Genomic DNA, 114,744 nt, shown 5'->3' on the forward strand with positions numbered 1-114,744 from the left:
GTCTCTGGGCAGTACATCTAGTGCAAGCAGTCGTTCTCGCCCGACAGCCGCTTGATTCACCCATTGCCTGCTGAGGCCGCGGAACACTCCGCGGCTGAACTGGTGCTGGAGCCAGCGGGCAAGGTAGGCAGGGTCGAGTTGTGTTGCTTCGGTCCGGAGCCGAAGGAAGTGGTTGCTGTAAACCGCCGGCTCGCCCAGGTCGTTCACGAGGGCGGTCTTGCCTACGAGATCTGGACTGTTCGTCGCGTTGAAGAGCACATCGCCCGGCCGCAAGGCGAACGCGGCCCCACCGCCAACCGGGGGCGGAACACGACGGCGCTTCGTCAGGTCCCAAGCCCCGCCCGCGGTGACGTTGTTCATCCGGACCTGAAAGACGCCGTCCTCCGACTGTTCTCCGGTCGCGAACCCAGGCTTGGCCTCGGTAAGCAGCTCGCTAAGCCGACGAGTACGGATCACTTGATCAACGTCTTGAGGTCGGCGAGGCCCTTTGTAATCTCGTCCTCCAGCGTTTCCAGCTCGGCGACAATCTCCAGGGGCGGGCGGTGCTCGACCTCCTCGTGCACCACTTCCTTGTAGCGGTTCAGCGAGAGGTCGTAGCCGGCCGCCGCGATGTCCGCCTTTGGTACGCAGAAGCTCTGTTCGGTGCGCTCGCGCTTCTTCTCGTCGCCGTCTCGCTCGAACCACCGGGCTAGCGCGTCGGGCAGGTTGTTCTTGACGTGCTCGTCGTCCGAGAGGGGCGCCGCGGGGCGTGGGCCGAGCTTGTCGGCGTCCAGCAGCGGCGCGCGCTTGTCGTCGAGCGACCAGCCGTCGGCGGTCACCTCGTAGAACCAGACATCGTCCGTGCCACCGACGCCGGTCTTGGTGAACATCAGGATCGCCGTCGACACCCCGGCATAGGGCTTGAACACCCCGCTGGGCAGCTTCACGATGCCATCGAGCTTGTGGTCCTCGACGAGGGTGCGGCGCAGCTCCTTGTGCGCCTTGCTCGACCCGAAGAGCACACCGTCCGGAACAATCACCGCCGCCCGCCCACCGGTGCGCAGCAGCCGCAGGAACAGCGCCAGGAACAGCAGCTCGGTCTTCTTGGTCTTGACCATGCGCTGCAGGTCCTTGGCCACCGACTCGTAGTCGAGCGACCCCGCGAACGGTGGATTGGCCAAGATCAGCGAGTATTCGTCGGCCTCGTCGCGGGCGCCGTCCGAGAGCGAGTCGCGATAACGGATATCGGGCTGCTCGACCCCGTGCAGCAGCATGTTCATGCTGCCGATGCGCAGCATCACGGAGTCGAAGTCATAGCCGTGGAACATGCTGTTGTTGAAGTGCTTGTTCTGCGCGGCATCGACCATCGACCCCGGGTGCTCGCGCCGCACGTACTCGGCGGCGGCCACGAGGAAGCCGGCGGTGCCACAGGCGGGGTCGCAGATCTCGTCGGCCGGCGTCGGCGCCATCATCTCGACCATTAGCTGGATGATGTGCCGCGGTGTCCGGAACTGGCCGTTGTGCCCGGCAGTTGCGATCTTGCCGAGCATGTACTCGTACAGGTCGCCGTTGGTGTCCCGGTCGGCCATCGGGACGTCGTCGAGCAGATCCACCACACGCGCCAGCAGCGCCGGCGTCGGGATGGTGAAGCGGGCGTCCTTCATGTGGTGCGCGTACGTCGAGCCCTCGCCTCCGAGGGTGCGCAACAGCGGGAACACACCGTGGCTGACTGTCTCGAACATCGACTCAGGGCCGGTGTTCTTGAACCGCGACCAGCGCAGTTCGTCGCCGTCCCCTGCGGGGAAGAACCGCTGCGCGACGGTGGCACCGGTGCGCCGGGCCTTGTTCTCCTCGCGCGTCTGAATGTCGTCGAGCCGGCGGATGAACAGCAGGTAGGTGATCTGCTCGATCACCTCGAGCGGGTTGGCGATCCCGCCCGACCAGAAGGCGTCCCACACGCGGTCGATCTGGTTCTTGAAGGCCCCGGTCAGCACCCGCCGAGACTAGCCAGCAACGAAGGGAGCCCCGGCGCGCCGACGCCGCGCCGCCCTCAGGCGGGGCGGAGGACCGCGACCAGGAAGTCGGCGTCGTCGGTGAACGGCCGCAGGTCCCAGGTGGACAGCAGCAGGTCAGGCGTCCACCCGGCGGTCCGCGCATCGGCCAGGAACTCGTCGAACTCGTAGCCCCGGCCCGCCCCGAACCCGATCACCGCGCGGCCGTCGGCGGCGATGTGCGCCCGCAGCCGGCGCAGCACCTCGATGCGGGTCGACGGCGCCAGGAAGGTCACCACGTTGCCGGCGCACATGATCAGGTCGAACGGCTCGGGGACCCCTGCCGCCGGCAGGTCGAGCTCGGCCAGGTCGCTGGCCAAGTACCGGGGTCCCGGGTTCTCCGTGGGAGCGGCGGCGACGAGCACCGGGTCGCCGTCGACACCCACCACCTCGTGCCCGGCGGCGGCCAGGTAGCCGGCGTGCCGCCCGGTGCCGGAGCCGGCGTCGAGCACGCGGGAGCCGCGGGGCAGCATCGCGTCCACCAGGCGCGCCTCCCCCACCAGGTCGTGGCCGGCGGCGGCGAGATCCCTGAAGCGCTGGATGTAGGCGATCGAGTGCTCCGGGTTCTCCTCCGTCAGCCGGGTCCACGCGCTCTGCTCGGTCACGTCCGCAGTTCTACACGGGATCGACGAGCACGCCCGGGTTGAGGACGCCGGCCGGGTCGAGCGCTCGCTTGACCGCGCGCAGCCCGGTGGCGAAGGGCTCCGGGCGCTGGCGGTCGTAGCCGGGCCGGTGGTCGCGGCCGACGGCGTGGTGGTGGGTGACGGTTCCGCCCAGGCGGCCCAGCACCTCCATCGCCGCCGTCTTCACGTCGTCCCACATGGCCACCTCGGAGCCGGGCCGCCCGACGCCGACCACCGTGAAGTACGGCGCCGGGCCGTCGGGGTAGACGTGCGTGAGCCGGCAGTTGACCAGTCCGGGGGCGCCGGTCACCTCCCGGACCGCGGTACCCACCTCCTCGCGCACCGTCGCGTACAGCTCGTCGACGCGGTCCCAGGTGCAGGCGGTCTCGAAGGTCTCGACGACGGCGCTCATCCGCGCCAGCCCGTCGCGGCCGTACGGCGCGCGGAGGAACGAGGACCGCCACGCGTCGGCGGCGGCGTCCCGCGGGCCCTCGGCGCGTTCGGCCACCACTCCGCCGGCGTCGCGGGCCAGGTCGGTGAGCTCGGCCAGCCGCGCCTCCACCGGGTGCACCGCGGACTCGACGCCCAGCACGAGGACGCAGTCGCCGGACGTCGAGGCGCCCGAGGTGGCCGCCTCACCGGCGTCGAGCAGCCGGCAGTTGGCCGGGTGCAGCCCCGCCTGCGCGATGGTGCGGACGGCGGCGAGTGCACTGGTCATGTCCGGGAACGACGCCGACGCCGACGCCTTGAAGCGCGGGCGGTCCTGCAACCGCATCCACGCCTCGGTGATGACGCCGAGCGTGCCCTCCGAGCCGAGGAACATCCGGTCGGGCGAGGGGCCGGCGCCCGAGCCCGGCAGCCGCCACGACTCGCTCACGCCCACCGGCGTGACCACCCGCATCGACTCGACCAGGTCGTCGATGTGGGTGTACAGCGTCGCGAAGTGCCCACCGGCGCGGGTGGCCAGCCAGCCGCCGAGCGTGGAGAACTCGAAGCTCTGCGGGAAGTGCCGCAGCGTGAGGCCGTGCGGGCGCAACTGCTCCTCCAGCACCGGCCCCAGCGCGCCGCCCTGGATTCGCGCGGCCCGGCTCACCGGGTCGATCTCCAACACCCGGTCGAGGGCGGTGAGGTCCATCGACATCCACGGCCGGTCCCCGCGGTACTCGACACCGCCCACCACCGAGCTGCCACCGCCGAACGGCACGACGACCACACCGGCCGACGACGCCCAGTCCAGCAGCCGGACGACGTCGTCCTCGTCGGCAGGTCGGGCCACCGCGTCCGGAGCTCCGGACAGGTCCCCGGACAGCGCCCGTACGACGTCGCGGTAGGCCTTGCCGAACGTGTGGGCGGCGCGGTCCGCCGGATCGCTGGTGACCGGCAGGCCGGGTGGCGGGGCGACGCGGGAGCTCGGCAGCTCCAGGTCGGCGAGCCGCGGCACCGGTCGTGGTCGCTCCGGCAGACCTGGGATCGCCGCCGCCCGGGCGATGCACTCCTCGTCGGTCAGCGCCTTGTCGGTCGTACCCCAGCCCCACCAGGAACGGTTCGTCATCCGGCGCAGTCTGCCCCACGGGCCGCTCACCAGTCGGGTGGGTCGGCCAGCTGGAGCAGCGGGTCGTCGGCGGCGAGCGTGCGCACCGGCCCGGGCGCGGTCCGCGGACCCTCGAAGCGCACCGTGACCCGGCCGAGGCCCCGGCCCCACACCCAGCCGGCACCGAACTCCTCGTGTCGCACGTCCTGCCCGGGCCACCAGAGGCGCTCGGTCGGCGGCGGCTCGGCGAGCACGGCCGGCTCCGCGTCGGCCGGCTCGTCGGCGGACGGCTCCCCCTCTCCGGCGAGGATGTCCTCGGCGAACAGGTCGCCCTGGGCGAAGACCGACAGTCCGGACACCCCGACGCCGAGCAGCCGGAGCCCGCCCTGCGTCCCGGCCTCGGCGAGCAGCCGCCGCGCCGTCGCCGCGATCAGCCGGGGGTCGTCGGTCGGCTGCGCCAGCGTCTGCGAGCGGGTCATCGTCGTGAAGTCGTACCGGCGCAGTTTGAGGGTGACCGTGCGCCCGGAGACCGCCGTCCTCCGCAGCCGCTCCCCCACCCGGCCGGCCATCGAGTCGATCTCGCGGTTCAGGACGTCGAGGTCGGTGAGGTCGCGCTCGAAGGTCTCCTCGTGCGACACCGACTTCGCCTCGCGGTCGGGCACCACCGCCCGGTCGTCCTCCGCGCGCGCCAGGGCGTAGAGCCCGGCTCCGTGCGCCTTCCCGGCCAGCGCCACCAGGTCGGCCAGCGACTTGGCGGCGAGGTCGCCGACCGTCTTCACGCCGACCTGGTGCAGCCGGGCGGCGGTCGCCGGCCCCACGCCGCCCAGCCGGGTCACCGGCAGCGGGTGCAGGACCTCCAGCTCCGAGCCCGGTGGGACGACGACCAGGCCGTCCGGCTTCTGCAGGTCCGAACCGATCTTCGCCATGAGCTTCGACGAGCCGATGCCGACCGAGCCGGTCACTCCCCCGGTCGCCTCGGCGATGCGGGCCTTGAGGCCTCGGGCCAGCTCGGTGACGCCGTCGACGGACAGGTCGTGCCCGCCGGCGGCGAGGTCGACGTAGGCCTCGTCGATCGACACCGGCTCGACCAGCGGGGACAGGTCGCGCAGCAGCGCCATGACGACGTCGGAGGTACGCCGGTAGGCGGCGAACCGGCCGCCGAGGAACGCCGTCCCCGGGGGACAGCGCTTGCGGGCCTCGGCCGTGGACATGGCCGACCGCGCACCGTAGGCGCGCGCCTCGTACGACGCCGTGGCGACGACGCCGCGCCCACCCACGCCGCCCACGACGACCGGCCGCCCGCGCAACGAGGGCTTGTCGCGCTGCTCGACCGCGGCGAAGAAGGCGTCGAGGTCGAGGTGCAGCACACTCGCCTCCCGCCTCACTCGTCCATTGTCGACCAGGAGCGCTCCGCATCGGCCGAGCCGGGTGGAGCCGCTCGTTGCCCGCCAGCTAGCGTGTGCGCCGTACCGCGGGAGCCCATCGCAATGGGCTGAGAGGACGGCTGCGGCCGCCGACCGTTCGAACCTGTCCGGGTCATGCCGGCGTAGGGAGGCAGTAGAAGATGCGTGCGGTCCGATTCCACGGGCAGGGCGAGCCACTGGTCGTCGACGAGGTCGAGGAGCCGCGTCCCGGGCCCGGTCACGTCCTCATCGACGTGGCGGCGGCAGGTGTGTGCGGGACCGAGCTGCATTTCCTCGACGGGCTGCTGACCCCTGCCAGCACGCCGCTCACGCTGGGCCACGAGGTCGCGGGAGTGGTCGCGGAGACGGGCGCCGAGGTGGAGGGCGTGGCGGTGGGGGACCGCGTCGCCGTGCACTACCTGCACGCCTGCCACCGCTGCCGCTGGTGCCTGGCCGGCGACGACCACCTGTGCGATGCGCCGCTGGGCTTCCTCGCCTTCGTCACCGATGGCGGTTTCGCCGATCGGATCGTCGTGCCGGCGTCCGCCGTCGTGCCGGTGCCCGAGGGACTGGACCTCTCGGTCGCTGCCGTCCTGTGCTGCAGCGCCACGACCGCGCTGCACGCGGTCGACGTGTCCGGCGTGCGGCCGGGGGACTCCGCGGTCGTCTACGGCACCGGCGGAGTCGGCCTGGCGATGGTGCAGGTGCTGCGGGAGGCCGGAGCCCGGCCGATCGCCGTGGCTCGCAACCCCGAGCGCCTGGCGCTGGCGCGCGAGCTCGGGGCGGTGGCGACGGTGGACGCCTCGAAGGAGGACGTCGCGGTCCAGATCCGGCAGGTCACCGACGGGGCCGGCGCCGACGTGGTATTCGAGCTGGTGGGCACCCGGGAGACGGGCGCCGCCGCGCTGGCCGCTCTCGGCAAGCGCGGAACGCTGGTGTACGTGGGCTACAGCTTCGACACCGTGGAGATCACGCCGCTGTCCCTCGTCGTGCCCGAGCAGCGGATCGTCACCTCGGTCGGCAACCGGCGTTCGGAACTGGTCGCGGCGCTGGACCTGGCGGCGCGCGGCCGGTTGCGCACGACGGTCGTCGAGTACCCGCTCGAGGAGGCCGGCACGGCGCTCGAGGACCTGCGGGCCGGTCGGGTGCTGGGCCGGGCGGCGCTCCTGCCGGGAGGCGTCAGCGCCCGCTGAGCGCCGTCCCGAGCGGTGCCCACGGGTCCGTCGACCGGGTCGCGCCGCAGATGGTGTCGAGCGCCCTGGCGACGGGCGGCTCAGGCCTCGACGAGGGCCGTGCCGGGCAGCCAGTCGGCGTCGAGGAGTTCGGCGATCTCCCGCAGCGCCGAGGTGTCGGCGCCCGCGGTCGAGCCGCTCACCGCCAGCCGCTCCACCATCACCTTCGCGACCTGCTCCTCCACGGTGTCGGCGGCGAACGCGATCCGCCACGGCGAGGTCTTCCCGTCGCGGTGCGTCCGACCCGTCACCTGCCGGGCCTGGATGCCGGAGAACCGCGGCTGGTGGAACAGCCCCACCCGGGGCAGCTCCGAGGCGTGCGAGCCGTCGGGCAGCAGCTCGCCGGCGTGCAGGCTGATCGACGCGGTCACGGTGAACACGCAGACCATCGCCTCGCCCCGCTGGAAGCGCAGCCGCTCGGCCTCGACGTCGAACCTGTCGCGGCCGTAGATGCCGGTGACCGGGATGCCGGCCTCCAGTAGGGCCTCGCGGATCGGGTCGGCGGCGGTCTCCACGAACTCGACCGACACCGCGACCTGCCGCTCCGCCTCGACCTGCGCCTTGATCCAGTCGACCGTGGCCTGCACCCGGATGAGCCCGGCCTTCTGCCGGAACCGGAGTAGCGCCGCCCGGCCGCGCGCGGTCTGCCGACCCCGCCGGGCGAGCTGCATCTCCGCCCGGAACTCCGACCACTCGGCTTCGTAGGACGCTCGCTCCGTCGGCGACAGCAGGACCGGTGTCCCCGTCACCGAGACCGGCCCCCACGGCGCCGGCCGGTGCAGCGTCGCCGGCGGATCGGCGTCGGCCAGCCACGACTGCAGCCTGGCCAGGTCGGCGCGGCGGGCGTCGGGGTCCTCGGTCCACTGCCAGCCGTAGCGCCCTCGTTCCACGTGGAACCCGTGCCGCTCCAGCGCCTTGGGCAGGTCGGCCCACTCCCTGATCGACTCCCCGTGCTGGGAGGCGAACTCCGGCGCCAGGTACGGCAGCTCCAGCGGGGTGTGCGCGGGCGTCGCCGTTGCCGCGAGCACATACGGCGCGTCCTTCACCCGCGCGGCGCCGGAGACCGCCTTCCAGTGCTTCCAGCGCTGCGTCGTCGTGTGCCGGACCATGTGCGCCTCGTCGGCGACGACGACGTCGAAGCGCAGCGCGGCGATCTTGCCGAGCCGGTCCCACGTGGTGACGCACCAGCGCAGGCCGCTGTCACCGAACCCGGCGATGGACCGTGCCCAGTGCGGGATGGTGATCGCGGCCGGCCGGTCGGCGATGACCAGCACGGTGCGAACCGGCCGATGTGCGGCGATCTCGTGCACCGCGAGGATCGCCGTCCCCGTCTTGCCGACGCCGGGATCGTCACCCAGCAGGAACACCCGCCCGCCGGCCGAGGCGTGTGCCGCCACCGTGCCGGCGCCGGTCTCCTGCAGCTCGCGCGGCACCAGCGCCGGGGTGACGGGCAGCGGCCGCGGCGTCTCGTTCAGCTCGTCCTCGAGGAACCGCTCCAGGCTGTAGGCGGGCGGGTCGTAGGGAGCCAGCTCGGCCGGCAGCTCGCGGCCGACCCACACGTGCGCCTGCAGGGCGGGATGCCACACCGCACCCGGCGCAGGGGCCCGGAACGGCACGGCCAGCACCCACACCCGCTCACCCGGTCCGGCCACCGGCAGCTCGGGGGTCGCCTTGCTCGGTCGGGCGGACGCCCGCTTCCGCGGTGTCGCGGTAGGCGTGCGCGTCGTCGTGCTGCGGCCGCCCGTCGCGCTGCGCCGGCGTCGTCCTGGCATGCGTGTGTTCTCCCCTTCGTCCCCGGGCACGGTAGGCGGCGCCGCCGACGTTCCCGGGGCACGCCGACCGGATGTCGCGGACGGTCCGAGCAGCCGGCGCGGCGCCGGGCTGGTGGGATGGGCGGGTGGACGACGTCGAGCTGCACGGTCGCACCCTGGGCGAGAGCGGCCCGCGGGTGGTGTTCCTGCACGGCCTCTTCGGTCAGGGCAAGAACTGGACGTCCGCGGCCAAGGGGCTGGCCGACAGGTACCGGGTCACCCTGCTGGACCTGCCCAACCACGGCAGCTCGCCGTGGACCGACCGGGTCGACTACGTGGACATGGCGGAGGTCGTGGCCGCCGAGCTCACCGGGCTCGGCGAGCCGGTGACGCTGGTCGGCCACTCGATGGGGGGCAAGGTGGCGATGACGCTGGCGCTGCGCCGCCCGGAGCTGCTGCGCGCCCTGGTCGTCGTCGACATCGCTCCGGTGGAGTACCCGGTCGAGGGCGGCCGGACCGACGACGCCGACGAGGAGGCCTCGCCCTTCGGCGCCTTCATCGCGGCGATGAAGGCGATGGACCTCGACGCGCTGGAGACCCGCCAGGACGCGGACGACGCGCTGAAGCCCGCCGTCCCGAGCCGGATGGTGCGCAGCTTCCTGCTGCAGAGCCTGGTGCGCGAGGGCTCGGGCAGCGACGCCCGATGGCGCTGGCGGCTGAACCTCGACGTGCTCGGCCGGGACCTGGAGGAGCTGCGCGGCTTCCCCGAGCCCCCGCCGGGCGCCACCTTCGACGGGCCCGTGCTGTGGATCGCCGGCGCGAACTCCCACTACGTGCTCCCCGAGGACCGGTCGCGGATGGACGAGCTCTTCCCGGCCACGCGGCTGGTGCGGGTCAAGGACGCCGGGCACTGGGTGCACTCCGAGCAGCCGGAGGTCTTCCTCCGGACAGTGCGCTGGTTCCTCTCCCAGGCGGTGGCCTGACCCGCGCGTCGCAGCTGCCCCGTCCGGGTAGTGGCGCAGCGCGTCGGACCGGTACCGCGGCGGCGGGCCGTCAGGATGGGCGCGACCACCGACGACGTCCCGCGCGAGCCGCGCAGCGAGCAGGAGCGACCCGATGACCCAGCCCGGTCCGCACGAGCCCGGCAACGGCGACCCCTACCGCCAGCCGGGCGGATACGGCCAGCCGGGTGGCTACGGCCAGGCACCCGGCCAGGCACCCGACCAGCTGCCCGGCCAGCCGGGCCCCTACGGCCCGCCCGCGGGATACCCGCAGGGCTACGGGCAGCCCTACGGCGGTTATCCGTACGGCTACCTCCCGCCGCAGCGCACGAACGGCATGGCGATCGCCTCGCTGGTGCTCGGCATCCTGTGGCTCTACTGGATCGGCAGCATCCTGGCGCTGATCTTCGGCTACATCGCCAAGCGGCAGATCCAGGAGCGGAACGAGACCGGCGGCGGCATGGCCACGGCGGGCATCGTGCTCGGCTGGATCGGCATCGGCTTCCTGGTGCTGTTCATCGTGCTCGGGATCGCCTCGGCGTCGTCCACCGGGTGGTGAACCCGCCGTCCGCCCCGTGACACGGCCGCGCGGGGCTGTGACGATGCCGGCATGCGGCAGGAGTCGGTGGTGCACCGGGTCCACCCGGCCCTGCGCCCGTACGTCGCCGCGGCGGTCGGCTACCGGCACGAGGGGCTGCCGCCCGGCGAGCACCTGGGCCTGCCCTCGCCGTTCCTGACCGTCGTCGTCCCGCTCGACGAGCCCATCGAACTGGCCGCGCACCCCGATCCCGACCAGGCGCCGGGGCGCTACGACGCGCTGGTCGGTGGCCTGCACACCCGGCCGGCGCGGATCGTCCACCCGGGGCGGCAGGTCGGGGTCCAGCTCTCGCTGACCCCGGCCGGCGCCCGCGCGCTGCTGGGCTGCCCCGCGGGCGCGCTGGCCTCGCTCGACGCGCCGCTGGACGACGTCCTCGGGCAGGCGGCCCGTGACCTGGTCGACCGGGTCCGGGCGGCACCCGACTGGCCGGCGCGCTTCGCCGCGCTCGAGCAGGTGCTGCTCCGCCGGGCGGGGGACGACGGCCTGCGTCCCGAGGTGGCGGAGGCCTGGCGGTTGACGACGGCGGCCCACGGCCGGCTCCGCGTCGCCGACGTCGCCCGCCGCGTGGGCTGGTCGCCGCGGCACCTCGAGCAGCGGTTCCGCAGCGAGACCGGGCTGAGCCCCAAGGAGGCGGCGCGGGTGGCCCGGTTCGACGTCGCCCGCCGGGCGCTGGCCCGCCGGGTCGCGAGCGGCCGCTCGCCCGACCTGGCCGGTCTCGCCGCCGGTGGCGGCTTCACCGACCAGGCCCACCTGACCCGCGAGTGGCGCTCGTTCACCGGCCTGCCGCCCACGCGCTGGCTCGCCGCGGAGTTCGGATTCGTCCAAGACACCCGCGCACTCGACGCGGCACTCTCCGAGCCATGACGACACCATCGCCCCAGGTCTGGCCCGCCTTCCGCGCGCGGGATGCCCGCGCCCTCATCCGCTTCCTGGTCGACGCCTTCGGCTTCGAGGAGACGGTCGTGTACGGCGACGGCGACCGGGTCGACCACGCCCAGCTCGACTGGCCCGAGGGCGGCGGGGTGATGCTCGGCTCGGTCAGGGACGACCCGGACGACGCGTGGCCGGCCACCCCGGGCACCGCGGCCATCTACGTGGTCACCGCCGACCCGGCCGCCGTCCACGCGCGAGCCGTCGCTGCCGGTGCGTCGGTGGTTCGGGGCCTGAGCACCACCGACTACGGCTCGCAGGAGTTCGCGGCCCGCGACCCCGAGGGCAACCGCTGGTCGTTCGGCACCTACGCGGGGGAGCCGCGCCGGCCGCGGTGAGCGGCTCTACGGTCCGGGCGTGACAGTCTCGCGCTCGATCGTCCTGTTCGTCCTCGCCGCGCTGGCCGAGATCGGTGGCGCCTGGCTGATCTGGCAGGGCGTGCGCGAAGCCCGCGGCTGGCTGTGGATCGGTGCCGGCGTGCTCGCCCTCGGGGCGTACGGATTCGTCGCCACGCTCCAGCCCGATGCCCACTTCGGTCGGATCCTCGCGGCGTACGGCGGGGTCTTCGTCGCGGGCTCGCTGCTCTGGGGCATGGCCGTCGACGGCTTCCGGCCGGACCGGTACGACGTGGCCGGTGCGCTGCTGTGCCTGGTCGGCGTCGCGGTGATCATGTACGCGCCCCGCGCCGGCTGACCCCCAGGGGCAGAAATGGCCATTTCTGCCCCTAGGCGAGAGCGGCTCGGATGCGGGCGACGACGGCATCGAGGTCCCGGAGGTCCGCCGCGCTCAGCCGGATCACCGTCCATCCGGCCCTCCGCAGCCGCGCATACCGCGCATCGTCACGGACGATCTGGTCCTCCTCGAAGTGGTAGGCCCCCTCGTACTCCACGGCGAGGCGTGCCTCGGGGAACGCCAGATCGACGTGCACCAGACCCTCGTGCGTCTCGATCTCGTACTGGAGAACAGGCTGGAGCCCGGCCATGACCAAGGCCACCCGGACGCGTGATTCGGGCGGTGACGCGGCACGAGGATCGATGAGGCCGACGGCGCGTCGCACGCGGGTCACGCCCCACCGTCCTGCTCCCGACCGCACCATCGAGTCGAGGGCGGCCTGGTCCACGGAACCGGCACGGACCATGGCGTCCAGCGCGCTCACCGCGGTTCCCAGCGATTCCAGCGCGGCCACGTCCCACGCCGTCCGCAGCGCAGAGGTCACCGGCACGCCGTCGGCATCGCGAACCACCGGCACTGGAGTCCGGCTGCGGTGGACCCGGACGCCCCGGGGCCTTTTCCACTCGACGTCGGGCGGGCGCACGCCCGTGACCGGGTCGCTCGCCGCGGCGAAGGGGGCGCCGTACCAAGCGGCCGCCGAGTAACCGCCGATAGCCAGGCCGGCGGGCAGGAGGAGGGCGACGCCGCGGCACCGGAGGCGGTGATCGAACGGGAGGCCGGGATCGGCGTAGACCCCTTGCACGAGGCGGCGATAACTGCGTCTGCGCAGTTGCTTCTCGGTCAGCGCCCCAGCGGCGATGGCGTGGCTTCCGACGAAGACCCCGGGGAGGAGGCGAAGGCGCTCAGGCACGGTCCGAGCTTGGTGGACTCGGCGCGGGTGGCGTGTGCGTCGTCCACAGGGGCAGAAATGGCCATTTCTGCCCCCGGGAGGTTCGCCACATCCGGTACATCCGTGTATCCGATGCACCGCCGTATCCAATACAGTGCTGCATCGTGAGCACGGACGCCCTGGAGGCCCGCCCCAAGCGGCGCCGCGCCGAGACCGTCGAGCGGCTGCTCGACGCGGCCCTGGAGACGTTCGCCGAGCTGGGGTTCGCCGCCGCCAGCGTCGAGGACATCTGCCGCCGCGGCGGCTTCACCCGCGGCGCGTTCTACTCGAGCTTCCGCACCAAGGACGAGCTGTTCGCCGCCCTGTTCGCGCGGGAGACCGGCCGCGAGCTGGCGCTCGCCGAGCAGCAGCTGGTCGGCGTCGAGCACGAGGACGACCCGGTCACCGCCGCCGTCGAGCGCTGCCTGATCGTGTACCGCTCCGACCGCCTCTGGATCCTGGCCCGCGCCGAGTTCGCCCTGCACGCCGCCCGGCACCCCGAGGCGGCGGTCGCGCTGCGCGAGCACGAGGACGCCCTGCTCGACCGGACGGTGGCGCTGATCGAGAACACCCTCGCGCGCACCGGGTTGCGACTCACCCTCCCGGCCCGCGAGCTCGCCAGCATCCTGGTCGCGCTGCACGACGGCCTTGCGTTCCGCGATGTCGTCCGCACCTCCGACGGGCGCACCGAGCCCTCCACCGACCTCGTCCGCACCGCCCTGCTGCGCGTCCTGCGCGCGGTCACCACCGGCTGATCCGAGAGAAGACCGCACCCCATGGCACACCTGCTGGCCCGGCTGGGCCGCGCCTCCTTCCGCCGCCGTCGCCTCGTGACGGCGGTGTGGGCGGGCCTGCTCGCCGTCGTCATCGCCCTGCTGGCCACCGTGGGTGGGGCGTTCGACGACGAGTTCACGATCCCCGGCTCGCCGTCGCAGGACGCCCTGGACCGGCTCGAGGAGCTGTCGCCGGAGGCCGCCGGCGCCGGCGCCCAGCTGGTGTTCGTCGCCCCCGAGGGGCAGACGGTGCTCGAGCCGGAGTTCGCGACGGCCATCGAGGAGTCGGTGGCCGAGGCCGCCGAGGCGCCGCAGGTCGGCAGCGTGGCCAGCCCGTTCGACACGCTGACGATCAGCGAGGACGGGCGGGCCGCCCTCGCCCAGGTGCAGTACGACGTCAGCCTCGAGTTCCTCGAGGAGGGCTCGATCGACGCGCTGATCGGGACGACGGCCCCGGCCGAGGACGCCGGCCTCGAGACCGCCGTCGGGGGCGACGCGTTCGGCATGACCGGCGTCGCGGTGGGCCCGCTGGAGTTCATCGGCGTCGCCGTCGCCGTCCTCGTCCTCGTGCTGACCTTCGGCTCGCTGCTGGCGGCCGGCATGAACCTGCTCATCGCGCTGATCGGCATCGCCGTCGGCATCGGCGGGCTGCTGCTGGTGTCCAACGTGATCACGCTGTCGTCGACGGCGCCGACGCTGGCGCTGATGATCGGCCTGGCCGTCGGCATCGACTACACGCTGTTCATCCTGTCGCGGCACCGCACCCAGCTGGCCGCGGGCATGGACCCCGAGGAGTCGGCCGGCCGGGCGGTCGGCACCGCGGGCTCGGCGGTGGTGTTCGCCGGGCTGACGGTGATCGTCGCGCTGTCGGGTCTGGCCGTCGTCGGCATCCCCTTCCTCACCGTCATGGGCATCGGCGCGGCCGGGACCGTGCTGGTCGCCGTCCTGGTGGCGCTCACCCTGCTGCCCGCGCTGCTCGGCTTCGCCGGAGCCCGGCTGGCGCCGAAGCCCGGCTCGCGCGCCGCCCGGCGCGAGGAGGCCACGGCGCGGGAGGACGGCGCCGGGGGCTCGCTGGGCGCCCGGTGGGCGGCGCTGATCACCCGGCGGCCGCTGGTGACGGTGCTGGCGGCGCTGGCCGCCCTCCTCGTCCTCGCGCTGCCCGCCCCCCAGCTCGAGCTCGCCCTGCCGGACAACTCCGCGGCGGCCGAGGACACCCCGCAGCGACAGGCCTACGACCTGGTCAGCGAGTACTTCGGCCCGGGCCTCAACGGGCCGCTCGTCGTGCTGGTGGAGGGCATGGACCCCGCGACCGCCGAGCAGGCGCTGGGCGAGATCGCGGTCGCGATCGGCGGCGAGCCCACCGACACCCTCGGTGAGTTCGAGGGCGGTGTGGACGGCGTCCGCTTCGCCCAGCCCACCCCGCTGCCCGACGGCTCCTCGGCGCTGGTCAGCGTGATCCCGGAGACCGGCCCGCAGGACGAGGCGACCCACGACGTGGTCACCGACCTGCGTGCCGTGGCCGCCGACCTGGAGGCCGCCACCGGCACGGAGCTGGCGGTGACCGGCCAGACGGCCATCGCGATCGACATCTCCGACCGGCTGGCCGACGCGCTGCTGCCGTTCGCGCTCGTCGTCGTCGGGCTCGCGCTGGTCCTCCTGCTGCTGGTCTTCCGCTCGGTGCTGGTGCCGATCAAGGCCGCCGTCGGGTTCCTGCTCTCGGTCGCCGCCTCGTTCGGCGCGGTGGTGGCGGTCTTCCAGTGGGGCTGGCTGTCCGACGTGCTCGGCGTCCCGGCCACCGGCCCGGTGATCAGCTTCCTGCCGATCATGCTGATGGCGATCCTCTTCGGCCTGGCGATGGACTACGAGGTCTTCCTGGTCTCGCGGATGCGCGAGGCGTACGTGCACGGTGCCGAGCCGCGCGAGGCGGTGGTCACCGGCGCCCGGCACACCTCCCGGGTGGTCGTCGCGGCGGCGCTGATCATGTTCTCGGTGTTCGCGAGCTTCGTGAGCATCGAGGACGTCACGGTCAAGGCGGTCGCCTTCGGGCTCGCGATCGGCGTCCTGGTCGACGCGTTCCTGGTCCGGATGACGCTGGTGCCCGCCGTCCTCGCTCTGCTCGGCCACTCGGCCTGGTGGCTGCCGCGGTGGCTGGACCGGGTGCTGCCGGACCTCGACGTCGAGGGCGCGCGGCTCGGCCCGGTCGAGCCGGATCGGCCCACGACGCGCGAGCCGGTCGGCGCGCCCACCGGCTGAGCGACACCCGGCAGACTGAGGTCGTGAACGGCAGCTCGCACGAGGAACCCGGCTACGAGGGCCCGCCGCCTTCCGGACCGCCGCCCGCCGGTCCACCGCCCGGTTACGGCCCTCCCCCGGGCTACGGGCCACAGCCCGGTTACGGCCCGCCGCCGGGTTACGGGCCGCCGCCCGGCTACGGCCCTCCCCCGGGCTACGGCCCGCCGCCCGGCTATGGTCCAGCGTCCGGTTACGGCCCGCCGCCCGGCTACGGCGCGCCGTACGGCTACCAGCCGGGCCCGGCCACCTGGCCGCACGGTCCGGGGCGGCCCGGGTCGGCGACCACCGCCGCCGTCCTGGGCTTCGTGACCGGCGGTCTCACCGCCTTTGTGGCGCTCGGCGCGCTGCTGGTCATGCTCGCCGACGGGGCCGGGGAGGTGTCGATGCTGCTGTTCCTCACCGGGGCCTTCAGCGCCACCGGGCTGATCCTCGGCGGGTTGCGGCTGCTGCGCCGCCAGGGCGTCGACCTGCTGTTCGTCTCGGCCCTCGTGGCCGTCGCTTCGCTGCTGATCATCCTGGTGGTGGGCAGCGGCGCGCTCTACGGCGAGGACGTCGACGTCCTCCGCGGCTTCGTGATCATGGGGCTGCCGCTGCCGGCGCTCACCGCCGTCTTCGCCAGGTCCCGTCCGACCGTCGGCTGGAGCACGGCCGGACAGGGTCCCGGACCGGCTTAGCGGCTGGGACGCCGCCGGCTCTTGTCGGCGTACATGGCGTCGTCGGCCGCCCGCACGACCCGCTCGTGCACGTCGCCCGGGTCCTCGCCGCCCGGCGCCGAGCCGATGCCGATGCTGATGCCGATCGACACGTGCTGCCCGCTGAGCTCGAGGGGTTGGGACACGGCGGCCCGCACCCGGTCGGCCAGCACCTCGGCGTCGGCCGGCTCGGTGTTCTCGCAGACGATGCTGAACTCGTCGCCGCCGAGCCGCGCCGCGGTGTCGCTCGCCCGCAGCACCGAGCGGAGCCGGTCGGCGAAGGCGACCAGCACCAGGTCGCCCATCGGGTGCCCGAGCTCGTCGTTGATCGCCTTGAAGCCGTCGAGGTCCATGATCAGGACGCAGGTGGGCGTGCGCTCGCGGTGACCGCGCTCGAGGGCGTGCCACAGCCGGTCCTGGAACAGCAGCCGGTTGGGCAGCCCGGTGAGGGGGTCGTGCAGCGAGCGGTGCACCAGCTGCGCCTCGAGCGCCTTCCGCTCGGTGATGTCCTCGAGGATGATCACCAGGTGGGCCGCCTGCCCCTCGGGCGTCTCCTCCACCCACGAGGCGGTCAGCTGCACCGGGACCACCGTGGAGTCCGCGCGCACCAGCCGGGTCTCGTGCCGCATCGGCCGGCTGTGGTCGGCGAGGAGCTCGGCATGCGCCTCCCGCGCGGCGGAGGCGACGTCGTGGTGGATCAGGTCGTGCACCGAGATGCCGTGGAGCTCCTCGGAGGTGCGGCCCAGCAGCTCGCACAGGGCAGGGTTGACGTCGACCAGCACCCCGTCCGGCGTCGTCAGCGCGACCCCCATGGGGGCGTTCGAGAAGGCGCTGCGCCGGTCAGCAGGGGGATGCACGTCCACCACCTCGTTCTCATCCCCCGCCTCGGTCACGTGCACCCATCTTGCGCGACGGTGGTGACGAACGGTGCACCAGACGTCACGGAACCGTTCCGGGTCGCCTCATCGGGGGACCCCTGACCGGTGGAGGATGCTGGGGACGTGAGCTCAGGAGGCCCCATGAACGAGTTCGACCTGGTCCTGCCCGCGGAGATCGACGTCCGCGAGGTGGGCATGCGCGACGGGCTGCAGCTGGAGGCCCCGGTCCCGCTCGACGCCAAGCTCGAGATGCTCGAGGCGCTCGTCGCCACCGGCGTCCGGCGGATCGAGGCGACCTCCTTCGTCTCGCCGAAGGCCGTGCCGGCCCTGGCCGACGCCGACCAGGTCGCCGCCGAGCTGGGGCGCTGGCCCGAGGTGCACTGGTCGGCCCTGGTGGCCAACCCCCGGGGCGCGGTGCGCGCGGTCGACGCCGGCGTGGCCGACCTGGAGTACGTCGTCTCGGCCTCCGACGGCCACAGCCGCGCCAACGCCGGGTGCACCACCGCCGAGGCGGTCGGCCGGGTCGGGGAGATCGCCGGCCTGGCGCACGGCGCCGGCGGCTCGCTGGAGGTCATCATCGCGACCGCCTGGGACTGCCCCTTCGACGGCCGGACCCCGATCACCCGGACCGTCGACGTCGCCCGGGCGGCGGTCACCGCCGGTGCCGACCAGCTGTGCCTCGGCGACACGATCGGGACGACGACCCCGCTGCGCGTCGTGCAGTTGCTCGACGCCGTCCGCCGCGCGTGTCCCGGCATCCCGGTGGGCGTGCACTTCCACGACACCAGGGGGACCGGGCAGGCGAACGCCCTCGCCGCGATCCAGGCCGGCGTGACCCAGCTCGACGCGTCGATCGGCGGCCTGGGCGGCTGCCCGTTCGCGCCCGGTGCCAGCGGCAACATCGCGACCGAGGAGCTGGTCTACATGCTCGAGGAGTCGGGCGTGCGCACCGGGCTGGACCTCGACGCCGTCCTCGCGGCCGCCCGCGTCACCGAGCGGGCCGTCGGCCACCAGCTGCCGAGCTCCCTCTACCGGGCCGGTGGCCGCTCGGTCCCGCGGGCTCTGGAGACCCGGTGAGCCGGTCCGCGGAGGACGCCCCCCGCATCGTCGACCCCCGGCTCATGCGGGACGTCCTGGGGCACTTCGCGTCCGGGGTCACCGTGATCACCGCCGTCACCGACGAGGGCCCGATCGGCTTCACCTGCCAGTCGTTCCACTCGCTGTCGCTGGACCCGCCGCTGATCGCCTTCGCGCCGGCCCGCACCTCCCGCACCTGGGCGCGACTGCGCGAGCTCGGCAGGTTCTGCGTCAACGTGCTCGCCGAAGGACAGGACGACGTCTCGCAGAACTTCGCGCGGTCCGGCGAGGACAAGTTCGCCGGCGTCCCGTGGACGCCGAGCCCGCACGGCGCGCCCGTGCTGGACGACGTCGTCGCCTGGATCGACGGCGAGCTGTGGGCCGAGTACGACGGGGGCGACCACACGATCGCGGTCGCCCGGGTGCTCGACCTGGGCGCCTCGGCGGAGCGGCGGCCGCTGCTGTTCCACCGGGGCTCCTACGGGCTGCTCCGCACGGAGGTCTGAGGGTCCGCCGGGGTCAGCGGTCGGCGGGCCCGCTGCGGCGGAGCACGAACAGCCCCAGCAGCGGCAGCACGAGCGGGATGTACAGGTAGCCGCGGCCGAAACCCGACCAGACGGTCTCGTCCGGGAAGGCATCCGGCATGGCCAGGGACACCGCGCCGATGACCAGCACGCCCACCAGTTCGAAGCAGATCGCCGCCAGCGCCGTCCGCCGTCCCGCCCGACCGCCGCGGACCAGCGCGATCGTCGCGACCAGGTAGACCGCTGCGGCCAGGGCCGAGAGCAGGTACGCCACCGGCGCCTCGTCGAAGCGCGTGCCGATCTGCACGCCGGCCCGGGCTCCTGCCGCCAGCGCGAAGATCGCGTAGAGCGCCACCAGCAGCCGCCGGGCGCCCGTTCCGGTGCCGGGTGCGGCGGGCGCCCCGACGAGCCGGTCGTCAGGCACCGGTGGCCTCCCAGAGCTCGAGCAGCCGCCACACCATGACCCCGGTCGCGGCGCCCGCCACGGCCAGGACCGTGCCGGCCCAGCGGGTGAGCTCGGTCCGCGCCCACAGCACGCCCGCCACCGGGATCAGCACGACCCCGGACAGGTAGCCGAGGAAGGTGGGGGTGTCCGCCGGGGTGTCGTCGTCCATGGCCACGAGGGCGAGCACCGCCTGCACCAGCAGAAGCACCTCGAGGACGGCGGCCGCGGCCAGGTGCACCAGGCCGATCCGCCGCCGGGCCAGCGTCGAGGCCAGCCCCACCACGACGACGAAGGCCGCGACCACGGTGATGGCCACGACGAGCGGGGTCTGCACGGGGTCATCCTCCCGCGTCGCTGCAGGCCCCCGCGCCAGGGGGGCTCGGAGACCCCCTTCCGGCAACCGGAACCGGTATGGCAGGTTAGGCGATACTTAGTTAGGGAACCCTTCCCTCAGTTCGACGAGGAGCACCATGCACGCAGCCCGGCCCCTGTCGGCCATCGCCCTCCCCCTGGCCGCAGTGCTGGCCCTGTCCGCGTGCGGTGGCGACGCGGAAGCCGACTCCGGGAGCGGGAACGGCGAGACCGTCGCCTTCACCTGGGACCGCAACCTCAACGCCGCCGAGGAGGACGCCGAGCCCGAGCTCGAGGCGACCACCGTCGAGGTGCCGAAGAACCCCGAGAACATCGTGGTCTTCGACATGGCGAGCCTGGACACCATCGGTGCGCTCGGTGGCGAGGTCTCCGGTGCGCCGTTGGAGTCGGTCCCGGACTACCTCGAGAAGTACCTGGCCGACGACGCCTACAACGTCGGCACCCTGTTCGAGGCCGATCTGGTCAGGATCGAGGCGCAGCAGCCGGACCTCATCGTGATCGCCGGCCGGTCCTCGGCGCTCTACGAGGACCTCAGCGACATCGCCCCGACCGTGGACCTCAGCCTCCGCGGCACCTACCTGGAGAACCTCGAGCGCAACGTGACCTTCCTCGGCGAGGTCCTCGGCGCCGAGGACGCGGCCGAGGCCGCGATCGCCGAGATCACCGAGGGCATCGAGGAGGCCCGCAGCGTCACCGCCGAGGCCGGCACCGGCCTGGGCATCATGGTCTCCGGCGGCCAGTTGAGCGCCATGGCGCCCGCCGGTGAGGGCACCGATGCCCGTGGTGCCCGGGGTGGGCTCATCTACGACGCGTTCGGCGTCGAGCCGGTCGTCGACGACATCAAGGCCGCCACCCACGGCGAGCCGGTCTCCTTCGAGTTCCTGCTCGAGACCGACCCGGACTACCTGTGGGTCGTCGACCGCGACGCCGCCACCGGCGAGAGCGGCGCGCAGGCGGCGGAGGCGGTCCTGGACAACGGGATCGTGCGCCAGACCAAGGCGGCCCGGGACGGCAACATCGTGTACCTGGACCCGGTCGCCTGGTACATCGTCTTCGGTGGCATCGACACCACCAAGATCATGATCGACGACGTCCTGCAGATCGCCGGATGAGGCGTACCGCCCCGGCGGAGCGTCGTCACTGACCGTCGTGACCGCGCTCGACCGACCCCTGACGAGCACCCTCCCCCGCCTGCGGCCCAGCCGCGCGTGGGTGGGGGTGCTCGTCGGCGTGCTGCTGGCCGTCCTCGCCGTCGCCAGCCTGTTCGTCGGCGTCTCCGACGTCACCCCGGCCTCGCTGCTCGCCGGTGGCGGGGAGAGCGACGCGGCGTTCCTGCTCGTCGCCAGCCGCATCCCCCGCACGATCGCGGTGGTTCTCGTCGGCGCCTCGCTGGGCATCGCGGGCCTCATCCTGCAGATGCTCGTGCGCAACAAGTTCGTCGAGCCCAGCACCACCGGCGTGACCGAGTTCGCGATGCTGGGCGCGCTCGTCACGATGATCTTCTTCCCGGGGATGGCGGTCGTCGGGAAGATGGGCGTGGCCGCCGCCTTCGGCCTGCTCGGCACGTGGATCTTCCTGCGCGTGGTCCGGTTCGTGCCGGTTCGCCAGCTGGTGCTCGTACCGCTCGTCGGGATCATGCTCGGCGGCGTCGTCGCCGCCGTGACGACCTTCTTCGCCTACCGCCTCGACCTGCTGCAGTCGCTCCAGCAGTGGTCGCAGGGCAGCTTCGCCAGCGTCATGCAGGGCCGCTACGAGCTGGTCTGGATCGCCGCGGCCATGGTCGTCGTCGCCTGGATCGCCGCGGACAGGTTCAGCGTCATCGGCATGGGCGAGGAGTTCGCGACCAACCTCGGGCTGGACTACCGGCGCGTGGTGGCCATCGGGATGGTGATCGTCGCGGTGATCACCGCCGCGGTGCTCGTCACCGCGGGCATCATCCCGTTCCTCGGCCTCGTCGTCCCCAACGTCGTCAGCCTGATCATCGGGGACAACGTGCGACGGGCGATCCCCTGGGTGGCGGGTCTGGGTGCTGTCTTCGTCGTCGCCTGCGACATCCTGGCGCGGGTGCTGCGCTACCCCTACGAGATCCCGCTCTCGGTCATCGTCGGGGTCGTCGGCGCCGCGCTGTTCCTGTGGCTGCTCCTGCGCAGGGGGAGCCGTGCTCGCTGAACCCGCCGCGCCGTCCCGCGCCGCCGAGCCCCCGCTCCGGAACCGGGTCACCTGGTCCGAGCCCTGGCTGCGGCTGGCCGCACTGGCCGCCGCCGTCGTCGCGCTGATCGCGGTCTTCCTCTTCACCGACGTGCCCGGCTCGCTCTCCTTCGCGCTGGAGATCCGCAGCCGCACGGTGGCCGCCATGCTGGTGGTCTCGACGGCGGTCGGCGTCTCCACCGTCGTCTTCCACACGATCACCCAGAACCGCATCCTGACCCCGTCGATCATGGGGTTCGACGCGTTCTACCTGCTCATCTCCACGGTGATCGTGTTCTTCTCGGGGTCGGCCGCGTTCCTCGCGTTCGACGAGGTCACCCTCTGGCTGGTCCAGGTCGCCGTGATGGTCGCGTTCAGCGTGCTGCTGTTCACCTGGCTGTTCGGTGGCAAGCGGCGCTCGATCCACCTCATGCTCCTGGTCGGGATCGTGCTGGGCACGTTCTTCCGCGCCCTCACCGAGTGGATGCAGCGGATGCTCGACCCGCTGGACTTCCAGATCCTCTCGGACGCGATGTTCGCGACGCTGACCCGGCCGGACGAGACGCTGCTGGTCCTGACCGGCGGGCTCGTCCTGCTCGGCACGGCGATCGTCGTGCCGCTGCGGCGGACGCTGGACGTCCTCTCGCTCGGCGAACCGACCGCCGTCGGGCTCGGGGTGAACCACCGGCGCACCGTGATGCTGTTGTTCGCCGCCGTCTCGATCATGGTCGCGGCGTCGACCGCGCTGGTCGGCCCGATCCTCTTCTTCGGCCTCATCGTGGCCAACCTCGCCTACACGTACGCCGGCTCGTTCCGCCACGTGTGGACGCTGCCGACCGCCGTGCTGCTCGGCATGGTCTGCCTGCTGGGCGGCCAGCTCGTCCTCGAGCGGGTGTTCGGCTACGGCGGCACGCTGTCGACGATCATCGAGTTCGCCGGCGGGCTCTTCTTCCTCTACCTGGTGCTCCGGAAGGGGGCGCGGTGATCGCGCTCGAGAACGTCAGCAAGCGCTACGGCAGCACGACCGTCGTCGACGACGTCTCCCTCACGTTCGGCGGGGAGGGCGTCACCGCGCTCATCGGCCCCAACGGTGCGGGCAAGACGACGCTGTTCAGCCTGGTCGGCCGGCTGCTCAAGCCCGACGCCGGCCGGGTGACCATCGGCGGCCTGGACATCACGCGGACGCCGTCGGGCGAGCTGGCCAAGAGCCTCGCCGTCCTGCGCCAGGACAACCACATCACCGCCCGGCTGACGGTGCAGGACCTCGTGGAGTTCGGCCGCTTCCCGCACTCGAAGGGCCGGCTCACCGTCGAGGACCGCGAGCACATCGAGCGCGCGATCGGCTACCTCGACCTCGGCACCTACCGGAACCGCTTCCTCGACGAGCTCTCCGGCGGGCAGCGCCAGCGGGCGTTCATCGCGATGGTGCTGGCGCAGGACACCCGGTACGTGCTGCTGGACGAGCCGCTCAACAACCTCGACCTGCGGCACATGACCGAGATCATGCGGCTGATCCGGCGGATGGCCGACGAGCTGGGCAAGCGGATCGTGATCGTGCTGCACGACATCAACTTCGCGGCGACGTGGTCCGACCGGATCGTGGCGATGCGCGACGGCGTCGTGGTCGCCGACGCCCCGGCGCGGGAGATCATGCGGCCCGAGGTGCTGGGCGCGGTCTACGACACCCCCGTCGACGTCCGCGAGATCGACGGCCGCCCGGTGGCCCTCTACTACTCCTGACGTCGCCGTTGCGAGCCGGGAGCACCGAAGTGTCCGTACCTCCCGGTAACCCTCTCGGGCGACGGTCGTTGGAGCAGGGCACACATCGTCGTGTCCTGCTTGGAGGGCCCATGCGCCGCTCGTCCCGTCGACTCCTCGGTGCCGTGAGCGGAGCGGTCGTCGTCGCCGCTCTCGCCGCCACCCCCGCGTCCGCCGAGCCGGCCGGGCCGCTGGCCCCGGTGCAGGACTTCCTGGCCGATCAGCTCGGCGCCCTGACCGGCTCCACCACGGTGCTGGTCCACGGCACCGACGCCGCGGCGGCCCGCGCCGCAGTCGCCGCCACCGGCATGCGCACCGTGACCGAGTTCGAGCGGATCGGCGTGGTCGTCGCGTCCGGGACCGCCGATCAGATCGAGGCGGCCCGCACCCAGCCCGGCGTGACCTACCTCGAGGGCAACACCCCGATCGAGTTCGCGCAGGAGACCTCCAACACCGCGACGCGGGGCGCCGAGGCCGTCGCCACGCTCACCGGCGCGAACGGCGAGGCGCTGGACGGCAGCGGGGTATCGGTGGCGGTCATCGACTCCGGCATCGACCCCAACCACCCGTACTTCCGCAACCCCGACGGCAGCAGCGCCGTCGTCGCCAACCTCAAGAGCGTGTGCCTGGTCGAGGTGACGACGACGACGGACTGCGTCGTCCCGGTCCCCGCCTTCGTCGACACCGACACCCTGTCGGTCGGCGGGCACGGCACGCACGTGAGCGGCATCGTGGGCGGCCGGCCGACGACGCTCTCCGACGGCGGCTCGTTCCAGGGCGCCGCGCCCGGCGCCAGCCTGGTCTCGATCTCCACCGGGGCCGTGCTGCTCATCGTGGGAGCGGACTCCGCGCTCAACTGGGTGCTGGAGAACCACGAGGCGCCGTGCGGCGAGGGCGTCCCGGCCGACGTCTGCCCGCCGATCAAGGTCACGAACAACAGCTACGGGCCCAGCGGCGGCGGCGAGTTCGACCCGAACTCCGCGACGGTCAAGCTGCAGCGCGCGCTGGCGGCCGAGGGCGTGGTGACTGTCTGGGCGGCCGGCAACGACGGCGGCGACGGCAGCACCTCGCTCACCAACCCGCCCGGCCAGGACCCGACCGGCGGCATCCTGTCGGTGGCCAGCTACTTCGACCAGGACACCGGAACCCGGGACGGCGTGGTCAGCGAGTACTCCTCCCGCGGGGCCCAGGGCGATCCCTCGACGTGGCCGGACCTGTCCGCGCCGGGCGAGAACATCACCTCGGCCTGCCGGCCCTACCTGCCGATCTGCGCGACCGGGCTGGACTTCCGCAACGGGCCCGGCCTGCTCGACCTCGGCACGTTCAACACGATCAGCGGGACGTCGATGGCCGCTCCGCACGTGGCCGGCATCGTCGCCCAGCTGTTCCAGGCCGACCCCACGGCCACCCCGGCCGAGATCGAGGCGGCGCTGAAGAGCACCACGCACAAGTACACCGACGGTGCCCCGTACACGACCGCGGGCGGTTACTCCACCTCGTACGACAAGGGGACCGGCCTCGTCGACGTCGTCGCGGCGGTGGCCCGGCTGCGCGGCTGACCGGACGTCGGCACCGGCCCGTTCCGGCGGGCCGGTGCCGACGGTTCCACGTGGAACTCCCGCATGACGATCGTGTGTGATCTCGCTCGCGGACAGGCGTGCCACGGCCTCAGCGGGTTAGATCGATGGGCATGTGCGGCCTGTGCGGCGAGATCACGTTCGACGGCTCGACGGCTGACACGACGGCCGTCGCGCGGATGGTGGAGGCCCTGGTCCCCCGCGGGCCCGACGGCCAGGGGTCGTGGAGCAACGGCCGGGTGGCCTTCGGGCACCGCCGGCTCTCGGTCATCGACCTCTCCACCTGCGGCTCCCAGCCGATGGTGGACAACGAGCTCGGGCTGACCGCCGTCTACAACGGCTGCATCTACGACTACAAGGAGCTGCGCGCCGAGCTCGAGGGCCACGGCTACCGCTTCTTCTCGCACAGCGACACCGAGGTGATCCTCAAGGGCTACCACCACTGGGGCACCGACGTCGTCTCGCACCTGCACGGCATGTTCGCCTTCGTCATCGCCGAGCGGGACACCGGCCGCGTGGTGATGGCCCGGGACCGGCTCGGCATCAAGCCGCTGTACCTCGCCGAGACGCCGGGGAAGCGGCTGCGCTTCGCCTCGACGCTGCCGGCGCTGCTCAAGGCCGGGGAGGTCGACACCTCCATCGACCCCGTGGCGCTGCACCACTACCTCTCCTGGCACGCCGTCGTCCCGGCGCCCCGGACGATCCTGAACGGCGTCCGGAAGCTGCCGCCGGCCACGGTGCGGGTCATCGAACCCGACGGCGCCAGCCGGGAGCACCGCTACTGGAACGCCACCTACGAGCGCCGCGCCGAGCACGCGGGCTGGACCCCCCGCGACTGGGAGGACGCGATCGAGGAGGCGCTCCGCGTCGCCGTGCGCCGTCGGCTGGTCGCCGACACCCCCGTGGGCGTGCTGCTCTCCGGCGGGCTGGACTCCTCGCTGATCGTCGGGCTGCTCGCGCAGGAGGGGCAGACCGGCCTGGCGACCTACTCGATCGGCTTCGAGGCGGCCGGCGGCCGGGAGGGCGACGAGTTCCAGTACTCCGACGTCATCGCCCGGCACTTCGCCACCGACCACCACCGCATCCGGGTCGGGTCCGACGAGCTCGCCGGCGCGCTCGGCCACGCGATCGACGCCATGGCCGAGCCGATGGTCAGCCACGACGTCGTCGCCTTCGACCTGCTCAGCGAGCGGGTCTCGCAGACGATCAAGGTCGTCCAGTCCGGCCAGGGCGCCGACGAGGTCTTCGCCGGCTACCACTGGTACCCGCCGCTGGCCGGCGTCGACCGCGAGCAGGCGGTGCGCACCTACGCGCAGGCCTTCTTCGACCGGGACCACGCGCAGATGCGCCAGGTGGTGTCGGGGCGGTACATGCTCGACCAGGACCCGAGCCTGGCGTTCGTGCACGACCACATGTCCGCGCCGGGCGCGGAGACGGCGGTCGACGCCGCGCTGCGCCTGGACAGCGAGATCATGCTCGTCGACGACCCGGTCAAGCGCGTGGACAACATGTCCATGGCGTGGGGGCTCGAGGCGCGGGTCCCCTTCCTCGACCACGACCTGGTCGAGCTGGCCGCGATGTGCCCGCCGGAGCTCAAGCTGGCCGACGGTGGCAAGGGCGTGCTCAAGGCGATCGGCCGGCGGATCATCCCGCCGGAGGTCATCGACCGGCCGAAGGGCTACTTCCCGGTGCCGGCGATCACCCATCTGGAGGGCAAGGTCCTCGACCTGGTGCGCGACGCGCTCACCGACGACGCCGCGCGCGACCGGGCGCTGTTCCGCCCCGAGTACGTCCAGGAACTGCTCGCCGACCCGAACGGCGAGCTGACTCCCCTGCGCGGCAACAAGCTCTGGCAGCTCGGGCTGCTGGAGCTGTGGTTGCAGACGCATGGTGTCTGAGGCGGTGGCCATGACACCCCGGCTGGCAGGGCATCGCCGGCGGAGGGCCGTGGCGTCGACGCCCGAGCTGACCAGCAGGTCCTGGCACGAGCCGTCGGCGCACGAGATCGAGGGGATGGCGGCCGACGTCGTCCTGGACCTGGGCTGGGGCAACCTGGTCTTCGGGCAGACCTTCCGCGACCTGCGCGGGATCGTCGACGTGCTGCGCGCCGAGGAGACCGGCAAGCGCGACATCTGCGTCTACCCCCGCGACCCGCAGGTGCTGGTCGGCATGGCGCCCGACGAGCTGTTCATCGACCCGTCGCTGACCTACCGGCTCGACCTGCACCGCTACCGGCCGCGCCCCGACGTCATCCGCGACGTCTTCGTGCGCACGGTGACCTCGCGCGCGGAGATGGACGTCATCAACGACCTCTACTCGCGCAACGGCATGGTTCCGGCCGACCCCGTGACCATGTGGGCCAACCACCGCACGCGCACCTTCACGTACCTGGTCGCCGAGGACACCCGCACCGGGAAGATCGTCGGCACGGTGACCGGCGTCGACCACACCCTCGCCTTCGACGACCCGGAGGGCGGGACCAGCCTGTGGTGCCTGGTCGCCGACAAGCAGGACGCCCCGACCGGCACCGGCGAGGCGCTGGTGCGGGTGCTGGCCGAGCGCTACGTCGCCCGTGCCCGCGCCTACCTCGACCTCTCGGTCATGCACGACAACACCCCGGCGATCACGCTGTACCGGAAGCTCGGCTTCGTCCGGGTGCCCGCGGTCTGCGTGAAGCGGAAGAACCCGATCAACACCCCGCTGTTCGCCGCCCGCCCGCCCGGGCTGGAGAAGCTCAACCCCTACGCGCTGATCATCGCCGAGGAGGCGCTGCACCGCGGGATCCGCGTAGAGGTCACCGACGCCGACTGGGGTGAGATGCGGCTGACCCTGGGCGGGCGCTCGGTCCTCACCCGGGAGTCGCTGTCGGAGTTCACGACTGCGGTCGCCCTGAGCCGGTGCGACGACAAGCGGGTGACCCGCCGGATCATGCGGCGGGCCGGCGTCCGGGTGGCGCAGGGCGCGCTGGCCTGCGAGGGCGACCTGGACGACGCGCGGGCGCTGATGCACGGGGTCGGGGAGGTCGTGGTGAAGCCCGCCCGCGGCGAGCAGGGCCGCGGGATCACGGTGGGGGTGACCGACGACGAGGGGCTGGAACGGGCGGTCGCGTACGCGCTCCAGTTCTGCCCCGACATCCTGGTCGAGGAGCTCGTGCCGGGCGACGACCTGCGCGTCGTCGTGATCGACCACGAGGTCGTCGCGGCCGCCGTCCGCCGGCCGGCGCAGATCGTGGGCGACGGCGAGCGGACGGTCGAGCAGCTGGTGCGCAGCACGAGCCGGCGGCGCGAGCGGGCGACGGGCGGCGAGTCGCGGATCCCCCTCGACGACACCACCGCCGAGGTGGTCGCCGAGGCCGGCTACTCGATGGACGACGTGCCGCCCAGGGGCGAGGACGTGCCGGTGCGGCGGACCGCGAACCTGCACACCGGCGGGACGATCGAGGACGTCACCGACGAGCTGCACCCGGTGATCGCGGAGGCGGCCGTCCGGGCGGCGGACGCGCTGGGCATCCCGGTCACCGGCATCGACTTCCTCGTCCCCGCGGTGGACGGCCCCGACTACGTGTTCATCGAGGCCAACGAGCGGCCCGGGCTGGCCAACCACGAGCCGCGGCCCACCGCGGAGCGCTTCGTCGACCTGCTGTTCCCGGAGACCCGCCGCCGCTGAGGGGCCAGAAGCGTGCTTTTGGCCCCTTCAGGTCACAGGCCGAGTTCGGCGCGGATCTCGTCGCCGTGCTGGCCGGCCTGCGGCACCGTGCCCACCGAGCCCGGTGTCGCGGAGAACCGTGGGGCGACGGCGGGCTGCACGGTCCCGTCGACCTCCACGAAGACGCCCCGCTCCCGGTTGTGCTCGTCCTGCGTCGCCTCCACCAGCGACCACACCGGTGCGACGCAGGCGTCGGTGCCGGCGAACACCTTCCACCACTCGTCGCGGGTCCTGCCGGCGAACAGCTCGGTGAACCGCTCGCGCAGCGCCGGCCACTGCTCCGGCTGGTAGCGGTCGGGGAACGACTCGTCCCCGGCGACGCCCAGCCCCTCCAGCAGGGCGGCGTAGAACTGCGGCTCCAGCGCACCGACCGCGAGGAACTGCCCGTCGGCGCAGCGGTAGACGTCGTAGAACGGGGCGCCGGTGTCGAGCAGGTTGACCCCGCGCTCGTCCTGCCAGGCCCCGGTGGACAGCATCCCGTGGATCATCGTGGTGAGGACGGCGGTGCCGTCGACGATCGCGGCGTCGACCACCTGGCCCTGCCCCGTCGCGCGCGCGTGCAGCAGCGCGGCCACGGCGCCCAGCGCGAGGAACACTCCTCCGCCGCCGAAGTCGCCGAGCAGGTTGATCGGCGGCGCCGGCCGCTCGTCCGGGCGCCCGCTCGCGCCCAGCGCGCCGGTCAGCGCGATGTAACCGATGTCGTGCCCGGCCGTCGGCGACAGCGGGCCGGTCTGCCCCCAGCCGGTCATCCGGCCGTACACCAGCGCCGGGTTGTCCTCCAGCAGCACGTCGGGCCCGAGGCCGAGCCGCTCCATGACACCGGGCCGGAACCCCTCGAGCAGCACGTCCGCTCGGCGCACCAGGGCGCGGACCACCTCGAGGTCCGCCGGGTCCTTCAGGTCGAGGGCGATCGAGCGCTTCCCGCGGTCCAGCAGCGAGGTCGCGCCCAGGCCGCCCCCTCCCCCGCGACGGTCGATGCGGACGACGTCGGCGCCCAGGTCGGCCAGGAGCATGCCGCAGAACGGCCCCGGCCCCAGCCCCGCGAACTCCACCACACGCACACCCGAGAGCGGCCCCACGCCCATCTCCTCTGCACCCCGGGCCCGCGCCGTCGCACGCCCTCGTCGGTGGCATGCTGCCGGATGTCAGGAGCAGGCGGTGACGGGGGGCACAGTGATCGCCTACGTCGCTGCCGCTCTGGGCGGGGGGCTGGGCGCCCTGGCCCGCTGGGGCGTCGCCGCGTGGCTGCCGTGGGAACCAGCCGGCTGGCCGTGGGCCACGCTGCTGGTCAACCTCTCCGGCTGCCTGCTCCTGGGGCTGCTCCTGGCCCTCGTGTTCGCCCGCTCCGCGGATGGCTCGTGGCTGCGCCCGTTCCTGGGCACCGGCGTGCTCGGCGGCTACACCACGTACTCGGCCTTCGCCGTCGAGGTGGTGCAGCTGGCCGAGGCCGGCTCCTGGGCCACGGCCGCCGGCTACCTGGCCGCTTCCGTGCTGGGTGGGATCGTGGCGGCGGGCACGGGCCTGGCGGCCGGCCGGGCGATCGCCAGGCCGCGTCCGGACCGGGACGACATGCTGGACGCCGAGGAGTCGATCGCGTGACGCCCCTGCTCGTGGTCCTCGGCGCCGTCGTCGGGGCGCCGCTGAGGCTGCTCGCCGAGCGCGTGGCGGTCGCGCGGCGCGGCCCGGGCTCCGTCGCGGGGACGGCGGTGGTCAACGTCGCCGGGAGCGCCGTCCTCGGGTTCCTGCTCGGGCTGACCGACGTCGCCGGCTGGCTCGTGGCCCTGGTCGGGACCGGGTTCTGCGGCACGCTCACGACGTTCTCCACGTTCGGAGCCGACGTCGTCCGGCTGGTCGAGCAGCGGGCGATCGGGCGGGCAGCCGCGTATCTCGCCGGCACACTGGTGCTCGGCCTGGCTGCTGCGGCGACCGCGTACGGAGCGGCCCGCCTGCTCTGACCGGCGGGTATCGGTAGGGTTCAGTTCGGTATGACCGAGCGCACAGGTGCAGAGGTGGGGGCCGAGAGCCCGGTCGTCGTCGTCGCCAACCGGCTGCCGGTCGACCAGATCACGGAGCCGGACGGGAGCACCCGCTGGCAGCGCAGCCCGGGCGGGCTGGTGACGGCGCTGGAGCCGTTCGTCGCCGGGCGCGGCGGGGCGTGGGTCGGCTGGTCGGGCTCGGCGGGCGAGGCGCCGGAGCCGTTCGAGTCGGGCGGGATGTCCCTGATCCCGATCCCGCTCTCCGAGGCGGAGGTCGACCGCTACTACGAGGGCATGTCGAACGCCTCGCTGTGGCCGCTGTACCACGACGTGGTCGAGAAGCCGGAGTACCACCGGGCCTGGTGGGACACCTACGTGCAGGTCAACAAGCGGTTCGCCGAGCGGACGGCGACGGTCGCCGCGGAGAACGCGATCGTGTGGGTGCACGACTACCAGCTGCAGCTGGTGCCCGCGATGCTCCGCCAGATACGCCCCGACCTCACGATCGGATTCTTCCTGCACATCCCCTTCCCGCCCTACGAGCTGTTCACCCAGCTGCCGTGGCGGTCGGCGGTCGTCGAGGGGCTGCTCGGTGCGGACCTGGTCGGCTTCCAGCGCCCGGCGGCGGCCGCGAACTTCGTCCAGCTCGCCCGGCGGCTGCACGACCTGCCCGCCCGCGGCCAGGTCGTCGAGTACGACGGCCGCACCGTGGCGGCGAGGGCCTTCCCGATCTCCATCGACGTGCGCGCGTTCGACGAGCTGTCCCGCTCCCCCGAGGTGGTCGCCCGCGCCGAGGAGATCCGCGCCGAGCTGGGCAACCCGACGAAGATCATCCTGGGGGTCGACCGGCTCGACTACACCAAGGGCATCAGCGTCCGGCTCAACGCGTTCGAGGAGCTCCTGGAGGACGGCGCGGTCGAGGCGCCGGACACCGTGCTCGTGCAGGTGGCCACGCCCAGCCGCGAGCGGGTGGAGCACTACGTGCACATGCGCGAGACGATCGAGCAGCAGGTCGGGCACATCAACGGCGTCTTCGGCTCGATCGCCGGCCCCGCCGTACACTACTTCAACCAGTCGATGCCGCGGGAGGAGCTGGCCGCGCTCTACCGCGCGGCCGACGTCATGCTCGTCACCCCGTACCGCGACGGGATGAACCTGGTCGCGAAGGAGTACGTCGCTGCCCGCGGGGACCTCGGCGGCGCGCTGGTGCTCTCGGAGTTCGCGGGGGCCGCAGCCGAGCTCAAGCAGGCGTTCCTGGTCAACCCGCACGACATCGCCGGGGTGAAGAGCCAGCTGCTCCGCGCCCTGCGAGTGGAGCCGGCCGAGGCGGCGAAGCGGATGCGGGCGATGCGCCGGCACCTGGCCAAGAACGACCTCGACCACTGGGCCGACTCCTTCTTCACCGCGCTGCGCGACCAGGCCGCAGACCAGCCCACCGGGCGCCAGGCGGGGCGCGTCTCCGCTCCCCTGTCCACCGGACGGGGCGGGGCCCAGGGATGACCCTGCCGGACGGCCTGGACGCGGCCCTCTCCGCCTTCGCGGCACGGCGGCCGCTGCTGGTCGCGAGCGACTACGACGGGGTGCTGGCGCCGCTGGTCGGCGACCCTTCGGACGCCGTCCCCGAGGCGGGTGCCGCCGAGGCGCTCGGCCGGCTGGCCGGCATCGACGGGGTCACGGTGGCGATCGTCAGCGGTCGCGGGGTGGCCGACCTGCAGGCCACGAGCGGGCTCACCGGTCCCTTCCGCTGGGTCGGCAGCCACGGCGCGGAGTTCGACGGCCCGCTGGCCGGGGACCTCGCCGCGCGCCGCGACGCGCTCGCCGAGCGGCTGGCGCCGGCGGTGTCCCGGGTTCCGGGCGCCCGCCTGGAGGTGAAGCCGGCCAGCGTGGCGGTGCACGTCCGCGAGGTCCCCGACCGGGCCGCTGCCGCCGCGCTGCTGGACGAGGCCCGGTCGCTGGCCGATTCGTCACTGACGCTCAAGCCGGGCAAGGAGGTGCTGGAGCTGGCGGTCACGGACGCCGACAAGGGCAGCGCCCTGCTCCGGCTGGCCGCCGACCTCGGGGCGGTCGCGACGCTCTACCTCGGGGACGACGTGACCGACGAGGACGCCTTCCGCGTCCTCGGGGAGGACGACGTCACCGTCAAGATCGGCGACGGCGAGACGGCCGCCGCGCACCGGCTCCCGGACACCGCCGCCGCGGTGGGCCTCCTCGATCGCCTGGGTGCGCTCCTGTCCTGACCCGGGCCGGCACCGCGTCGCGGGAGCGACCCAGAGGACTTTCGTCCCGACCGTTGCGCCACCGTCCCGCCGATGTCGACATCCGTCGTCCCTTCCGACGCATCCCTGCGGAAAACGACGATGCAGAACAATTGCGGCAGCACATCGACCATTCGGCCATGTCGATACATCGCCTCGCGGAATGGCCTGACCATGGCTATGCATAACGATGTGGCGGAAGTGCGCAGAGACACTTCTCCGGCCTGGCTGGACTCACCACACTTCCGGGCATCCACATCCCGGGCATGTGTCCCATGTCCCGTCCAGGAACGGCTGGCCATGACCTCGACAGCACATCTCCCCCCTGCCGGCCGGCGTGCCGGCTGGTTTGCGAACCGACCGCTCGCGGTGAAGTTCGGTGTCCTCGTCGGCGCGGTCCTCGTGTCGCTCGCCGGGGTCGTCGCCTCGCTGCTGGTGGGCAACGCCGGCGTGCGGGACGCCGACCACCGCCTCATGGACCTCGAGCACGCGCAGGCGCTCGTCCTCCAGCTCGACACCCGGGCCAGCGAGCTCAAGGTGGACGGGTTCAAGGCCATCACCCGGCCCGACCCGGCCGCCCAGCTGCCGGAGCTCGCGGAGGACATCGCGACTCCGGAGGGTCTGCTCGAGGAGCTCGCTGCCATCGACCTGGAAGGGCCGGTGGCCGAGACGGTCGCCGACCTGCAGGCCGATTTCGGCCAGTACACCGCCGCCATCTCCGCGTTCGTGGACGCCGCGGTCGCCGACCAGGAGGGCACCCGGTTGCGCTGGGAGGAGATCCAGGCGGCCAACGACCTCACCGACGGCGCCGTGAGCGCGGCCAAGGACGAGCTCGGGGCGGCCGCCGCGGCCGCGGAGGCGGAGCTCCTGGAGTCCATCGACCGCTCCGAGCTCACCAGCCTGGTCGTCGCGCTGGTCGGGCTGCTGGTCATCGCCGGTGTCAGCTGGGTGACCCTCAGGTCGATCACCCGCCCGGTGCAGAAGGTCAAGGAGTCGCTGGAGGCGCTCGCCCTCGGCGACCTCACCGTCGCCACCGGGGTCACGGCGCTCGACGAGGTCGGTCAGATGGCCGCCGCACTGGACACCGCCCAGGTGAAGCTCCGGGAGGTCATGGCGACAGTCGTGGGTTCCGCGGACGCGGTGGCCGCGTCGTCGGAGGAGTTGTCGGCGTCGTCGGCGCAGATCTCGGCGTCGGCGGAGGAGACCTCCGCGCAGTCGGGTGTGGTGTCCGGTGCCGCGGAGGAGGTCAGCCGCAGCGTGCAGACCGTCGCCGCGGGGGCGGAGCAGATGGGTGCCAGCATCCGGGAGATCGCGAGCAACGCGGCGGAGGCGTCGGAGGTGGCGTCTCGTGCGGTGACCGCCGCGGAGACCACCACCGCGACGGTCGCGAAGCTGGGTGAGTCGAGCGCGGAGATCGGCAACGTCGTCAAGGTCATCACGAGCATCGCGGAGCAGACGAACCTGCTGGCGCTGAACGCCACGATCGAGGCCGCACGCGCCGGGGAGGCCGGCAAGGGCTTCGCGGTCGTGGCCAACGAGGTGAAGGAGCTGGCGCAGGAGACGGCGAAGGCGACCGAGGACATCGCCCAGCGGGTGCTGGCCATCCAGGGCGACACGACCGCGGCGGTGGCGGCGATCGAGGAGATCTCGAGCATCGTCGCGCAGATCTCCGACCGGCAGACCACGATCGCCTCGGCGGTGGAGGAGCAGACGGCCACCACCAACGAGATGTCCCGTTCGGTGCAGGAGGCCGCCGGGGGCACGACGCAGATCGCGGAGAACATCACCGGGGTCTCCACCGCGGCCGACTCCACCACGCAGGCCCTGACCCAGACCCGCACCGCCGTCGACGAGTTGTCCCGGATGGCCGCGGACCTGCGCAGCACCGTCGGGAGGTTCACCTACTGACGGACGGCACGCGAACTCACGTTCTCCGACTAACGCCGGCGGCACCCCACGGGGGCCGCCGGCGTTCTGCCGTTCCGGCACCTCAGATCGAGAATGGCGAAAGGCGTCAAGTCGACTCGATCGGAATGGTCACCCGCCATTCTCGACATCACGTGCAACACGCCTCGGAGGGGAGGCGGAACAGCAGCGGTTGCCTTCACCATCGATCGGCGCCCCTTCCATCGCGACACCACCCCTGTGCGCGGTCGGCGTGATCGAGTCCGAGTAGTGAAACCCCAGGAGCACTCCGCATGTCCGTCCCGTCCCCTTCTCGCTCCGCGCGCCGCGGCAACTGGTTCGCCAGCCGGCCCATCGCCCTCAAGATCGGTGCTGCGGTCGCAGTGCTCGCTCTCGTAGCCGTCGCGATGACCGTTCTGGCGGTCTCCCGGATCAGCAACCTCAACACCGCTGCCGAGGAGATCAACGACAACGTCGTCTCCCTCGCCGACCTGGCCGACATCCAGCGCTCCTGGCAGGGCGACCGGTCGCGGTACAACACCTATCCCCTGGCGGACGCCGAGGGCCGGGCCGCGCTCGCTGCGGACCTGACCGAGCGGCGCACCACGATCGAGGACCAGCTCGAGGCATACGCCGACGTCGCGGTGGACGTCGAGGCGTACGAGCAGTTCCGTGCGACCGTCGCGAACTACTACGTGGTCGCCGACGGCCAGCTGGTCCCGGCCGCGGATGCCGGTGACCTCGCGACCGCGGCTGCCGTGATCACCGGTCCGCTGCAGGACCTCTCCGACGTCCTCATGGACCAGTACAACCAGATCCAGGTGAACCGCGTGGGAGCCGGTCAGACCGAGACGGACGAGGCGAAGTCGATGGCCGCCACCGCCGTCGTCACGCTCTGGCTCTCCCTGGCCGTAGGCACGCTCCTGGCGGGCGGGCTCGCCTTCTACGTCGTGCGCCAGATCGTCCGCACGGTGAAGAGCGTGCAGGCCTCGGTCGAGGCGCTCGCGAAGGGCGACCTGACGGTCGCTCCCGAGATCTCCGCCGACGACGAGCTGGGCCGCATGGCCGCCGCGCTGGCCTCGGCGCAGGAGAACCTGCGCGGCGTCATGGCCCAGGTCGTCGGCTCCGCGGACGCGGTGGCGGCGTCGTCGGAGGAGCTGAGCGCCAGCTCGGCGCAGATCTCGGCGTCGGCGGAGGAGACCTCCGCGCAGTCGGGTGTGGTGTCCGGTGCCGCGGAGGAGGTCAGCCGCAGCGTGCAGACCGTCGCCGCGGGGGCGGAGCAGATGGGTGCCAGCATCCGGGAGATCGCGAGCAACGCGGCGGAGGCGTCGGAGGTGGCGTCGCGGGCGGTGACGGCGGCGGAGACCACCACGGCCACCGTGGCGAAGCTGGGCGAGTCCAGCGCGGAGATCGGCAACGTCGTCAAGGTCATCACGAGCATCGCCGAGCAGACGAACCTGCTGGCGCTGAACGCCACGATCGAGGCCGCACGCGCCGGGGAGGCCGGCAAGGGCTTCGCGGTCGTGGCCAACGAGGTGAAGGAGCTGGCGCAGGAGACGGCGAAGGCGACCGAGGACATCGCCCAGCGGGTGCTGGCGATCCAGGGCGACACGACGGCGGCGGTGGCGGCGATCGAGGAGATCTCGGCGATCGTCGCGCAGATCTCCGACCGGCAGACCACGATCGCCTCGGCGGTGGAGGAGCAGACGGCCACCACCAACGAGATGTCCCGTTCGGTGCAGGAGGCGGCCGGCGGGACGACGCAGATCGCGGAGAACATCACCGGCGTCTCCACGGCGGCCGACTCCACCACGCAGGCCCTGACCCAGACGCGCACCGCCGTCGACGAGTTGTCCCGGATGGCCGCGGACCTGCGCACCTCGGTCGGTCAGTTCACCTACTGACCATTGCGGAGGGGCGGTGACCACATTCCACGTCACCGCCCCTCCACCATTCTTCGGCGCGCGGCGGACAGTCTGAGAAGAAGTCTTGAGAGGCGCCATGTCGACAATCCCTGAGTGGTCACCACACTATTTAGACACCGTGCCGCGACACGCTTATTGGTGTGACCCCAACCGAAACCCGAACGCCTAATTTCCTCGTGTGCAGCTGTTGGAGCTGCGCCTCCCGTGATCTGCCGGACGGGCATCGCGATCGCGAACGATGATTCCGTTGATCGGCACCGTGACGAGCACCGAGGAACGAGGAAGACCAGAGATGACGGACAGCAGGCCGATGTGGCGACGTGGTCGTATGGGAGTACGCGGGAAGATCTTGGCGGTCGGTGCCGTCGGGATGGCAGCCGCCATCGCAGTGGGTGCGTTCGGCATTTCAGGCCTGGGCGACGCCGGTGACACTCGGGAACGGGTCGAGGACCTCAACGAAGCACTGGGCCACGCCCGGGGCATGGAGTACTACAACGCCGACGCCAGTGGCTGGCAGGTCGCCTACGCCTGGGACGCCCGGCGCATCGGCGGCGCCGCAGCCGTCTCCCCCGACAGCGGCAACCGCGCCGGCTTCCTCGAGCACATGGACAAGGTCGATGCCGCCCTACTGGCCATGCCGGTGGAGACACTCAGCGAGAGCGAGTCGGCGGTGTACGAGCAGATCATCGCGCGCTGGGATGACTTCTTCGCCATCGACGAACAGATCGCCGGCCTCTACGCGCAGGACACGCCATCGGCGATCGACGCGGCGGACGAGATGCTTCTCGGCGAGGGCTACGGCGTCTACTACGACATCATCGATCTGACGGACGAATTGAAGGCCTCGCTGGTCGCCCGCACCCAGGCCGCGAACGCGGACGCAGAGGCAGCCGAGAACGTGACCCGGTGGTCGATGATCGCCGCCATCGCCCTCGGCACCCTCGTCGTCCTCGGAGTGGCCATCGTCGTGGCCCGCAGGATTATCCGGCCCCTCAACGCGGTCAAGGACGTGGCCACCGCGCTCGCGACCGGCGACCTGACCCGGTCCACGGGGGTGCAGCAGGACGACGAGGTCGGGAGCACGGCTCGAGCCCTCGACGAGGCGATGGAGCGGCTCCGCGAGGTGATGGCGTCGGTCGTGACGAACGCCGACGCGGTGGCGGCGTCGTCGGAGGAGTTGTCGGCGTCGTCGGCGCAGATCTCGGCGTCGGCGGAGGAGACCTCCGCGCAGTCGGGTGTGGTGTCCGGTGCCGCGGAGGAGGTCAGTCGTAGCGTGCAGACGGTCGCGGCCGGCGCGGAGCAGATGGGGGCTTCGATCCGGGAGATCGCCAGCAATGCCGCGGAGGCGTCGGAGGTGGCGTCTCGTGCGGTGACCGCCGCGGAGACCACCACCGCGACGGTCGCGAAGCTGGGCGAGTCGAGCGCGGAGATCGGCAACGTGGTGAAGGTGATCACGAGCATCGCGGAGCAGACGAACCTGCTGGCGCTGAACGCCACGATCGAGGCCGCCCGGGCTGGTGAGGCCGGCAAGGGCTTCGCGGTGGTGGCCAACGAGGTGAAGGAGCTGGCGCAGGAGACGGCGAAGGCCACCGAGGACATCGCCCAGCGGGTGCTGGCCATCCAGGGCGACACGACCGCGGCGGTGGCGGCGATCGAGGAGATCTCGGCGATCGTCGCGCAGATCTCCGACCGGCAGACCACGATCGCCTCGGCGGTGGAGGAGCAGGAGGCCACCACCAACGAGATGTCGCGGTCGGTGCAGGAGGCGGCCGGCGGGACGACGCAGATCGCGGAGAACATCACCGGTGTCTCCACGGCGGCGGAGTCGACGACCCAGGCGCTGACCCAGACCCGCACCGCCGTGGACGAGCTGTCCCGGATGGCGGCTGACCTGCGCGCCACCGTGGGCCGGTTCAGCTACTGACGGCCCGTCACTGGCACCCCCGCGGGTGCCGATAACAGGCAGGACGGCCGGTCGGCGGCGGGCTCACCCCGAACCCGCCGCCGGCCCGCCGATGACCACGGGGCGACCGCCCTGGAGACGCAGAGAGAAGGCACCAACGGTGGACGGTCTGGACGACATCGTCGAGGAGTTCCTGGTCGAGAGCCACGAGAACCTCGACCAGCTCGACTCCGACCTCGTCGCGCTCGAGCAGGACCCGAACTCCCGTGAGCGGCTCTCGAGCATCTTCCGGACGATTCACACGATCAAGGGCACCAGCGGCTTCCTCGCCTTCAACCGGCTCGAGGAGGTCACCCACGTCGGGGAGAACATGCTCTCCCGACTCCGGGACGGCGAGCTCGCGCTCACGCCGGTGCGCACCAGCGTCCTGCTGCAGATGGTCGACACCGTCCGCGCCCTGCTGACCTCCATCGAGGCCAGCGGCGGGGAGGGCACGGTCGAGGTCGCCGGTGTCGTCGCCGCGATCAGCGCGGCCATGGAGGACACGCCGGCCGCCGCCGCGCCGTCGGTCCCCACCCCCCGCGCCGCGGAGGACTCGACGAGCACCCCGGCAGAGACGGCGACCAAGGCGCCCGCCAAGGCCGCCGCGAGGAGCCCGGCGAAGCCTGCCGCCAAGGCCCCCGCGAGGAGCACGGCCAAGGCGCCGGCGAAGAAGACGACCGCGCGCAAGACCGCAGCGCCGCGCGCGACGACGAAGGCGGCAGCCGCCGCGGAACCAGTGGAGGACACGCCGGTGGCGCCCGCTGAGGAGCCGACCGCCGTCACCACCTCCGAGCTCGAGGGAGCGAGTGCAGTCATGCCCGAGACCACCGTCGAGGAGCTCTCCGCCGTGGAGGCGCCCCAGCCGGCCGAGCACGTCGACGGCGACCCGGCGTCGGCAGGTGACGGCCACGCCCGTCGCGGCGTGGCCGACAGCACCATCCGCGTCGACGTCGACCTGCTCGACGAGCTGATGCTGCTCGTCGGCGAGCTCGTGCTCACCCGCAACCAGATCGTCCAGTACGTCGGCCGGTCGAACGACACCGACCTGGTGCGCGCCTCGCAGCGGCTCAACCTGATCGCCAGCGAGCTGCAGGAGGGCGTCATGAAGACGCGCATGCAGCCGATCGACCACATCTGGTCGAAGCTGCCGCGCGTGGTCCGCGACCTCGGCATGCAGCTCCAGAAGTCCATTCGCCTGGAGATGGAGGGCCGCGAGACCGAGCTGGACAAGACCCTGCTCGAGGCGGTCAAGGACCCGCTGACCCACCTGGTCCGCAACTCGGTCGACCACGGCATCGAGACGCCCGAGGCGCGCCGGGCGGCCGGCAAGCCGGCCGAGGGCGTGCTCACCCTGCGCGCCCGCCACGAGAGCGGGCAGGTCGTGGTCGAGGTCGCCGACGACGGCGCCGGCATCGACCCGGACAAGCTGGGGGCCAAGGCCGTCCAGCGCGGCCTGCTCACCGCCGACGCGCTCTCCCGCATGAGCCCGACGGACATCTTCCAGCTCATCTTCCTGCCGGGCTTCTCGACCGCCGCCGCGGTCACCAACGTCTCCGGTCGGGGCGTCGGCATGGACGTCGTGAAGACCAACATCGAGGCGATCGGCGGCACCATCGAGGTGGAGTCCGAGGCGGGCGTCGGCACCGTCTGCCGGCTGCGCATCCCGCTGACCCTGGCGATCGTCCCGGCGCTCACCGTCGAGTGCGCCGCCGACAGGTACGCCATCCCGCAGATCAGCCTGCAGGAGCTGGTCAGCCTGGACGCGGAGAAGGCGGCCAACGCCGTCGAGGAGGTCGGCGGCGCGCAGGTCTACCGGCTGCGCGGCGAGCTGCTCCCGCTGGTGCGGCTGACCGACGTCCTCGGGCTGTCCAGCGACCGGCACGACGGGCACGTGGTCATCGCCGTGCTCCGCTCGGAGGGCCGGCGCTTCGGTCTCGTCGTCGACCGGGTGATCAACACCGAGGAGATCGTCGTCAAGGCCGTCGGCGGGCAGCTCAAGCAGATCGGGCTGTACCAGGGCGCCACCGTCCTGGGCGACGGCACCGTGGCGCTGATCCTCGACGTCCAGGCGCTGGCCCGCCGGGCGTTGCGCACCGAGAGCAGCGAGCGGAGCCAGGAGGCCGCCCGCGAGGCGGCCGCGGCCGCCGCGCACAGCGAGACCGAGCGGCAGCGGATGCTGCTGGCCGCCATCGGCGGTGGGCGCCGGGTAGCCATCCCGCTCGACACCGTCACCCGCCTCGAGCAGGTGCGCGCCGAGACCGTGGAGAAGGTCGGCAACCGCGAGGTGGTGCAGTACCGCGGCGCGATCCTCCCCATCGTCCGGCTGGACCGGCACCTGGGCGCCTACGGCGAGACCGAGCGCGAGGTGCTGGAGGTCATCGTCTACTCCGACCACGGACGCAGCGTCGCGATCGTGGTCGAGGAGATCCTCGACATCGTCGACGGCGAGGCCGCGGTGCGCAGCGACATCGATGACCTGGGCCTGCTCGGCTCCGCCGTCCTCGGCGACAAGGTCACCGAGCTGCTCGACGTCCGGGCGGCGATCCTCGCCGCCGACCCGGCCTTCTACTCGCCCTCCACCACCTCGACGCCGGCCGGCGTCTCCGACTCCCTGCTGGAGGTCTGACATGACCGCCCCCACCACCGCCCCCGTCACCGGTGGGCAGCTGGCCACCTTCCGGCTGGACGGCGACCTGTACGGCATCGAGGTCGAGCACGTGCAGGAGGTGCTGCGCAGCCAGCAGCTCACCCGCGTGCCCCTCGCCCCCGCCGCCGTCGCCGGCCTGATCAACCTGCGCGGCCAGGTGGTCACGGCCATCGAGCTGCGCGAGCGGCTCGGCCGCCCGCCCCGTCCCGAGGGCACCGACGCCGTGGTGATCGTCGTCCGGCTGCACGGTGAGGCCGTGAGCCTGCTGGTCGACTCCATCGCCGACGTGGTCGACGTCGACGCCAACGATTTCGAGGCGCCGCCGGACACCCTCGAGGGACAGGCACGCGACCTGATCCGCGGGGCCTACAAGCTGCACGGGCAGCTCCTCCTGGCGCTCGACGTGCAGAAGGCGGTCAGCGCCCAGTAGCGCTGGGCGATCGCTCTAGCACGCTCCGCCACCCACACGCGGCCCTCACGCCATCGTCCTCCCGCGATGGGGTGAGGGCCGTGTGGCGCTCCGGGGGTCGGGCCGCCAGCATGGGCGGAACCGATCCCTGGAGGCGACTGCCATGCCCTACTCGCTGGTCAGCGCCGCGACGCTGGGTTTCGACCTGGTGCGCCTCCCGGGTGGCCGGGCCGTCGCCGACGTGCTGCTCGCCGGCCTCGGCGCCGATACCGCCGCCCTCGCGGCGCTCGCCGCGGCCCACCCCTGCCGAGACCTGACCCGTGCCGAGCGCCAGCAGCACGCCGTGCGTGGACGGCGGGCCCGCGAGCTGGCGGCCTCGGTGCCGCACGTGCGCAGTGCGGCCTCGGCGGCAGCCGCGCCGCGCTGCTGGTCACGCAGCTCGAGCAGGGGACCATCGGGGACGCCCCGAACCTCGAGCGCCTGGTCCGCGACGACGTCGTCGGGCCGGAGCACGCCGCGGCCGCCGGGCTCGCCGAGGCGGAACGGGACGACGCCGTCGCCGTGCTCGCCGACGCCGCCGTCGGCTACTGGGCCGCGGGGGTGCTCCCGCCGCTGGTGCGCCGCGAACTGACCGACGCCTTCGACCGCAGCCTGGAGCGCGGCGATCTCGCCGTCCCGGCCGCGGGGGCGGACCTGGGCCCCGCAGCCGACGACCTCGCCGAGTTCCTGGCGGCGATCCGGGAGCTGGACCAGGACGGGCGTGCCGCCTGGCGGGCCGCCGTCGACGAGAGGCGCGGCCGGCACCGGCCGTGGGCCGCAGCCATGCACGAGGCGTCCTGGGCCGCGCACGTCTCCGGGCGCACCCGCGCGCTGGCCGCCGCCCAGCTGCACGCCGTCCAGGCGTTCCTCGACGGGGGCTTCGACCTGCACGACGGCGCCGCCGGTGTCTGGAACGCCGTCGCCGGCTGCGTCCAGGGTGTCGCGATGGGCGACCTGCTCGACGAGACGTCCCAGGCGGTCCTCCGCGCGCCCTGGGTGCGGGTCACCTCCGCCTGACCGCCCCGGCGACGATCAGGTTCCCTGGTCGTCGCGCCTCCTCCCTCGTGGTGGGCGGTGCGGGAGGACGCTGCACGGTGAGGGAGGACCGGTTCGCGGCGCCCCTGACGTGGGCACGACGGTCACCGCCCCGCAGTGTCGACTCGTCGGCCAATTGCCATTTCCACTCGGTTGGGAATGGTCACCACGGAATTGCGTAACGAGTGCGCGTCGCGCCTTTCTTTTCGCGTTGTGGCCACCGATGCTTCTGAGGCGGTTGGGACGACGGCGCCGAGCCGGAGCCATTCGCCGTGGGCACGGCCGGAGCGCTCAAGCAGTGCGATCGCCGTGCCGATCAATGCGGTGAACAGCCTGACCGGGGCTGCCCCGGTCAGCGAGCAGGAGGACACGCGTGAACCCGATCCGGGTGATGGTCGTCGACGACTCCGTCGTCGTCCGCAAGATCGTGACCGACGTGCTCTCCGCCGACCCCGCCATCGAGGTGGTCGGCACCGCGGTGAACGGCAAGGTCGCCCTGGCCAAGATCGGCCAGCTCGAGCCCGACCTCGTCACGATGGACATCGAGATGCCGGAGATGAACGGCATCGAGGCGGTGCGCGGCATCCGGGCCGGCGCGGGCGGAGCCAGGTACGGCCGCGTGCCGATCGTCATGTTCAGCACGCTGACCGACCGCGGAGCGTCGGCCACCCTGGACGCCCTGGCCGCGGGCGCCAACGACTACGTCACCAAGCCCGCCAACGTCGGCAGCGTCGCCCAGTCGATGGAGAGCGTGCGCGAGCAGCTCATCCCGAAGATCAAGGCCCTGACCGGACGCCCGGTCGCGGTCGTGCCCCCGCCGCGCGCCGCGGCGCCCCCTCCCCCGCCGGCCGCTCCGCGCACGGGGCCGCCGAAGTCGCCCGAGGTCCTCGTGATCGGCTCCTCCACCGGCGGGCCCGAGGCGCTGGCGAAGGTGCTCCCCCGGCTTCCGGCGTCGCTGCCCGTCCCGGTACTCCTCGTCCAGCACATGCCCCCGGTGTTCACCCGTCAGTTCGCCCAGCGGCTCGACCGCCTGTGCGCGCTGCGCGTCGTCGAGGCCTCCGACGGGACGCCGCTGCTGCCGGGCACCGTGCACCTGGCTCCCGGCGACCACCATCTCGTCGTGCGCCCCGTCGGCGCCGGCGGGCGGGCCGGCCTGCAGACCGGTCTGCACCAGGGACCTCCCGAGAACTTCTGCCGTCCGGCGGTCGACCCCCTGTTCCGGTCCGTCGTCGAGGCCTTCGACGGCGCCGTCCTGGCCGTCGTCCTGACCGGCATGGGCTCCGACGGCCGCAACGGCGCCGGCGAGGTCCGTGCCGCGGGCGGCCGGGTGATCGTCCAGGACCAGGCGACCTCGGTGGTCTGGGGTATGCCCGGCGCCATCAGCCAGGCCGGCTACGCCGACGAGGTGCTGCCGCTGGACCGCATCCCCGACGCCATCACCCGCCACCTGGCCGGTGCATCCGGCGTTCGCACCACCGTCACCACAGCTGGAGTTCCCCGATGACCCTCACCACGACCAGCTTCGACTGGGTGCGGGAGCTCGTGCACCGCGAGAGCGCGATCGTGCTGCAGCCGGGCAAGGAGTACCTCGTCGAGGCACGGCTGCTGCCGATCGCCCGGCAGGCCGGCCTCAGCGACGTGTCCCAGTTCGTCGACGCGGTGCGCCGCCGCCCGGACCCGGCCGACATGCGCCGGATCGTCGAGGCGCTCACCACCAACGAGACGTCGTGGTTCCGCGACGGCGATCCGTTCACCGGGCTCACCTCCACGGTGCTGCCGGCGCTGCTCGCCGCTCGCGGACCCAACGAGAAGCTGCAGATCTGGTCGGCGGCCTGCTCCAGCGGGCAGGAGCCGTACACGATCGCGATGCTGCTCGAGGACGCGCTGCCGAACGCCTCCAGCCGGGTCGCGATCACCGCGACCGACCTGTCCCGCGAGATGGTCGCGCGCACCGCCGCCGGCCGATTCAGCCAGCTCGAGGTGAACCGCGGGCTGCCGGCACCCATGCTCGTCCGGCACTTCACGCGGGTCGGCACCGAGTGGGAGGTGGCCGCGCCGCTGCGCCGGATGGTCACCGCCCGCGAGTGCAACCTGGCCGCGCCGCTGCCTCGGATGGGCCCGTTCGACGTCGTGTACCTGCGCAACGTGCTCATCTACTTCGACCTGCCGACCAAGCAGTCGATCCTCCGGCGGGTGCGCGAGCTCATGCGCCCCGACGGCTGGCTCTTCCTCGGCGCCGCGGAGACCACCCTCGGCGTCGACGACCAATGGGAGCGGGTCGTCGTCGGCCGCAGCTCCGCCTACCGCCCGCTGAAGGGGGCCTGACGTGCGTGCTCTGGTGATCGACGACTCCCGCGCGATGCGCCGGATCGTCTCCGGGATCCTCACCGGTCTCGGCTACGAGGTCCGGGACGCCGGCCACGGCCGGGAGGGCCTCGACGTCCTCGACGAGGGCTGGCTCCCCGAACTGGTCTGCGTCGACTGGAACATGCCGGTGATGGACGGGCTCCAGTTCGTCTCCGCGGTCCGCTCCAACCCGGCCTGGCGGTCGATCACGATCATGATGGTGACCTCGGAGAGCGAGCACACCCAGATCGTGCGGGCCCTGGCCGCCGGCGCCCACGAGTACGTGATCAAGCCGTTCACCGCCGACGCCATCCGCGACAAGCTCGCGCTGCTCGGCCTGCTCCCCCAGGAGGTTGCGCTGTGACAGCTCTCGACTCGGGCGAGCGCCGCCGCGCGGGTGACGCCCGCCCGGTGATCACCGACCTGATCGACGGGTCGACCATCGAGTCCATCGCGGGCGAGGCCTGGATCGCGCTCGTCGGCGAGGACGAGGTCCTCCTGCCGGTTCCCGGCGAGCTCCCCGCCGACGCGCTGTCCAGCTGGGTCGACGTCGTCGGCCCCTGGACCGGGTCCGTCGTGCTCACCACCGGACGCGGGACGGCGGCCGAGCTCACCCGGGCACTGCTGCGCGAGTCCGCGCCGGCCGAGCTCGAGGACGAGGACGTCACCGACGCGTTCGGCGAGATCGCCAACGTCGTCGGCGGCAACGTGAAGGCGGCCCTCCCCGGGCCGTCGGCCCTGAGCCTGCCCGACGTGGGCGCCGCCCCCGTCGTGCGCAACCCGGCGGACGTGTGCCGCATCGACGTGCTGTGGCGCGGCCAGCCGGTCTCAATCTCCGTGCAGGGCGCGCTCCCGGCCCTGCCGGCCGCCCACTGACCGCCCCTCTGACCCCCCCCAGAACGGAGTGCTCCCGTGAAGATCCTCGTCGCCGACGACAGCCGCGTGATGCGGCAGATCGTCATCCGAACCCTGCGACAGGCGGGCTACGACGACCACGACATCGTCGAGGCCGAGGACGGCGCTGACGCGCTGGCCAAGGTCGGCTCGGAGAAGCCGGACCTGATCCTGTCGGACTGGAACATGCCCAACATGAGCGGCATCGAGTGCCTGCAGGCGCTGCGCTCGTCCGGCTCGACGGTGCCGTTCGGCTTCGTCACCTCGGAAGGCTCCCCGGAGATGCGGTCGAAGGCCGCCGACGCCGGCGCCCTGTTCCTCATCGCCAAGCCGTTCAACGAGGAGACCTTCCAGGAGGCGCTCAGCGGGGTGATCGCATGACCACCGGCACCATCCCGCTGCCGACGCTCAAGGGCGTCCGGGACATGCTCACCGGCCTGGTCGGCAAGCCCGTCAGCGTCGAACCGGGTGACCCGGTCACGCCGGCACCCGACCGCCCGGTCGCGGTGGCCGTGTACGTCGACCCGTACAAGAACGTGAACGCCCTCTGCCTGCTGGACCTGGGTGCCGCGGCGTACACCGGCGGTGCGCTGGCCCTGCTTCCGCCCGGTGGCTGCCAGGACGCCGTCGAGGAGGACGGCGAGCTGACCAGCATGCAGGTCGAGGCGCTGCACGAGGTCGTCAACGTGTTCGCGGCCCTGTTCAACGCCGAGGGTGCACCGCACTCGAAGCTGGACTCGCTGTACGCGCCCGGCGCCGACCTGCCCGGTGACATCGTGGGCATGCTCGCCGCCTTCAACCGCGTCGACGTCGGCATCGACGTGTCCACCTACGGAAAGGGCGCGATCTCCTTCGTCCTGCCATGACATTGCGGTCCTCCGGACCGCACCGCGGCCACGTGCCCTCTCCGGTCGCGTGGAGCCCCACCGTCGTCCCTGCGCGGACCCCTCCGGGGCCCACTCGGGACGACAAGACAGAGGCTGCGACTCGGCCCCACAGACGCCCCCGGACGGCGCGGGACACGTTCCCGCCGTCCGGGGCGCTGTGCTCCTAGGCCGAGATCTGCTCCTGGCCCTCGGCCTCCGTGGGCAGGCACGCCCACACGTGCTTCGCGCCGCCCTGGACGTACCAGCCGTGCGCCACGGCCAGCCGGGCCACCATGTGCAGCCCCATGCCGCCGTGCGCGGGATCGCGGTCGACCGCCGGCGTCGGCTGCTCGTCGGGCGCGTGGTCGCAGACGGCCAGCAGCCATCCGTCGCTGACCGGGCTGACGGTCGCCACGACCGGCGGCTCCCCGTGGCGCAGCGCGTTGGAGGCCAGTTCGTCGAAGGCGAGGACCAGGCGCTCGCCGGAGTCCTCCAGCCCACCGGGCCCGATCCCCGACGCCAGCAGGCGGTTGCGCAGCGCCGAGCGCGCCGCCGGGAGTTCGGCGAGGTCGCCGAGGGTCCAGCGCCACGTCTCGCCGCGCTCGTCCGGCAGCGGCCGTACCGGCCACGACAGACGCCGACCCATGGCACCCCCTCGCACGCTCCCGTCTCCGGACGCATGGGTTCCCCGGCGCGGCGGCGGGAAACCGGCCCGCGTGCACGACCTGCCCCCTCGGCTGAGGCATCGGTCACGAGGGGGGCCTAGTCGGGGTGGCGCAGGAGGTACCGGCCGAAGTGCGGCACCGTGAAGGCGATCTGGCCCCGCTCCGCGGAGTACACCAGACCCTTCTTGATCAGCGAGTCGCGCGCGGGGGAGAGCGACGCCGGCTTGCGACCGAGCGAGACCGCCACCTCCGAGGTGGCCACCGCGGCCCCGTGCGGCCCGCCCAGCTCGGCCATCGCGTGCATGTACTCGCGCTCCGCCGGGGTCGCCCGGTCGTAGCGGGAGCCGAAGAACCCGACGGCGAGCTCCGCCTCGGCCACCGGCGCGGCCATCGCGACGTCGGCGGCGGTGATGGGGGAGGAGGCGGCGACGTCCCAGGTGACCTTGCCGTAGGCCTGCACGAAGTACGGATAGCCGTCCGCCGCCTCGTAGAGGGCGTCGAGCGCGCCCTGCTCGAACTCGACGTCCTCGCGCTCCGCCGGCGCGATCAGCGCCCGGTCCGCCGCCTCGCGCTCCAGCCGGTCGATGCGCAGGTAGCGGAACAGCCGCTCCGAGTAGCTCTTCGAGGCGCTCAGCACCGCCGGCAGGTGGGGGAGCCCTGCGCCGACGACGATCAACGGCGCGCCCTGCTGCGACAGCTCGTGGCACGCGGCGCAGATCGCGGAGACGTCGTCGGGCTGCACGTCCTGCATCTCGTCGATGAACAGCGCGATGCCGCTGCCGATGTCCGCGGCGAGGCCGGCCGCGTCGCTGAGCAGCTCGACCAGGTCGATCTCCATGTCGCCGGAGTCGGCCCGGCCGACCGCCGCCGGGACGTCGATGCCCGGCTGCCAGCGGTCGCGCACCTTGGCATCGGCCGGCGCCACCCGGGAGGCGAAGGCCTTGACCACGCCCAGCACCTCGGCGACCGACTCCTGGTCGCCGTGCCGGGGGCCCAGCTCGCGCAGCGCCATGTGCAGCGCCGAGGACACCGGCCGGCGCAGCGACTGGTCGGGCCGGGCCTCGATCTTCCCGGTGCCCCAGCCCCGCGAGATCGCCGCCGACCGCAGCTGGTTGAGCAGCACCGTCTTCCCGACGCCGCGCAGCCCGGTGAGCACCAGCGAGCGCTCCGGGCGCCCGCGGGCGATGCGCTCGAGGACGACGTCGAACGCCGACAGCTCGTCGTCCCGGCCGGCCAGCTCGGGTGGCCGCTGGCCGGCGCCCGGCGCGTAGGGGTTCCGCACGGGATCCATGTCGAGCACCGTATGGCGTCGTCTAGCCGTTTCCGTAGACATCGGTAGAACCAGCTAGCGCGTGTCGCGAGTGACATCTGGGGCCGTCTAGCGGAACTGCTAGACGCCGGAAGACGGCCGGAGATCCCGCGCGCGGGCGGTGCGCGGCGCTAGCGTCGGGAGCGTGATCAAGTTCCTGCTGAAGGTGGTCATCCTCGGGGCGGCCTTCTACGGCCTCGCGTACTTCGACGTGCTGCCCGGGATGGAGATCGACGCGAACCCGGACGGGCCGCTCGGCGAGTACAGCACCTACCTGTGGCTCGGCCTGCTCTTCGGGGTCGTGAACGCGATCGTCGGCCCGGTCCTCCGGCTGCTGTCGCTGCCGTTCATCGTGCTCACCCTGGGCCTGTTCCTGCTCGTCGTGAACTCGGCGCTGCTCGGCCTGACCGCCGCGCTCTCCGACCGGCTCACGATCGACGACTGGGGCACCGCGATCCTCGGCGGGCTCATCCTCGCCGTGGCCGGCTGGGTCGCCGACCAGCTCCTCGACCGTTAGGCCGGCCGTCCGGCCGGGGGCGGCCGGCAGCAGTAGCGTCCGGGACATGGCGAGCACCCCCGCCTCCTCGAGCGACCTGGCCGCGCTGGAGGCCGCCCGCGAGGAGAAGCGGACCCTGCTCGAGGAGGCCGCCCGGCAGGCGGTCGCCCGCCTCGACCCGGAGTCCGGCTACCCGGACGGCTGCACCGCCGACGACGTCCCGGCCCTGCTGCGGCGCTACTACTGGAGCGCACCGGCCGCCGAGGTCCGGGAACGCGCACCGGACCTGCTCGCCCAGCTCGCCCTGGGCCACATGGCCGCCGCCCGCATCCGGCCACCGGGCGCCGCGCTGGTCGACGTCGTCCACGCTCCCGACGGCGTGGCCGTGGTCCGCCTCGCGACCGACGACATGCCCCACCTCGTGGACTCGGTGACCGCCGAGGTCGTGCGCCAGGGCTTCGTCATCGCCCACGTCATCCACCCGGTCATCGTGGTGCGCCGCGACCTGCGCGGCCGGCTCCTGTCGTTCTGCGACGCCTCGTCGGCCGCCGACTGCGGACCGGACGCCCTGGCCGAGTCCTGGATGGCGCTGGTCCTCGACGGTCCGCTGGACGGCGAGGCGATCACCGACCTCGTCACGGGGCTGCGCACCGTGCTCGACGACGTCCGCGCCGTCGACGAGGACACCGAGCGGCTGCGCACCCGGCTGCTCGACCTCGCGGCGGCGCTGGAGGGCACCCAGGCCGCAGGGACGGCGGATGTCGCCGACCCCGCGGACGACCCGGACGAGGCGGCCGCGCTGCTGCGCTGGCTGGCCGACGGCAACTTCCTCCTGCTCGGCGCCCGGGACGTCGACCTGGAGCGGCCGGGCGGCGGTGACGGGCGGGCTCGCGCCGTGGCCGGCAGCGGCCTGGGGGTGCTGCGCAGCGACATCGACCTGAGCGCCGGCTCGCCCGCCCCCGAGGGTGCCGACGTCCGCGGCGGCCACCTGCTCACCGTCACCAAGGCCGACCTGCGCTCCTCGGTGCACCGCCGGACCTGGCTGGACCTCGTCGTGCTCACCCTGCCCCGCCCCGATGGTAGGGGCGTCCGGGAGCACCGGTTCGTCGGGCTCTTCCCCTCGACGGCCGCCAGCACCAGGGTGCTGGACGTGCCCGTCGTCCGCCGTCGCGCGGCCGGGGTCATCGCCCGGTCGGGGGTGCCGGCGGAGAGCCACACCGGCAAGGAGCTGCTGGAGATCCTGGAGACCTATCCCCGGGACGAGCTGTTCCAGGTCGGCACCGACGAGCTCCTGCCCGTGGTCGACGCCGTCCTGGAACTGCAGGAGCGCCGGCAGACCCGGCTCTTCCTCCGCCGCGACCCCACCGGCCGGTTCTGGTCGGCCGTCGTCTACCTTCCGCGCGACCGGTACACCACCGCCGTGCGGCTGGCCATGCAGCGGCTGCTGCTGGAGCACCTGGGCGGGCGGAGCATCGAGTACACGGCGCGGTCCACGGAGTCGGTGCTGGCCCGGCTGCACTTCGTCGTGCGGCTGCAGAGCGGCCGGAACGGCCGTACGGCCCCGGCCCGCGTCGACGTCGCGGCACTGCAGGCCGAGCTCGCCGCGGCCGCCCGCAGCTGGACCGACGACCTGTCCGATGCGCTCGACGAGCGCCACGGAGCCGAGGGGGAGCGGCTGTTCGCCCGCGTCGCCGACGCGTTCCCCGCGGCCTACCAGGAGGACTTCCCGGCCGAGCGGGCCGTCGACGACCTCGCCCGGCTCGACGCGCTGGCCGACGGCGAGCTGTCGCTGCAGCTCTGGACGCCGAAGGGCGCCGCGCCCGGCGAGCGGCGGCTGACCGTCTACCGCGTCGGGGAGCGGCTGCTGCTGTCGGAGGTGCTGCCCCTGCTGCAGCACATGGGTGTCTCCGTCGTCGACGAGCGGCCCTACGAGATCGACCGGATCGGCAGCCCGCTGTCGTGGATCTACGACTTCGGCCTCACCCTCGCCCCGACGGTCCCGCAGGCCGAGCTCCCGCTGCTGCGCTCGCTGCCGGAGCGGTTCACCGACGCCCTGGACGCGGTCTGGCGCGGCGAGGCCGAGGACGACGGGCTCGGCGCGCTGGTCCTCCTGGCCGGGCTGAACTGGCGGCAGGTCGGCGTCGTCCGGGCCTACGTGCAGTGGCTGCGCCAGGCGGGCCTGCCGTTCAGCCAGGCCTACGTGGAGTCGACCCTCGCCGACCACCCCGACGTCGTCGCCCGCATGGTCGCGCTCTTCGAGGCGCGTTTCTCGCCCCGCAGCACCGGCCGCGAGGAGCGCCAAGCGGTGCTCACCGAGTCGCTGCGGCAGTCCATCGGCGAGGTCGCCTCGCTCGACGCCGACCGCGTGCTCTCCTCCCTCCTCGCGGCGATCACTGCGACCCAGCGGACGACGTACTACGCGATGTCCTCCCCGCCGTACCCGGCGCTGGCGCTCAAGCTCGACCCCTCCGTGGTGCCGGACCTGCCCGAGCCGCGGCCCCTCCACGAGGTGTGGGTGAGCTCCCCCCGCGTGATGGGCGTGCACCTGCGCTTCGGCAAGGTCGCCCGCGGCGGCCTGCGCTGGTCCGACCGCCGGGAGGACCTGCGCACCGAGGTGCTCGGCCTGGTGAAGGCGCAGATGGTCAAGAACACGGTGATCGTGCCGACCGGCGCCAAGGGCGGCTTCGTGGTGAAGCAGCCGCCGGCGGACCCCTCTCGGGAGGCCCAGCAGGCCGAGGGGCAGGCCTGCTACAAGATCTTCATCGGGGCGCTGCTCGCGCTCACCGACAACCTCGCCGACGGCGCCGTCGTCCCGGCGGAGAAGGTCGTCCGGCACGACGGGGACGACACCTACCTCGTCGTCGCCGCCGACAAGGGGACGGCGACCTTCTCCGACCTGGCGAACTCGATCGCGCTGGAGCGGGGCTACTGGCTGGGTGATGCCTTCGCCTCGGGCGGCTCGGTCGGCTACGACCACAAGGCGATGGGCATCACCGCCCGCGGCGCCTGGGAGTCGGTCACCCGGCACTTCCGCGAACTGGGCGTCGACGTGCAGGCGGAAGACGTCACCGTCGTCGGCATCGGGGACATGTCCGGTGACGTGTTCGGCAACGGGATGCTGCTGTCCGAGCACATCCGGCTGGTCGCCGCCTTCGACCACCGGCACGTCTTCGTCGACCCGTCACCGGACGCGGCGTCGTCCTTCGCCGAGCGGAGGCGGCTGTTCGAGCTGCCGCGCTCGTCGTGGGCGGACTACGACCCCGCCCTGATCAGCGCCGGCGGCGGGGTGTGGGAGCGGACGGCGAAGTGGGTACCGGTGTCGGACCAGATGCGCGAGGCGCTCGGGCTGGCCGGCGAGGTGACGGCGCTGAGCCCGGAGGAGCTGATCCGGGCGATCCTGCTGGCGCCGGTCGACCTGCTGTTCAACGGGGGCATCGGCACCTACGTGAAGGCCTCGGGGGAGAGCGCCGCCGACGTAGGTGACAAGGCCAACGACGCCGTCCGCGTGGACGGCGGGCAGCTCCGGGTCCGGGTCGTCGGCGAGGGCGGCAACCTGGGGTTCACCCAGCGCGGCCGGATCGAGTACGCGTTGACCGGCGGGAAGATCAACACCGACGCCATCGACAACTCGGCCGGCGTGGACACCTCCGACCACGAGGTGAACATCAAGATCGCCCTCAACGCGGTGGTGGACGGCGGCGGCCTCGACCCGGAGGGCCGGGCCGCGCTGCTGGAGGAGATGACCGACGAGGTCGCGGACGCCGTCCTCACCGACAACCACGCGCAGAACGCCACGCTGGCGGGGGAGACGACGACCGCGCGCCAGCTCCTCGACGCGCACGAGCGGTTCATGCGCGCGCTGGAGCGCTCCGGCCGGCTGCAACGCGCGGTCGAGGCCCTGCCCGACGAGCGCCAGCTGGCCGAGCGCCGCCGCGACGGGCACGGGCTCACCGGGCCGGAGCTGTCGGTGCTGCTCGCCTACGCCAAGCTCGACACCGAGGCCGCGGTGCTGGGTTCGTCGCTGCCCGACGATCCGACCTTCGAGCCGCTGCTGCGGCAGTACTTCCCCCGGCCGCTGCAGGAGCGGTTCGCCGACGCGCTCGCCGGCCACCCGCTGCGCCGGGAGATCGTCGCGACCGCCCTGACCAACAGGTCGGTGAACGTCGCCGGCGTGACCGGGCTGTTCCGGCTGGCGGAGGAGACCGGCGTCTCGCCGGCGACCGTCGTGCGGGCGCACGCGATCGCCCGGGCGGTCTTCGACGTCGACCGGCTGTGGGACGCCGCCCGCCCGCTGGACAACCGGGTCCCCGCGGCCGTGCAGATGGAGCTGCGTGGCGAGGCCAGCCGGCTGGCCGAGCGGGCGACGCGCTGGCTGCTCCGGCAGCAGGACGTCACGGCAGAGCCGCCGCAGCCGGTGACCAGCGTGACGGACCGGTTCGCCGCACCGGTCGCGGCGGTGCGGGCCGGGTTGCCGGACTGGCTGCTCGGCCAGGAGGCCGCGGCCTTCGCCGGACGGGCGGGCCGGCTGCGCGACGCCGGGGTGCCCGACGGGCTGGCCGCCGAGGTGGCCGCCGCGCCGCTGCTGCCCGCGGCGCTCGACCTTGCCGTCATCACCGAGCGGACCGGCGCACCCGTCGAGCTCGCCGCGCGGGTGATGCAGTGCCTGGCCGAGCGCCTGGGCCTGGTCGGCCTGCGCGACCTCATCACCGCGCTCCCGCGCGACCGGCGCTGGCCCTCGATGGCGCGGGCCTCGCTGCGCGACGACCTCGCCCAGGAGCAGTCCTCGCTCACCGAGGACGTCCTCGGGCTGCGCAGCGCGGACACCGACGACCCGCGTGCGCTCGTCGCCGCGTGGGAGGAGGCCTGGGACGGTGCCCAGCAGCGCGCCGCCGCCCAGCTCGCCGACATCCTCGGCGGGGACCGGTACGAGCTGGCCGAGCTGCTGGTCGCCGTCCGCACGCTGCGCGGCCTGCGTCGCCGTCGCCAGGCCCGCCGCCTCCCCCGCCCCGCCGAGACGTAGCCCTCCGCCTCACGAGATCTGCACACTCGGGGCTCTCAGCGCGTCGAGAGCCCCGAGTGTGCAGATCTCGTGTGTGGGCACGTGTGGGAGGAACCCTCCTGGCCACCGACCCGAGGACCGTTGCCGTGCCCTTGCGCCCCATCGTCCGCACCGACGGATACCTGCCGATCGAGGACCACGGACTGATCGGGGACGGCGCGACCGCCGCGCTCGTGGGGCGGGACGGCAGCATCCCCTGGTTCTGCCTGCCCGACTTCGACAGCCGGCCGTTCGTCGCCGGCCTGCTGGACGCCGAGCGCGGCGGCAGCCTCGACGTCACCCCCGTCGGGCTCACCGCCTCCGCCCAGCGCTACCTGCCCGACACCGGGGTGCTGGTCACCGAGCTGCAGGGCCCCGACGGCCGCCTGGAGCTGACCGACTGCCTGACGCTCCGGTCGGGAGCCGACCTGGGGGAGCAGGTGGCGGCCGGTCGCGGTGAGCTGCTGCGCACGGCGCGGGTGGTGTCCGGGACCGTCGAGGTGGACGTGCGGCTGCGGCCGCTGGACGCCCTGCAGTACCGGCAGGAGCTGGGGGCGTGGCGGCTGCACTGGCCGGCCCAGCCCGAGCGCGAGCTGTACCTGTGGTGCTCGCACGACATCGAGCCGAGCCGCGACGGCAGCCTGGGCGGGCGGGTCACCCTGAGCCAGGGTGACCTGCTGATCCTCACGCTGCACTGGTCGGGCCAGACCCACCTGCTGGCCCGGACCGCTCCCCAGCGGCTGATCGACCAGACGGCGGCCGCCTGGCGGGACTGGGCCGAGCACATCGACTACGACGGCCCGCAGCGCGACCTCGTCCGGCGGTCGGCGGTGACCCTCAAGCTGCTGGACCACGCGTCGACCGGGGCGGTCATGGCCGCCGCCACCTCGTCGCTGCCGGAGGAGATCGGCGGCGTCCGCAACTGGGACTACCGCTACACCTGGGTGCGCGATGCGGCCTTCACCACCTACGCGCTGCGCCGGATCGGCATGCGCCAGGAGGCCGATTCGTTCCTCGCCTGGACGCTGCGCAACGTCGAGCGCGATGAGCGGACGAGCATCGTCTACACCCTCGACGGGCAGCGGCCCGGACTGGAGTGGCAGGACCTCGCCCTGTCGGGCTACCGCAGGTCGGGTCCGGTCCGCTGGGGCAACGGCGCCGCCCGGCAGGTCCAGCACGACGTCTACGGCGAGCTGCTGGACGTCGCCTACCAGTGGGCGCGCGGCGGAGGCCAGGTGAACGAGCCGCTCTGGCGGGCGCTGAGCGCCCTCACCGAGCAGGCGATCGGCAACTGGCGGACGCCGGACAACGGGATCTGGGAGATCCGGGACACCGGCCGGCCCTTCACCTACTCGGTGGCGATGTGCCACGTCGCGGTGGACCGGGCGGTGCAGATCGCCGAGCTGTGCGGCCTGCCGCACCCTGCTGAGCGGTGGCGGCGGGAGGCGGACCGGATCCGGACGGCGGTGCTGGAGGAGGCCTGGGACCCCGAACGGGAGACGTTCACCGAGCACCTCACGCCACCCGGCGAGGTCGACCGCGGTGGCCTGGACGGCTCGCTGCTCACCCTGCCGCTGCGCCGGCTCGTCCGGGCCGACGACCCGCGGATGGTCGCCACCACCGAGGCGGTCCGCCGGCACCTCGACGCCGGCGACGGGCTGCTCTACCGCTACCTGCACACCGACTCGCCGGACGGGCTGCCCGGCCAGGAGGGCGCCTTCCTGCTGTGCAGCTTCTGGCTGGTCGACAACCTCGCCGGCCAGGGCAAGCTGGACGAGGCGCACGAGCTGTACGACTCGCTGTGCGGCCGCGCGAACGACCTGGGGCTGCTCGCCGAGGAGATCGATCCGGGCACGGGCGCCTTCCTCGGCAACTTCCCGCAGGCGTTCAGCCACGTCGGGGTGGTCACCAGCGGGTGGAACCTGGCCCGGGCCGCCGCGACCAGGAAGGCAAAACGATGACCCGCTCGCTCGTCGTCCTCGGGGGTACCGGCGACCTCGCCGGACGGCTGCTGCTCCCCGGCCTCGCGGAGCTCGAGGACGCCGGGAAGCTGCCCGACGACCTCGTCGTCGTCGCCGTCGGCACCCGCGACAGGTCCGACGAGGACTACCGCGGGTGGGCCCGGGACCGGCTGGCCGAGCACGCCGACCGGGTGCCCGAGACGGCCCGGGACGCCCTGGTCGCGCGGCTGTCCTTCGAGCAGGGCGACGTGACGCGGCCGGAGGACCTGCGGCGCGCGCTCGACCGGGCGGGAGGCTCGCCCGTCGTCTACCTGGCGCTGCCCAACACGATCTTCCTGCCGACCCTGGAGGCGCTCGAGGAGGCCGGGCTGCCCGACGGCACCGTCATCGCCGTCGAGAAGCCGTTCGGCCGTGATCTCGCCGACGCCCGCCGGCTCAACGAGGTGCTGCACCGGCTGGTGCCCGAGGACCGGGTGTTCCGCACCGATCACTTCCTCGCCATGCAGACCGTGCTCAACATCCTGGGGCTCCGCTTCGCCAACCGGCTGTTCGAGCCGGTGTGGAACGCCGCCCACGTCGAGCGGGTGGAGATCGTGTTCGACGAGAGCCTCGGCCTGGAGGGTCGCGCCGGCTACTACGACTCCGCGGGCGCGCTGCGCGACATGCTGCAGAACCACCTGCTGCAGCAGCTCGCCCTGATCGCGATGGAGCCACCCACGGCGATCGACGCCCGCAGCCTGTCGGCCCGGAAGGCCGACGTGCTCCGCGCCGTCCGGCCACCTGCGGACATGGCCCGCCACACGGTGCGGGCCCGGTACACCGCCGGCACCGTCGACGGGCGGGATCTCCCCGACTACGTCGACGAGGACGGCGTGCAGCCCGACCGGGGCACCGAGACCTACGCCGAGTACACGGTCACCGTCGAGAACTGGCGCTGGGCGGGTGTGCCGTTCTGGCTGCGCACCGGCAAGGCGCTGGGCAGCGACCGGCAGGAGATCGCGATCCACTTCAAGCCGGTGCCGCACCTGCCCTTCGGGGGCAGCGAGCCGCAGCCCGACGTGCTCCGGCTGCGCTTCGACCCGGACGGCATCGCCCTCGAGCTCAACCTCAACGGCGCCGACGACCCCTTCGAGCTCGAGCGTCGCTCCCTCGACATGGCCCTGGCCCCGCAGCGCCTGTCGGCCTACGGGCTGCTGCTGCAGGAGATGCTCACCGGCCGCGCGACCCTGTCGATCAGCGACGTCGAGGCCGAGGAGAGCTGGCGGATCGTCGAGCCGATCCTCGCTGCCTGGGCCGCCGACGACGTGCCGCTGCTCGAGTACCCGGCCGGCTCCGACGGGCCGTCTCGGCCGGTATGACGCCGTCTACCACCTGTCCTAGAGAGCCGTAGACGAGGCCAGACGCGTGGCCCGCGCCGGGGCAGGGAACGATGGACGGCGATGAACGACGACCAGGACGGACCCACCTTCGACGCGCTCGGCCTCCGACCCGAGCTGCTGCACGCCCTCGGCACCCTCGGCTACGAGGAGCCCACCCCCATCCAGCTCGAGGCGATCCCCCTGCTCGTCGGGGGCGGCGACCTGCTCGGGCAGGCGGCGACGGGCACCGGCAAGACCGCCGCGTTCGCGCTGCCCGTCCTCCAGCGGCTCGAGGCGCACCGTTCCGGCGGGTCCCCCGTCGCGCTGGTGCTGGTGCCGACCCGGGAGCTGGCCGTCCAGGTGTCGGAGGCGTTCCACCGCTACGGCAAAGACCTCGGCGCGCGGGTGCTGCCGGTCTACGGCGGCGCCCCGATCGTGCGCCAGCTCCGCTCGCTCCAGGCGGGTGTCGACGTCGTCGTCGCCACGCCCGGCCGGGCGCTGGACCTGCTGAACCGCGGCAGCCTGCGGCTGGACGAGGTCGCCACCGTGGTGCTCGACGAGGCCGACGAGATGCTCGACATGGGCTTCGCCGAGGACCTCGAGGCGATCCTGGACGAGACCCCGGAGCAGCGGCAGACGGTGCTCTTCTCGGCGACGATGCCGCGGCGGCTGGACGCGCTGGCCCGCCGGCACCTGCGCGACCCGGCCCGGATCTCGATCGCCAGGGAGCAGGCGCCGGCGGGGGAGGCGCCGCGGGTGCGGCAGACCGCCTACGTCGTCCCCCGCGGGGCCAAGCCCGCGGCGCTCGGCCGGATCCTCGACATCGAGGCGCCGACGGCGGCGATCGTCTTCTGCCGCACGCGCGAGGAGGTCGACAGCCTCACCGAGACGCTCAACGGCCGGGGGTACCGGGCCGAGCCGCTGCACGGCGGGATGAGCCAGGAGCAGCGGGACAAGGTGATGAGCCGGCTGCGCAGCGGGACGGCGGACCTTCTCGTGGCCACCGACGTCGCAGCACGCGGACTGGACATCGAGCAGCTGACCCACGTGGTCAACTACGACGTCCCGTCGGCTCCCGAGTCGTACGTGCACCGCATCGGCCGGGTGGGCCGTGCCGGCCGCGAGGGCGTGGCGATCACGCTGGCCGAGCCGCGCGAGCACCGGATGCTCAAGACGATCGAGAAGGTCGCCGGGTCGCCGATCCCGGTGCAGACGGTGCCCACCGTCGCCGATCTGCGGGCCCGCCGCCTGGACCTCACCCGCGCCGCCCTGCGCGAGAGCCTGCTCGGGGACGAGCTGGACAGGTTCCGGGTCGTCGTGGAGACGCTGGCCGACGAGTTCGACCTCATGGAGGTCGCGCTCGCCGCGGTCAAGCTGGCGCACGAGGCCGCCGGTGGCACGGACGACGACGAGGAGATCCCGCAGGTCTCCTTCCGCCCCGACTCCGGCAAGCGGACCGACGCGCGGGGCGCCGGCCGGGAGACCGGTCGGCCGCGCAGGAGCCCCGGTGGCCCGACGGCGCGGGTGTTCGTCGGTCTCGGCCGGGAGGCCGGCGTCCGGCCGGGCGACCTGGTCGGCGCGATCACGGGGGAGACCGAGCTGCGCGGCAAGGACATCGGCTCGATCGAGATCCACCAGCGGTTCGCGCTGGTGGAGGTGCCGGAGTCCGCGGCCGACGACGTGGTCCGGTCGCTGCGGGCCACGATGATCAGGGGCCGCAAGGCGACCGTCCGCCGCGACCGCACCTGACGGCAGCCTGTTCGCCTGCTTCCAGGGCTCGCTGGGGCTGATCTTCGGCAGCGCGACCACCCGGGCGCTGGAGGAGGCGGGGGCGCACGCCGGCACCGGGTCGGCCTTCCTCGGCTTCCTGCAGTACCTGCTCGCCGCCCGCGTCTCGCCGCTGGTCGGCATCGCCGGTGAGCAGACCGCCGTCCCGATGGGCGTGGCCACGCTGGCCTCGGTCGTGCTGGCGGTGCTCGCCTTCACGCTGATCGGCCGGGGCACCCGGGTCCCGGAGACGGTGCCCGCGGCACCCGCTCCCGTCCTGGTCCCGGCCGGCTAGCTCGGGTCGCGGCGGCGGAGCCGGACGGCGACGAGTGCGACGTCGTCGTCCGGCCGGCCCTGGACCAGGCGCTCGAGCAACTCGTCGAGGAGCTCCTCGAGCGGCAGGTCCGCCAGCTCGACCAGCGCGTCCCGCAGCCGAGCCACCCCCGCGTCGAGGTCGGCGTCGCGGCGCTCCACCAGGCCGTCGGTGTAGAGCAGCACTGTCGAGCCGTGGTCGAGGGTCACGACCGACTCCCGGCGCTGGGCGCCGGCGTCGACACCGAGCATGAGGTCGCCCACCCACGGGGCCAGCTCGGCGACGGTCCCGTCCGGGTTCAGCAGCAGCGGCGGGAGGTGCCCGGCGTTGGCCCAGCGCATCCGGCTCACGCCGCGCCGGCGCTCCTCCGCCGTCTGCTCGAACCGGGCGACGGCGGCGGTCGCCAGCGTGGCCAGCTGGAGGGTGGCCATGCTGGCGTCCAGGCCGCGCAGGACCTCCACCGGATCGCCGTTGCTGTAGGTGGCGATGCCCCGCAGCAGGCTGCGCAGCTGACCCATCGCCGCGGCGGCCTCGGTGTCGTGGCCGACGACGTCGCCGATGACCAGGATCGCGTCGCCGCTGGGCTGGAGGAACGCGTCGTACCAGTCCCCGCCCACCCGCGCGGCCTCTGCGGCCGGCAGGTACCGCACCGCGATCTCGCTGTGCTCGGGCTCGGGCGGCTCGGTCAGCAGGCTGCGCTGCAGCCCCTCGGCGAGCTGCTGCTGGGCGCTGAACAGCCGCGCGTTGTCCCAGGCCAGCCCGGCCCGGTCCGCGACGTCCTGGGCGATCGCGACGTCCTCGTCGGTCGGGGCGTGCCCCTCCGCGTAGAAGAGGGTGAGCAGGCCCACGATCCGCCCACGGGCGCGCAGCGGGAGGGCGACCTCGCTGGCCGGGGCCAACAGGCCCAGCAGGTCGCGCGCAGGTCCCGGGGGCAGCAGGTCCAGGACGTCGGTCCCCCGGAAGGTCGCCGCCTCGCCGGTGTGCAGGGCGCGGGCGACCGGCGCGGTCATCGGCATGGCGTCGAGGCGCACCTCGCGGTAGCGCTCCAGGAGCGAGCGCGCGCTGGGGTCCACGTGCCAGCTGCCGACGTCGCGGGGGTGGCCGTCGGCGCCGATCACCGTCACCACGCAGAAGTCCGCCAGGGCCGGCACGACCAGCCGCGGCAGCCGGGCCGTGGCCACCTGGGTGTCGAGGGTGCCGGCGAGCTCCGCGGTGACCTGGGCCAGGATGGCCATCTGCCGGGCCCACCGCTCGGCCCGCTCGTCGGCGGCCCGCCGCTCGGTGACCTCGAGGAAGTAGACCGACAGGCCGTCGGGCGTCGGCCAGGCGCGCAGCTCGTACCAGCCGTCCAGCGGCGCCGGGTAGTAGGCGTCGAAGGAGATCGGCTCCCCGCTGCTGACGGCCTTGCGGTAGCTCTCCTCGAAGACGCTGTTCAGCGCGGCGGGGAAGGCATCCCAGAGCACCTTCCCCAGCAGCTCGTCGCGGCCGTACCCGAGCAGCCGCTCGGCCTCGGCGTTCACGTGGGTGAAGTGCCACTCGCGGTCGAGGGAGTAGAAGCCCGCGGGCATGGCCTCCAGAATCCGGGTGACCCGCGTCGCGGCCTCGCGCTCGCCGGTGGTGTCGTACGCGGCGCCGATCAGGTGGTCGGTGCGGCCGTCGGGGCCGGGGAGGTGGCGGCCGCGGGCGTGGATCCACCGCGTCTCGCCGTCGGGGAGCACGATCCGGTACTCGACGTCGTACTCGCCGGCGGTGTCGACGGCGGACTGCAGCGCTTCCGCGTGCCACCGCGCGTCGTCCGGGTGCACGCGGGCGTTGAACGCGTCCAGCGACTCGGTGAAGGTCGCCGGGTCGTAGCCGAACATCCGCTGCAGCTGCTCGTCCCAGAGCAGGCGTCCGGTGACCGGTTCGTAGTCGAACGTGCCGACCTGGCCGGCCTCCTTCGCCAGCTCCCAGCGCGCCCGCTCGTTCGTGTACTGGCGCTGCAGCGCGGCCAGCCGCTCCGCGACGGAGGCGTCGCCTCCGGGACATGACTCCTCGGCCGGACGGCCGCCGGTGGCGGCGTGCGTCCGGTCAGGGGATCGATCCACGGGTTACCTCTCGTCCAGGGCAGCCGCGCGTGGCTCGTCGCCGCGTTGTTCGGGCGCCGCCGGTACGCAGCAGTTATGTCACGGCCCGAGCGGGGGGCGCAACAGCCGGAGCAGGGAGTTCCGCGTCACGTCGCGGGGACGACCAGGGTGAAGGCGGTGCTGCCGTCGTGTTCCACGTGCAACCCCGCCCGTCTCAGCAGCCTCCGGAGTCGCACCGGGTCGTCGGCTTCCGCGGTCGTGGTGGCGAGCAGCCGGGCGAGCCGACCCTTGTGGGCCTTGTTGAAGTGGCTCACCACCGTGCGCGTGCCGTCCGGCCGCTCGCTGAGCACGTCCACGGTGACCGCGCCGGGCACCGGGGCGAGCGCGGCGTAGGAGCCGCTGCGCAGGTCGACGACGAGGTCGTCGACCGCGCCGAGGACGGGGGTGAGCACCGGCTTCCACAGGCTGCGCAGGGTGGGCAGCCCGGGCAGGGCGGAGGTCGCGGAGAGCCGGTAGGCCGGGATCGGGTCGCCGGCCCGCACCAGCCCGAACAGCGCCGAGCCGACGGCGAGCCGCCGCTCGGCGCGGGCACGCTGCGCGCGGGTCGTCGAGGCGACGTCCAGGGCGTCGTAGAGGACGCCGGTGTAGCGCTCGATCGCCGGCCGGGTGGGGCTGGTCCACAGCGCGGCGTTGCGGGCGATCTCGTCGTCCTGCTTCGGCGACAGCCCGAGGGCGGCCCGGGACGAGGGGACGTCGTCGGCGAGCTTCACCAGGGTCTCGACCAGCTCGGTGCGCACGCCGGTGAGCTCGGGTGCGGTGAGCGCGGTCAGGTCGAGCGGGGCGCCGTCCCCGCCCGGGGCCTTGGTCTCCGACGGCGGCAGGAGAACCAGCACGGCCTACTCCCCGAGGTCCACGATCACGGGGGCGTGGTCGCTGGCGCCCTTGCCCTTGCGCTCCTCGCGGTCGATCCGGGCGTCGACCACCCGCCGCTGGAAGGCCGGGTTGCCGAGCACGAAGTCGATCCGCATGCCCTCGCGGCGCGGGAAGCGCAGCTGCGTGTAGTCCCAGTAGGTGTAGACGCCCGGGCCGGGGGCGTAGGGCCGGACGACATCGGCGTACCCGGCGTCGACGACGCGTGCGAACGCCGCGCGCTCGGCCGGCGAGACGTGCGTGGAGTGGGTGAAGACCGACATGTCCCAGACGTCGTCGTCCTGTGGCGCGATGTTCCAGTCGCCGACCAGCGCCGTGGGCAGCTCGGGCCGCTCGGCCAGCCAGCGCGACGCCGCCGTCCGCAACGCGTCGAGCCACGCCAGCTTGTAGTCCAGGTGCGGGTCGGCCAGCGCGCGGCCGTTGGGCACGTAGAGGCTCCACACCCGGACGCCGGCGCAGGTGGCTCCGATGGCCCGCGCCTCCGGCGTCGGGTCCAGCCCCTCCTTCGACGACCAGGAGGGCATGCCGTCGAAGCCGATCTCGACGTCGTCGATGCCCACCCGGGACAGGATCGCGACGCCGTTCCACTGCGAGTGGCCGACATGCGCGACCTCGTACCCCAGGGCGCTGAAGACCATCTCCGGGAACTGGTCGTCGCGGCACTTGGTCTCCTGCAGGGCCAGCACGTCGACGTCGTGCCGCTGCAGGAAGGCGGCCACGCGGTCGGCCCGGGTACGGATCGAGTTCACGTTCCAGGTCGCCAGGCGCATGGCGACCGACCCTACTTACAGCTGGACGGGGACCTCGCCCCTGGCGGCCATCCGGGCGCGCAGCCGCTCGCGGCTCTCCACGAACTTGGTCGCCTGCGCGTCGAGACCGGTCAGGAAGGCCGCCAGCTCCTCGCGGGCCCGCTCGCCCTCGGGCCCGAGATCGCTGCGCTCGAAGACCTTCCAGGTGCGCAGGATGGGGGCGACGACCTCGTCGTGGTGCAGCCGCAGGTCGTAGATGCCGGCCTTGGCGATGATCGTCGAATTCTTGCGGAAGTTGGCCATGTTCGCGCCGGGCATCTCGAAGGTCATGACCTCCTTCGCCACGGCCTTCATCATCTCGTCCGGGTCGATGTCGAACGCCGCGGTGACGAGGTTCCGGTAGAAGATCATGTGCAGGTTCTCGTCGGTCGCGATGCGGGCGAGCAGCTTGTCGGCGATCGGGTCGCCGGTGGCCCGGCCGGTGTTGCGGTGCGAGACGCGGGTCGCGAGCTCCTGGAACGACACGTAGGCGATCGCCTCGAGCGAGCTCTTGTCGCCGGAGTCGTAGCCGGTGGTCATGTAGTCCATCCGGGCCCGCTCCAGCTCGACCGGGTCGACCCCGCGGGTGACCACCAGGTAGTCGCGAAGCGCGACGCCGTGCCGGCCCTCCTCCGCCGTCCAGCGCCCGACCCACTGCCCCCAGGCGCCGTCGCGGCCGAACCGGGTGGCGATCTCGCGGTGGTAGCTCGGCAGGTTGTCCTCGGTCAGCAGGTTGACGAACATCGCGGCCTTCGCCGTCGCGTCCAGCCGGGACTGCTCGGGCGACCAGTCCTCGCCGCCGAGGAAGGCGAAGTTCCGCCCCTCGTCCCAGGGGACGTAGTCGTGCGGGTGCCACTCCTTGGCCATCCGGATGTGCCGGTCGAGGTTCTCCGCGACCACCGGCTCGAGCTCGATGAGCACCGCGCTCTGCGGATCGGTCCTGGACATCCGTGCACCTCCGGGAATCTGCCTACGCCTACGTAACCTACGGCTCCGTAACCGCCGCCGCGACGCCTCCGGCGTGTCGCCCGCGCGGGGGGTACGCGGCCACCCGGCGGCCGCCGGGCGTCGTCGGCGCCGGTTCGGTGGGACCATGGGTCGGTGACCTCGGAGTGCGCAGCGACGGCCGACCGGTGAGTTCCGCGCCCGCGGCACCGGCCGGACCGCCGTCCGCGGCTCCTCCGCCCCGGTCCGGCAGGCGGCGTGCCGGCAGCCTCCGTGCCGCGCTCGGCTGGACCGTCCTCAACGCCGCCGTCCCCGGTACCGCCTTCCTGGCGGCCGGTCGCCGCGTGCTCGGTGGGGTCGTCCTGGGGCTGTTCCTGCTGCTGGCGGCGGGCGGGCTCTGGCTGGCCACCGGTGGCCAGCGCTCCGCGGTCCGGGCGGCGGTGGACACCGAGTGGCTGCTGTGGATCGTCGGGGGCGTCGGCGTCCTGGCCCTGCTGTGGTGCCTCTCGGTGGTCGCGGGCTACCTGCTCCTCGTCCCCCGCGGCCTCGGTCGCGGCAAGCGCGTCCTCGGCGGCGTGGTGGTCGTGGGGCTGGTCGTGGCAGTCGTCACCCCGGCGGTGGCGGCGGGCCGGATCGGGCTGGTGCAGCGCGACCTCATCGCCGACGTCTTCACCGACGACGGCAGGTCGGCGACCGTCGACGAGGACCGGAACCCGTTCGGCGACAAGGGGCGGGTGAACATCCTCCTGCTCGGCGGCGACGGCGGCGAGGGGCGCGAGGGCGTGCGCACCGACACCGTCATCGTGGCCAGCGTCGACACCGGCGACGGCACGACGACGCTGTTCAGCCTGCCCCGGAACCTCGAGGACCTGCCCTTCCCGGACGACAGCCCGCTCGGCGACCTGTACCCCGACGGCTTCGACGCGGGGTCCGAGAGCGAGAGCCTGCTCAACGCCGTCTACCGCAACGGGCCGGCCATGTACCCCGACGTCCTCGGCGCGACCGACGACGCCGGTGCGGACTTCCTCAAGCTCGGGGTCGGCGAGGCGCTCGGCCTGGAGATCGACTACCACGTGCTGATCAACCTGGAGGGGTTCAGCCGGCTCGTCGACGCGCTCGGCGGCATCACGGTGAACGTCAACTACTGGGTGCCGATCGGCGGCGAGCCCACGCTGGGCGTGCTCCCCGACGACTACATCGCGCCCGGGCCGGACCAGCGCCTGGACGGAGCCACCGCGCTCGCCTTCGCGCGCGGCCGCTTCGGGCTCACCGACTACGACCGCATGGACCGGCAGCGCTGCGCGATCGACGCGATCGTCGACGCCGCCGACCCGATGACGCTGCTGCGCAAGTACCAGGAGATCGCCCGCACAACGAAGGATGTCGTCTCCACCGACATCCCGCGCTCGGTCCTGGACGACCTGGTCGACCTGGCCTTCCTCGTCAAGGACGCCGACATCCGCAGCGTCGTCTTCGACCCTTCGGTGATCGATCCGGCCTATCCGGACTACGACGAGATCCGGCGGATCGTCTTCGCGGCGCTCATGACGCCGGACGGGCCCGACTCGGCCACCCCGCCGCCCGACGACGCCGGGGACGGCGACCCGGTCGGCACGGGCGGGGCCCCGCAGAGCGGTTCCACCGCCACGCCCTCGACGAGCACCACCGAGCCGCCGGTGCGGCCGAGCGACATCGGTGACGCCTGCGCCTACGACCGCGCCCAGGCCGCGGAGGCGCGGGCCGCCGGCAAGCCGCCCACGCGCCGCTGACCCACACCGCGGGTCACATCGCGGCGAGCTGGAGCAGGTTGCCGCAGGTGTCGTCGAGCACCGCCGTCGTGACCGGGCCCATCTCGGTCGGTGGCTGGGTGAAGCGCACCCCGAGCCCGGTCAGCCGGTCGTACTCGGCCTGCACGTCGGCGACGGTGAAGGAGTTGTAGGGGATGCCCTCGGCGACCAGCCCGTCCTTGTACGCCCTGGCGACCGGGTTCTCGTCGGGCTCCAGGACGAGCTCCACGCCGTCGGGCTGCTCGGGCGAGACGACGGTGAGCCAGCGGTGCTCGCCCATCGGGATGTCGTTCTTCTTCACGAAGCCGAGGACGTCGGTGTAGAAGCGCAGGGCCTTCTCCTGGTCGTCGACGAAGACGCTGGTCAGGGTGATCCGCACGGGGTCCTCCTAGGGGTTCGCTCCCGGGGGCGGGGGCTCGGGGTCGAGGCGCCAGCGGTCGGTGATGGCGCGCAGGGGAGAGGTGTCGAGGTCGTGGAACTTGTAGCGGCCCTCCCGCCGGGTCCGGACCAGCCCGGCCCTCTCCAGGACGTCGAGGTGCTGGGAGACGGCCTGGCGGGAGGAGGTGGACCCGTGGCGGGTGATCAGCCGGGTGACGAGCTCGTACAGGGTCTGGCCCGAGCGCTCCTGCAGCTCGTCGAGGAGCGCTCGTCGGGTGGGGTCGGCGAGCGCCTTGAACACGTCGCCCACGACCACGACGATAGGCAAGCAACCGCTTGCCTGACAAGCCCGGGCGGACCGGCGCGGTGCGGGCGCGGGAGGATGTCCGTCGTGGCCACCGTCGACGTCCGTGCGGAGACCGGCGTGGACACCGCGTTGCGTGCCGACCTGCTCGCCTGCTGGACCGACGTGAGCAACGCCGGCGGCGCGGTCGGCTTCGTGCCGCCGGTGACCCCCGACGACGTCGCTCCGGCGCTGGAGCGGCTGGTCGAGGGGGTCGCCTCGGGGCGGGACGTGCTGTGCGTGCTGACCGTGGACGGCGTCCTCGCGGGTTTCGCGGTCCTCGTCGGGTCGTCGTCCCCGCTGCGCCGGCACTGGGCGACGGTCCTGCGGGTGCAGGTGCACCCCTCCCGGCAGGGCACCGGCCTCGGGCGGGCGCTCATGGAGGGCGTCCACCGCATCGCCGTCGGGCGCGGGTGGGAGTTCCTCACGCTCAGCGCGCGCGGGGGCACCGGGGTGGACGGCTTCTACCGGGGCCTCGGCTACACGGAGTTCGGCCGGCTGCCCGGAGCCGTGCGGGTCGCCCCCGGGGACGACCGCGACGAGATCCTGCTGATCCGCCGGCTGCAGGCCCCCGTCCCCGAGCAGCCGCGCGCTCTGGTAGACCCGGGGTCATGACCCCCGGCTCTCCCGACCGCACGCCCGACCACGGCCGCACCCCCGAGCAGGCCAGGGTCCGGCAGATCGCGCTGTTCGTCGTCGGGATCGCCGTCGTCCTGCTGGTCTCGTCGGTAACCTGGTTCGGCAGCGACAGGGCGGGCTGGGGCGTGGCCCAGCTGGTGGTCGCCGTCGTGGTGGCGGTCGTGGGCGCGGTCCTGTACCGGCGGGCCTCGGACGGTCGGGGGCGATAGGTCCGTCGCCGGACCCGGTCACCTGGTCGTCGGCCTGGCCCGGCGGACGACGAACGGCCCGATCGCCAGCAGGTCCACGGGCGCCGAGCCGAAGCACTCCAGAGCGTCCCGCGGATCGTCCACCATGGGGCGCCCGGCGGTGTTCAGGCTGGTGTTCACCACCACGGGCAGGCCGGTGCGGCGCTCGAAGGCGGAGATCATCCGGTGCACGAGCGGCTGGGTGTCCGGGTCGATGGTCTGGATGCGCGCGGTGCCGTCGACGTGCGTGACGGTGGGGATGCGCTCGCGCCACTCCTCGGCGACGTCGTGCACGAAGAGCATGTACGGCGAGGGGATCGGGCCGCGGCTGAAGATCTCGGCGGCCCGCTCCAGCAGCACCATCGGCGCCACGGGCCGGAACTGCTCGCGGCCCTTGACGTCGTTCATCCGCTCGAGGTTGGCCTCGAACCCGGGGTGGGCGAGCAGCGACCGCTGGCCCAGCGCCCGCGGCCCGTACTCGCTGCGGCCCTGGAACCAGGCGACGATGCCGTTGTCGGCGAGCACCTCGGCCACCGCCTCGGCGACGTCGTCGGGCCGCTCGTAGGCGATGGCGGCGGTCTGCAGCCGCCGCTCGATCTCCTCGTCGCTCCACCCCCGGCCGAGCGCCGCGCCGGGCATCGGCTCGGTGCGGTCGCCGAGTTCGGCGGCGACGTGCAGGGCGGCGCCGAGCGCGGTGCCGGCGTCACCGGCGGCCGGCTGCACCCACACCTGCTCGAACGGGCTCTCCGCGAGGATCCGGGTGTTCGCCACGCAGTTGAGCGCGGTGCCGCCGGCCATCGTGAGGGTGCGCTCTCCGGTCTGCTCGTGCAGCCAGCGGGCGAGGTCGACCAGCACCTCCTCCAGGCGGGTCTGCACGCTGGCGGCGAGGTCGGCGTGCGCCTCGGTCCACTGCTCGTCCTTGCCCAGGCGCGGGGCGAACTCGGTGAAGTCGATCCGCTCGGTCCGGAACCCGCCGTCGTCGGTGGCCCGGATCAGCTCGGACAGCTCGCCGAGGAAGCGTGGCTTGCCGTAGGAGGCCATCGCCATGACCTTGAACTCGTCGGAGCTGCGCAGGAAGCCGAGGTGGTCGGTGAGCTCCTCGTACATCAGGCCCAGCGAGTGGGGGAGGGCCTGGCCGGCGAGGATCTCCAGCTGCCCGTCGACGTAGCGGCCGGCCAGGTGGCTGTGCGCCTCGCCGCGGCCGTCGAGCACCAGGACGGCGTTGTCCCGCTGCGGAGCCGCCTGCCCGGCCGACGCCGCGTGCGCCACGTGGTGCTTGACGAAGCGCACCTTCGCCGGGTCGAGGCCGGGGAGCGCGTGGGCGAGGAAGTCCGGCGCCATCTCGGCGTACTTCCTGCGCATCGTGTCGCCATCGTCGAACAGGCCGGTGTCCTCCGGCGTCGTCATCAGGCCCGGGTCGAAGGAGTAGGCGACGGCGTCGAGCTCCTCGGGGCGGATGCCGGCCTCTTGCAGGCACCACGCGGCCGACAGCTCCGGCAGTTCCCAGGCGCTCCACGGCAGCGGCCGCTTGCCGTGCTTGCGCCGGCTGAACCGCTCCTCCTCCGCGGCGGCGACGGTCCGCCCGTCGACGACGAGCGCTGCGGCCGGGTCGTGGTAGATCGCGTTGATGCCGAGGACCTTCACCTGGTGCTCCTCCCGGCCGGGCGGTGAGGGGAGGGGTGCCCGGGCGCTCTGCAGCGATCATGCGGGCGGCGGGTCGGAGTCGCAGGTCGGAGCGGACGCCGCCGGCGGCCCGGGAGCGCCGCTCCGGTGGGATGCTCGGGGTGTGACCGACAGCACAGCGGGCGCACCCGCGAGCCCCGAGGAGCTCGCGGCCGCCTTGGAGCGCAGCGGCTACCTCCCCGACCAGGGGCTGGCCACGGCCGCCTACCTGGCGTTGGCCATGCAGCGGCCGCTGTTCCTCGAGGGCGAGGCCGGGGTGGGCAAGACCGCGCTGGCGCACGCGCTGGCAGAGGTCACCGGCCGGCCCATCTACCGGCTGCAGTGCTACGAGGGCCTGGAGGCCAGCCAGGCCCTGTACGACTGGGACTTCGGTCGCCAGCTCCTGCACCTGCGGGCCGCCGAGGCGGCGCACGCCGTCGACGACCCCGCCGCCCTGGAGGCCTCGCTCTACGACCGGCGCTTCCTGCTCGCCCGCCCGCTGCTGCAGGCGCTCGAGGACTCGCCGTCGGTCCTGCTGGTCGACGAGATCGACCGTGCCGACGACGAGTTCGAGGCATTCCTGCTCGAGCTCCTGTCCGACTTCACGATCTCGATCCCCGAGCTGGGCACCGTCCGCACCGAGCACCCGCCCCTGGTGGTGCTCACCTCGAACCGGACCCGGGAGGTGCACGACGCCCTCAAGCGGCGCTGCCTGTACCACTGGCTGGCGCATCCGGACTTCGAGCGCGAGGTGGCCATCCTGCGGGCCCGGCTGCCGGAGGTGACCGAGCGGCTGGTGCGGGAGGTGGCGCGGGCGACGGCGACGCTGCGCACCCTCGACCTGCTCAAGCCGCCCGGCGTCGCCGAGGCGCTGGACTGGGCGACGGCGCTGCACACGCTCGGGGCGCGGGAGCTGGACCCGGACGTCGCCGCCCGCACGCTCGGCGCGGTGCTGAAGTACCGGGAGGACACCGAGCGGGTCCAGCTGCAGGTGGGGGGAGCGCTGTTCGGTGCTCGGTGATCCAGGTGCCTAGCGACGTCGTCGGGACGGTGGTGGGCTTCGCGCGCACCCTGCGGGCGGCCGGGGTGCCGGCCTCCCCGGACCGCGTCGAGGCGATGCTCGCCGCGGTGGGCCACCTCGACGTGCTGTCGCCGTCCGACGTCTACTGGGCCGGCCGGCTGACGCTGTGCGGCAGCCCCGACGATCTCGACCGCTACGACGGCGCGTTCGCCGCCTGGTTCGGCGGCGAGCGGCCACGCCGGGCGCAGACCGCGGGGCCCGAGCGGCGGGTGGTCTCGGTGATGGCGCCGCTGGACGCCGGCACCGGTGACGACGAGGGCGCGCCGGCGGCGCAGGAGCTCGCGGTGCGCGCCAGCGCAGCCGAGGTGCTCCGGCACCGGGACGTCGGGGAGCTGACCGTCGCCGAGCGCGAGCACCTGCGCCGGCTGTTCGCGCTGCTGCGGCCGGCCGCGCCGATGCGTCCCTCGCGGCGGCGCGGCCCGGACCGGTGGGCGCCGTGCACCCCGGCCGCACCGTGCGCCGGGCCCTGCGCGACGGCGGCGAGGTGGGCCGGCTCCTGCGCCACCGGCGCTCGTCCCGGCCCCGCCGCGTGGTGCTGCTGGTGGACGTCTCCGGCTCGATGAGCCCCTACGCCGACGCGTTGCTGCGCTTCGCGCACGTGGCGGTGCGGGCCCGCCCCGGCTCGACCGAGGTCTTCACCGTCGGCACCCGGCTGACCCGGGTCACCCGGGAGCTGCGGCTGCGCGACCCGGACCGGGCGCTGGCCGCCGGCGGCTCGGCGATCCCGGACTGGTCGGGCGGCACCCGGCTCGGCGAGGTGCTCAAGGCCTTCCTCGACCGCTGGGGGCAGCGCGGGACCGCGCGGGGCGCCGTCGTCGTCCTGTGCAGCGACGGCTGGGAGCGCGGGGACGCCGGCCTGCTCGGCGAGCAGATGGCCCGGTTGGGGCGCCTGGCGCACGCGGTGGTGTGGGTGAACCCGCACAAGGGCCGGGCCGGGTACGAGCCGCTCACCGCGGGCATGCAGGCGGCGCTGCCCTCGGTCGACCACTTCGTGGCCGGACACAGCCTGGCCGCGTTCGAGGAGCTGACAGGAGTGATCGCGAATGCGTGAGAAAGGACCCCGTCCTCCTCATCCTTCGCAGGCTCGGGACGAGCCTCGGGACGGGGCCGGAAAGGATCAGTCGAATGCGCGATGTTCTTGAGGAGTTGGTCGGCTGGTGGCAGGCGGGGGAGACCGTCGGGGTGGGCACCGTCGTCGCCACCTGGCGCTCCGCGCCCCGGCCGGCCGGGGCCTCGATGCTGGTCGGGCCCGACGGCACCGCGGTGGGCAGCGTCTCGGGTGGCTGCGTCGAAGGCGCAGTGTACGAGGAGGCGCGGGACGCCGTCGACACCGGTGCGCCGGCGCTGCGCCGCTACGGCGTCAGCGACGACGACGCCTTCGCCGTCGGGCTGACCTGCGGCGGGATCCTCGACGTGTTCGTCGAACCGGTCTCGCGCGAGTCCTTCCCGGAGCTGGGGGCGGTCAAGGAGTCGGTCGACCGGCACGAACCCGTCGCCGTCGTCACGTGCGTGACCGGTCCGGAGGACCGCGTGGGCCGGCGGATGGTGCTCTGGCCGGACCGGACGTCGGGCAGCCTGGGACTGCAGCGCCTCGACGACGCGGTCACCGCCGACGCCCGCGGCATGCTCGCGGCCGGCCGCACCGGCATGCTGCACGTCGGCCACGACGGCGAGCGCCGCGGCGACGACCTGACGCTGTTCGTCAACTCCTTCGCCCCGCGCGCCCGGATGGTCGTGTTCGGCGCGATCGACTTCGCCGCCGCCGTCGCCCGGCTCGGGGCGTTCCTCGACTACCGGGTCACCGTCTGCGACGCGCGTCCGGTCTTCGCCACCCCGAAGCGCTTCCCGGACGCCGACGAGGTGGTCGTCGACTGGCCGCACCGGTACCTGCAGGAGGAGGTGGACGCCGGCCGGGTCGACGAGCGCACGGTGCTGTGCGTGCTCACCCACGACCCGAAGTTCGACGTCCCGCTGCTGGAGCTCGCGCTGCGGCTCCCGGTCGCCTACGTCGGGGCGATGGGCTCCCGGCGCACGCACGACGACCGCCTGGACCGGCTGCGCGAGGCCGGTCTGGAGGAGGCGGAGCTCGCCCGGCTGGCCTCGCCGATCGGCCTGGACCTGGGCGCCCGGACGCCGGAGGAGACCGCGGTGTCGATCGCGGCCGAGATCATCGCGGGCCGCTGGGGCGGCTCCGGCGAGCGGCTGGCCGAGACGGAGGGGCCCATCCACCGGACCGCCGAGCGCTGACGCCCAGGTCGGCCGACGAAGGTGTGGCCTAAATCACTCGGACAGGACAGACTCCACTCAGAGCCGGTGGCGACCGGGGCCCACCGGGCGATCTGAGCGATCCGAGCGGAGGATCCGTGACCCGAATCTCGATGCGTGTCGACGGGGTGACCTACACCGACGACGTCGAACCCAGGACCCTGCTGGTCCACCACCTGCGCGAGCAGCTGGGCAAGGTCGGCACGGTCGTCGGCTGCGACACCAGCAACTGCGGCGCGTGCACCGTGCACCTGGACGGCGAGGCGGTGAAGAGCTGCACGGTGCTGGCGGTCCAGGCCGACGGCAGCGAGGTCACCACCATCGAGGGCCTGGCCGGCTCCGACGGCTCGCCGGACGGCGCGCTGCACCCGGTGCAGAAGGCGTTCCACGAGCTGCACGGCCTCCAGTGCGGCTACTGCACCCCCGGGATGATCATGGCCGCGGTCGACCTCCTCGGCGACAACCCGGACCCCAGCGAGGACGAGGTGCGGGAGGGCATCGAGGGCAACCTCTGCCGCTGCACGGGCTACCAGAACATCGTCCGTGCCGTGCAGCAGGCGGCCCGGGAGATGAACGCGGGGGCCCAGGCATGACCGCCGTGGAGGACCGGGCCGCCCAGGCGCCGGTCAAGGAGGTCGGGCAGGCTCGCCGGCGCAAGGAGGACGCCCGGCTGATCACCGGCCGGACGACGTGGACCGACAACCTGGTGCTGCCGGGGATGCTCCACCTCGCCGTCGTCCGCACCCCGGTCGCGCACGCCCGGATCACCGCCGTCGACGTCGAGGCGGCGCGCTCGGCGCCCGGCGTCGTCGCCGTCTACACCGGCCGGGACTTCGCCGAGGAGCAGGGATCGATCCCGTGCGCCTGGCCCGTGACGCCGGAGATGGCCAACCCCGGCCACCCGTCGGTCGCCGTCGACGAGGTGAACCACGTCGGCGAGGCGGTCGCGGTCATCGTCGCCCGCAGCAAGGTCGCCGCGCAGGACGCCGTCGAACTGGTCGACGTCGACTACGAGCAGCTACCCGTCGTCCTCGACATGGAGCAGGCCGTCGGGCAGGAGCCGGAGCTCTGCCACGCGCACCTGTCGTCCAACGAGAGCTTCCGGTGGATCTTCGACGCGGGCGAGGCCGGCACCGGCGAGGACACCGACCGGGCGTTCGCCGACGCCGACGTGGTGGTGAGCCGGCGCTTCGTGCAGCAGCGGCTGATCCCGGCGTTCATGGAGCCGCGGGCCACCGTCGTCCAGCCGCAGGGCGACAACTACACGATCTGGTCCTCGACCCAGGTGCCGCACATCCTGCGGGTCATGCTGGCGATGATCACCGGCATCCCGGAGCACAAGCTGCGCGTCATCGCCCCCGACGTCGGCGGCGGGTTCGGCGGCAAGCTGCAGGTGACGCCCGAGGAGGTGCTCACGCTCCTGGTGGCGCGGCGGCTCGGCAAGCCGGTCAAGTGGGCCGAGACCCGCAGCGAGTCGCTGATGAGCGCCCACCACGGCCGCGACCAGATCCAGTACGTCGACATCGCCGCGGACCGGGACGGCATGGTCAAGGGTCTCAAGGTGCACATCCTCTCGGACATGGGCGCCTACCTGCGCCTGGTCAGCCCGGGGGTCCCGATCCTCGGCGCGTTCATGTACCCGGGGATCTACAAGTTCCCGGCCTACCGCTTCGACTGCCAGGGCGTCTTCACCAACAAGACGCCGACCGACGCCTACCGCGGGGCCGGGCGGCCCGAGGCCACCTTCGCCATCGAGCGGATCATGGACGAGCTCGCCGTCGAGCTCGGGATGGACCCGCTGGAGCTGCGCCGGAAGAACTGGATCGGGGCCGAGGAGTTCCCGTTCACGACCGTCGCCGGGCTCGAGTACGACAGCGGCGACTACGGCGAGGCCACCCGGCAGGCGCTGGAGCTGCTCGGCTACGACGAGCTGCGCGAGGAGCAGCGCCGCCGTCGCGAGTCGGGCGATCCGGTGCAGCTCGGCATCGGGTTCTCGACGTTCACCGAGATGTGCGGGCTGGCGCCGTCCCGGGTGCTGGGCTCGCTCGACTACGGGGCCGGCGGCTGGGAGCACGCCTCGATCCGGATGCTGCCCACCGGCAAGGTCGAGGTGGTCACCGGCTCGACGCCGCACGGGCAGGGGCACGAGACGGCGTGGAGCCAGCTGGTCGCCGACGAGCTGGGCGTCCCGTTCGAGGACGTCGAGGTGCTGCACGGCGACACCGCCATCTCCCCGCGCGGGCTGGACACCTACGGCTCGCGCTCGCTCGTCGTCGGCGGCGCGGCGGTGGTGAACGCCGCGCAGAAGGTCGTGAGCAAGGCCCGGAAGGTCGCCGCGCACCTGCTCGAGGCCGCCGAGGAGGACCTGCAGTTCGAGGGCGGGTCGTTCTCGGTGCGGGGCACGCCCGGCACCGCGATGTCGATCCAGCAGGTCGCGCTGGCCACCTTCGCCGCGCACGACTTCCCCGAGGGGGTGGAGCCCTCGATCGACGCGGACGCCACGTTCGACCCGGTCAACTTCTCCTTCCCGCACGGCACGCACGTCTGCGCGGTGGAGGTCGACACCGAGACCGGCATGGTGAAGATCCGGAAGTACGCGTGCGTGGACGACGTCGGGACGATCGTGAACCCGCTGATCGTCGAGGGGCAGGTGCACGGCGGGCTGGCGCAGGGCATCGCGCAGGCGCTGTACGAGGAGGCCGTCTACGACGCCGACGGCAACCTCACCACCGGCACGTTCGTCGACTACCTCGTCCCCTCGGCGGCCGACCTGCCGCACTTCGACACCGGGAACACGGTGCACGTCGCGCCCGGCAACCCGATCGGGGCGAAGGGCGTCGGCGAGGCCGGGTGCATCGCCTCGACGCCGGCGGTCGTGAACGCCGCGCTGGACGCCGTGCGCCATCTGGGGGTCTCGGACATCCGGATGCCGCTGACCCCCGAACGGGTGTGGCGGGCCCTGCAGTCAGGTGGTGACGGCGGTGATCGCGCCACCGCCGGCACCAACGCCTACGGCGGCGCGCAGACCGAGACCACCACCGGTGTCGCGACGCCGGAGTCCTCGCTGGGAGGCGACCGATGATCCCCGCTGCCTTCGACTACGCCCGGCCGACCACGGTGGACGAGGCGCTGGCCGCCATGGCGGAGGGCGGTGAGGACGCCAAGGTGCTCGCCGGCGGGCAGTCGCTGATCCCGGTCATGCGGCTGCGGCTCGCCGCGCCGTCGCTCGTCGTCGACCTGGGGCGGGTGGCCGAGCTCCGCGGGGTCCGTGACGACGGCGACGCGATCGTGATCGGAGCGATGACCACCCACTCGGACGTGCTCGCCGATCCGCTGATCGCCCAGCACGCGCCGCTGGTCGCCGAGGCCACCGGCACCGTCGCCGACCGGCAGGTGCGGCACCGCGGCACCTTCGGCGGCGCGCTGGCCCACGCCGACCCGGCCGGTGACCTGCCGGCGGTGGCGCTGGCGCTGGACGCCGAGTTCGTCGTCGCCAGTGCTGCCGGGCGGCGGACGGTGCCGGCCCGGGAGTTCTTCGTGGACTACCTGACCACCGCGCTGGGCGAGCAGGACCTGCTGGTGGAGGTGCGCATCCCGAAGCTCACCGGGCAGTGGGGGATGCGCTACGAGAAGTTCCATCGGGTGGCCCAGGCGTGGGCGATCGTGGGCGTCGCCGCGGCGGTGCGGCGGGAGAACGGGCACATCGCCGAGGCGCGGATCGGGCTGACCAACATGGGCCCGGTCCCGCTGCGGGCGACGGCGGCCGAGCAGGCGCTGGCCGGGGCGGGCGCCGGGGGCGGGGCGATCGCCGAGGCGGCCGGTCGCGCCGCCGACGGCACCCAGCCCAGCGACGACCTCAACGGCCAGGCCGACTACCGCGAGCACCTGGCGCGGGTGCTGACCCGGCGGGCGGTCACCGCGGCGGCCGGGCTCTAGGGGTTTCACGTGCAACTGGAGAACTCGTTCACCGTGCCCGTGCCGATCGACGAGGCGTGGCGGGTGCTGCTGGACATCGAGCGGATCGCGCCGTGCATGCCGGGCGCCGCGCTCGACTCGGTCGAGGGCGACGACTTCACCGGCCGGGTGAAGGTGAAGCTCGGCATGATCAACCTGACCTACACGGGCAAGGCGTCGTTCGTGGAGAAGGACGAGGCGGCGCACCGGGCGGTCATCGACGCGCGGGGCAAGGACCAGCGGGGGAACGGCACGGCGGCCGCCGTCGTGACCGCGACCCTGGCGCCCGAGGGGGACCACACGCGGGTCGACGTCATGACCGACCTGAACATCACCGGGCGGCCGGCGCAGTTCGGCCGCGGGGTGATGACCGACGTCGGCAACAAGCTGCTCGGTCAGTTCGCCGACAAGCTGGCCGAGCAGCTGGGGGCGGGAGAGGAGGAGGCGCCGTCGACGACGCCCCTGGTCGCTGCTCCCGAGCCGGCCCCGACGGTGCCGGCTGCTGCGGCGGCGCCGACCGCTGCTCCGGCGCGGGCTGCTCCGGCGGCCGAACCGGAGCCGATCAACCTGCTGGAGGTCGCCGGAGGGGCCGCGGCGGCCCGCTACGCCGGGCCGGCGGCCGCGCTCGCCGTCGCCCTGCTGATCGTCTGGTTGGTCCGCCGCCGCGGGTGAGTTCCGTCAGGCGCGGGTCCGGAGCAGGTCGTTGTCGACGACGGCGGCCAGCCCGAGCGTCTTGTAGCCGACCTCGTCGAACAGCACGGTGACCCGGTCGTCCTCGACGCGCATGACCACGCCCGCGCCCCACTCGCTGTGCTCCACCGGCGTCTCGACGGGGAAGGGCGTGTCCTGCGGCGCTGCGTCGGCGTGCTCGTGGGCGGTGCCGGCGGTGCAGGTGTCGCAGTTGCCGCACGGCTCGTCGAGCTGCTCGCCGAAGTAGCCGAGCAGGAACTGCCGGCGGCACTCGGTGGTCTCGGCGTAGCCGCGCATCATCTCGACGCGGCTCTGGTCGACCTTCTCGTGGTGCTCGGCGAGCTCGCGGGCCTGCTGGGCGGCCTCGCCGGGTGCTGGGGCGCCGTCGGCCGGGTGCGCTGCGCCCTCCTCGTCGAGGACGATGGCGGAGACCTGCTCGAGCAGGTTGAGGTCGCGGACCAGCGGGGTGGCGGCCCGGCCGGTCTCCTCGCGGAGCGTCGGGACGTCGACGCCGTCCTCCAGGTCTGCGGCGTGGGCGGCGGCGACCAGCCCCGCGACCTGCTGGAGCTCCTCCTCGGCGGGGGCGCCGGCGGCGAAGAAGCGGCGCAGGCCGAGGTCCTCCTGGCGGTAGACGAGGACGGCGAGCGCCGGTTCCCCGTCGCGGCCCGCCCGGCCGATCTCCTGGTAGTAGCTGTCGATGGAGTCGGCAGGTTCCGCGTGGACGACGAAGCGGGTGTCCGGCTTGTCGATGCCCATGCCGAAGGCGGTGGTGGCGACGACGACGTCGAGTTCGTCCTCCATCCACGCGCGCTGGGTCTCCTCGCGGTCTCCCTTGTTGAGGCCGGCGTGGTAGTACCGCGCCCGGAGCCCACGCTCCTCGAGCTCGGCGGCGATGGTCTCGGTGCCCTTGCGGGTGGCGCTGTAGACGATGCCCGGGCCGCGACCCTCGCCCACCTCCGTGAGCACCCGGTCCAGGACGCCCTGCTCCTTGGCGTGGGCGTCGGCGTGGTGGTCGACCTCCAGTCGGATCTCCGGCCGGTCGAAGCCCGCGACGACGACGGCGGGGTCGGTCATGCCGAGGCGTTCGACGATCTCCGCGCGCACGGGCGGGGCGGCGGTCGCGGTGAGCGCCAGGACGGTGGGGGAGCCGAGCTGCTCGACGGCGGTGCCGAGGCGGAGGTAGTCGGGGCGGAAGTCGTGTCCCCAGGCGGAGACACAGTGCGCCTCGTCGACGACGAACAGCGCGGGGTGGGCGGCTGCGAGGGCCTCGACGACGTCGGCCTTGGCGAGCTGCTCGGGTGCCAGGAACAGGTAGCGGACAGTTCCGTCACCGAGCTGCTCGAGCGCCTCGCGCTGATCGCCGGGCGACATCGTCGAGTTCAGCTGAGCGGCCCGGCCGGCCTGCTCCTCCAGGTCGGTGAGCCGCTCGACCTGGTCGCGCTGGAGGGCGATGAGCGGGGAGACCACGACGACCGGTCCGTCGAGGAGCTGACCGGCGACCTGGTAGATCGCGGTCTTGCCCGCGCCCGAGGGCAGGACGGCGAGGGTGTCGCGCCCGCCGACGACCGCTTGCATGGCCTCTTCCTGGCCAGGCCGGAACTCCTCGAAGCCGAGGATCTCGCGGGCGAACTCGCGGATCCGCCGGGTGCGGACCGACGCGGTCGCCCCTGCGGGGTTCTCCTCTGCGGTGTCGGCGTCGGAGTCGGCGTCGGACGGGGCGGAGGACGAGGCACGCGGCACCGGCTCCCTGTCCCCGGTGCCCGGGCGCGGCAAACGGTGCCGGACGTCACCGTGCCGGTTCGTCGCCGGTTCGCTGCCGGTTCGTGCTGGGCGGAGGCGCCGTCGTCCCGCGCACGTTCCCGCGGGAACGTCTGCTCCGGCCTCTGCTCACGAGGGGCCCGCTCCCCAGGGCTGTCCCACCCCTGCTCGGCCACCCGATGGCGCCGATCCAGGCGTTCCCGCGGGAACGCCCCGTTCGGACGCGCCCGCTGCCTCCGTCGCCAGCCGGCGCGCGAGGTCGCGGTTGGTCATGAGGACACCGATCGCGTACGCCATGTCGAGCCGCTCGTAGGGCGCCGGTGCCGGTGCTGCCTGGTCCGGAGCGCCATCGGGGAAGAGCGCCTGGTCGATGCGTCGGCGTTCGCGCGCCACGGAGACCGCCGGTGCGGCAGGTGGCCCCGATCGGCGGCGACGTCGCGCGCCGCCACGCTGGTCCGCGGACCTCACCCGTCCTGCCGGACGGCGTTGCAGGAGCCTCGGGCCGTCCGCAGACCGACGATCGGTGGCTCCCTGGGATGCGGCCGGAGCTGAGCGCGCGCTCGGCCGCCGACCGACGGTCTCGTCCATCGGGTGCACCCCGGCGTAGGGATCGTCGCCGCTACGCGGATCCGGCGAGGGTCCGTCCACCCCCGCTGCGAAGGCTGCGTCGGCGCCGCCCCACACCCTCCGCCCGTCCGGATCGGTGACCACGACGGTGCCGTCGCGTCGGGAGACGACGAGATCGTGCTCGTGCACCAGGCCGTGGTCGACGTCGCAGAGCAGCACCATCTCCTGGATGTCGGTGCGCCCGCCGAAGATCCAGTGCCGCGTGTGGTGGGCGTGCAGGCGCTCGATCCGCGTCTCGGGGCAGCCGGGGCGGACGCATCCACCCTCGCGACGCAGCATCGCCCGCTTCTGGGCCTTGCTGGCCAGGCGTCGACGCCGCCCCAGCGCGAGGGGTTCACGTCCCCGCTCGATCATCGCCACCACGGTGGCCTCGCAGAGCATGCGGCGCGCCTGAGCGCCGGTGATCGCCGGGCCGCCCTCGATGTAGGCGCGGCCGGCGGCGGTGTCGTCGGCCAGCACGTCGGCGTCCACGTGCACGACGACCTCGCGGCGCGGTGGGTCACCGGGGCGCCGGTCGTCATCGGGGCGGGTGACCAGATCAGCGAAGGCGGTGATGCGGCGGGCGGTGGTGCGCTCCCGCACCAGTCGCGCGGACGCGTCGTCGAGGCAGCGCTGCTCGACCTCGGGGTCGACGGTGCCGCCCGCGGCGCGGGTCCGTTCGTGCTGCGCGGCGGCCTTCGTCGCCTGGGCTCGCTCACGGCGGGCGTCGCGCTCGGCCCGACCCTCGATGGCGGTCAACACCTCCGCGCCGCGATCGCCCGGCATGCGGATCTTGATCGTCAGGGTGCCGTCGTCGTCGTACCAGTGCTCGAAGGACTGCTCGCGTTGCCCGCGGTGGCCGCCCCCGCCGTCGGCGGCATCGTCGACGCGGCGCCAGGACCGGCAGAACCGCTCGGTCTGCGAGGCGGTGGCGGCCAGCGCGAACTCGAGCAGCATCTGCTCGCAGTCCGGCTCGGCGATGCGGGTCAACGCCCGCACCTTGGAGAACGACAGCCGGCCGGCGGCGAACGCGGCCTCGATCCGTGGCAGGCGGGCCAGCGCCCGTGCCACCCGCACGTGCTCGCGGGCCGTACCCGTGCCCATGCCGCACTGCCAGGCCAGCCAGTGAGCGCAGGACTTGATGCCCACCCCGGCCCAGCCGTCGCGTTCGTCGAAATCCCGCACGAGGCGCAGCCAGGAGGCGGTGGCCGCCGCCATCCGCACCGCCGCCGTGGTGATCGCCAGTGCCAGCTCGGCGAGCGTCGCCTGCTCATCGTCATTCGATCGCATGTTCGAACACTAGGACCGGGGTGTGACAGTTCTCGCAGGTGAACGACGCAGTCGGCCCCGGAGAGGCGTTCCCGCGGGAACGTGCCGGGCTGACCTGACGCAGGGAAGGTCGGCGGGCGGGCCGGGCAGGTCCAGCACCCGGCAGGAGCAGGTCTGCAGCAGTGGGCGAGAGACGTTCCCGCGGGAACGTCTCTCGCTCAGGTCAGCGGCGAGTGGCGGGAACCGACGTCGGCCCGCTCGGCGGCCGACCGCCCGGCGTACCAGCCGCCGGCATCGACCGACGCCCGGCTGCGGCTGGCGCGCACCTTCGGGAAGAGCTCGGTGACCGCCGCGTCGACGGCCTCGCGGCGGTTCCGGAGCACCGGCAGCAGGTCGAGCCCGGACTCCTCGGCGGCCGCGGTGGTGGCCTCCCGCCGGGCGGTCTGCAGCCGTTCGCCGATCCGCTGGCCGTACCCGAGCAGGAACGCCCGGCGGAACGTGCGCGAGGCGGACCGCCGGCCGTCGCGCCGCTCGGCGGCCGCCAGCGCCTGCGCGACCTGCAGCAGCAGGGAGGTGAACAGCAGCTCGACGGCGTCGAGGTCGGCTCGGGCGCCGACCAGGTTGGCGATGCCGATCCCCTGGTACCAGACGAGCCGGACGTCGTTGGCCTCGGCGACCGCCGCGAGCACCTGCATCTTGGCGCGCACGTAGGGATCGCCGACGTGCACCCGGCGGGTGGCGACATCCCCGGCCGGAGGGGCGTCCGGTGCGAGCAGCGCCACGTCCACCGCGTGCCGGGTCATGAGCTCCTGTGCCTTCGCGGTCAGGGCCTCCGCCTCCTCGGCGAACTCCGTCGACTCCGCCTTCGCGAGCAGCCCGCGGATGCGCCGCAGGGCGCGGTCGTCCCCCGGCGCCGGCGGGCCGGCCGGCTGCGTCCGCGCGGCAACCCAGCGCGACGGCGGTGGCACGAGGACGTCGATCCGTGCCGCGCCGCGCAGCACGCCGAGCAGCTGCAGCACGATCCGCCACGCCTCCGCCGGTGACCGGCGCCCCGACCGCTGCCAGGCGGCGACCACCGCACCGTCCCCGTCACCGAGGGCGCCCAGCTCGCGCAGCTGGCCCACCCAGGTCTCCGGCGCCCGCCGCTCGGCGTCGGTCCGACGGGCGTGGGCGCCGATCAGCGCGACGACCAGCGGGACCGAGCCGGTGGTCGCCTCGCGCCGGGCGGCGTGCGCGACGTCGGCCGGCTGCCAGCCCCGCTCCCAGACCTCGTCCAGCGCCTCGACCAGGGTCCGGGTGGTGAGCCCGCCGGCGTCGACGTCCGGGTACCGGTGGCCCAGGCTCGACGCCAGCTGCGCCGCCGAGGCGGCATCCGGCCGGTAGCGGAGCAGCTCCACGAGAAGGTCGTCATCGGTCACGTTCGGCATGCTGCCCCGGCGGGACGACACCGCGCCGCAGCACCTGTGGACAGCACACTCCCATCCACAGGCGAGCGATTCTCCGTGGATGCGGATCAGGACGCTCGAATCGAACCGCAGATGCGGCGGTAGAGTGCCGGCGTGCCGCACCGCTACCGCATCGCCTCGGCCGCTGCGCTCCTCGGCGTGAGCGACGACACCGTCCGCAGGTGGCTCGACGCCGGCCGGCTGACCGCGCACCGGGACGCCGGCCCGGCCACGGTCGACGGCGTCGAGCTCGCCCGTCTCGCCACCGGACTCCGCGACGCCCCCGAACCGGGCACGACGCCGTCGTCGGCCCGCAACCGGCTCACCGGGATCGTCACCGGCGTCGTGCGGGACACGGTGATGGCGCAGGTCGAGATCCAGGCGGGGCCCTTCCGTGTCGTCTCGCTCATGTCCCGGGAGGCCGCCGACGAGCTCGGGCTGGAGGTCGGGGTCCGCGCGGTCGCCACCGTCAAGGCGACCCAGGTCAGCGTGGACGTCCCGTGAAGCGCGGCGTCGCGCTGCTCGCGGCGGTCGGGCTCCTCGCCGGCTGCGGTGGCGGGGAGAGCAGCGGGGGGAGCAGTGGGACCAGCGGCACGCTCACCGTCTTCGCCGCCGCCTCCCTGGCCGACGTCTTCACCGAGCTCGGCGAGGAGCTGGAGGAGACGAACCCTGGGCTCGACGTGCGGTACACCTTCGCCGGCAGCTCCGCGCTGGCCACGCAGCTCGTCCAGGGCGCCCCGGCGGACGTCTTCGCCGCGGCGAACGAGGCGCAGATGGCCGTCGTCACGGGGGAGGGCCTGGCGGAGCAGCCCGACGTCTTCGCGGCCAACGTGCTGCAGATCGCCGTCCCGGCCGGCAACCCGGCCGGGGTCACGGGCCTGCGCGATCTGGCCCGCGAGGAACTCGCCATCGCCCTCTGCGCCCCGGAGGTGCCCTGCGGCGAGGCCGCCGAGCAGGTCCTCGCCGCGGCCGGCGTCACCGCCGCCCCGGACACGCTCGAGCAGGACGTGCGCGCGGTGGCGACCAAGGTGCGGCTCGGCGAGGTCGACGCGGGGCTCGTCTACGCCTCCGACGTGGCCGGCGCCGGCGGGGACGTCGAGGGCATCCCGGTGCCCGAGGCCGAGGAGGTGGTCAACGAGTACCCGGTCTGCGTCCTCGACGGCGCGCCCAACCCCGACGCGGCCCGCGCCTTCGTCGACCTGCTGCTGTCCGAGCGCGGCCGCCGGGCGCTGGCCGACGCCGGCTTCCGCGAGCCGTGAACCGGTCCCGCGAGGGGGCGGCCGTCCCGCTGCCGCTCGTCGTCCCCGCCGTCCTCGCCGTCGGCTTCCTGGTGCTCCCCGTCCTCGGCCTGCTGGTCCGCGCGCCGTGGTCCTCGCTGCCCCAGCAGCTCGCGGCGCCCGGCGTCGGGCAGGCGCTCCGGCTGTCCCTGCTCTCCGCGACGCTGGCGACCGCGCTCTCCCTGGTCCTCGGCGTCCCGCTGGCCTGGGTGCTCGCCCGCTCGCGCATCCGGGGGCGCAGCGTCCTCCGGGCGCTGGTCACGGTCCCCCTCGTCCTCCCGCCCGTCGTGGGCGGCGTCGCGCTGTTCCTCGTGTTCGGCCGGCAGGGCATCGTCGGCTCCTGGCTCGACGACGCCTTCGGGATCACCATCCCGTTCACCACGGCCGCCGTCGTCCTCGCCCAGACGTTCGTGGCGATGCCGTTCCTGGTGATCAGCGTCGAGGGGGCGCTGCGGGCCGCCGACGCCCGTTTCGAGGACGTCGCGGCCACGCTCGGCGCCGACAGGTGGACGACGTTCCGCACCGTCACGCTCCCGCTCGTGGCGCCCGGCATCGCCGCCGGCGCGGTCCTCTGCTGGGCCCGCGCGCTGGGCGAGTTCGGCGCCACCATCACCTTCGCCGGCAACTTCCCGGGCACCACCCAGACGATGCCGCTGGCGGTCTACCTGGCGCTGCAGCGCGAGCCCGAGGCCGCCGTCGTCCTCTCGCTGGTCCTGCTGGCCGTCTCGCTGGCCACGCTGCTCCTGCTGCGGGACCGCTGGCTGCGGGGAGCGGCGGCGTGAGCCTCTCCGCCGACGTCGCCGTCCGCCGGGGCGCCCTCGACCTCCGGCTGCACCTGGAGGTCGCCGACGGCGAGGTGCTGGCCGTGCTGGGCCCGAACGGCGCGGGGAAGTCCACGCTGCTGCGCGTCCTCGCCGGGCTGCTGCCCCCGGACGGTGGCCGGGTGGTCGTCGACGGCCGCCAGTGGGACGACGTTCCCGCGGGAACGCACCTGTCCGCCCCGCGGCGCTCGCTCGGCATGGTGTTCCAGGACGCGCTGCTCTTCCCGCACCTGAGCGTGGCCGACAACGTCGCCTACGGGCTGCGCACCCGCGGCGTGCCCCGGGCCGACCGGCGCGCGGCGGCCGCCGCCTGGCTCGACCGCGTGGGCATCGGCGAGCTCGGCGCCCGGAGACCGGCGCAGCTGTCCGGCGGCCAGGCGCAGCGGGCGGCCCTGGCGCGGGCGCTGGTCGGTGAGCCCGCCCTGCTGCTGCTGGACGAACCGCTCTCCGCCCTGGACGCCCGCACCCGCCTCGCGGTGCGCGCCGAGCTGCGCCGGCACCTGGCGGAGTTCCGCGGCAGCACCGTGCTCGTCACCCACGACCCCGTCGACGCGATGGCGCTGGCGGACCGGGTGGTCGTCGTCGAGGACGGCGGGGTGGTCCAGGAGGGGGCGCCCGCCGACGTGGCCCGCCGGCCGCGCACCGACTACGTCGCCCGGCTGGTGGGGCTCTCGCTGCTGCCGGGGACCGGTGAGGGCGCGAGCGTGCGCCTCGACGGCGGCGGGGTGGTGGCCGTCCCCGAGGAGGTGGCCGGACCGGTCTTCGCCGCCGTCCGCCCGGAGAGCGTGGCGCTGTTCCGCAGCCACCCCGACGGCAGTCCGCGCAACGTCTGGCGGTTGCGGCTCACCGGGGCCACGCCGCACGGGACGACGGTGCGGTGCGACCTGCACGGCGAGGTCCCGCTGGTCGCCGACATCACGGCTGCCGCCTTCGCCGAGCTCGAGCTGGTGCCCGGGGACGAGGTGTGGGCGGCGGTCAAGGCCTCGGAGATCACCGTCTACGAGCGGTGACAGGGTGGGGGACATGACCACAGCAGCCGTCGTCCTGGCCGCCGGGGGCGGTCGCCGCTACGGGAAGCCGAAGGCGCTGGTCGAGTTCGAGGGCAGCCTGCTGGTCGAGCGCGCGGTGCGGACGGCGCGCGCGGCGTGCGACGTCGTCCTCGTGGTGCTCGGCGCGCAGGCGGTCGACGTCTGGCGCACCGCCGACCTCTCCGGCGCCACGGTGCTCGCGAACGCGGAGTGGGAGACCGGCATGGCCTCGTCCCTGCGCACCGGCCTCGACGGGCTGCGCGGGCTGCCCGGGACCGTCGACGCCGCCCTGATCACGCTCGTGGACATGCCGGGGATGACCCCGGAGGCGCTGACCGCGGTCGCCGCGCACGCCGGCCCCGGCGCGCTCGCCGTCGCCACGTACGAGGGGATCCGCGGCCATCCGGTGCTCCTCGGCCGCGACCACTGGGCCGGCGTGATCGCGACGGCGACCGGTGACGAGGGCGCCCGCCGGTACCTCGCCGACCGCGACGTGACGGAGGTCGACTGCACCGGCCTGGCCGATCCGACGGACCTCGACGTCCCGCCGCCCGGGGTACGGTCGACGTCGTGATCGCCCGGGTCGTGGATGAACCGCTGTCGGTGGCCGAGCACGAGGACGCCGTGGCCGACAAGCGGGCCGGCGCCGTCGTCAGCTTCGCCGGGGTGGTCCGCGACCACGACGGCGGCCGCTCGGTGACCGAGCTCGAGTACGTCGGCCACCCGACCGCCGAGCAGGTGATCCGCGAGCTGGCCGAGGAGTTCGCCGCCCGGGACGACGTGCACGCCGTGGCGGTCAGCCACCGCATCGGGCTGCTCGGGATCGGCGACGTCGCGCTGGCGTGCGCGGTCAGCGCCGCGCACCGGGGCCAGGCGTTCGCCGCCTGCGCCGACCTCGTCGACGAGGTGAAGAAGCGGCTGCCGATCTGGAAGCGGCAGGTCTTCACCGACGGCGAGGAGGAGTGGGTGGCCTGTCCGTGATGGCGGGTCGCCACCGATCTGCTTGATGGTCCTCGACCGCCCGTGGCATAACTGACCGAGCCGGCCGAGCACGTGCCGCGCTGTTCCGGGCGTCTCCGCGGTGAGCGGAGGACCGGGGGAGGCGAACGACATGGGACGGCCCTATGGCGACCGCGTCCTCGCCGGGATGCCGGTCGGGTTCATGGCGGTCGACGAGGACTGGACCATCACCCACGTCAACCCGGCCGCCGAGCGGATGCTGTTCCTCGCCGCGGCCGACCTCGTCGGGCACAACTACTGGGCGGTCTACCCGGCGAACCTCGCCAACGACTTCGGCCGGGCGTTCCGCCGGGCGATGAGCGAGCGGGTGACGACCACCGTCGAGGCGTTCTACCCCGATCCGCTCAACCGCTGGTACGACGTCGAGGCGGTGCCGGTCGACGACGACGGCGTCCACTTCTTCTTCTCCGACGTCACCGACCGCCGCGAGGCCCAGGACCGGCTGGAGATGCTCGACCGCATCGGCGCGGAGCTGGGCGGGACGCTGGACGTCGACGCCGCCGTCGCGCGCATCCCCCGGCTGGTGGCCCCCGCGCTGGCCGACGGCTGCCTGCTGACGGTCCTGGACGACGAGGGGCGGCCGCACGACGTCGGCTCCTGGCATGCCGTGGAGGACAAGCGGCCCCTGGTCGAGCGCTACGCCGCGGTCCGCCTGGCCGACCTCCCGCTCGGCGCACCGCTGATGCTCTCGCTGCTCGAGGGCGAGACCGTCACCTTCCCCGGCTCCCGAGCGCTGGAGATCCTGCCCGACGGCGAGGCCCGCCAGCTGCTGGAACAGGTGGAGGTGACCCACGGCGTCACGCTGCCGCTGCGCGGTCACGCCCGCGTGGTCGGCGCCCTCACCCTGCTCATCAGCCGGCCGCAGCCGCCCAGCGAGCGCGACCTGCGGACCGCCCGCCAGATCGCCGACCGGATCGGGCTGGCGCTGGACAACGCCCGCCTGTTCGACCAGCAGCGCCAGCTCGCCGAGGGGCTCCAGCGCAGCCTGCTCACCGCGCCGGTGCAGCCCGAGCACGCCGAGATCGTCGTCCGGTACACCCCGGCCGCGGAGGCGGCCCGGGTCGGTGGGGACTGGTACGACGCGTTCGTGCAGCCGTGCGGCGCGACGATGCTCGTCATCGGTGACGTCGTCGGCCACGACACGGAGGCCGCCGCCACCATGGGCCAGCTGCGCGCCCTGCTGCGCGGCATCGCCACCTACAGCGACGCCCGCCCCGCCGAGGTGCTGCGCGGCCTGGACGGGGCGATGGCCCAGCTGCAGGTCGGCACGTACGCCACGGCCGCCGTCGCCAGGTTCGAGCGGCCGCCGGACCAGCCCGAGCACGGCGCGACCCGGATGCGCTGGTCGAACGCCGGGCACCTGCCGCTGCTGGTCATCCACGGGGACGGCCGGCTCGGCGAGCTGGGGGAGTGGCAGGGGGACCTGCTGCTGGGCGTGGACCGCAACGCCCAGCGGCACGAATCGGTCCTCGAGCTGCGGCGCGGCTCGACGGTGCTGATGTTCACCGACGGGCTCATCGAGCGGCGGGGCGGCGATCTCGACTCCGGCATGGCCGAGCTCCGGAGGACCGCGGCCGAGCTGGCGTCGCTGCCGCTGAGCCGGCTGTGCGACGAGATGATCGAGCGGCTCGTGCAGGGCAGACCCGAGGACGACGTCGCGCTGGTCGCGATCAGGCTGCGCTGACCTCGGGCGTCAGCGGGCGGGCGCGAGCCCGTCGTCGCCATCCCGCTTGCGGTCGCGCTCGAGCTCCTCCTCCTCGGCCTGGGCCTCCATGACGTTGGCCTCGCCGGCCACGGTGGCCGCAGCGTCTCCGTGCGACTCGCCGTAGACCTGCTCGGCGCGACCCAGCAGCTCCTGCGCCTTCGCCTTGATCCTGCCGACGATGCTCATCGTTCAGCCTCCTGCGAACGGGGGCAGCACGTCCACCACGGCGCCCGGCGTCAGCTGCAACGCCCGGTCGCGGGTGGTGGTTCCGTCGACGAGGAACGAGCAGGCGGTGAGCACGCGCTCGAGCCGCTCGCCGTGGTCGGTGACGAGCTGTCCGACGAGCTCGTCGAGGGTGGCGGCCTGGCGCTGCTCGGTGTCGATGCCGGATGCGGCCCGGGCACCGGCGAAGTAGCGGACGGTGACGGTCACGGTCTCAGCCTCCGATCGCCGACATGGGTCTGCTGGGCTGCAGGAAGCCGGGGTCGTCGATGCCGTGGCCGGGAAGCTTGCCGAGAGTCGCCACCCGCCAGCGGTCGGCCAGCTCCTGGTCGGTGGCGCCCTCCCGCATCGCCGTCCGCAGGTCGGACTCCTCGCGGGCGAACAGGCAGTTGCGGACCTGGCCGTCGGCGGTGAGCCGGGTGCGGTCGCAGGCGCCGCAGAAGGAGCGGGTCACCGAGGCGATGACGCCGACGGTCGCCGGTCCGCCGTCGACCAGCCAGCGCTCCGCCGGTGCCGAGCCGCGCTCCTCGACGTCCGGCGTCAGGGTGAACCGGGCCGACAGCTGCTCCAGGATGTCCTCGGCGGTGACCATCCGGCCCCGGGTCCACGCGTGGTGCGCGTCGAGCGGCATCTGCTCGATGAACCGCAGCTGGTAGCCCTGCTCGAGGCAGAACTCCAGCAGGGGGACGGCGTCGACGTCGTTGAGCCCGTGCAGCAGGACGGCGTTGACCTTGACCGGGGTCAGGCCGGCGTCCTGCGCGGCCCGCAGCCCGGCGAGGACGTCGTCGAGCCGGTCGCGGTGGGTGAGCTGCCGGAAGCGCTCGCGGTCGAGGGTGTCGAGGCTGACGTTGATCCGGTCCAGCCCGGCGGCGGCCAGCGCGGGCGCCATCCGGGACAGCCCGATCGCGTTGGTGGTGAGGCTGACCTCGGGGCGTGGCCGCAGCGCCGTCGTGGTCGCGACGATGCCGGGCAGCCCGGGGCGTAGCAGCGGCTCGCCGCCGGTGAAGCGGACCTCGCGGATGCCCAGCTGCTCCACGCCGATGCGGATCAGCCGGGTGACCTCGTCGTCGGTGAGCTGCTCGACCTTGGGCAGCCACTGGAGCCCCTCGGGCGGCATGCAGTAGGTGCAGCGCAGGTTGCAGCGGTCGGTGAGCGAGACGCGCAGGTCGGTGGCGACCCGGCCGTACCTGTCGACCAGGCCACCGCTCCCGGGCGGGGTGCTCGGCACCTCGCGCACCCGGGGGTCCGGCAGGGGCTCGCTGGTCATCCACCGAGCTTAGCCCGTCCGGCGGTCTCGGCCGGGGTGAGCGCACGCCGTCGGCTACCGTCGGCGCGCCACCCGAGGGACCTGCGGCCTCCCCATCCGCACTCGCCCGTGGCCAGGAAGAGCAGAAAGAACCCGTGGCACCCCGCACCCTTCTGGGCCCCTACCGGCAGCTGTTCACCGTCCCCGGTTCGGCCTCGTTCTCCTTCGCCGGCTGGCTCGGCCGCTTCCCCGCACCGATGCTCGGCCTCGGCTCGGTCCTCCTCGTGGAGGCCGAGTCCGACAGCTACGGCCTCGCGGGCGCCGTCGCCGGCACCCTCGCCCTCGCCTTCGCGATCGCCGGGCCGGTGTGGGCGCGGGCCATGGACCGGCGCGGCCAGGGGACGATCCTGCGCCTGGCGATGGCGTCGTTCCTGCTCACCGGGACGTCGTTCGTCGCCGTGGTCGCGGCAGGGACGCCGCGGTGGACCTGGTTCCTGCTGGCGGCCGCGACCGGGTTCAGCAGCCCCAACATCGGCTCGCTGGTACGGGCGCGGTGGTCGGCGCTGCTCGATCCCCAGCGGCGGCAGACCGCCTTCGCCTTCGAGGCGGTGGCCGACGAGGTGGTCTTCGTCCTCGGCCCGCCGCTGGTCACGCTGCTGGCCACGCTGGTCGCTCCGCCGGTCGGCTTCCTCACCGGGCTCGGCCTCGGTCTGGTCGGCGCGCTCTGGCTGGCTGCCCAGCGCGGCACCGAGCCGCCGTTGCACGGAGCCGATCCGAGCGCGCCGCAGCGCCGCCGGTCGGTGCTGACGCCGACGCTGCTGGTCGTCGTCGTCACCTACCTGGCGGTCGGCACGGTCTTCGGCGGGCTCGACGTCGTGGTGGTCGGCTTCGCCGACGAGCAGGGCGCGCAGCCGTTCGCCGGGCTGGCCCTGGCGGTCTTCGCCCTGGGTAGCCTCGTGGCCGGGCTGGTCTACGGACTGGCCCGCCTGCCCGGCACGCTGACCACGCGGTTCGTGGCGACGGCGGTCGCCTTCGGGGTGGCCGCCCAGCTGCTGTGGGGCGTCGGTTCGCTGGCGGTGCTCGTCGGCGCCGGCTTCCTCGCCGGGCTGACCATCGCGCCCGTGCTCGTCTCAGGGACGGCGCTGGTCGAGTCGCGGGCCGTCCGGGGCGGGCTCACCGAATCGCTCGCGTGGACGATCACCGGTCTCACCGTCGGGGTCACCGTCGGCTCGGCCCTGGCGGGCGCGGCAGTGGACGCGTGGGGCGCGGAGGCGGCGTTCGCGGTGCCGGCGCTGGCCGGTGGCCTGGCGGGGCTGCTCGCGCTCGCCTGCGCCGGCCTCCTGCGTGCCCAGCCGAACGACGTCCCCGAGGCGGCCGATCCGGTGGGGGGGTCGACCGCCTGAGGGACACCGCTCAGTCGGTCGTGACGAAGTCGATCAGCTCCTCGACCCGGCCGATGAGCTGCGGCTCGAGGTCAGTCCAGGTACGCACGCGGGCGAGGATGCGCTGCGCCCACACGTAGCCGGTGTCGTCCTCCCAGCCCAGCCGCGTGCAGACGCCGGTCTTCCAGTCCTCGCCCTTCGGCACGGCCGGCCAGGCCTCGATACCCACGACCGACGGCTTCACGGCCTGCCAGATGTCGATGTACGGGTGGCCGACGATCAGCGCGTGCGCGCCGGTGATCTGCTCGGCGATGCGGCTCTCCTTCGACCCGCGCACCAGGTGGTCGACCAGCACGCCGAGCCGCCGTCCCGACGCCGGCCGGAAGTCGCGCACGATCGCCGGGAGGTCGTCGACGCCGTGCAGGGGCTCGACGACGACGCCCTCGATGCGCAGGTCGTGCCCCCACACCTTCTCCACGAGCTCCGCATCGTGCTTGCCCTCGACGTAGATGCGGCCCTCGCGGGCGACGCGGGCCCGCGCCCCCGCGACGTAGGTGGAGCCCGACGCGCTGCGGGCCGGGCCGGCCGGAGCGGCCGGCCGGGGCCGGACCAGCACCACCGGCCGGCCGTCGACCCAGAAGCCCGGCCCGAGGGGGTAGCCGCGCACCCGGCCGTGCCGGTCCTCGAGGTGGACGACGTCCTTCTCGCACCGGACGACGGCGCCCACGAAGCCGGAGCTCGGGTCCTCCACCACGAGGTCCTTCTCGGCCTCGACGGACGGTGCCGGCGTGCGTCGGGTGCGGGGGTGGACGAGGTCGTCGTACGGCGAGCGGGGTGGCATCCCTCCATGCTGAGCAGCACCACTGACGGGATGCGGGCGACGCGCCGGACGACCCGCCGTCCGACGCGCCCGTCTGCTCGGAGGTCGCGCAGCGTCACCGGGTGATCGGGACGGTTGAGGCCCGCAACTCGCGGTCGCGCCCTGCAGAGCACGCCCTTTCTGAGCAGGACGGACGCGACGGGCCAGGCGCTGTCCGTGACTGCCGGTCACGGGCAGCAGCGACGGAGCGATCCCGCGCTGGGGCGTGGCGGAGCGGCCGGTTCCGTTTCGCGGCGATGGGGTCGGTCACCCAGACGGGTGACCGGAACCACCGTGCTCAGACGGGAGCTACGCCACGATGATCGGTACCGAGACTCTCGACCGCGTGATCGGCAAGGACGTCTACGACGAGGCAGGTCAGAAGATCGGCTCGGCCGGCGAGGTCTACCTCGACGACGAGACCGGCCAGCCCGAGTGGGTGACAGTCACGACCGGCATGTTCGGCACGAAGGAGTCCTTCGTGCCGATCCGCGACGCGGAGATGACCGACGACGGCCTCCGCGTACCGGTGAGCAAGGACCGCGTGAAAGACGCTCCGAAGATCGACACCGACGGGCACCTCTCCCCTCACGAGGAGGACGAGCTCTACCGCTACTACGGCATGGGCACCGGCACGTCGAACCGGATGAGCGGCATGGAGCTGGAGGACACCTCCGGCACGGGCATGGCCACCGCGGGGACGTCCAGGGACACCACCATGGGCACGGACACCAACCGGCACGGCACCGTCGGCCACGACACCTCCGGCCCCACCACCGACGACGCCATGACCCGCTCGGAGGAGCGGCTCGACGTCGGGACCCGGCGCGTGGAGACCGGCCGCGCCCGCCTGCGCAAGTACGTCGTCACGGAGAACGTGACCGAGAGCGTCCCGGTGTCCCGCGAGGAGGTCGTCGTCGAGCGCGAGCCGATCACGGACGCGAACGCCGGCGCCGCGATGGACGGCCCGGCCATCAGCGAGGAGGAGCACGAGGTCACGCTGCACGCCGAGCGCCCGATCGTGGAGAAGGAGGCCGTGCCCGTGGAGCGCGTCCGCCTGGACAAGGCGACGGTGACCGACGAGGAGCGGGTCTCGGCCGACCTCCGCAAGGAGGAGATCGAGCTCGAGGGCGGCACCGACAAGCCGCGCCGCAGGTGAGCAGTCGTCACTCGGCCAGGCAGGCGGTCAGCGCGCCGACCATCAGCGGCACGTCCAGTGCGGAGGCGACCTCCCGGCAGGAGTGCATCGCCAGCTGCGGCATCCCGATGTCGACCGTCGCGATGCCCAGCCGCATCGCGGTGAGCGGCCCGATCGTGCTGCCGCACGGCAGGTCGGCCCGCATGACGAACGACTGCACCGGCACGCCCGCCTCCGCGCACCGTTCGCGGAACCAGCCACCCGTCGTCGCGTCGGTGGCGTAGGCCTGGTTCGCGTTGAGCTTCACCACCGGCCCGCCGCCCAGCCGCGGCTGGTGGGCGGGCTCGTGGCGGTCGTACCGGGTCGGGTGCACGCCGTGCGCCATGTCGGCCGACACAAGGACTGAGCGGGCGACCGCCCGGTGCACGGCCTCCGCGTCGCCGGGGTCGGTCGCCGTCGCCAGCCGGCGGACGACGTCCTCGAGGAAGCTGCCCCGCGCGCCGGACATCGAGCCGCTGCCGACCTCCTCGTGGTCGTTGCAGACGAGCAGCTGGGTGCGCTCGCCGGCCGGCGCGTCCAGCAGGGCGAGCAGGCCCGCGTGGCAGGACGTCAGGTTGTCCAGCCGGGGGGCGGCGATCCACGTGCCGTCGGCGCCCGCGCGGGCCGCGGGCTGCGTGTCGGCCAGGACCAGGTCGTGCCCGACGACGTCGTCGGGCGCCACGCCCGCGGCCGCCGCGACGGCCTCCACGAGCCCGGGCTCCTCGCCCAGGTCGCCGTCCCACACGGGGACGAGGTGCCGCTGCGGGTCGAGGGTGAGCCCCTCCCGCACGGATCGGTCGAGGTGGATGGCCAGCGAGGGGAAGCGCAGCGGCGCCCCGGGCAGGCGCACCAGCGCGGTGCGACCGCCGCGGAGCGCGACCCGGCCGGCGACGGTGAGCTCCCGGTCCAGCCAGGTGTGCCACAGGCCGCCGCCATAGGGCTCCACACCGACCAGCCGGTACCCGGCCTGCCGGACGTCGGAGTGCGGGCGCACCGTGAACGTCGGGGAATCGGTGTGCGCGCCGACCAGGCGCATGCCGGTGTCGCCGAGGGCGCCGCTACCGAGGCGGAACGCGATCAGGCTCCCCTGCCGGACGACGAAGTGCCGACCGCCGGGGGACGGCGCCCACCGATCGGCCTCGGCCAGCTCGGTGAACCCCGCCGCGGTCAGCCGCCGGGCCAGCTCGGCCACCGCGTGTCCCGGGGACGGCGAGGCGTCGACGAAGGCGCGCAGGTCGTCGCCGAGGGCGAGGTCGTGGGAGAGGTCCGGCGTCGGCATGGGGTCATCGTGCCCGACCCGCTGCGGGCCCTGGGTGGGATGCTCCCGTCCGTGATCGCAGCGACGGCTCCGGAGCCGGCCGACCGCTACGACGTCGAGGTGGTCGGACGTGGCTGAGCCGGGCCCGCTGCTGGGCAGGGGCCGCGACGCCGACGTGTACGACCTGGGCCCCGGCCGGGTGCTGCGCCGCTACCGCGATCCGGGCGCCTCGGCCGAGCGGGAGGCGGCGGTGATGGTGCACGCCCGCGCGCACGGGCTGCCGGTGCCCGAGGTCTTCGACGTCGACGGCCCGGACCTGGTCATGGCGCGGGTCGAGGGACCGACGATGCTCGCCGCCGTCCTGCGCCGCCCCTGGACGATCACCCGGCAGGCCACCGTCCTCGCCGAGCTCCACCGAGCCGTGCACGCGGTGCCGGCGCCGGACCTGCTCGACCGGCGGACCGGCCCCGGCGACGCCCTCCTGCACCTGGACCTGCACCCCGAGAACGTGCTGCTGACGCCGTCCGGGCCGGTGATCATCGACTGGACGAACGCCGCTCGCGGCACGGCCGAGGTCGACGTCGCGGACGCCTGGCTGGTCATGTCCGCGGCCCGGGTCCCGGGGCCGGCGGTGGTCGCCGCGGCGGTGCGGGCGGCGCAGGGCGTCTTCCCCCGGCAGTTCCGCCGGGCCGCCGGCCTGGACCTGGCCGCCGCCCTGCCGACGGCGGCCGCCCGCCGGCTCGCCGACCGCAACCTCGGCGAGCAGGAGCGTCGTCGCATCCGTCGGCTCGCCGGTCTGCCACTATCTGCGCGGCCCGGGTCCCCGGAGCCGTCATGACGAGGAGAGCCATGCGCACCCGTACGTTCACCGGCCCCTGCCGTGCTGCTCAGCGCCGCTCTGCTGCTGACCGGATGCGGCGGCGATGACAGCCCGCTGGAGGGCAAGACCGGCCCGGAGGTCGCCGAGCTGGCCGCCGACGCCCTCGAGGAGGCGGGCTCGGTGCGCATGGCCGGCACCATGCTCGAGGACGGCGAGGAGATGGAGGTCGACCTCCAGCTCCAGGGCGACGACGCCGCCGGCACCATCACCGTCGACGGCACCGAGATCGAGCTGATCAGCGTCGACGGCGACGTCTACATGCTCGCCTCTCCCGACCTGCTGGCCTCCTTCGGCCTCCCCGAGGACATCGCCGCGCAGTTCGAGGGCCAGTGGATCCTCCTCCCCGCCGAGGACGCCTCCGACTTCGCCGACTTCTCGCTCAAGGGCTTCGCCGACGAGCTGCGCAACCCCGACGAGGGCGACATCAAGGAGAAGACCCGCAAGGACGAGCTGGACGGCGAGTCGGTCGTCGTCGTCGAGCAGGAGGACGGCAGCACCCTGACCGTCAAGGACGGCGACCCGGCCTACCCGCTGCAGATCACCGGCGGTGGCGAGTCCGAGGGCACGGTCACGTTCAGCGACCACGGCAAGAAGATGGACATCTCCGCGCCCGACGACGTGCTCGACCTCGAGGAGCTCATGGGGAGCTGATCCCCACTCCCGGTCGTCCACGACCGGAGCACGGACGCGACCGGCCGGGACCCCCGTGGGGTTCCGGCCGGTCGGCTCTGTAGGAAGGACCGCATGACAGTCGATCCCTCGGCGCCCGGGCCCGTCGTCGGTCTGGGCCGCGAGCGGGAGGTCCTCACCGTGGCGCTGGCCACCCACCGGCACGTCGTCCTCGAGGGGCCGCCGGGCACCGGCAAGTCCACGCTGCTGCGCTCCGTGGCCGCCGAGACCGGCCAGGACGTCGTCTTCGTGGAGGGCAACGCCGAGCTGACCCCGGCCCGGCTGGTCGGGCAGTACGACCCCGCCGGCGTGCTGGCCGGCGGCTACGTGCCCGAGAACTTCGTCGACGGGCCGTTGCTCACCGCGATGCGCGGCTCGGGGCTGCTTTACCTCGAGGAGCTCAACCGCATTCCCGAGGAGACGCTCAACGTCCTCATCACCGTGCTGACCGAGGGGGAGATCGCCGTCCCCCGGCTGGGGACGGTGCGCGCCACGTCCGGGTTCCGGCTGATCGCGGCGATGAACCCCTTCGACGCCATCGGCACCGCCCGCGTGGGGCAGGCCATCGCGGACCGGATGTGCCGGGTGGTGCTGGGCTACCAGCCCGAGGAGGCCGAGCGGGCGATCGTCGCGGGCGTCACGGGGGCCGGGTCGGCGCCGATCACGCTGGCCGTGCGGCTGGTGCGGGCCACCCGCGAGCACCGCGACCTGCGCACCGGGTCGTCGGTGCGCGGCGCCATCGACCTCGTGCTGCTGCTCGACGGGCTGCTCCTCATGCGCGGGGAGGAGCTGGCCGACGGGCGGGAGACCGCCCGGGACGCCACCCATGCCGCGCTGTCGGGCCGGATCCGGGTCACCGAGGGGGTGGAGCGCACGCCCGAGGCGGTGCTCGACGAGATCCTCGACGAGGTCTGGCCGGTCGGCTCGACCCCGCCGGACGCAGCTCCCGGCGCCCCCGAGGGCGGCCCGCTGGGCGGCGGTGGTTCGGGAAAAGCGCCGAGCCCGTCGGCTGAGGCGGGCACCGAGCAGACCACGCCGCGCCGCGACGCGGCCTCCCGCCGGGGGCCGCGCAGCACGGGGCGCCGCGAGATGCAGCTGCGGCACCAGGCGTTCGAGCAGGTCAGCCCCGAGGTCGGGGAGCTGGACGAGGACGCGTTCGCCGGCCTGATGGGCGCCGATCCCGACGCCGCGGCGGCGCTGCTCGCCGACCTGGCCACGGCCACCGACCGCGAGCTCCGCAGCGCCGCCCGCCGGCTGGCCGCGCGGGTGTTCGTCCAGGTGGGCCGGGTCGGGGCGACGCGGGCCCGTGGCACCCGGCGGCTGGTGCCGACGCGGCGCCCCGAAGGTGACCTCGACATCGACCGCACCCTGGACAGGTGGTCGGGCATCTGGCCGCCCACGGCCGAGGACCTGGTGACCCGCAACTGGACCGGCGCGCGCCGCGCGGTCTGCCTGGTGGTCGACAGGTCGGGATCGATGCAGGGGCTGGGCGTCGCGATCGCGGCGGTCGCGGCGGCCGGGGTCGTGCTGGCCGCCGACGAGCGGCTGCAGACCGGCGTCCTCACCTTCTCCGACGAGGTGGCCGTGGTGCAGCCGCTGGGCCGGCACCGCGCCGCGGAGGACGTCGTCCTGGAGCTGGTCGGTCTGCGCGGGCACGGGAAGACCGACGTGGCGCACGCGCTGCGGGCCGCCCGGCGGGAGCTCTCCCCGGCCACGGCCGACGAGCGCGTCGTCGTCCTGCTGTCGGACTGCCTGCCGACGGCGGGGGATCCGCCGGAGACGGCGCTGGCCGGGATCGACCGGCTGCACGTGCTGTGCCCGCTGCCGAGCGACGAGGCGCTGGACGCCGCCCGGCTGCTGGCCGCCCGGGGTGGCGGCCGCATGGAGCCGGTGCGCTCCCTGACAGACCTCGGGCCCGCCCTCACCCGCTTGCTGGGGTGAGGACGGGCCCGAGGGGGGTCCTGCCGGATCAGTTCCGGTCGGCGTCGGTGTAGACGATCATGCCGCGGATGTTCTTGCCGTCGCGCATGTCCTGGTAGCCCTGGTTGATGTCCTCGAGCTTGTACTTGGTCGTCGCCAGCTCGTCGAGCTTGAGCTGCCCCTCCTGGTAGAGGGAGAGGAGCTCCGGGATGGCGTTGCGCGGGGCGAGGCCACCGAAGATCGCGCCCTGCAGGTCCTTCTGCAGCAGGGTGAGCGAGAAGAGGTTGAGCTTCACGTCCATGTTGGCGGCGTGGCCCATGCCGGTGACGACGGCGCGACCACCCTTGCCGGTGACGCTGAGGGCGGCCTCGATGTCCTCGCCCTGGATGTCGCCGACGGTGATGATCGTCTTCTCGGCCATCCGGCCCCAGGTCATCTCGTTGATCGGCCCGGTGGCCTCCTCGATGCTGGCGAAGGCGTGGGTGGCGCCCATCTCCATCGCCCACTCGCGCTTCTGGGCGACCGGGTCGATGACGATGACGCGCTTGGCGCCGGCCGCGGCCGCGCCCTGGACGGAGTTCATGCCGACGCCGCCGGCGCCCATGACCACGACGTTCTCACCCGGGCGGACGTCGGCCACCTTGGTCGCCGAGCCCCAGCCGGTGGTGACGCCGCAGCCGACGAGCGCCGCGATCTCCAGCGGGATGTCGGGCTCGATGCGCACGACGGAGGCCTGGTTCACGGTGATGTACGGGGAGAACGTGCCGAGCAGGCACATCGGCGAGACGCCCTGGCCGCGGGCGGTCACCCGGTGGGTGCCGTCGGAGATCGCCTTGCCGCCCAGGAGGTGCGCGCCCAGGTCGCAGAGGTTCTGCTGCCCGCGCGAGCACGGCGGACACTGCCCGCAGGCGGGGATGAACGCGGTGACGACGTGGTCGCCCTCCTTGAGGCCGGTCACCCCGGGCCCCACCTTGGTGACGACGCCGGCGCCCTCGTGGCCGCCGAGCGACGGGAAGCCGACCGGCGTGGCGCCGGTGACGAGGTGCTCGTCGGAGTGGCACAGGCCGGACGACGCGAGTTCGACGGTGACCTCACCGGCTACCGGGTCGCCGACCTCGATCTCCTCGACGGACCACTTCTCGCCCACGCCCCACAGAATCGCGCCCTTGGTCTTCACAGATGTCCCTTCGGTCGAGACCCGCCGTCGATGGCGGGGATCGCAGCACAAGCGTGCTCCGGGCCACACTCTGGCAGGCCCCCGCCGGCCGTCAAGATCCGGGATCCCCTGCCCTGCCCGGGGCTGCAGCAACGGATAGGGCTCGACGACACTGGGCGGCGTGTCCGGACAGCCCGTGGTCGTGGTGGGCGCCGGGCCGGTGGGGCTGACGGCGGCGCTGCTGCTCGCCCGCCGGGGGCTGGAGGTGCTCGTGCTCGAGCGGCACCGCACGCCCTACCTCCTCCCGCGGGCCGTGCACCTCGACGACGAGGTGTTCCGGCTCCTGCAGGACGCCGGGGTCGCCGACGACCTCGCCCCGCGGACCCGTCCGCTCGAGGGCCTGCGGCTGCTCGACGCCGGGCGCCGGGTGCTGGCCGAGTTCCGGCGGGACGCCACGGCCGGGAGCAACGGCTGGCCGCAGGGCGCGCTGGTGCACCAACCCGACCTGGAGGAGGTGCTGGGCGCCGCCGTGGCCCGTACGCCCCGGATCGACCTGTGCCGCGGCGCCGAGGTCACGGGGCTGGTGCAGGACGGCGCCGGGGTCACGGTCTCCGTCCGCGACCGCGACGGTGGGGCGGACCGGTCCGTCCAGGCGGCCGCGGTGCTCGGCTGCGACGGCGCGAACAGCACCGTGCGGGAGCTGATCGGGGCGCGCATGCGCGATCTCGGGCCCGCCGACCGATGGCTGGTGCTCGACGTCCGGTCGCCCGTGCCGCTGCCGCTGTGGCCGGGGGTGCACCAGGTCTGCGATCCGCGGCGCGCGGCCACCTTCATGCCGGTGACCGGCGACCGCTACCGCTGGGAGTTCCGGCTGGCGCCGGGGGAGGCGGCGGCGGACCTCACCTCGACCGCCGCGCTGCGCGCGCTCATGACTCCGGTCGACCCGGCGGCGCTGGAGATCGTGCGCGCCGCGGAGTACACGTTCAGGGCACAGGTCGCCGACCGCTGGCGGGCCGGGCGGGTGCTGCTGGCGGGGGATGCCGCGCACCTCACCCCACCGTTCGTGGGCCAGGGCCTGGGGCTGGGCCTGCGCGACGTGCACCAGCTGAGCTGGAAGCTCGCGGCGGTGCTCTCCGGTGAGGCGGACGAGGGACTGCTCGACAGCTACCGGGCGGAGCGGGAGCCGCACGCCCGCGCGCTGATCCGGCTCGCCCTGCTCCTGGGCCGGCTGATGACCGGCGGCGGGCGCAGCGCGTCCGTGCTGAGGCGGGGAGTGCTCGCCGTCGTCCGGCGGATCCCGGCGGTGGCCCGACTGGCCACCGACAGCCGGACCCCGCCGCTGCGCGGGCCTCTGGTGGACCGCCGGGGCCGGGCGGGCCGGCGGTTGGCCGGCACCCTGGTCCCGCAGCCCTGGGTCACCGTCGACGGCGCACGCTGCCGGCTCGACGACGTCCTCGGCGACGGCAAGGCGACGCTGACCGCCGACCTCGTGGTCCGCCGGGCCGACGGGCGAGAGGTGCAGGTCGAGGACCCGAGTGGTGTCCTGCGCCCATGGATGCACGGTGCCGACGCCGTGGACGTCCGACCCGACCGCATCGTCCGCTCCGCCCGCTGATCGGACGAGCTGGGACCATCCGTCCATGCGGAACGGACGGCAGGACTCCCCGGACGAGCTGGACATGTCACCGCGGGCGGTGGCGCGACGCGTGCGCCGGGCGGCGTCCGGCGGGCCGATCCCTGCGGACCCGGACGAGCGCGCGGCGGCGTACGACCTCGCGCTCGAGCAGCAGCACGTCCTCGAGCGGCAGCGCTACTGGGCGCCGGCGCTCTTCGTGCTGACAGCCCTGCTGGCGGCGGGCGTGGCGGCCACGGGCGCCACGTGGGTGTGGTTGACGGTCCCGCTGTGGCTCGCCCTCGCGATCGGTCATCCGATCCTGCGGGCGCAGGCCCGAGCGCGGGCCGCCGTCCTCGGCCCCGGCGGGCCGCCCGCCTGATCGGCCGGTGGCCGGCTCCCGCGCCGCGGGAGACGCTGGGTGCGGACCCGCAGAGCGCGGGCCCGACAGGCATCCCAGGAGGCAGCACCATGGCCGAACGGTTCACGGGCAAGGTCGCGTTCATCACCGGCGCGGCGCGCGGACAGGGGCGGGCGCACGCCGTGCGGCTGGCCCGGGAAGGGCCGACATCCTCGCTCTGGACGTCGCCGGCCCGCTGCCGGACGGCGTCCCCTACGACCCGGCGACGCCGGACGACCTCGCCGAGACCGCGAAGCAGGTGGAGGCGCTGGACCGGCGGATCCTGACCCACCAGAGCGACGTCCGGGACCTCGACGGCATGAAGGCGTTCGTCGAGCGGGGCGTGACCGAGCTCGGCCGGCTGGACGCGGTCGTGGCCAACGCCGGCATCTGCATGCGGCAGACGTGGGACGAGATCACGCCGCAGAACTTCAGGGACACCATCGACATCAACGTCGTCGGCGTCTGGAACACCGTCATGGCGAGCGCGCCGCACATGATCGCGGGCGGCAACGGTGGTGCGATCGTGCTGACCAGCTCCTACGCCGGCAAGAAGATGCAGCCGTTCATGATCCACTACACGACGAGCAAGCACGCCATCACGGGCATGACCCGCGCCTTCGCCGCGGAGCTCGGCAAGCACGGCATCCGGGTGAACTCGCTGCACCCCGGCGGGGTCGCCACCCCGATGGGCGGCGGCGACATGATGGGCGCGATCGAGCGCACCAACGCCAGCAACCCCAAGCTCGCCCAGATGGGGACGACGTTCATCGAGCCGGCCTGGGGCGAGCCCGAGGAGATGGCCGACGCCGTGGCGTTCCTGCTCTCCGGCGAGGCCCGCTTCATCACCGCCGAGCACCTCTCGGTGGACGGCGGGATGCAGTATTTCTAGAAGGACCCCCTCGACCCCCGGCCCGCGCTCCGCTCGGGCCGGGGCCCTGCGAGGGGGCCGCTCCAGTACGTCACCGCGGGGGCCCTGCCGGGAACCCCGCAGTCGGGCGCTCAGACCTCCCGGGCCCGGCGGCGGGCCGGCGAGGTGTGCACCAGGGCGTTGTTGACCGCGACCCGGCTCAGGCCGTTCTCGAAGTCCGCGGGCAGCGCCAGGTCGTCCCGGCTGAAGCCGTCGATCGAGGGGTGCCCCAGCCCGACCATCGCCGAGCCGAGCCCGTCGCGGAGCAGGTCGAGCACGTTCTCCACGCCGGCCTGCCCGTTCGCCGCGAGGCCCCACAGGTAGGCCCGGCCGATCATCACGGCCTTGGCGCCGAGCGCGAGAGCCTTGGCGACGTCGCCACCGCGGCGGATCCCGCCGTCGAGCAGGACCTCGACCTGGTCGCCGACGGCCTCGGCGATCGAGGGCAGGGAGCGGATCGAGGCCGGGGTGCCGTCGAGGTTGTTCCCGCCGTGGTTGGACACCGAGATCGCCGTCACGCCGGCGTCGATGGCGCGCTTGGCGTCGTCGACGTGCATGACGCCCTTGAGCATGAAGGGGCCGTCCCACTGCTCGCGCATCCAGGCGACGTCGTCCCAGGTCGGCATCGGGGTCTGGTTCCACATGCCGTAGGCGCCGAAGAACGTGGGCGCCGGTTCACCCGGGTTGGCCACCATGTTCGGCACGGTGAGGTCGGGGATGCTCAGGGTCTTGGCGAACTGCCACGCCCACTTGGGCTTGGTGATCACCTGGGGGGCGTACCGACGCGCGGCCTCGAAGTTGATCTTCTCGGGGATGAACGGGCTGCCCCAGTCGCGGCCGTAGGCGAAGGACCAGTCGAGGGTGGCGATCAGCCCCTTGGCGCCTGCGCGCTTGGCCCGCTCCATGCGGGCGAGCATCTCGTCCCGGGTGCCGACCCAGTACATCTGGAAGAACGTCTGGGGGTTGGCGGCGATGACCTCCTCGATCGGCTTGCTGCCGAAGCTGGACAGGCCCATCGCGGTGCCACGGTTGGCGGCGGCGCGCGCGACCGCGACCTCGCCGTCGGGGTGGACGGCCTGGACGCCCGTGGGGCTGATCAGGATGGGCATGGAGATCTCCTGGCCCATCACCGTCGTCGCCATCTGCCGCTCGTTGCTCAGCCCCGCGCTGTGCGGCCGGAAACCGATCTCGGCGAAGGCGGCGAGATTGTCCTCGACCGTCACACCGCGCTCGGACCCGGCCACGAGCGCGCCGTACACGCCCTTGGGCAGCCGCTTCTTCGCGCGTCGCTGCGCCTCTGCCACTGACTCGAACCAGGGGTTGGCCATGTCGCACTCCTCATCACTCGCTCGTCGGACCGGCGTCGCAGCTACCGGTGGCACTGAGTGCCACGCTACCCGGTGAGACCCATACCACTCACAATCACGAGCAACCGGGGATCATTCCCCGTTTTGGCTACCATCGGGGTCGTGACCAGCACACGAGCACCTCGGGCGGATGCGCGACGCAATCGCGCCGCGCTGCTCCGTGCGGCGGCCGAGGTGCTGGGGCGGCGCGGGCTGGACGCCCCGCTGGATCAGATCGCCTCGACCGCGGGCGTCGGAAACGCCACGCTCTACCGGCACTTCCCCACGCGACACGACCTCGTGCAGGCGGTCTTCGCCGACCAGATGACCCGGTACGTCCACGCCGCGGAGTGCGCGCTGGCCGAGCCGGACCCCTGGACGGGCCTCCGCGGCCTGCTCGTGGAGATCTGCGCGCTGCAGGCCGAGAACCGCGCCCTGGCCGATCTCGTGGTGTCCGCCGAGTACCCCGACGACACCCGGCCGGCCGTCGTCGATGCCCTGCGCGAGCTCCTCGACCGGGCGCGGGACGCCGGGCGGCTGCGCGCCGACTTCGCGGTCGAGGACGTCGCGCTGCTCCTGATGGCCAACGCCGGCGTCGTCCGGCACATCGACGGGCCGGCGACGCCCGCCTCCGCCCGGCTCGTGGCCCTCCTGCTGGACGGCCTCGCCGCCGAGGCGGCAACCCCGGGGCCGCCGCCTCCCGACCCGGCCACCGTCTCGCGGGCGCTCTCCGGGCGCACCCGCCCGTAGGCGGGCGTCAGTCGTCCAGGGCGGGGAAACCCCTGGCCAGCTCGTCGAGGGCGAGCCGCAGCTGCGCCACGAGCGACGAGCGCTCGTCGGCCAGCCACGCCTCGAACGCCGTCGTGGCCGCCGCCCGCGTGCTCGCCGCGACCAGGCGCGGCAGCAGCTCCTGCGCGGTGCCGCCGGTGCGCGCGGCGACGTACCGGGCGACCGCGCGGTCCACCTCGGCGAAGCGCAGCTGGGAGTGCGCGAGCAGCGCCGGCTCCGTGAGGATCAGCTGCATGCGCTCGCGCAGCAAGTGCAGCTGCGACTCCGGGTAGGAGTTCACCTCCACGTAGGCCGCGCACACCGATGCCATCACCGGCTGCGCCGGATCGCTGCCGGCCAGCAGCGCCTCCAGCCGGGCGACGTGTCCGGCGAAGTCACCCCACACCGCATCGGCCTTCGTCGCGAAGTAACGGAAGAACGTGCGCCGGCTGATCCCCGCGGCGTCGGCCACCTCGTCGCTGGTGACGCGCTCGAAGCCGCGCAGGGTGAACAGGTCGAGCGCCGCCCGCTCGACGCGGGCGCGCGTCGACTCGGCCGGTAGGCCGGGTGGCGCCGCTCCCGCCGTGGTCACGGCCGCATTCTGCCGCGCCCGCCTGCCGCCCCCCCCCGGTTTGCCCACCCCCGCTCGGTGTCATTAGCCTCGGCTGCATCCGTCCGTGACCGCGATCACCAGGGAGTACGCCATGGCTGACACCACCACCGTCGACACCGCCGAGGCCCCCGCCGCCGAGGAGGTCGTGGTCGAGGAGTCGCTGGTCGAGGAGGTCTCGATCGACGGCATGTGCGGCGTCTACTGAGCGAACCGGCATCCCTGTGACCGCGGCTGCGTCCCCGGCCGACGTCGCGTTCGACCCGTCCCGGCCCTGGCAGCGTGCCCGCTCGGTCGCGCTGCGGCCGGAGCCGTTCGGCGCGCTCGTCTACCACTTCGGCAACCGGAAGCTGTCCTTCCTGAAGTCGAAGACGCTGGTCGCCGTCGTCGAGGCGCTCGCCGACCATCCCACCGCCACCGCGGCCCTCGCCGCCTGCGGCGTGACCGAGGCCCAGCGGCCTGCGTACGAGAAGGCGCTGGGCGACCTGGCGCGCTCGCAGATGATCGAAAGTCGGGAGATCCCGTGACCGCCGTCCTGCCGTCCCGTCCGTCCGTTCCCGAGCGCCCCACCGGTGGCCGGCTGATCGACCAATTCGAGTACGGCCTCGACGCGCCGATCTGCCTGACCTGGGAGCTCACCTACGCGTGCAACCTGGCGTGCGCGCACTGCCTGTCCTCGTCGGGACGGCGGGACCCGCGCGAGCTCTCCACCGCCGAGGCCGAGGCGGTCATCGACGAGCTGCAGCGGATGCAGGTCTTCTACGTCAACGTCGGTGGCGGCGAGCCGACGGTCCGGCCGGACTTCTGGCACCTGCTCGACTACGCGATCGCCCACGACGTGGGCGTCAAGTTCTCCACCAACGGCATCAAGCTGGACAAGACCCGGGCCGCCCAGCTGGCCCGCACCGACTACGTCGACGTGCAGATCTCCCTGGACGGCGCGACGGCCGAGGTGAACGACCGCGTCCGCGGCACCGGCTCCTACGCCACCGCGATCCGGGCGCTGGAGAACCTGGCCGAGGCCGGGATGAAGGACTTCAAGGTCTCCGTCGTCGTCACCCGCGAGAACGCAGGCCAGCTCGACGAGTTCAAGGCCCTCACCGACTCCTTCGGCGCGCAGCTGCGGATCACCCGGCTGCGCCCCTCGGGCCGCGGAGCGGACGTCTGGGACGAGCTGCACCCCACCCAGGCCCAGCAGCGCGAGCTCTACACCTGGCTGCTCGCCAACGGCGACAACGTGCTCACCGGCGACTCGTTCTTCCACCTCTCCGCCTTCGGCGAGGCCCTCCCGGGGCTGAACCTCTGCGGAGCCGGGCGCGTGGTCTGCCTGATCGACCCGGTCGGTGACGTCTACGCCTGCCCGTTCGCCATCCACGAGAACTTCCTCGCCGGGAACGTGCGCGACGGGGGCGGCTTCCAGCGGGTGTGGCAGCAGTCCGAGCTCTTCGCCGACCTGCGCAACCCGCAGACCGGCGGCGCCTGCACCAAGTGCGCCCACTTCGACGCCTGCCGCGGCGGCTGCATGGCGGCCAAGTTCTTCACCGGCCTCCCGCTGGACGGCCCGGACCCCGAGTGCGTGCAGGGCTACGGCGAGACCGCGCTGGCCGCGCGCGACGCCGCACTGGTCACCCCGCGCAGCCACATCGACCACTCGCACACCGGCCCGGTGCGCGGGCAGCCCACGCTGCTCGGCATGCCGTCGATCCCGGCGAAGCCCTGCGACGAGTCCCCGTTGGCGGGGGTGCAGCTCAGCTAGGCCCCCGACCTCTCGCCGCCTCCTCAGACGTCTCGGCCGCGCCCGTGGCCGGGTGCAGTACCGGTCACCACACCGAGGGGGCTCGTCATGGGCATGCTCGAGGGCAGGGTCGCCTTCATCACCGGCGTCGCGCGGGGGCAGGGCCGCAGTCACGCCGTCCGGCTCGCGCAGGAGGGCGCCGACATCATCGGCGTCGACATCTCCACGGGGGTCGGCTCGGTCGGGTATCCGCTCGCCACCGCCGAGGACCTGGCGGAGACGGTCCGGCAGGTGGAGGCGCTCGACCGCCGGATCGTCGCCACCGAGGCCGACGTCCGGGACACCGCCGCGCTGAAGGCGGCGCTAGTCCGGGGGGTCGCCGAACTGGGGCGCCTCGACATCGTCCTGGCCAACGCCGGGATCGCCAGCTTCGCGCCGATCGAGGACATCTCCGACGAGATGTGGGACGACATGATCGGCATCAACCTCACCGGGGTCTTCAAGACCGTCCGGGCCGCCGTTCCGCACCTCAAGGCGCACGGCGAGGGCGGCTCGATCGTGCTGACCAGCTCCACCTCCGGCATCAAGGGGCTGGCGAACCTGGCGCACTACGTCGCGGCCAAGCACGGCGTCGTCGGGCTGGTGAAGACCTTCGCCAACGAGCTGGCGCCGCACATGATCCGGGTCAACTCCATCCACCCCACCTCGGTGGACACCGACATGATCCACAACCTGGAGACCTACGCGACGTTCCGCCCGGACAAGCCCGCCGACCAGGTCACCCGGGACGACGTCGCGGAGTCGTTCCAGCAGCTGAACGCGATGCCGGTGAAGTGGGTCGAGGCGGTGGACATCTCCAACGCCATCGTCTTCCTCTGCTCCGACATGGGCCGCTACCGGCCCTCGACCGACCGGCCCCCCGGTGGAAGCCGCTGCGTCGCAAGCCCAAGCAGTTGACCGAGGAGCCCTCGCTGTTCGAGCCGTCGGGGTCGGGCGCCGGAGGTCTCGTGCTCACCGCCGGCGACCGCACCCGCGGCCGCCAGGCACTCGGCCGTCCGGGCACGACCGCCCCCGGTGAGTCCGACGAACCGGCCGAGGTGATCGCCCTGGCGGACCTCGACGCCGAAGCCGACGCCGCCGAGGCGACCACCCGGCAGCGCGCCCGCGAGATCGCCCAGCGCCTGGCGGTGCCCACGCCGCGGCGGGAACGCGCAGCCCGGCGGGCCGTCGGGAAGCTGGCGAGCCTGCCGTACCAGGGCTCGGCCGACGAGCTCGACCTGGACCGCACGCTGGAGAAGCTGGCCGGCAAGCCCTTCCCGGAGGACGAGGACGTCGTCGTCCGCGAGCGGATCCGCCAGCGCCGGTCGGTGGTGCTCGTCGTCGACGTCTCCGGCTCCTTGAAGGGCGAGCGGGTGCGGACGGCGGCCGCCGCCGTCGGCGCCCTCGCCGGCGAGCTCGCCCACGACCAGCTGGCCGTGGTGGACTTCTGGTCCGACGCCGCCGTCCTCGCCCGGCTGGGCGAGCCGGTCGAGCCGTTGCAGATCCTCGACACGCTGCTGCGGGTGCCCGCCCAGGGGCTGACCAACGTCTCCTTCGCCCTCGAGGTCGCCGGCCGGCAGCTGGCCGGCGTCCCGCCGCGGGACGCGGGGGTCCTGCTGCTCTCCGACGCCGTCCACAACGCCGGCCCCGACCCGCGCCCGGTGGCCGCGCGGCTGCCCCGGCTGGACGTCCTGCTGGACGTGTCGGGAGAGGTCGACCGCGATCTCGGCCGCAACCTCGCGCAGGCCGGCCGGGGCCTGATCCGGCCGATCCGCGGCCACCGCGACGTCGCGGCCGCGCTGAGCGCCGTCTTCTCCGACTGATCGCGGTCCACCTCGTACGGGGGAGCCCGAGCCGCACGCCTCCAGAGACGCGCCCGATCAGCCGATGGCCGTCGGGTGACCCTCCTCGACCGCCTGCGGGAGCGCGCTGCCCGCACGCTGCCCGAGGGCCGATCCCTGCCCGAGGACGTCTGGGAGCGCCGGCACCGCGCCATCGTGCGGCTCTGCCTGGTCGCCGCCGGCGTGCTGGGCCTCGTCGCCTGGCTGACCGGAGGCGGTCAGCCCGCCGTCGTCGGCGTGCTGGCCGTGGTGGCCGGGCCGGCCGCCCTGGCCGCGGTCCCGCAGGTCGGTCGCCGGGGCCGCGAGGCCGCCACGACGCTCAGCCTCATGACCGCCTCCGCCGTGCTCGTCCACCTGTGGAGCGGGGTCACCGAGGCGCACTTCGTCTTCTTCGTGATGATCGGCGTCGTCTCGCTGTACCAGAACTGGGTCCCGTTCGGGATCGCGCTGGTCGTCGTCGTCCTGCACCACGGCGTCGTCGGCACCGTCTACCCGCATGCGGTCTTCGGCCACACCGGCGCCCACGAGCCGTGGCTGTGGGCGGGGATCCACGCCGCCTTCGTGCTCGCCGCGAGCATCGCCCACCTCGCCTCGTGGCGGCTCAACGAGGACCAGGTGCTCAGCGACTCGCTCACCGGGCTGGCCAACCGCACGATGCTCGAGGAGATCACCCACCGGCTGCTGCACCGCGGCGGCGCGGTGAGCGTGCTGTTCATCGACCTCGACGACTTCAAGGCCGTCAACGACAGCCGCGGCCATGCCGTCGGCGACGCGCTGCTGCTCGTCCTCGCCGAGCGGTTGCGCGGCGTCGTGCGGCCCGGCGACGTCGTGGCCCGCATCGGCGGCGACGAGTTCGCCGTGGTGGTCGACGGCGGAGCCGACGTCGCCCGCGCGGTCGCCGAGCGGGCGCTCGCGGTGCTGGCCCTCCCCGTGCCGCTCGACGACGGGACCGTCACGGTTTCCGCCAGCGTCGGCGTCGCCGCGACCGCCGACTCGGGGGACCGCGCCGCCGGCACCCTGCTCCGCAACGCCGACCTGGCCATGTACCTGGCCAAGGCCCAGGGCAAGGACCGCCTGGTGGTCTACGCCGACGGCATGGCCGAGGAGGCCCGCCGCCGCGCCGAGCTGGCCCAGGACCTGACCGTCGCGGTCGCGGCCGGCGAGCTGCGCGTGCACTACCAGCCGACCGTGCGGCTCGCGGACGGCCGGACCACCGGCTTCGAGGCGCTGGTGCGCTGGGAGCACCCCGAGCGGGGGCTGGTGCCGCCGGGTGAGTTCATCCCGCTGGCCGAGGAGACCGGCGCGATCGTCGACATCGGCCGCTGGGTGCTGCGCGAGGCCCTGCGCCAGGGCGCGGAGTGGACCGCCGCCTCCGGGACGCCGTTGCGCATGGCGGTCAACCTCTCGCCGCGCCAGCTGCAGGGCCGGGACGTGACCGCGGAGGTCGTCGCGGCGCTGGAGGAGACCGGCTTCCCCGCCCAGCAGCTGACCCTGGAGGTCACCGAGGGCGTCCTGGTCCGGGACGTCGACGCCGTCGTGGCCCAGCTCGAGGCGCTGCGCGCCCTGGGCATCCGCATCGCGATCGACGACTTCGGCACCGGCTTCTCCGGGCTGTCCTACCTGCGGCACCTGCCCGCGGACATCATCAAGATCGACCGCAGCTTCGTCATGGACCTCCCCAGCGGCCGCTCCGCGGTCACGCTCATCACCTCGATCGTCGAGCTGGCCCGCACCCTGGGTCTCGACGTCGTCGCGGAGGGCGTGGAGACCGAGGAGCAGCGGCTGGCCCTGGCCGAGCTGCAGTGCGCGTCCGCCCAGGGCTACCTGTTCGCCCGCCCGGAGCCGGCCGACCGGGCAGGTGCCCGGCTCGGCGGCGGCCCGGTCGAGGTGCCTCGGCAGCCCGGCCCACCCGCGATCGAGCGGGCGGAGCACGCCGGCCGGAGCTGAGCTCCGGTCAGAGGTCGACCTTCTCGTTCTCGCCGGCGTCGATCCGTTCCCCCGTCGCCTTGGCCTTCACGAAGCTGAACGCGGTGGAGAGGCGGCCGCCGGGGGAGTTCCAGTACTCCGCGGACTCCCCGGTCACGTGGATCAGCACGACGCCCGGATCGTCGGGGCCCTGCGGGAACCACGCCTCGACGGCGCTGTTCCACAGGTCCCGCTTCTTCGCGGCGTCCGCCACGATCCGGGCCGTACCGGTGAGCGAGACCCAGGTGCCGCCCGAGCCGACGCCCACGTTGACCTGCGGCGACCTCGCGACGTGCGCCACCGGGTGCGAGTCGCGCTCGGCGAAGAACCACAGGTCGCCGTCGAACTCCACCTCCTGCAGCGTCATGGGGCGGCTGGTCAGCTTCCCCTCGGGCGTGGTCGTCGTCAGGAAGCCGAATCGCTGACCCTTGATCAGCTCGGCGACCTTGCGGGTGTCCTCGGCACTCATGGACCCGCACTGCCCACGCCGACGCTCGCCGACACCCTCAGCGCCCGGCCACGTAGCGCCACGCGCCGTCCTCGCGGGCGAAGCGGCTGTCCTCCTGCTGCTCGCCCGGGACGCCGTCGCGCACGTAGGACGCCCGGAACCGCACGGTGCCCTCAGCGGTGAGCAGGCCCCCGCCGGTCGTGTCCAGCACGTCCAGGCCCGTCCAGCGCACCTCCGGGTCGAGGTCGAGCGTGCGCGGCCTGGTCGTCGAGTGCCACGTGGACAGCAGGTACGCCGGGTCGCCGACGACGAAGGCGCTGTACCGGGACCGCATGAGCTGCTCCGCGGTCGCCGCGGCCCGGCTCCCCGCGTGCAGCGGGCCGCAGCACTCGGCGTAGGGCAGGCCGGTTCCGCACGGGCAGCGTCGGGGAGTCACGAGCACAGTGTCCGTCGGCGCCGGTGCTCCGGGTGCCCCGGTGCCGGTGCCTAAGCTGCGCCGGTGACCGAGCTCGCCGCCGCCGTCTGGCCGCGGATCCCGGAAGGCGCGCTGCTGGTGGTGCCGCTGGGCTCGGTGGAGCAGCACGGCCACCACCTGCCGCTGGCCACCGACACCGCCGTCGCCGTCGCGACCGCCCGGGCCGCGCTCCCCGAGCTGACCGGTGCGGTGCTCGCCCCCGCGCTGCCGTACGGGGCCAGCGGCGAGCACGAGGGCTTCCCCGGCACCGTGTCGATCGGCACGGCAGCGCTGACCACGGTGCTGGTCGAGTACGGCCGCTCGGCCTGCCGCTGGGCGGGGCGCGTGCTGGTGGTCAACGGCCACGGCGGCAACGTCGACGCGCTGCGGGCCGCGGTGCCGCTGCTGCGCGCCGAGGGGCGGGACGCCGCCTGGTTCGCCTGCGGCGTGCCCGGCGGCGACGCGCACGCCGGCCGCACCGAGACGTCGCTGATGTTGCACGTGGAACCTGCTGAGGTCCGTGGGGACGACGCCGTGGCCGGGGAGACGGCGCCCCTGGCCCGGCTGCTGCCCCGGCTGCGCGCCGAGGGAGTGCGCGGGGTGAGCCCGACCGGTGTCCTGGGCGATCCGTCGGGCGCGTCCGCCGCCGAGGGCGCGGAGCTGCTGGGGGCCATGACGGCCCGCCTGGTCGCGGCGGTGCGCGGCTGGGACGTCGACGCCGCCGGGCGGCTCACGAGCTGAGCCGCCCGGCGGCGGTCCGGTGTCGGTCCGGCGTCAGGCCAGGGCGTCGGCGAACAGCGGCACGGTGGTCTCCAGCGCGTACAGGATGCCGGGGGCGGTGCCGATCGAGAACGCGCTGGCCAGCACCTCGTCGTCGAGGACGACGACGCGGCCTTCCTGCACCGACGGCAGCGTCAGCCACAGCGGGTTCGAGGTGAACTCGGAGGCCGCCACGTAGATCGGGAACGCCACCGTGAGGTCGGCGTCGAGCAGGGAGACCTCCTCCTCGCTCACGTCCACCGCGAAGTCGCCGTCGGCCTGCTCCTGGATGGCCGGCTTGTTCACGAAGCCGAGCGACTCCATGAAGTCCACCCGGGCGTCACCGCGGACGTAGGCGCCGAAGCCCTCCGAGGTGAAGGCCGCCACGGCGACCTCCGTGCCGTCGAACTCCGGGTGCTCGGCGGCGGCGTCGGCGAACGCCTGCGCCACCTCGTCGGCGATCTCCGCGGCCTCGTCGCTGCGGCCCAGCGCCTGCCCGACCAGCTCGAGCTGCTCGTCCCAGGTCGTCTGCCACGGGTCGACGCCTTCGGGCATGCCGACGGTGGGCGCGATCTGGCTGAGCAGCTCGTAGCGCTCCTCCGTGCCGTCGGACTTGGTGTCGAGGATGAGGTCCGGCTCCAGCGCCGCGATCGCCTCGAAGCTCGGCTCCATCGTCCCGATGATCTCCGGGGCCTCGTCGTACAGACCCTCGGACCAGGGGCCGACGCCCTCGCCGCCGAACTCCAGCCAGTCGCTGGCGCCGACCGGCTGGACGCCCAGCGCCAGCGCGGTCTCCGCGTCACCCCAGCCGAGGGCCACCACCCGGGTCGGCTCCTCCTCGATCTCGACGTCGCCGAACTGGGTCGTGATCGTCACCGGGAAGGCGCCCGACGAGCCGCCCCCGCCGGACGAGCTGCTGCCGCCGTCGTCGTCGGAGCCGCAGCCGGTGACGACGAGGGCGGCGACGGCGAGCAGGGCGGCACCGCGGAAGGAGGTGCCGCGGAAGGGGGTGCGGGAAGACATCGGGTTCTCCTCGGAAGTCAGGTGAGGCGAACCTAAGCACACGCCGGGCCGCCGGTGCTCTGCGCCCGCCCTCGTGGCCCGGACCGGAGGCGGTCCCGGCCGCGCAGGCACACTGCCCGGATGGACGACCGTCTGCCGGACGGCTTCGCCGTCCGCCTCGACCCGCGCGTGCGCCGGCGGGACGGCGGCCTGTCGCTGCTGGGCGGCTCCCCGCTGCGGCTGCTCCGACTCGCGCCCAAGGCGCACCGGCTGCTGGCCGGGAACCGCCTGGTCGTCCGCGACGGCGCCACGGCCGGGCTGGCCCGTCGGCTGCTCGACGCCGGGATCGCCCATCCCGACCTGCCGCCCGCCGAGGCGAGCCCGGCCGACGTGACGGTCGTCGTCCCGATCAAGGACCGGCCCCGCGAGCTCGCCCGGCTGCTGGCCGCGCTGCGGTCGGACCCGGCCACCGCGGGGTTGCCGGTCGTCGTCGTGGACGACGGCTCGGCGGTCCCCGTGCATGCGGACGGGGTGACGGTCCTGCGGCACGACGTCGCGCGCGGTCCCGCGGCGGCACGGAACGCCGGCGCGCGGGCGGCCCGGACGCCGGAGGTGGCGTTCCTGGACTCCGACTGCGTGCCGCGCCCCGGCTGGTTGGCCGCGCTCGTGCCGCACCTCGCCGACCCCGCGCTGGCGATGGTCGCGCCGCGGATCGTCGGGCTGCCGGGCGGAGGGTGGCTGCACGCCTACGACGCGGTGGCCGGCGCGCTCGACATGGGTGAGCGGCCGGCACCGGTCCGGCCGCTGTCGGGCGTCTCGTACGTGCCCAGCGCGGCGCTGCTGTGCCGCCGGTCGGCCCTCGGCCTCGCGGGCGGAGCCGACGGCGGCGGTTTCGACGACGGCGGGTTCGACGAAGCCATGCGGGTCGCCGAGGACGTCGACCTGGTGTGGCGGCTGACCGCGGCCGGCTGGCGGGTGCGCTACGAGCCTGCGGCCGAGGTGGCCCACGAACACCCGACCGGAACCGCCGAGTGGGTGCGGCGCCGAGCCTTCTACGGCACCGGAGCCGCGCTGCTCGCCGCTCGCCACGGGGCGCTGGTCGCGCCGCTGGTGATCGCCCCGGACGTCGCCGCGGCCGCGTTGTTCGCGGTCGGGGGCGGACGGACCGGGCGGGCAGCGGCCACCGGGCTGCTGGCCCTGCGGGCCGTCCGCCTGGCGCGGCGGCTGACCCGGCCGGGGGAGTGGCCACCGGTGGCCCTGGCCGCCGCGCTGAC

General features: G+C 73.6%; 107 protein-coding genes, 3 pseudogenes and 1 riboswitch. Of the genes and pseudogenes, 76 read left to right on the plus strand and 34 right to left on the minus strand.

The features are described from left to right. The 5 genes from A6V29_RS21290 to A6V29_RS11495 all read right to left on the minus strand — a co-directional run. Positions 1-456, minus strand: a 456-nt coding sequence (locus A6V29_RS21290; RefSeq protein ID WP_212719294.1) for a restriction endonuclease subunit S domain-containing protein, incomplete at its 3' end; no start/stop codon positions are given. After that, on the minus strand, positions 453-1,973 hold the full coding sequence (locus A6V29_RS11480; protein ID WP_137160414.1) for a type I restriction-modification system subunit M: 1,521 nt from the start codon (positions 1,971-1,973) through the stop codon (positions 453-455). The genes A6V29_RS11480 and A6V29_RS21290, both read right to left, overlap by 4 nt. A gap of 56 nt (positions 1,974-2,029) precedes the next feature. After that, a complete protein-coding gene (locus A6V29_RS11485; RefSeq protein WP_137160415.1) occupies positions 2,030-2,635 on the minus strand; it encodes a class I SAM-dependent methyltransferase in 606 nt (201 codons plus the stop codon). Positions 2,636-2,645: 10 nt separating this feature from the next. After that, complete coding sequence (locus A6V29_RS11490; RefSeq protein WP_137160416.1) at positions 2,646-4,205, minus strand: FAD-binding oxidoreductase; 1,560 nt, start codon at positions 4,203-4,205, stop codon at positions 2,646-2,648. A gap of 26 nt (positions 4,206-4,231) precedes the next feature. Beyond that, positions 4,232-5,569: a DNA polymerase IV gene (locus A6V29_RS11495; protein WP_137160417.1), complete on the minus strand. Its 1,338-nt coding sequence runs from the start codon at positions 5,567-5,569 to the stop codon at positions 4,232-4,234. A 76-nt stretch (positions 5,570-5,645) separates the two neighbouring features. After that, a riboswitch (TPP riboswitch) is annotated at positions 5,646-5,754 on the plus strand. Here A6V29_RS11495 and A6V29_RS11500 point away from each other — a divergent pair. Beyond that, positions 5,749-6,780 (plus strand): alcohol dehydrogenase catalytic domain-containing protein, encoded by a 1,032-nt coding sequence (locus A6V29_RS11500; RefSeq protein WP_137160418.1) that lies wholly within the window; start codon positions 5,749-5,751, stop codon positions 6,778-6,780. (Overlaps the previous riboswitch by 6 nt.) Positions 6,781-6,860: 80 nt before the next feature. Here A6V29_RS11500 and A6V29_RS11505 read toward each other — a convergent pair whose 3' ends face one another. Next, positions 6,861-8,591, minus strand: coding sequence for a DEAD/DEAH box helicase (locus A6V29_RS11505; protein WP_137160419.1), 1,731 nt, complete (start codon positions 8,589-8,591; stop codon positions 6,861-6,863). A 71-nt stretch (positions 8,592-8,662) separates the two neighbouring features. Between A6V29_RS11505 and A6V29_RS11510 the strand changes: the two genes are divergently transcribed. The 5 genes from A6V29_RS11510 (at position 8,663) to A6V29_RS11530 (ending at position 11,792) form a co-directional block, all read left to right on the plus strand. Continuing rightward, entirely contained in the window at positions 8,663-9,553 is an 891-nt protein-coding gene (locus tag A6V29_RS11510; RefSeq protein ID WP_137160420.1) for an alpha/beta fold hydrolase, read from the plus strand. A 133-nt stretch (positions 9,554-9,686) separates the two neighbouring features. Further along, entirely contained in the window at positions 9,687-10,130 is a 444-nt protein-coding gene (locus tag A6V29_RS11515; RefSeq protein WP_137160421.1) for a DUF4190 domain-containing protein, read from the plus strand. A 51-nt stretch (positions 10,131-10,181) separates the two neighbouring features. Beyond that, positions 10,182-11,033 carry a helix-turn-helix domain-containing protein gene (locus A6V29_RS11520; protein ID WP_137160422.1) on the plus strand — a complete coding sequence of 284 codons (852 nt, stop codon included), beginning with the start codon at positions 10,182-10,184 and terminating at the stop codon, positions 11,031-11,033. Then, positions 11,030-11,437, plus strand: coding sequence for a VOC family protein (locus tag A6V29_RS11525; RefSeq protein ID WP_137160423.1), 408 nt, complete (start codon positions 11,030-11,032; stop codon positions 11,435-11,437). Before A6V29_RS11520 ends, A6V29_RS11525 begins: the two co-directional genes overlap by 4 nt. Before the next feature lie 19 nt (positions 11,438-11,456). Next, the gene (locus A6V29_RS11530; RefSeq protein WP_137160424.1) at positions 11,457-11,792 is read left to right on the plus strand and encodes a YnfA family protein; all 336 of its coding nucleotides are present in this window, start codon (positions 11,457-11,459) and stop codon (positions 11,790-11,792) included. A gap of 31 nt (positions 11,793-11,823) precedes the next feature. Here A6V29_RS11530 and A6V29_RS20945 read toward each other — a convergent pair whose 3' ends face one another. Beyond that, on the minus strand, positions 11,824-12,321 hold the full coding sequence (locus A6V29_RS20945; RefSeq protein WP_170977839.1) for an endonuclease domain-containing protein: 498 nt from the start codon (positions 12,319-12,321) through the stop codon (positions 11,824-11,826). Positions 12,322-12,824: 503 nt separating this feature from the next. Between A6V29_RS20945 and A6V29_RS11540 the strand changes: the two genes are divergently transcribed. From A6V29_RS11540 to A6V29_RS21295, 3 genes are read left to right on the plus strand one after another with little or no spacing between them, the layout of a single operon-like run. After that, positions 12,825-13,454, plus strand: a complete 630-nt coding sequence (locus A6V29_RS11540; protein WP_170977840.1) for a TetR/AcrR family transcriptional regulator — start codon at positions 12,825-12,827, stop codon at positions 13,452-13,454. 21 nt (positions 13,455-13,475) lie between these two features. Then, positions 13,476-15,725, plus strand: a complete 2,250-nt coding sequence (locus A6V29_RS11545) for an MMPL family transporter (RefSeq protein ID WP_137160427.1) — start codon at positions 13,476-13,478, stop codon at positions 15,723-15,725. A gap of 23 nt (positions 15,726-15,748) precedes the next feature. After that, positions 15,749-16,438 (plus strand): hypothetical protein, encoded by a 690-nt coding sequence (locus A6V29_RS21295; protein WP_212719296.1) that lies wholly within the window; start codon positions 15,749-15,751, stop codon positions 16,436-16,438. Here A6V29_RS21295 and A6V29_RS11555 read toward each other — a convergent pair. Further along, positions 16,435-17,349, minus strand: a complete 915-nt coding sequence (locus A6V29_RS11555) for a diguanylate cyclase domain-containing protein (RefSeq protein WP_249933176.1) — start codon at positions 17,347-17,349, stop codon at positions 16,435-16,437. The two genes, A6V29_RS21295 and A6V29_RS11555, sit on opposite strands and share 4 nt — an antisense overlap. 126 nt (positions 17,350-17,475) lie before the next feature. Between A6V29_RS11555 and A6V29_RS11560 the strand changes: the two genes are divergently transcribed. Then, positions 17,476-18,411, plus strand: a complete 936-nt coding sequence (locus tag A6V29_RS11560; protein ID WP_137160428.1) for a hydroxymethylglutaryl-CoA lyase — start codon at positions 17,476-17,478, stop codon at positions 18,409-18,411. Then, a complete protein-coding gene (locus A6V29_RS11565) occupies positions 18,408-18,917 on the plus strand; it encodes a flavin reductase family protein (RefSeq protein ID WP_249933177.1) in 510 nt (169 codons plus the stop codon). Before A6V29_RS11560 ends, A6V29_RS11565 begins: the two co-directional genes overlap by 4 nt. 13 nt (positions 18,918-18,930) lie before the next feature. On the opposite strand, the gene A6V29_RS11570 is transcribed toward A6V29_RS11565, so the two are convergent. Together A6V29_RS11570 and A6V29_RS11575 are read right to left on the minus strand one after the other, a co-directional pair. After that, the gene (locus A6V29_RS11570) at positions 18,931-19,359 is read right to left on the minus strand and encodes a hypothetical protein (protein ID WP_137160429.1); all 429 of its coding nucleotides are present in this window, start codon (positions 19,357-19,359) and stop codon (positions 18,931-18,933) included. Beyond that, positions 19,352-19,714, minus strand: a complete 363-nt coding sequence (locus A6V29_RS11575) for a hypothetical protein (RefSeq protein ID WP_137160430.1) — start codon at positions 19,712-19,714, stop codon at positions 19,352-19,354. The genes A6V29_RS11570 and A6V29_RS11575 overlap by 8 nt, the downstream gene beginning before the upstream one ends. A 136-nt stretch (positions 19,715-19,850) precedes the next feature. Between A6V29_RS11575 and A6V29_RS11580 the strand changes: the two genes are divergently transcribed. From A6V29_RS11580 to ngg, 7 genes are all read left to right on the plus strand, one after another. Continuing rightward, positions 19,851-20,864 (plus strand): siderophore ABC transporter substrate-binding protein, encoded by a 1,014-nt coding sequence (locus tag A6V29_RS11580; RefSeq protein WP_137160431.1) that lies wholly within the window; start codon positions 19,851-19,853, stop codon positions 20,862-20,864. 37 nt (positions 20,865-20,901) lie between these two features. Next, the gene (locus A6V29_RS11585) at positions 20,902-21,921 is read left to right on the plus strand and encodes an ABC transporter permease (RefSeq protein WP_212719298.1); all 1,020 of its coding nucleotides are present in this window, start codon (positions 20,902-20,904) and stop codon (positions 21,919-21,921) included. Continuing rightward, on the plus strand, positions 21,911-22,924 hold the full coding sequence (locus A6V29_RS11590) for an iron chelate uptake ABC transporter family permease subunit (RefSeq protein WP_137160432.1): 1,014 nt from the start codon (positions 21,911-21,913) through the stop codon (positions 22,922-22,924). The genes A6V29_RS11585 and A6V29_RS11590 overlap by 11 nt, the downstream gene beginning before the upstream one ends. Next, positions 22,921-23,679: an iron ABC transporter ATP-binding protein gene (locus tag A6V29_RS11595; protein ID WP_137160433.1), complete on the plus strand. Its 759-nt coding sequence runs from the start codon at positions 22,921-22,923 to the stop codon at positions 23,677-23,679. The genes A6V29_RS11590 and A6V29_RS11595 overlap by 4 nt, the downstream gene beginning before the upstream one ends. A 110-nt stretch (positions 23,680-23,789) precedes the next feature. Further along, positions 23,790-25,256: a S8 family serine peptidase gene (locus tag A6V29_RS11600; protein ID WP_137160434.1), complete on the plus strand. Its 1,467-nt coding sequence runs from the start codon at positions 23,790-23,792 to the stop codon at positions 25,254-25,256. 125 nt (positions 25,257-25,381) lie between these two features. Continuing rightward, complete coding sequence (locus tag A6V29_RS11605) at positions 25,382-27,172, plus strand: N-acetylglutaminylglutamine amidotransferase (RefSeq protein ID WP_249933178.1); 1,791 nt, start codon at positions 25,382-25,384, stop codon at positions 27,170-27,172. A 49-nt stretch (positions 27,173-27,221) separates the two neighbouring features. Beyond that, positions 27,222-28,940, plus strand: coding sequence for an N-acetylglutaminylglutamine synthetase (ngg, locus tag A6V29_RS11610; protein WP_249933179.1), 1,719 nt, complete (start codon positions 27,222-27,224; stop codon positions 28,938-28,940). Positions 28,941-28,972: 32 nt separating this feature from the next. Here ngg and A6V29_RS11615 read toward each other — a convergent pair whose 3' ends face one another. Then, the gene (locus A6V29_RS11615; protein WP_137160436.1) at positions 28,973-30,064 is read right to left on the minus strand and encodes a CaiB/BaiF CoA transferase family protein; all 1,092 of its coding nucleotides are present in this window, start codon (positions 30,062-30,064) and stop codon (positions 28,973-28,975) included. Between the two features lie 73 nt (positions 30,065-30,137). Here A6V29_RS11615 and A6V29_RS11620 point away from each other — a divergent pair, with 73 nt between their 5' ends. The 16 genes from A6V29_RS11620 (at position 30,138) to A6V29_RS11695 (ending at position 47,221) form a co-directional block, all read left to right on the plus strand. Then, complete coding sequence (locus A6V29_RS11620) at positions 30,138-30,578, plus strand: fluoride efflux transporter FluC (RefSeq protein ID WP_249933180.1); 441 nt, start codon at positions 30,138-30,140, stop codon at positions 30,576-30,578. Next, entirely contained in the window at positions 30,575-30,934 is a 360-nt protein-coding gene (locus tag A6V29_RS11625) for a fluoride efflux transporter FluC (protein ID WP_137160437.1), read from the plus strand. The genes A6V29_RS11620 and A6V29_RS11625 overlap by 4 nt, the downstream gene beginning before the upstream one ends. Positions 30,935-30,964: 30 nt before the next feature. Beyond that, a complete protein-coding gene (locus tag A6V29_RS11630) occupies positions 30,965-32,455 on the plus strand; it encodes an alpha,alpha-trehalose-phosphate synthase (UDP-forming) (RefSeq protein WP_249933181.1) in 1,491 nt (496 codons plus the stop codon). After that, on the plus strand, positions 32,452-33,192 hold the full coding sequence (otsB, locus tag A6V29_RS11635; RefSeq protein WP_137160438.1) for a trehalose-phosphatase: 741 nt from the start codon (positions 32,452-32,454) through the stop codon (positions 33,190-33,192). The genes A6V29_RS11630 and otsB overlap by 4 nt, the downstream gene beginning before the upstream one ends. Positions 33,193-33,510: 318 nt before the next feature. Then, positions 33,511-35,118 carry a methyl-accepting chemotaxis protein gene (locus A6V29_RS11640; RefSeq protein ID WP_137160439.1) on the plus strand — a complete coding sequence of 536 codons (1,608 nt, stop codon included), beginning with the start codon at positions 33,511-33,513 and terminating at the stop codon, positions 35,116-35,118. 290 nt (positions 35,119-35,408) lie between these two features. Next, on the plus strand, positions 35,409-37,019 hold the full coding sequence (locus A6V29_RS11645) for a methyl-accepting chemotaxis protein (protein WP_137160440.1): 1,611 nt from the start codon (positions 35,409-35,411) through the stop codon (positions 37,017-37,019). Positions 37,020-37,410: 391 nt separating this feature from the next. Then, positions 37,411-38,964: a methyl-accepting chemotaxis protein gene (locus A6V29_RS11650; protein ID WP_249933182.1), complete on the plus strand. Its 1,554-nt coding sequence runs from the start codon at positions 37,411-37,413 to the stop codon at positions 38,962-38,964. 139 nt (positions 38,965-39,103) lie between these two features. Next, positions 39,104-41,611 carry a chemotaxis protein CheA gene (locus A6V29_RS11655; RefSeq protein ID WP_137160442.1) on the plus strand — a complete coding sequence of 836 codons (2,508 nt, stop codon included), beginning with the start codon at positions 39,104-39,106 and terminating at the stop codon, positions 41,609-41,611. A gap of 1 nt (position 41,612) precedes the next feature. Continuing rightward, positions 41,613-42,062 (plus strand): chemotaxis protein CheW, encoded by a 450-nt coding sequence (locus tag A6V29_RS11660; RefSeq protein WP_137160443.1) that lies wholly within the window; start codon positions 41,613-41,615, stop codon positions 42,060-42,062. Positions 42,063-42,602: 540 nt separating this feature from the next. Further along, positions 42,603-43,097: a hypothetical protein gene (locus tag A6V29_RS21625; protein ID WP_249933183.1), complete on the plus strand. Its 495-nt coding sequence runs from the start codon at positions 42,603-42,605 to the stop codon at positions 43,095-43,097. Between the two features lie 391 nt (positions 43,098-43,488). Beyond that, positions 43,489-44,619, plus strand: coding sequence for a protein-glutamate methylesterase/protein-glutamine glutaminase (locus A6V29_RS11670; protein WP_137160444.1), 1,131 nt, complete (start codon positions 43,489-43,491; stop codon positions 44,617-44,619). Next, positions 44,616-45,440, plus strand: coding sequence for a CheR family methyltransferase (locus A6V29_RS11675; protein ID WP_137160445.1), 825 nt, complete (start codon positions 44,616-44,618; stop codon positions 45,438-45,440). Before A6V29_RS11670 ends, A6V29_RS11675 begins: the two co-directional genes overlap by 4 nt. Position 45,441: 1 nt before the next feature. Further along, on the plus strand, positions 45,442-45,825 hold the full coding sequence (locus A6V29_RS11680) for a response regulator (protein WP_137160446.1): 384 nt from the start codon (positions 45,442-45,444) through the stop codon (positions 45,823-45,825). After that, a complete protein-coding gene (locus tag A6V29_RS11685) occupies positions 45,822-46,337 on the plus strand; it encodes a chemotaxis protein CheX (protein ID WP_137160447.1) in 516 nt (171 codons plus the stop codon). The genes A6V29_RS11680 and A6V29_RS11685 overlap by 4 nt, the downstream gene beginning before the upstream one ends. Positions 46,338-46,373: 36 nt before the next feature. Further along, positions 46,374-46,736, plus strand: a complete 363-nt coding sequence (locus A6V29_RS11690) for a response regulator (protein ID WP_137160448.1) — start codon at positions 46,374-46,376, stop codon at positions 46,734-46,736. Beyond that, the gene (locus tag A6V29_RS11695) at positions 46,733-47,221 is read left to right on the plus strand and encodes a hypothetical protein (protein WP_137160449.1); all 489 of its coding nucleotides are present in this window, start codon (positions 46,733-46,735) and stop codon (positions 47,219-47,221) included. The genes A6V29_RS11690 and A6V29_RS11695 overlap by 4 nt, the downstream gene beginning before the upstream one ends. A 184-nt stretch (positions 47,222-47,405) precedes the next feature. On the opposite strand, the gene A6V29_RS11700 is transcribed toward A6V29_RS11695, so the two are convergent. Together A6V29_RS11700 and A6V29_RS11705 are read right to left on the minus strand one after the other, a co-directional pair. After that, positions 47,406-47,867: an ATP-binding protein gene (locus A6V29_RS11700; protein ID WP_137160450.1), complete on the minus strand. Its 462-nt coding sequence runs from the start codon at positions 47,865-47,867 to the stop codon at positions 47,406-47,408. Between the two features lie 116 nt (positions 47,868-47,983). Next, entirely contained in the window at positions 47,984-49,177 is a 1,194-nt protein-coding gene (locus tag A6V29_RS11705; protein ID WP_137160451.1) for an ATP-binding protein, read from the minus strand. A 163-nt stretch (positions 49,178-49,340) separates the two neighbouring features. On the opposite strand from A6V29_RS11705, the gene A6V29_RS11710 reads away from it, so the two are divergent. From A6V29_RS11710 to A6V29_RS21940, 6 genes are all read left to right on the plus strand, one after another. Beyond that, positions 49,341-49,712 (plus strand): phage holin family protein, encoded by a 372-nt coding sequence (locus tag A6V29_RS11710; RefSeq protein WP_137160452.1) that lies wholly within the window; start codon positions 49,341-49,343, stop codon positions 49,710-49,712. A gap of 46 nt (positions 49,713-49,758) precedes the next feature. Then, positions 49,759-54,711 carry an NAD-glutamate dehydrogenase gene (locus tag A6V29_RS11715; protein ID WP_212719300.1) on the plus strand — a complete coding sequence of 1,651 codons (4,953 nt, stop codon included), beginning with the start codon at positions 49,759-49,761 and terminating at the stop codon, positions 54,709-54,711. A 125-nt stretch (positions 54,712-54,836) separates the two neighbouring features. After that, the gene (locus tag A6V29_RS11720; RefSeq protein WP_137160453.1) at positions 54,837-56,690 is read left to right on the plus strand and encodes a glycoside hydrolase family 15 protein; all 1,854 of its coding nucleotides are present in this window, start codon (positions 54,837-54,839) and stop codon (positions 56,688-56,690) included. After that, positions 56,687-58,048, plus strand: coding sequence for a glucose-6-phosphate dehydrogenase (locus A6V29_RS11725; RefSeq protein WP_137160454.1), 1,362 nt, complete (start codon positions 56,687-56,689; stop codon positions 58,046-58,048). Before A6V29_RS11720 ends, A6V29_RS11725 begins: the two co-directional genes overlap by 4 nt. Before the next feature lie 81 nt (positions 58,049-58,129). Next, a complete protein-coding gene (locus tag A6V29_RS11730) occupies positions 58,130-59,797 on the plus strand; it encodes a DEAD/DEAH box helicase (protein WP_137160455.1) in 1,668 nt (555 codons plus the stop codon). A 187-nt stretch (positions 59,798-59,984) separates the two neighbouring features. Continuing rightward, a complete protein-coding gene (locus tag A6V29_RS21940; RefSeq protein ID WP_283956359.1) occupies positions 59,985-60,110 on the plus strand; it encodes a hypothetical protein in 126 nt (41 codons plus the stop codon). On the opposite strand, the gene A6V29_RS11735 is transcribed toward A6V29_RS21940, so the two are convergent. The 4 genes from A6V29_RS11735 to A6V29_RS11750 all read right to left on the minus strand — a co-directional run bounded on the left by A6V29_RS11735 (position 60,107) and on the right by A6V29_RS11750 (position 64,860). Beyond that, positions 60,107-62,215 carry a SpoIIE family protein phosphatase gene (locus A6V29_RS11735; protein ID WP_137160456.1) on the minus strand — a complete coding sequence of 703 codons (2,109 nt, stop codon included), beginning with the start codon at positions 62,213-62,215 and terminating at the stop codon, positions 60,107-60,109. The genes A6V29_RS21940 and A6V29_RS11735 overlap by 4 nt on opposite strands. A gap of 125 nt (positions 62,216-62,340) precedes the next feature. Next, a complete protein-coding gene (gene yaaA / locus A6V29_RS11740; protein ID WP_137160457.1) occupies positions 62,341-63,087 on the minus strand; it encodes a peroxide stress protein YaaA in 747 nt (248 codons plus the stop codon). Between the two features lie 3 nt (positions 63,088-63,090). Continuing rightward, positions 63,091-63,894 carry an exodeoxyribonuclease III gene (locus tag A6V29_RS11745; protein ID WP_137160458.1) on the minus strand — a complete coding sequence of 268 codons (804 nt, stop codon included), beginning with the start codon at positions 63,892-63,894 and terminating at the stop codon, positions 63,091-63,093. Positions 63,895-63,909: 15 nt separating this feature from the next. Continuing rightward, complete coding sequence (locus A6V29_RS11750; RefSeq protein WP_137160459.1) at positions 63,910-64,860, minus strand: acyl-ACP desaturase; 951 nt, start codon at positions 64,858-64,860, stop codon at positions 63,910-63,912. 185 nt (positions 64,861-65,045) lie between these two features. On the opposite strand from A6V29_RS11750, the gene A6V29_RS11755 reads away from it, so the two are divergent. After that, a complete protein-coding gene (locus A6V29_RS11755; RefSeq protein ID WP_137160460.1) occupies positions 65,046-66,626 on the plus strand; it encodes an LCP family protein in 1,581 nt (526 codons plus the stop codon). 13 nt (positions 66,627-66,639) lie between these two features. Here A6V29_RS11755 and A6V29_RS11760 read toward each other — a convergent pair whose 3' ends face one another. Continuing rightward, positions 66,640-67,023 (minus strand): VOC family protein, encoded by a 384-nt coding sequence (locus A6V29_RS11760; RefSeq protein WP_137160461.1) that lies wholly within the window; start codon positions 67,021-67,023, stop codon positions 66,640-66,642. A 9-nt stretch (positions 67,024-67,032) separates the two neighbouring features. Next, a complete protein-coding gene (locus tag A6V29_RS11765) occupies positions 67,033-67,332 on the minus strand; it encodes an ArsR/SmtB family transcription factor (RefSeq protein WP_212719302.1) in 300 nt (99 codons plus the stop codon). A 72-nt stretch (positions 67,333-67,404) separates the two neighbouring features. On the opposite strand from A6V29_RS11765, the gene A6V29_RS11770 reads away from it, so the two are divergent. Further along, positions 67,405-67,980, plus strand: a complete 576-nt coding sequence (locus tag A6V29_RS11770; protein WP_137160462.1) for a GNAT family N-acetyltransferase — start codon at positions 67,405-67,407, stop codon at positions 67,978-67,980. Beyond that, positions 67,977-68,213 carry a hypothetical protein gene (locus tag A6V29_RS11775; protein ID WP_137160463.1) on the plus strand — a complete coding sequence of 79 codons (237 nt, stop codon included), beginning with the start codon at positions 67,977-67,979 and terminating at the stop codon, positions 68,211-68,213. The genes A6V29_RS11770 and A6V29_RS11775 overlap by 4 nt, the downstream gene beginning before the upstream one ends. An 18-nt stretch (positions 68,214-68,231) precedes the next feature. Here the strand turns inward: A6V29_RS11775 and A6V29_RS11780 are convergent, their stop codons facing one another. Next, positions 68,232-69,875, minus strand: a complete 1,644-nt coding sequence (locus A6V29_RS11780) for a carbamoyltransferase family protein (protein ID WP_137160464.1) — start codon at positions 69,873-69,875, stop codon at positions 68,232-68,234. 142 nt (positions 69,876-70,017) lie between these two features. Between A6V29_RS11780 and A6V29_RS11785 the strand changes: the two genes are divergently transcribed. The 8 genes and pseudogenes from A6V29_RS11785 to A6V29_RS21945 all read left to right on the plus strand — a co-directional run bounded on the left by A6V29_RS11785 (position 70,018) and on the right by A6V29_RS21945 (position 77,865). Further along, positions 70,018-70,914, plus strand: a complete 897-nt coding sequence (locus tag A6V29_RS11785) for an AAA family ATPase (protein WP_137160465.1) — start codon at positions 70,018-70,020, stop codon at positions 70,912-70,914. Between the two features lie 65 nt (positions 70,915-70,979). Beyond that, positions 70,980-71,081 (plus strand): annotated as a pseudogene (locus tag A6V29_RS22175) (hypothetical protein); the annotation flags it as partial. A gap of 317 nt (positions 71,082-71,398) precedes the next feature. Next, a pseudogene (locus tag A6V29_RS21630) lies at positions 71,399-72,025 on the plus strand (vWA domain-containing protein); the annotation flags it as partial. Positions 72,026-72,099: 74 nt separating this feature from the next. After that, complete coding sequence (locus tag A6V29_RS11795) at positions 72,100-73,221, plus strand: XdhC family protein (RefSeq protein WP_137160466.1); 1,122 nt, start codon at positions 72,100-72,102, stop codon at positions 73,219-73,221. Positions 73,222-73,337: 116 nt separating this feature from the next. Then, positions 73,338-73,832 (plus strand): (2Fe-2S)-binding protein, encoded by a 495-nt coding sequence (locus A6V29_RS11800; RefSeq protein ID WP_283956360.1) that lies wholly within the window; start codon positions 73,338-73,340, stop codon positions 73,830-73,832. Next, on the plus strand, positions 73,829-76,321 hold the full coding sequence (locus A6V29_RS11805) for a xanthine dehydrogenase family protein molybdopterin-binding subunit (RefSeq protein WP_137160467.1): 2,493 nt from the start codon (positions 73,829-73,831) through the stop codon (positions 76,319-76,321). Before A6V29_RS11800 ends, A6V29_RS11805 begins: the two co-directional genes overlap by 4 nt. Beyond that, the gene (locus tag A6V29_RS11810) at positions 76,318-77,175 is read left to right on the plus strand and encodes an FAD binding domain-containing protein (protein ID WP_137160468.1); all 858 of its coding nucleotides are present in this window, start codon (positions 76,318-76,320) and stop codon (positions 77,173-77,175) included. Before A6V29_RS11805 ends, A6V29_RS11810 begins: the two co-directional genes overlap by 4 nt. A gap of 9 nt (positions 77,176-77,184) precedes the next feature. Then, positions 77,185-77,865 carry an SRPBCC family protein gene (locus A6V29_RS21945; protein WP_137160469.1) on the plus strand — a complete coding sequence of 227 codons (681 nt, stop codon included), beginning with the start codon at positions 77,185-77,187 and terminating at the stop codon, positions 77,863-77,865. Between the two features lie 6 nt (positions 77,866-77,871). Here the strand turns inward: A6V29_RS21945 and A6V29_RS11820 are convergent, their stop codons facing one another. The 3 genes from A6V29_RS11820 to A6V29_RS11830 form a co-directional block, all read right to left on the minus strand. Then, positions 77,872-79,623 (minus strand): RecQ family ATP-dependent DNA helicase, encoded by a 1,752-nt coding sequence (locus A6V29_RS11820; protein WP_137160470.1) that lies wholly within the window; start codon positions 79,621-79,623, stop codon positions 77,872-77,874. A gap of 147 nt (positions 79,624-79,770) precedes the next feature. Continuing rightward, on the minus strand, positions 79,771-81,537 hold the full coding sequence (locus tag A6V29_RS11825; RefSeq protein ID WP_137160471.1) for an HNH endonuclease signature motif containing protein: 1,767 nt from the start codon (positions 81,535-81,537) through the stop codon (positions 79,771-79,773). 197 nt (positions 81,538-81,734) lie between these two features. After that, the gene (locus tag A6V29_RS11830; RefSeq protein ID WP_137160472.1) at positions 81,735-82,934 is read right to left on the minus strand and encodes a DUF2786 domain-containing protein; all 1,200 of its coding nucleotides are present in this window, start codon (positions 82,932-82,934) and stop codon (positions 81,735-81,737) included. Positions 82,935-83,075: 141 nt separating this feature from the next. Here A6V29_RS11830 and A6V29_RS11835 point away from each other — a divergent pair, with 141 nt between their 5' ends. The 8 genes and pseudogenes from A6V29_RS11835 (at position 83,076) to A6V29_RS11865 (ending at position 88,791) form a co-directional block, all read left to right on the plus strand. Beyond that, on the plus strand, positions 83,076-83,465 hold the full coding sequence (locus A6V29_RS11835) for a TOBE domain-containing protein (RefSeq protein ID WP_137160473.1): 390 nt from the start codon (positions 83,076-83,078) through the stop codon (positions 83,463-83,465). Next, positions 83,462-84,220, plus strand: coding sequence for a molybdate ABC transporter substrate-binding protein (modA, locus tag A6V29_RS11840; RefSeq protein ID WP_137160474.1), 759 nt, complete (start codon positions 83,462-83,464; stop codon positions 84,218-84,220). The genes A6V29_RS11835 and modA overlap by 4 nt, the downstream gene beginning before the upstream one ends. Further along, complete coding sequence (locus tag A6V29_RS11845; protein WP_137160475.1) at positions 84,217-85,020, plus strand: ABC transporter permease; 804 nt, start codon at positions 84,217-84,219, stop codon at positions 85,018-85,020. The genes modA and A6V29_RS11845 overlap by 4 nt, the downstream gene beginning before the upstream one ends. Before the next feature lie 53 nt (positions 85,021-85,073). Next, positions 85,074-85,493 (plus strand): annotated as a pseudogene (locus A6V29_RS22180) (ATP-binding cassette domain-containing protein); the annotation flags it as partial. A 120-nt stretch (positions 85,494-85,613) separates the two neighbouring features. Continuing rightward, on the plus strand, positions 85,614-86,069 hold the full coding sequence (locus tag A6V29_RS22185) for a TOBE domain-containing protein (RefSeq protein ID WP_502700086.1): 456 nt from the start codon (positions 85,614-85,616) through the stop codon (positions 86,067-86,069). Positions 86,070-86,082: 13 nt separating this feature from the next. Beyond that, positions 86,083-86,661: a nucleotidyltransferase family protein gene (locus tag A6V29_RS11855; protein ID WP_137160477.1), complete on the plus strand. Its 579-nt coding sequence runs from the start codon at positions 86,083-86,085 to the stop codon at positions 86,659-86,661. Continuing rightward, the gene (locus tag A6V29_RS11860) at positions 86,658-87,068 is read left to right on the plus strand and encodes a molybdenum cofactor biosynthesis protein MoaE (RefSeq protein WP_137160478.1); all 411 of its coding nucleotides are present in this window, start codon (positions 86,658-86,660) and stop codon (positions 87,066-87,068) included. Before A6V29_RS11855 ends, A6V29_RS11860 begins: the two co-directional genes overlap by 4 nt. 130 nt (positions 87,069-87,198) lie before the next feature. Then, positions 87,199-88,791, plus strand: a complete 1,593-nt coding sequence (locus tag A6V29_RS11865; protein WP_137160479.1) for a SpoIIE family protein phosphatase — start codon at positions 87,199-87,201, stop codon at positions 88,789-88,791. Between the two features lie 9 nt (positions 88,792-88,800). Here the strand turns inward: A6V29_RS11865 and A6V29_RS11870 are convergent, their stop codons facing one another. Genes A6V29_RS11870 through moaA form a run of 3 tightly spaced genes read right to left on the minus strand, consistent with a single transcriptional unit; the run spans position 88,801 to position 90,301 of the window. Then, on the minus strand, positions 88,801-88,998 hold the full coding sequence (locus A6V29_RS11870) for a hypothetical protein (RefSeq protein WP_137160480.1): 198 nt from the start codon (positions 88,996-88,998) through the stop codon (positions 88,801-88,803). 3 nt (positions 88,999-89,001) lie between these two features. Beyond that, positions 89,002-89,244, minus strand: a complete 243-nt coding sequence (locus tag A6V29_RS11875) for a MoaD/ThiS family protein (RefSeq protein WP_137160481.1) — start codon at positions 89,242-89,244, stop codon at positions 89,002-89,004. A 4-nt stretch (positions 89,245-89,248) separates the two neighbouring features. Next, positions 89,249-90,301, minus strand: coding sequence for a GTP 3',8-cyclase MoaA (gene moaA / locus A6V29_RS11880; RefSeq protein ID WP_137160482.1), 1,053 nt, complete (start codon positions 90,299-90,301; stop codon positions 89,249-89,251). Between the two features lie 134 nt (positions 90,302-90,435). On the opposite strand from moaA, the gene A6V29_RS11885 reads away from it, so the two are divergent. After that, complete coding sequence (locus A6V29_RS11885) at positions 90,436-91,683, plus strand: MFS transporter (RefSeq protein ID WP_137160483.1); 1,248 nt, start codon at positions 90,436-90,438, stop codon at positions 91,681-91,683. A gap of 10 nt (positions 91,684-91,693) precedes the next feature. Here A6V29_RS11885 and A6V29_RS11890 read toward each other — a convergent pair whose 3' ends face one another. Beyond that, a complete protein-coding gene (locus A6V29_RS11890; RefSeq protein WP_137160484.1) occupies positions 91,694-92,503 on the minus strand; it encodes a DUF3097 domain-containing protein in 810 nt (269 codons plus the stop codon). A gap of 337 nt (positions 92,504-92,840) precedes the next feature. Here A6V29_RS11890 and A6V29_RS11895 point away from each other — a divergent pair, with 337 nt between their 5' ends. Beyond that, on the plus strand, positions 92,841-93,680 hold the full coding sequence (locus A6V29_RS11895) for a DUF2382 domain-containing protein (protein ID WP_137160485.1): 840 nt from the start codon (positions 92,841-92,843) through the stop codon (positions 93,678-93,680). 7 nt (positions 93,681-93,687) lie between these two features. On the opposite strand, the gene A6V29_RS11900 is transcribed toward A6V29_RS11895, so the two are convergent. Further along, positions 93,688-94,977, minus strand: a complete 1,290-nt coding sequence (locus A6V29_RS11900; RefSeq protein ID WP_137160486.1) for a M18 family aminopeptidase — start codon at positions 94,975-94,977, stop codon at positions 93,688-93,690. A 109-nt stretch (positions 94,978-95,086) separates the two neighbouring features. Between A6V29_RS11900 and A6V29_RS11905 the strand changes: the two genes are divergently transcribed. From A6V29_RS11905 to A6V29_RS11915, 3 genes are all read left to right on the plus strand, one after another. Beyond that, positions 95,087-95,794 carry a phosphotransferase gene (locus tag A6V29_RS11905; protein WP_212719304.1) on the plus strand — a complete coding sequence of 236 codons (708 nt, stop codon included), beginning with the start codon at positions 95,087-95,089 and terminating at the stop codon, positions 95,792-95,794. 42 nt (positions 95,795-95,836) lie between these two features. Next, complete coding sequence (locus tag A6V29_RS11910; RefSeq protein WP_137160487.1) at positions 95,837-96,487, plus strand: hypothetical protein; 651 nt, start codon at positions 95,837-95,839, stop codon at positions 96,485-96,487. 93 nt (positions 96,488-96,580) lie between these two features. Then, positions 96,581-98,446 (plus strand): AAA family ATPase, encoded by a 1,866-nt coding sequence (locus A6V29_RS11915; RefSeq protein WP_137160488.1) that lies wholly within the window; start codon positions 96,581-96,583, stop codon positions 98,444-98,446. A 28-nt stretch (positions 98,447-98,474) separates the two neighbouring features. Here A6V29_RS11915 and A6V29_RS11920 read toward each other — a convergent pair whose 3' ends face one another. Further along, on the minus strand, positions 98,475-99,602 hold the full coding sequence (locus A6V29_RS11920; protein ID WP_137160489.1) for an NDMA-dependent alcohol dehydrogenase: 1,128 nt from the start codon (positions 99,600-99,602) through the stop codon (positions 98,475-98,477). A gap of 160 nt (positions 99,603-99,762) precedes the next feature. Between A6V29_RS11920 and A6V29_RS11925 the strand changes: the two genes are divergently transcribed. The 3 genes from A6V29_RS11925 to A6V29_RS11935 all read left to right on the plus strand — a co-directional run bounded on the left by A6V29_RS11925 (position 99,763) and on the right by A6V29_RS11935 (position 102,485). Beyond that, positions 99,763-101,196 carry a bifunctional 3-(3-hydroxy-phenyl)propionate/3-hydroxycinnamic acid hydroxylase gene (locus A6V29_RS11925; protein WP_137160490.1) on the plus strand — a complete coding sequence of 478 codons (1,434 nt, stop codon included), beginning with the start codon at positions 99,763-99,765 and terminating at the stop codon, positions 101,194-101,196. 25 nt (positions 101,197-101,221) lie between these two features. Beyond that, on the plus strand, positions 101,222-101,575 hold the full coding sequence (locus A6V29_RS11930) for a hypothetical protein (protein ID WP_137160491.1): 354 nt from the start codon (positions 101,222-101,224) through the stop codon (positions 101,573-101,575). A 277-nt stretch (positions 101,576-101,852) separates the two neighbouring features. Beyond that, the gene (locus A6V29_RS11935) at positions 101,853-102,485 is read left to right on the plus strand and encodes an SDR family oxidoreductase (RefSeq protein ID WP_249933186.1); all 633 of its coding nucleotides are present in this window, start codon (positions 101,853-101,855) and stop codon (positions 102,483-102,485) included. A gap of 110 nt (positions 102,486-102,595) precedes the next feature. Here the strand turns inward: A6V29_RS11935 and mftD are convergent, their stop codons facing one another. After that, positions 102,596-103,831 carry a pre-mycofactocin synthase MftD gene (mftD, locus tag A6V29_RS11940; protein WP_137160492.1) on the minus strand — a complete coding sequence of 412 codons (1,236 nt, stop codon included), beginning with the start codon at positions 103,829-103,831 and terminating at the stop codon, positions 102,596-102,598. A gap of 141 nt (positions 103,832-103,972) precedes the next feature. Between mftD and A6V29_RS11945 the strand changes: the two genes are divergently transcribed. Then, complete coding sequence (locus tag A6V29_RS11945; RefSeq protein ID WP_212719307.1) at positions 103,973-104,599, plus strand: TetR/AcrR family transcriptional regulator; 627 nt, start codon at positions 103,973-103,975, stop codon at positions 104,597-104,599. 7 nt (positions 104,600-104,606) lie between these two features. On the opposite strand, the gene mftR is transcribed toward A6V29_RS11945, so the two are convergent. Further along, a complete protein-coding gene (gene mftR / locus A6V29_RS11950) occupies positions 104,607-105,209 on the minus strand; it encodes a mycofactocin system transcriptional regulator MftR (protein WP_137160493.1) in 603 nt (200 codons plus the stop codon). Between the two features lie 112 nt (positions 105,210-105,321). On the opposite strand from mftR, the gene mftA reads away from it, so the two are divergent. The 6 genes from mftA (at position 105,322) to A6V29_RS11980 (ending at position 110,789) form a co-directional block, all read left to right on the plus strand. Next, positions 105,322-105,435, plus strand: coding sequence for a mycofactocin precursor MftA (mftA, locus tag A6V29_RS11955; protein WP_137160494.1), 114 nt, complete (start codon positions 105,322-105,324; stop codon positions 105,433-105,435). A gap of 16 nt (positions 105,436-105,451) precedes the next feature. Then, positions 105,452-105,754, plus strand: a complete 303-nt coding sequence (mftB, locus tag A6V29_RS11960; RefSeq protein ID WP_137160495.1) for a mycofactocin biosynthesis chaperone MftB — start codon at positions 105,452-105,454, stop codon at positions 105,752-105,754. Next, entirely contained in the window at positions 105,751-106,983 is a 1,233-nt protein-coding gene (gene mftC / locus A6V29_RS11965) for a mycofactocin radical SAM maturase (RefSeq protein ID WP_137160496.1), read from the plus strand. The genes mftB and mftC overlap by 4 nt, the downstream gene beginning before the upstream one ends. Positions 106,984-107,070: 87 nt before the next feature. Beyond that, positions 107,071-107,919: a mycofactocin-coupled SDR family oxidoreductase gene (locus tag A6V29_RS11970; protein WP_137160497.1), complete on the plus strand. Its 849-nt coding sequence runs from the start codon at positions 107,071-107,073 to the stop codon at positions 107,917-107,919. Continuing rightward, the gene (locus A6V29_RS11975) at positions 107,916-108,824 is read left to right on the plus strand and encodes a vWA domain-containing protein (RefSeq protein ID WP_249933187.1); all 909 of its coding nucleotides are present in this window, start codon (positions 107,916-107,918) and stop codon (positions 108,822-108,824) included. Before A6V29_RS11970 ends, A6V29_RS11975 begins: the two co-directional genes overlap by 4 nt. Before the next feature lie 75 nt (positions 108,825-108,899). Next, entirely contained in the window at positions 108,900-110,789 is a 1,890-nt protein-coding gene (locus A6V29_RS11980; RefSeq protein ID WP_249933188.1) for a putative bifunctional diguanylate cyclase/phosphodiesterase, read from the plus strand. 7 nt (positions 110,790-110,796) lie between these two features. Here A6V29_RS11980 and A6V29_RS11985 read toward each other — a convergent pair whose 3' ends face one another. Together A6V29_RS11985 and A6V29_RS11990 are read right to left on the minus strand one after the other, a co-directional pair. Further along, a complete protein-coding gene (locus A6V29_RS11985; protein WP_137160498.1) occupies positions 110,797-111,276 on the minus strand; it encodes a pyridoxamine 5'-phosphate oxidase family protein in 480 nt (159 codons plus the stop codon). 37 nt (positions 111,277-111,313) lie between these two features. Beyond that, a complete protein-coding gene (locus tag A6V29_RS11990; protein WP_137160499.1) occupies positions 111,314-111,691 on the minus strand; it encodes a YchJ family protein in 378 nt (125 codons plus the stop codon). Between the two features lie 63 nt (positions 111,692-111,754). Here A6V29_RS11990 and mftE point away from each other — a divergent pair, with 63 nt between their 5' ends. Further along, positions 111,755-112,450 carry a mycofactocin biosynthesis peptidyl-dipeptidase MftE gene (gene mftE, locus A6V29_RS11995; RefSeq protein WP_137160500.1) on the plus strand — a complete coding sequence of 232 codons (696 nt, stop codon included), beginning with the start codon at positions 111,755-111,757 and terminating at the stop codon, positions 112,448-112,450. 33 nt (positions 112,451-112,483) lie between these two features. Here mftE and A6V29_RS12000 read toward each other — a convergent pair whose 3' ends face one another. Continuing rightward, positions 112,484-113,491 carry an iron-siderophore ABC transporter substrate-binding protein gene (locus A6V29_RS12000; protein ID WP_137160501.1) on the minus strand — a complete coding sequence of 336 codons (1,008 nt, stop codon included), beginning with the start codon at positions 113,489-113,491 and terminating at the stop codon, positions 112,484-112,486. 120 nt (positions 113,492-113,611) lie between these two features. Between A6V29_RS12000 and mftF the strand changes: the two genes are divergently transcribed. Further along, on the plus strand, positions 113,612-114,744 hold a 1,133-nt coding region (mftF, locus tag A6V29_RS12005), incomplete at its 3' end, for a mycofactocin biosynthesis glycosyltransferase MftF (RefSeq protein WP_137160502.1).

It is taken from the genome of Blastococcus sp. CCUG 61487 (assembly GCF_005222955.1).
Lineage (GTDB): Bacteria > Actinomycetota > Actinomycetes > Mycobacteriales > Geodermatophilaceae > Blastococcus.

Excerpts from the sequence above, each read along its gene's own strand:
- A6V29_RS11490 (WP_137160416.1), bottom strand. The coding sequence starts at position 4,205 with ATGACGAACCGTTCCTGGTGGGGCTGGGGTACGACCGACAAGGCGCTG.
- A6V29_RS11500 (WP_137160418.1), top strand. The coding sequence starts at position 5,749 with ATGCGTGCGGTCCGATTCCACGGGCAGGGCGAGCCACTGGTCGTCGAC.
- A6V29_RS11505 (WP_137160419.1), bottom strand. The coding sequence starts at position 8,591 with ATGCCAGGACGACGCCGGCGCAGCGCGACGGGCGGCCGCAGCACGACG.
- A6V29_RS11510 (WP_137160420.1), top strand. The coding sequence starts at position 8,663 with ATGTCGCGGACGGTCCGAGCAGCCGGCGCGGCGCCGGGCTGGTGGGAT.
- A6V29_RS11515 (WP_137160421.1), top strand. The coding sequence starts at position 9,687 with ATGACCCAGCCCGGTCCGCACGAGCCCGGCAACGGCGACCCCTACCGC.
- A6V29_RS11520 (WP_137160422.1), top strand. The coding sequence starts at position 10,182 with ATGCGGCAGGAGTCGGTGGTGCACCGGGTCCACCCGGCCCTGCGCCCG.
- A6V29_RS11525 (WP_137160423.1), top strand. The coding sequence starts at position 11,030 with ATGACGACACCATCGCCCCAGGTCTGGCCCGCCTTCCGCGCGCGGGAT.
- A6V29_RS11545 (WP_137160427.1), top strand. The coding sequence starts at position 13,476 with ATGGCACACCTGCTGGCCCGGCTGGGCCGCGCCTCCTTCCGCCGCCGT.
- A6V29_RS11560 (WP_137160428.1), top strand. The coding sequence starts at position 17,476 with ATGAACGAGTTCGACCTGGTCCTGCCCGCGGAGATCGACGTCCGCGAG.
- A6V29_RS11580 (WP_137160431.1), top strand. The coding sequence starts at position 19,851 with ATGCACGCAGCCCGGCCCCTGTCGGCCATCGCCCTCCCCCTGGCCGCA.
- A6V29_RS11600 (WP_137160434.1), top strand. The coding sequence starts at position 23,790 with ATGCGCCGCTCGTCCCGTCGACTCCTCGGTGCCGTGAGCGGAGCGGTC.
- A6V29_RS11605 (WP_249933178.1), top strand. The coding sequence starts at position 25,382 with ATGGGCATGTGCGGCCTGTGCGGCGAGATCACGTTCGACGGCTCGACG.
- A6V29_RS11615 (WP_137160436.1), bottom strand. The coding sequence starts at position 30,064 with ATGGGCGTGGGGCCGCTCTCGGGTGTGCGTGTGGTGGAGTTCGCGGGG.
- A6V29_RS11630 (WP_249933181.1), top strand. The coding sequence starts at position 30,965 with ATGACCGAGCGCACAGGTGCAGAGGTGGGGGCCGAGAGCCCGGTCGTC.
- otsB (WP_137160438.1), top strand. The coding sequence starts at position 32,452 with ATGACCCTGCCGGACGGCCTGGACGCGGCCCTCTCCGCCTTCGCGGCA.
- A6V29_RS11640 (WP_137160439.1), top strand. The coding sequence starts at position 33,511 with ATGACCTCGACAGCACATCTCCCCCCTGCCGGCCGGCGTGCCGGCTGG.
- A6V29_RS11645 (WP_137160440.1), top strand. The coding sequence starts at position 35,409 with ATGTCCGTCCCGTCCCCTTCTCGCTCCGCGCGCCGCGGCAACTGGTTC.
- A6V29_RS11650 (WP_249933182.1), top strand. The coding sequence starts at position 37,411 with ATGGCAGCCGCCATCGCAGTGGGTGCGTTCGGCATTTCAGGCCTGGGC.
- A6V29_RS11660 (WP_137160443.1), top strand. The coding sequence starts at position 41,613 with ATGACCGCCCCCACCACCGCCCCCGTCACCGGTGGGCAGCTGGCCACC.
- A6V29_RS11675 (WP_137160445.1), top strand. The coding sequence starts at position 44,616 with ATGACCCTCACCACGACCAGCTTCGACTGGGTGCGGGAGCTCGTGCAC.
- A6V29_RS11695 (WP_137160449.1), top strand. The coding sequence starts at position 46,733 with ATGACCACCGGCACCATCCCGCTGCCGACGCTCAAGGGCGTCCGGGAC.
- A6V29_RS11700 (WP_137160450.1), bottom strand. The coding sequence starts at position 47,867 with ATGGGTCGGCGTCTGTCGTGGCCGGTACGGCCGCTGCCGGACGAGCGC.
- A6V29_RS11705 (WP_137160451.1), bottom strand. The coding sequence starts at position 49,177 with ATGGATCCCGTGCGGAACCCCTACGCGCCGGGCGCCGGCCAGCGGCCA.
- A6V29_RS11715 (WP_212719300.1), top strand. The coding sequence starts at position 49,759 with ATGGCGAGCACCCCCGCCTCCTCGAGCGACCTGGCCGCGCTGGAGGCC.
- A6V29_RS11725 (WP_137160454.1), top strand. The coding sequence starts at position 56,687 with ATGACCCGCTCGCTCGTCGTCCTCGGGGGTACCGGCGACCTCGCCGGA.
- A6V29_RS11730 (WP_137160455.1), top strand. The coding sequence starts at position 58,130 with ATGAACGACGACCAGGACGGACCCACCTTCGACGCGCTCGGCCTCCGA.
- A6V29_RS21940 (WP_283956359.1), top strand. The coding sequence starts at position 59,985 with ATGGGCGTGGCCACGCTGGCCTCGGTCGTGCTGGCGGTGCTCGCCTTC.
- A6V29_RS11745 (WP_137160458.1), bottom strand. The coding sequence starts at position 63,894 with ATGCGCCTGGCGACCTGGAACGTGAACTCGATCCGTACCCGGGCCGAC.
- A6V29_RS11750 (WP_137160459.1), bottom strand. The coding sequence starts at position 64,860 with ATGTCCAGGACCGATCCGCAGAGCGCGGTGCTCATCGAGCTCGAGCCG.
- A6V29_RS11770 (WP_137160462.1), top strand. The coding sequence starts at position 67,405 with ATGTCCGTCGTGGCCACCGTCGACGTCCGTGCGGAGACCGGCGTGGAC.
- A6V29_RS11775 (WP_137160463.1), top strand. The coding sequence starts at position 67,977 with ATGACCCCCGGCTCTCCCGACCGCACGCCCGACCACGGCCGCACCCCC.
- A6V29_RS11795 (WP_137160466.1), top strand. The coding sequence starts at position 72,100 with ATGCGCGATGTTCTTGAGGAGTTGGTCGGCTGGTGGCAGGCGGGGGAG.
- A6V29_RS11805 (WP_137160467.1), top strand. The coding sequence starts at position 73,829 with ATGACCGCCGTGGAGGACCGGGCCGCCCAGGCGCCGGTCAAGGAGGTC.
- A6V29_RS11810 (WP_137160468.1), top strand. The coding sequence starts at position 76,318 with ATGATCCCCGCTGCCTTCGACTACGCCCGGCCGACCACGGTGGACGAG.
- A6V29_RS11825 (WP_137160471.1), bottom strand. The coding sequence starts at position 81,537 with ATGCGATCGAATGACGATGAGCAGGCGACGCTCGCCGAGCTGGCACTG.
- A6V29_RS22185 (WP_502700086.1), top strand. The coding sequence starts at position 85,614 with ATGGCGCTGGCGGACCGGGTGGTCGTCGTCGAGGACGGCGGGGTGGTC.
- A6V29_RS11855 (WP_137160477.1), top strand. The coding sequence starts at position 86,083 with ATGACCACAGCAGCCGTCGTCCTGGCCGCCGGGGGCGGTCGCCGCTAC.
- A6V29_RS11865 (WP_137160479.1), top strand. The coding sequence starts at position 87,199 with ATGGGACGGCCCTATGGCGACCGCGTCCTCGCCGGGATGCCGGTCGGG.
- A6V29_RS11870 (WP_137160480.1), bottom strand. The coding sequence starts at position 88,998 with ATGAGCATCGTCGGCAGGATCAAGGCGAAGGCGCAGGAGCTGCTGGGT.
- moaA (WP_137160482.1), bottom strand. The coding sequence starts at position 90,301 with ATGACCAGCGAGCCCCTGCCGGACCCCCGGGTGCGCGAGGTGCCGAGC.
- A6V29_RS11890 (WP_137160484.1), bottom strand. The coding sequence starts at position 92,503 with ATGCCACCCCGCTCGCCGTACGACGACCTCGTCCACCCCCGCACCCGA.
- A6V29_RS11895 (WP_137160485.1), top strand. The coding sequence starts at position 92,841 with ATGATCGGTACCGAGACTCTCGACCGCGTGATCGGCAAGGACGTCTAC.
- A6V29_RS11900 (WP_137160486.1), bottom strand. The coding sequence starts at position 94,977 with ATGCCGACGCCGGACCTCTCCCACGACCTCGCCCTCGGCGACGACCTG.
- A6V29_RS11915 (WP_137160488.1), top strand. The coding sequence starts at position 96,581 with ATGACAGTCGATCCCTCGGCGCCCGGGCCCGTCGTCGGTCTGGGCCGC.
- A6V29_RS11930 (WP_137160491.1), top strand. The coding sequence starts at position 101,222 with ATGCGGAACGGACGGCAGGACTCCCCGGACGAGCTGGACATGTCACCG.
- mftD (WP_137160492.1), bottom strand. The coding sequence starts at position 103,831 with ATGGCCAACCCCTGGTTCGAGTCAGTGGCAGAGGCGCAGCGACGCGCG.
- mftA (WP_137160494.1), top strand. The coding sequence starts at position 105,322 with ATGGCTGACACCACCACCGTCGACACCGCCGAGGCCCCCGCCGCCGAG.
- A6V29_RS11970 (WP_137160497.1), top strand. The coding sequence starts at position 107,071 with ATGGGCATGCTCGAGGGCAGGGTCGCCTTCATCACCGGCGTCGCGCGG.
- A6V29_RS11985 (WP_137160498.1), bottom strand. The coding sequence starts at position 111,276 with ATGAGTGCCGAGGACACCCGCAAGGTCGCCGAGCTGATCAAGGGTCAG.
- A6V29_RS12000 (WP_137160501.1), bottom strand. The coding sequence starts at position 113,491 with ATGTCTTCCCGCACCCCCTTCCGCGGCACCTCCTTCCGCGGTGCCGCC.